At 61.1% G+C, this 110531-nt stretch carries 119 protein-coding genes and 1 pseudogene (2 of these 120 only partly in view); 34 read left to right on the top strand and 86 right to left on the bottom strand.

The features are described from left to right. On the bottom strand, positions 1-682 hold the 5' portion of the coding sequence (gene tcyJ / locus HX868_RS02615) for a cystine ABC transporter substrate-binding protein (protein WP_177001807.1). The gene continues 113 nt to the left of window position 1, outside the view; the window shows 682 of its 795 coding nt (coding positions 1-682); its start codon is at positions 680-682; its stop codon lies beyond the left edge, outside the window. Positions 683-956: 274 nt separating this feature from the next. Continuing rightward, the gene (locus HX868_RS02610; protein ID WP_177001806.1) at positions 957-1949 is read right to left on the bottom strand and encodes a D-cysteine desulfhydrase; all 993 of its coding nucleotides are present in this window, start codon (positions 1947-1949) and stop codon (positions 957-959) included. Between the two features lie 165 nt (positions 1950-2114). On the opposite strand from HX868_RS02610, the gene epsC reads away from it, so the two are divergent. Next, positions 2115-3041: a serine O-acetyltransferase EpsC gene (epsC, locus tag HX868_RS02605; protein WP_016974984.1), complete on the top strand. Its 927-nt coding sequence runs from the start codon at positions 2115-2117 to the stop codon at positions 3039-3041. A gap of 260 nt (positions 3042-3301) precedes the next feature. Further along, a complete protein-coding gene (gene betT, locus HX868_RS02600) occupies positions 3302-5263 on the top strand; it encodes a choline transporter BetT (protein WP_162834914.1) in 1962 nt (653 codons plus the stop codon). A 3-nt stretch (positions 5264-5266) separates the two neighbouring features. On the opposite strand, the gene HX868_RS02595 is transcribed toward betT, so the two are convergent. Together HX868_RS02595 and HX868_RS02590 are read right to left on the bottom strand one after the other, a co-directional pair. After that, the gene (locus HX868_RS02595) at positions 5267-5515 is read right to left on the bottom strand and encodes a hypothetical protein (protein WP_177001805.1); all 249 of its coding nucleotides are present in this window, start codon (positions 5513-5515) and stop codon (positions 5267-5269) included. A gap of 2 nt (positions 5516-5517) precedes the next feature. Further along, positions 5518-6249 (bottom strand): SDR family oxidoreductase, encoded by a 732-nt coding sequence (locus tag HX868_RS02590; RefSeq protein ID WP_095014266.1) that lies wholly within the window; start codon positions 6247-6249, stop codon positions 5518-5520. A gap of 120 nt (positions 6250-6369) precedes the next feature. Between HX868_RS02590 and HX868_RS02585 the strand changes: the two genes are divergently transcribed. From HX868_RS02585 to mgrA, 3 genes are all read left to right on the top strand, one after another. Next, the gene (locus tag HX868_RS02585) at positions 6370-7260 is read left to right on the top strand and encodes a LysR substrate-binding domain-containing protein (protein ID WP_177001804.1); all 891 of its coding nucleotides are present in this window, start codon (positions 6370-6372) and stop codon (positions 7258-7260) included. Positions 7261-7421: 161 nt separating this feature from the next. Beyond that, positions 7422-8750, top strand: a complete 1329-nt coding sequence (locus HX868_RS02580) for an OprD family outer membrane porin (RefSeq protein ID WP_177001886.1) — start codon at positions 7422-7424, stop codon at positions 8748-8750. Positions 8751-8858: 108 nt separating this feature from the next. After that, positions 8859-9896, top strand: a complete 1038-nt coding sequence (mgrA, locus tag HX868_RS02575) for an L-glyceraldehyde 3-phosphate reductase (RefSeq protein WP_010214105.1) — start codon at positions 8859-8861, stop codon at positions 9894-9896. Positions 9897-10008: 112 nt separating this feature from the next. On the opposite strand, the gene tauD is transcribed toward mgrA, so the two are convergent. The 7 genes from tauD to HX868_RS02540 form a co-directional block, all read right to left on the bottom strand. Further along, entirely contained in the window at positions 10009-10845 is an 837-nt protein-coding gene (gene tauD / locus HX868_RS02570) for a taurine dioxygenase (RefSeq protein ID WP_177001803.1), read from the bottom strand. Positions 10846-10856: 11 nt separating this feature from the next. Next, complete coding sequence (gene tauC / locus HX868_RS02565; RefSeq protein WP_177001802.1) at positions 10857-11693, bottom strand: taurine ABC transporter permease TauC; 837 nt, start codon at positions 11691-11693, stop codon at positions 10857-10859. Beyond that, positions 11690-12469: a taurine ABC transporter ATP-binding subunit gene (tauB, locus tag HX868_RS02560; RefSeq protein WP_017254560.1), complete on the bottom strand. Its 780-nt coding sequence runs from the start codon at positions 12467-12469 to the stop codon at positions 11690-11692. Before tauB ends, tauC begins: the two co-directional genes overlap by 4 nt. Before the next feature lie 16 nt (positions 12470-12485). Further along, entirely contained in the window at positions 12486-13463 is a 978-nt protein-coding gene (gene tauA / locus HX868_RS02555; RefSeq protein ID WP_177001801.1) for a taurine ABC transporter substrate-binding protein, read from the bottom strand. Between the two features lie 249 nt (positions 13464-13712). Continuing rightward, the gene (gene gshA, locus HX868_RS02550; RefSeq protein ID WP_177001800.1) at positions 13713-15296 is read right to left on the bottom strand and encodes a glutamate--cysteine ligase; all 1584 of its coding nucleotides are present in this window, start codon (positions 15294-15296) and stop codon (positions 13713-13715) included. A 214-nt stretch (positions 15297-15510) separates the two neighbouring features. Further along, the gene (locus HX868_RS02545) at positions 15511-15894 is read right to left on the bottom strand and encodes a PaaI family thioesterase (RefSeq protein ID WP_016979039.1); all 384 of its coding nucleotides are present in this window, start codon (positions 15892-15894) and stop codon (positions 15511-15513) included. After that, a complete protein-coding gene (locus HX868_RS02540) occupies positions 15894-18218 on the bottom strand; it encodes a Tex family protein (RefSeq protein WP_177001799.1) in 2325 nt (774 codons plus the stop codon). Before HX868_RS02540 ends, HX868_RS02545 begins: the two co-directional genes overlap by 1 nt. Positions 18219-18574: 356 nt before the next feature. Here HX868_RS02540 and ompR point away from each other — a divergent pair, with 356 nt between their 5' ends. Beyond that, positions 18575-19315 carry an osmolarity response regulator transcription factor OmpR gene (gene ompR, locus HX868_RS02535; protein ID WP_016979041.1) on the top strand — a complete coding sequence of 247 codons (741 nt, stop codon included), beginning with the start codon at positions 18575-18577 and terminating at the stop codon, positions 19313-19315. Positions 19316-19432: 117 nt separating this feature from the next. Next, on the top strand, positions 19433-20746 hold the full coding sequence (locus tag HX868_RS02530; RefSeq protein WP_016979042.1) for an ATP-binding protein: 1314 nt from the start codon (positions 19433-19435) through the stop codon (positions 20744-20746). 95 nt (positions 20747-20841) lie between these two features. Here the strand turns inward: HX868_RS02530 and rimK are convergent, their stop codons facing one another. Both rimK and rimB read right to left on the bottom strand, forming a co-directional pair. Beyond that, positions 20842-21747: a 30S ribosomal protein S6--L-glutamate ligase gene (gene rimK / locus HX868_RS02525; protein ID WP_010214091.1), complete on the bottom strand. Its 906-nt coding sequence runs from the start codon at positions 21745-21747 to the stop codon at positions 20842-20844. Further along, positions 21744-22226, bottom strand: coding sequence for a retropepsin-like aspartic endopeptidase RimB (rimB, locus tag HX868_RS02520; protein WP_016979043.1), 483 nt, complete (start codon positions 22224-22226; stop codon positions 21744-21746). The genes rimK and rimB overlap by 4 nt, the downstream gene beginning before the upstream one ends. Positions 22227-22523: 297 nt before the next feature. Between rimB and HX868_RS02515 the strand changes: the two genes are divergently transcribed. Further along, on the top strand, positions 22524-22931 hold the full coding sequence (locus tag HX868_RS02515; protein WP_016979044.1) for an RNA-binding S4 domain-containing protein: 408 nt from the start codon (positions 22524-22526) through the stop codon (positions 22929-22931). A gap of 39 nt (positions 22932-22970) precedes the next feature. Here HX868_RS02515 and HX868_RS02510 read toward each other — a convergent pair whose 3' ends face one another. Continuing rightward, positions 22971-23771 carry a phosphatase PAP2 family protein gene (locus tag HX868_RS02510; RefSeq protein ID WP_177001798.1) on the bottom strand — a complete coding sequence of 267 codons (801 nt, stop codon included), beginning with the start codon at positions 23769-23771 and terminating at the stop codon, positions 22971-22973. Between the two features lie 104 nt (positions 23772-23875). Between HX868_RS02510 and hslO the strand changes: the two genes are divergently transcribed. Together hslO and HX868_RS02500 are read left to right on the top strand one after the other, a co-directional pair. Continuing rightward, entirely contained in the window at positions 23876-24778 is a 903-nt protein-coding gene (gene hslO / locus HX868_RS02505; protein ID WP_177001797.1) for an Hsp33 family molecular chaperone HslO, read from the top strand. A gap of 179 nt (positions 24779-24957) precedes the next feature. Next, entirely contained in the window at positions 24958-26499 is a 1542-nt protein-coding gene (locus tag HX868_RS02500; protein WP_177001796.1) for a phosphoenolpyruvate carboxykinase, read from the top strand. A gap of 57 nt (positions 26500-26556) precedes the next feature. Here the strand turns inward: HX868_RS02500 and HX868_RS02495 are convergent, their stop codons facing one another. The 5 genes and pseudogenes from HX868_RS02495 to HX868_RS02475 form a co-directional block, all read right to left on the bottom strand. Continuing rightward, a complete protein-coding gene (locus HX868_RS02495) occupies positions 26557-27420 on the bottom strand; it encodes a DMT family transporter (protein ID WP_246355468.1) in 864 nt (287 codons plus the stop codon). 97 nt (positions 27421-27517) lie between these two features. Then, positions 27518-27874: a DUF1493 family protein gene (locus HX868_RS02490; RefSeq protein WP_177001795.1), complete on the bottom strand. Its 357-nt coding sequence runs from the start codon at positions 27872-27874 to the stop codon at positions 27518-27520. Positions 27875-28416: 542 nt separating this feature from the next. Further along, positions 28417-29015: pseudogene (locus tag HX868_RS02485) on the bottom strand (putative adenosine monophosphate-protein transferase Fic). Further along, positions 29015-29185: a YhfG family protein gene (locus HX868_RS02480; protein WP_016979054.1), complete on the bottom strand. Its 171-nt coding sequence runs from the start codon at positions 29183-29185 to the stop codon at positions 29015-29017. The pseudogene HX868_RS02485 and the gene HX868_RS02480 overlap by 1 nt, the downstream one beginning before the upstream one ends. A 115-nt stretch (positions 29186-29300) precedes the next feature. Next, entirely contained in the window at positions 29301-30350 is a 1050-nt protein-coding gene (locus HX868_RS02475; protein ID WP_177001794.1) for a S8 family peptidase, read from the bottom strand. 163 nt (positions 30351-30513) lie between these two features. Here HX868_RS02475 and HX868_RS02470 point away from each other — a divergent pair, with 163 nt between their 5' ends. Together HX868_RS02470 and HX868_RS02465 are read left to right on the top strand one after the other, a co-directional pair. Further along, positions 30514-32451, top strand: coding sequence for a RecQ family ATP-dependent DNA helicase (locus HX868_RS02470; protein WP_177001793.1), 1938 nt, complete (start codon positions 30514-30516; stop codon positions 32449-32451). 22 nt (positions 32452-32473) lie between these two features. Further along, positions 32474-32905, top strand: coding sequence for an acyl-CoA thioesterase (locus HX868_RS02465; RefSeq protein WP_177001792.1), 432 nt, complete (start codon positions 32474-32476; stop codon positions 32903-32905). Between the two features lie 131 nt (positions 32906-33036). Here the strand turns inward: HX868_RS02465 and HX868_RS02460 are convergent, their stop codons facing one another. The 4 genes from HX868_RS02460 to HX868_RS02445 form a co-directional block, all read right to left on the bottom strand. After that, positions 33037-33516, bottom strand: a complete 480-nt coding sequence (locus HX868_RS02460) for a glycine zipper domain-containing protein (RefSeq protein WP_016979058.1) — start codon at positions 33514-33516, stop codon at positions 33037-33039. Positions 33517-33718: 202 nt separating this feature from the next. Further along, the gene (locus HX868_RS02455; protein WP_028615315.1) at positions 33719-36067 is read right to left on the bottom strand and encodes an FdhF/YdeP family oxidoreductase; all 2349 of its coding nucleotides are present in this window, start codon (positions 36065-36067) and stop codon (positions 33719-33721) included. Further along, a complete protein-coding gene (gene fdhD / locus HX868_RS02450; RefSeq protein WP_177001791.1) occupies positions 36064-36903 on the bottom strand; it encodes a formate dehydrogenase accessory sulfurtransferase FdhD in 840 nt (279 codons plus the stop codon). The genes HX868_RS02455 and fdhD overlap by 4 nt, the downstream gene beginning before the upstream one ends. A gap of 97 nt (positions 36904-37000) precedes the next feature. Beyond that, positions 37001-37888: a LysR family transcriptional regulator gene (locus tag HX868_RS02445; RefSeq protein WP_177001790.1), complete on the bottom strand. Its 888-nt coding sequence runs from the start codon at positions 37886-37888 to the stop codon at positions 37001-37003. Positions 37889-38020: 132 nt separating this feature from the next. On the opposite strand from HX868_RS02445, the gene lysM reads away from it, so the two are divergent. Continuing rightward, the gene (lysM, locus tag HX868_RS02440; RefSeq protein ID WP_016979062.1) at positions 38021-38461 is read left to right on the top strand and encodes a peptidoglycan-binding protein LysM; all 441 of its coding nucleotides are present in this window, start codon (positions 38021-38023) and stop codon (positions 38459-38461) included. A gap of 116 nt (positions 38462-38577) precedes the next feature. Here the strand turns inward: lysM and yrfG are convergent, their stop codons facing one another. Next, positions 38578-39240 carry a GMP/IMP nucleotidase gene (gene yrfG / locus HX868_RS02435; RefSeq protein ID WP_177001789.1) on the bottom strand — a complete coding sequence of 221 codons (663 nt, stop codon included), beginning with the start codon at positions 39238-39240 and terminating at the stop codon, positions 38578-38580. An 87-nt stretch (positions 39241-39327) separates the two neighbouring features. Between yrfG and nudE the strand changes: the two genes are divergently transcribed. Together nudE and cysQ are read left to right on the top strand one after the other, a co-directional pair. Then, a complete protein-coding gene (gene nudE / locus HX868_RS02430; protein ID WP_016979064.1) occupies positions 39328-39894 on the top strand; it encodes an ADP compounds hydrolase NudE in 567 nt (188 codons plus the stop codon). Continuing rightward, positions 39891-40727, top strand: coding sequence for a 3'(2'),5'-bisphosphate nucleotidase CysQ (cysQ, locus tag HX868_RS02425; RefSeq protein WP_016979065.1), 837 nt, complete (start codon positions 39891-39893; stop codon positions 40725-40727). The genes nudE and cysQ overlap by 4 nt, the downstream gene beginning before the upstream one ends. Before the next feature lie 123 nt (positions 40728-40850). Here the strand turns inward: cysQ and HX868_RS02420 are convergent, their stop codons facing one another. The 7 genes from HX868_RS02420 to rfbB are packed head-to-tail and all read right to left on the bottom strand — an operon-like array spanning position 40851 to position 47913. Next, positions 40851-41306 carry a YiiD C-terminal domain-containing protein gene (locus HX868_RS02420; protein ID WP_177001788.1) on the bottom strand — a complete coding sequence of 152 codons (456 nt, stop codon included), beginning with the start codon at positions 41304-41306 and terminating at the stop codon, positions 40851-40853. Positions 41307-41332: 26 nt separating this feature from the next. Then, on the bottom strand, positions 41333-42709 hold the full coding sequence (locus tag HX868_RS02415) for a sigma-54-dependent transcriptional regulator (protein WP_033898710.1): 1377 nt from the start codon (positions 42707-42709) through the stop codon (positions 41333-41335). Next, entirely contained in the window at positions 42706-44514 is a 1809-nt protein-coding gene (locus HX868_RS02410) for a sensor histidine kinase (protein WP_177001787.1), read from the bottom strand. Before HX868_RS02410 ends, HX868_RS02415 begins: the two co-directional genes overlap by 4 nt. Positions 44515-44550: 36 nt before the next feature. Beyond that, positions 44551-45420 carry a dTDP-4-dehydrorhamnose reductase gene (rfbD, locus tag HX868_RS02405; protein WP_177001786.1) on the bottom strand — a complete coding sequence of 290 codons (870 nt, stop codon included), beginning with the start codon at positions 45418-45420 and terminating at the stop codon, positions 44551-44553. Next, entirely contained in the window at positions 45417-45962 is a 546-nt protein-coding gene (gene rfbC / locus HX868_RS02400) for a dTDP-4-dehydrorhamnose 3,5-epimerase (protein WP_177001785.1), read from the bottom strand. Before rfbC ends, rfbD begins: the two co-directional genes overlap by 4 nt. After that, complete coding sequence (gene rfbA, locus HX868_RS02395) at positions 45959-46834, bottom strand: glucose-1-phosphate thymidylyltransferase RfbA (protein WP_177001784.1); 876 nt, start codon at positions 46832-46834, stop codon at positions 45959-45961. Before rfbA ends, rfbC begins: the two co-directional genes overlap by 4 nt. Further along, on the bottom strand, positions 46831-47913 hold the full coding sequence (gene rfbB, locus HX868_RS02390; protein WP_177001783.1) for a dTDP-glucose 4,6-dehydratase: 1083 nt from the start codon (positions 47911-47913) through the stop codon (positions 46831-46833). Before rfbB ends, rfbA begins: the two co-directional genes overlap by 4 nt. Positions 47914-48054: 141 nt before the next feature. Here rfbB and HX868_RS02385 point away from each other — a divergent pair, with 141 nt between their 5' ends. The 3 genes from HX868_RS02385 (at position 48055) to HX868_RS02375 (ending at position 52637) form a co-directional block, all read left to right on the top strand. Continuing rightward, positions 48055-50955 carry an aminotransferase gene (locus HX868_RS02385; protein ID WP_177001782.1) on the top strand — a complete coding sequence of 967 codons (2901 nt, stop codon included), beginning with the start codon at positions 48055-48057 and terminating at the stop codon, positions 50953-50955. A 122-nt stretch (positions 50956-51077) separates the two neighbouring features. After that, on the top strand, positions 51078-52184 hold the full coding sequence (gene aguA / locus HX868_RS02380; protein WP_122730349.1) for an agmatine deiminase: 1107 nt from the start codon (positions 51078-51080) through the stop codon (positions 52182-52184). A gap of 234 nt (positions 52185-52418) precedes the next feature. Continuing rightward, complete coding sequence (locus tag HX868_RS02375; protein ID WP_177001781.1) at positions 52419-52637, top strand: hypothetical protein; 219 nt, start codon at positions 52419-52421, stop codon at positions 52635-52637. 94 nt (positions 52638-52731) lie between these two features. On the opposite strand, the gene HX868_RS02370 is transcribed toward HX868_RS02375, so the two are convergent. Continuing rightward, positions 52732-54819, bottom strand: coding sequence for a TonB-dependent receptor (locus HX868_RS02370; protein ID WP_177001780.1), 2088 nt, complete (start codon positions 54817-54819; stop codon positions 52732-52734). Between the two features lie 412 nt (positions 54820-55231). Between HX868_RS02370 and HX868_RS02365 the strand changes: the two genes are divergently transcribed. The 3 genes from HX868_RS02365 (at position 55232) to HX868_RS02355 (ending at position 57678) form a co-directional block, all read left to right on the top strand. Then, a complete protein-coding gene (locus HX868_RS02365) occupies positions 55232-56548 on the top strand; it encodes an OprD family porin (protein WP_033898687.1) in 1317 nt (438 codons plus the stop codon). A gap of 204 nt (positions 56549-56752) precedes the next feature. Then, the gene (locus HX868_RS02360; protein ID WP_016979078.1) at positions 56753-56956 is read left to right on the top strand and encodes a tautomerase family protein; all 204 of its coding nucleotides are present in this window, start codon (positions 56753-56755) and stop codon (positions 56954-56956) included. A gap of 20 nt (positions 56957-56976) precedes the next feature. Continuing rightward, positions 56977-57678, top strand: a complete 702-nt coding sequence (locus HX868_RS02355) for an SDR family NAD(P)-dependent oxidoreductase (RefSeq protein WP_068933759.1) — start codon at positions 56977-56979, stop codon at positions 57676-57678. A 15-nt stretch (positions 57679-57693) separates the two neighbouring features. Here the strand turns inward: HX868_RS02355 and HX868_RS02350 are convergent, their stop codons facing one another. Further along, the gene (locus tag HX868_RS02350; RefSeq protein ID WP_246355467.1) at positions 57694-58578 is read right to left on the bottom strand and encodes an AraC family transcriptional regulator; all 885 of its coding nucleotides are present in this window, start codon (positions 58576-58578) and stop codon (positions 57694-57696) included. Positions 58579-58703: 125 nt separating this feature from the next. On the opposite strand from HX868_RS02350, the gene HX868_RS02345 reads away from it, so the two are divergent. After that, positions 58704-59195, top strand: coding sequence for a hypothetical protein (locus HX868_RS02345; protein ID WP_177001778.1), 492 nt, complete (start codon positions 58704-58706; stop codon positions 59193-59195). Here HX868_RS02345 and HX868_RS02340 read toward each other — a convergent pair. The 5 genes from HX868_RS02340 to HX868_RS02320 all read right to left on the bottom strand — a co-directional run bounded on the left by HX868_RS02340 (position 59179) and on the right by HX868_RS02320 (position 63798). Continuing rightward, positions 59179-59928, bottom strand: coding sequence for a hypothetical protein (locus tag HX868_RS02340; protein ID WP_177001777.1), 750 nt, complete (start codon positions 59926-59928; stop codon positions 59179-59181). The two genes, HX868_RS02345 and HX868_RS02340, sit on opposite strands and share 17 nt — an antisense overlap. Before the next feature lie 13 nt (positions 59929-59941). Continuing rightward, entirely contained in the window at positions 59942-60757 is an 816-nt protein-coding gene (locus HX868_RS02335; RefSeq protein WP_246355466.1) for an acid phosphatase, read from the bottom strand. A gap of 14 nt (positions 60758-60771) precedes the next feature. Next, a complete protein-coding gene (locus HX868_RS02330; protein WP_177001776.1) occupies positions 60772-61617 on the bottom strand; it encodes a MipA/OmpV family protein in 846 nt (281 codons plus the stop codon). A gap of 15 nt (positions 61618-61632) precedes the next feature. Further along, on the bottom strand, positions 61633-62667 hold the full coding sequence (locus tag HX868_RS02325) for a DUF1254 domain-containing protein (RefSeq protein ID WP_177001775.1): 1035 nt from the start codon (positions 62665-62667) through the stop codon (positions 61633-61635). 147 nt (positions 62668-62814) lie between these two features. Beyond that, on the bottom strand, positions 62815-63798 hold the full coding sequence (locus tag HX868_RS02320; RefSeq protein WP_177001883.1) for an AraC family transcriptional regulator: 984 nt from the start codon (positions 63796-63798) through the stop codon (positions 62815-62817). A gap of 394 nt (positions 63799-64192) precedes the next feature. On the opposite strand from HX868_RS02320, the gene HX868_RS02315 reads away from it, so the two are divergent. The 9 genes from HX868_RS02315 (at position 64193) to HX868_RS31010 (ending at position 77881) form a co-directional block, all read left to right on the top strand. Beyond that, positions 64193-65125 (top strand): NAD-dependent epimerase/dehydratase family protein, encoded by a 933-nt coding sequence (locus HX868_RS02315; RefSeq protein ID WP_177001774.1) that lies wholly within the window; start codon positions 64193-64195, stop codon positions 65123-65125. Positions 65126-65187: 62 nt separating this feature from the next. After that, complete coding sequence (locus tag HX868_RS02310; RefSeq protein ID WP_095014302.1) at positions 65188-68001, top strand: bifunctional glycoside hydrolase/polysaccharide deacetylase family protein; 2814 nt, start codon at positions 65188-65190, stop codon at positions 67999-68001. After that, positions 67979-71578: a tetratricopeptide repeat protein gene (locus HX868_RS02305; RefSeq protein WP_177001773.1), complete on the top strand. Its 3600-nt coding sequence runs from the start codon at positions 67979-67981 to the stop codon at positions 71576-71578. The genes HX868_RS02310 and HX868_RS02305 overlap by 23 nt, the downstream gene beginning before the upstream one ends. A gap of 26 nt (positions 71579-71604) precedes the next feature. Then, positions 71605-72123, top strand: coding sequence for a hypothetical protein (locus HX868_RS02300; RefSeq protein WP_016979090.1), 519 nt, complete (start codon positions 71605-71607; stop codon positions 72121-72123). A gap of 5 nt (positions 72124-72128) precedes the next feature. Then, positions 72129-73496 carry a PelD GGDEF domain-containing protein gene (locus tag HX868_RS02295; protein ID WP_246355465.1) on the top strand — a complete coding sequence of 456 codons (1368 nt, stop codon included), beginning with the start codon at positions 72129-72131 and terminating at the stop codon, positions 73494-73496. Beyond that, complete coding sequence (locus HX868_RS02290; RefSeq protein WP_095014304.1) at positions 73474-74469, top strand: HEAT repeat domain-containing protein; 996 nt, start codon at positions 73474-73476, stop codon at positions 74467-74469. Before HX868_RS02295 ends, HX868_RS02290 begins: the two co-directional genes overlap by 23 nt. After that, the gene (gene pelF, locus HX868_RS02285; protein WP_177001772.1) at positions 74459-75973 is read left to right on the top strand and encodes a GT4 family glycosyltransferase PelF; all 1515 of its coding nucleotides are present in this window, start codon (positions 74459-74461) and stop codon (positions 75971-75973) included. The genes HX868_RS02290 and pelF overlap by 11 nt, the downstream gene beginning before the upstream one ends. Next, positions 75974-77344 carry an exopolysaccharide Pel transporter PelG gene (gene pelG / locus HX868_RS02280; RefSeq protein WP_016979094.1) on the top strand — a complete coding sequence of 457 codons (1371 nt, stop codon included), beginning with the start codon at positions 75974-75976 and terminating at the stop codon, positions 77342-77344. A gap of 195 nt (positions 77345-77539) precedes the next feature. After that, the gene (locus tag HX868_RS31010; protein WP_343047939.1) at positions 77540-77881 is read left to right on the top strand and encodes a colicin E1 family microcin immunity protein; all 342 of its coding nucleotides are present in this window, start codon (positions 77540-77542) and stop codon (positions 77879-77881) included. A gap of 25 nt (positions 77882-77906) precedes the next feature. Here the strand turns inward: HX868_RS31010 and HX868_RS02270 are convergent, their stop codons facing one another. The 23 genes from HX868_RS02270 to HX868_RS02160 form a co-directional block, all read right to left on the bottom strand. After that, positions 77907-79043 carry a colicin-like pore-forming protein gene (locus HX868_RS02270; RefSeq protein ID WP_177001770.1) on the bottom strand — a complete coding sequence of 379 codons (1137 nt, stop codon included), beginning with the start codon at positions 79041-79043 and terminating at the stop codon, positions 77907-77909. A gap of 446 nt (positions 79044-79489) precedes the next feature. Continuing rightward, positions 79490-79630: a hypothetical protein gene (locus tag HX868_RS02265; protein WP_177001769.1), complete on the bottom strand. Its 141-nt coding sequence runs from the start codon at positions 79628-79630 to the stop codon at positions 79490-79492. Positions 79631-80038: 408 nt separating this feature from the next. Then, positions 80039-81181, bottom strand: coding sequence for a site-specific integrase (locus tag HX868_RS02260; protein WP_177001768.1), 1143 nt, complete (start codon positions 81179-81181; stop codon positions 80039-80041). Next, the gene (locus tag HX868_RS02255; RefSeq protein WP_177001767.1) at positions 81178-81387 is read right to left on the bottom strand and encodes a DUF4224 domain-containing protein; all 210 of its coding nucleotides are present in this window, start codon (positions 81385-81387) and stop codon (positions 81178-81180) included. Before HX868_RS02255 ends, HX868_RS02260 begins: the two co-directional genes overlap by 4 nt. Before the next feature lie 78 nt (positions 81388-81465). Continuing rightward, the gene (locus HX868_RS02250) at positions 81466-81672 is read right to left on the bottom strand and encodes a DUF7696 family protein (RefSeq protein ID WP_177001766.1); all 207 of its coding nucleotides are present in this window, start codon (positions 81670-81672) and stop codon (positions 81466-81468) included. Further along, positions 81665-81937, bottom strand: a complete 273-nt coding sequence (locus HX868_RS02245) for a hypothetical protein (protein WP_010213995.1) — start codon at positions 81935-81937, stop codon at positions 81665-81667. The genes HX868_RS02250 and HX868_RS02245 overlap by 8 nt, the downstream gene beginning before the upstream one ends. Further along, a complete protein-coding gene (locus tag HX868_RS02240; protein ID WP_177001765.1) occupies positions 81934-82560 on the bottom strand; it encodes a hypothetical protein in 627 nt (208 codons plus the stop codon). The genes HX868_RS02245 and HX868_RS02240 overlap by 4 nt, the downstream gene beginning before the upstream one ends. Further along, positions 82553-83800: a phosphoadenosine phosphosulfate reductase domain-containing protein gene (locus HX868_RS02235; RefSeq protein ID WP_177001764.1), complete on the bottom strand. Its 1248-nt coding sequence runs from the start codon at positions 83798-83800 to the stop codon at positions 82553-82555. The genes HX868_RS02240 and HX868_RS02235 overlap by 8 nt, the downstream gene beginning before the upstream one ends. Continuing rightward, complete coding sequence (locus tag HX868_RS02230; RefSeq protein WP_177001763.1) at positions 83797-84129, bottom strand: hypothetical protein; 333 nt, start codon at positions 84127-84129, stop codon at positions 83797-83799. Before HX868_RS02230 ends, HX868_RS02235 begins: the two co-directional genes overlap by 4 nt. Continuing rightward, a complete protein-coding gene (locus HX868_RS02225) occupies positions 84119-84322 on the bottom strand; it encodes a hypothetical protein (protein ID WP_177001762.1) in 204 nt (67 codons plus the stop codon). Before HX868_RS02225 ends, HX868_RS02230 begins: the two co-directional genes overlap by 11 nt. After that, on the bottom strand, positions 84319-84492 hold the full coding sequence (locus tag HX868_RS02220; RefSeq protein WP_177001761.1) for a hypothetical protein: 174 nt from the start codon (positions 84490-84492) through the stop codon (positions 84319-84321). Before HX868_RS02220 ends, HX868_RS02225 begins: the two co-directional genes overlap by 4 nt. Further along, positions 84489-84929: a hypothetical protein gene (locus HX868_RS02215; protein WP_177001760.1), complete on the bottom strand. Its 441-nt coding sequence runs from the start codon at positions 84927-84929 to the stop codon at positions 84489-84491. The genes HX868_RS02220 and HX868_RS02215 overlap by 4 nt, the downstream gene beginning before the upstream one ends. A 58-nt stretch (positions 84930-84987) precedes the next feature. Beyond that, positions 84988-85947: a hypothetical protein gene (locus HX868_RS02210; protein ID WP_177001759.1), complete on the bottom strand. Its 960-nt coding sequence runs from the start codon at positions 85945-85947 to the stop codon at positions 84988-84990. Between the two features lie 60 nt (positions 85948-86007). Beyond that, positions 86008-86397, bottom strand: a complete 390-nt coding sequence (locus tag HX868_RS30575) for a hypothetical protein (protein ID WP_218168464.1) — start codon at positions 86395-86397, stop codon at positions 86008-86010. Continuing rightward, on the bottom strand, positions 86394-86984 hold the full coding sequence (locus HX868_RS02200) for a hypothetical protein (RefSeq protein WP_177001758.1): 591 nt from the start codon (positions 86982-86984) through the stop codon (positions 86394-86396). The genes HX868_RS30575 and HX868_RS02200 overlap by 4 nt, the downstream gene beginning before the upstream one ends. 10 nt (positions 86985-86994) lie before the next feature. Next, positions 86995-87267 (bottom strand): hypothetical protein, encoded by a 273-nt coding sequence (locus HX868_RS02195; RefSeq protein ID WP_177001757.1) that lies wholly within the window; start codon positions 87265-87267, stop codon positions 86995-86997. A gap of 53 nt (positions 87268-87320) precedes the next feature. Further along, positions 87321-87458 carry a hypothetical protein gene (locus HX868_RS02190; protein WP_176561380.1) on the bottom strand — a complete coding sequence of 46 codons (138 nt, stop codon included), beginning with the start codon at positions 87456-87458 and terminating at the stop codon, positions 87321-87323. Between the two features lie 46 nt (positions 87459-87504). Then, positions 87505-90222, bottom strand: a complete 2718-nt coding sequence (locus HX868_RS02185; protein ID WP_177001880.1) for a toprim domain-containing protein — start codon at positions 90220-90222, stop codon at positions 87505-87507. A gap of 15 nt (positions 90223-90237) precedes the next feature. Further along, positions 90238-90471, bottom strand: coding sequence for a hypothetical protein (locus tag HX868_RS02180; protein ID WP_010213975.1), 234 nt, complete (start codon positions 90469-90471; stop codon positions 90238-90240). A gap of 66 nt (positions 90472-90537) precedes the next feature. After that, complete coding sequence (locus tag HX868_RS02175) at positions 90538-90900, bottom strand: hypothetical protein (protein WP_177001756.1); 363 nt, start codon at positions 90898-90900, stop codon at positions 90538-90540. Between the two features lie 3 nt (positions 90901-90903). Next, positions 90904-91206, bottom strand: a complete 303-nt coding sequence (locus tag HX868_RS02170) for an ogr/Delta-like zinc finger family protein (RefSeq protein WP_122428401.1) — start codon at positions 91204-91206, stop codon at positions 90904-90906. Positions 91207-91267: 61 nt separating this feature from the next. Next, positions 91268-91753 carry a YmfL family putative regulatory protein gene (locus HX868_RS02165; protein WP_177001755.1) on the bottom strand — a complete coding sequence of 162 codons (486 nt, stop codon included), beginning with the start codon at positions 91751-91753 and terminating at the stop codon, positions 91268-91270. A 29-nt stretch (positions 91754-91782) separates the two neighbouring features. Then, a complete protein-coding gene (locus tag HX868_RS02160) occupies positions 91783-91983 on the bottom strand; it encodes a DNA-binding protein (protein WP_019817902.1) in 201 nt (66 codons plus the stop codon). A gap of 109 nt (positions 91984-92092) precedes the next feature. Between HX868_RS02160 and HX868_RS02155 the strand changes: the two genes are divergently transcribed. The 3 genes from HX868_RS02155 to HX868_RS02145 all read left to right on the top strand — a co-directional run bounded on the left by HX868_RS02155 (position 92093) and on the right by HX868_RS02145 (position 93319). Beyond that, positions 92093-92422 carry a helix-turn-helix domain-containing protein gene (locus HX868_RS02155; RefSeq protein WP_177001754.1) on the top strand — a complete coding sequence of 110 codons (330 nt, stop codon included), beginning with the start codon at positions 92093-92095 and terminating at the stop codon, positions 92420-92422. Between the two features lie 17 nt (positions 92423-92439). Then, complete coding sequence (locus tag HX868_RS02150) at positions 92440-93066, top strand: hypothetical protein (protein WP_177001753.1); 627 nt, start codon at positions 92440-92442, stop codon at positions 93064-93066. A 67-nt stretch (positions 93067-93133) separates the two neighbouring features. Next, on the top strand, positions 93134-93319 hold the full coding sequence (locus tag HX868_RS02145; RefSeq protein WP_177001752.1) for a hypothetical protein: 186 nt from the start codon (positions 93134-93136) through the stop codon (positions 93317-93319). A 15-nt stretch (positions 93320-93334) separates the two neighbouring features. On the opposite strand, the gene HX868_RS02140 is transcribed toward HX868_RS02145, so the two are convergent. The 25 genes from HX868_RS02140 to HX868_RS02025 form a co-directional block, all read right to left on the bottom strand. Continuing rightward, entirely contained in the window at positions 93335-94612 is a 1278-nt protein-coding gene (locus HX868_RS02140; protein ID WP_177001751.1) for a contractile injection system protein, VgrG/Pvc8 family, read from the bottom strand. Continuing rightward, positions 94609-95061 carry a phage tail protein gene (locus HX868_RS02135; RefSeq protein ID WP_098480568.1) on the bottom strand — a complete coding sequence of 151 codons (453 nt, stop codon included), beginning with the start codon at positions 95059-95061 and terminating at the stop codon, positions 94609-94611. Before HX868_RS02135 ends, HX868_RS02140 begins: the two co-directional genes overlap by 4 nt. A 6-nt stretch (positions 95062-95067) precedes the next feature. Next, positions 95068-97647: a phage tail tape measure protein gene (locus HX868_RS02130; protein WP_177001750.1), complete on the bottom strand. Its 2580-nt coding sequence runs from the start codon at positions 97645-97647 to the stop codon at positions 95068-95070. Continuing rightward, complete coding sequence (locus HX868_RS02125) at positions 97637-97759, bottom strand: GpE family phage tail protein (RefSeq protein WP_010213954.1); 123 nt, start codon at positions 97757-97759, stop codon at positions 97637-97639. The genes HX868_RS02130 and HX868_RS02125 overlap by 11 nt, the downstream gene beginning before the upstream one ends. Before the next feature lie 8 nt (positions 97760-97767). Beyond that, positions 97768-98130: a phage tail assembly protein gene (locus HX868_RS02120; RefSeq protein WP_177001749.1), complete on the bottom strand. Its 363-nt coding sequence runs from the start codon at positions 98128-98130 to the stop codon at positions 97768-97770. A 57-nt stretch (positions 98131-98187) separates the two neighbouring features. Then, positions 98188-98703, bottom strand: a complete 516-nt coding sequence (locus HX868_RS02115; protein ID WP_177001748.1) for a phage major tail tube protein — start codon at positions 98701-98703, stop codon at positions 98188-98190. Between the two features lie 47 nt (positions 98704-98750). Further along, positions 98751-99941 carry a phage tail sheath protein gene (locus tag HX868_RS02110; protein ID WP_177001747.1) on the bottom strand — a complete coding sequence of 397 codons (1191 nt, stop codon included), beginning with the start codon at positions 99939-99941 and terminating at the stop codon, positions 98751-98753. A 186-nt stretch (positions 99942-100127) separates the two neighbouring features. Next, positions 100128-100559: a phage tail assembly chaperone gene (locus HX868_RS02105; RefSeq protein WP_246355464.1), complete on the bottom strand. Its 432-nt coding sequence runs from the start codon at positions 100557-100559 to the stop codon at positions 100128-100130. A 21-nt stretch (positions 100560-100580) separates the two neighbouring features. Beyond that, positions 100581-102449 (bottom strand): phage tail-collar fiber domain-containing protein, encoded by a 1869-nt coding sequence (locus HX868_RS02100; RefSeq protein WP_177001746.1) that lies wholly within the window; start codon positions 102447-102449, stop codon positions 100581-100583. Then, positions 102446-103060 carry a phage tail protein I gene (locus HX868_RS02095; protein ID WP_177001745.1) on the bottom strand — a complete coding sequence of 205 codons (615 nt, stop codon included), beginning with the start codon at positions 103058-103060 and terminating at the stop codon, positions 102446-102448. The genes HX868_RS02100 and HX868_RS02095 overlap by 4 nt, the downstream gene beginning before the upstream one ends. Beyond that, positions 103060-103971: a baseplate J/gp47 family protein gene (locus HX868_RS02090; RefSeq protein WP_177001744.1), complete on the bottom strand. Its 912-nt coding sequence runs from the start codon at positions 103969-103971 to the stop codon at positions 103060-103062. Before HX868_RS02090 ends, HX868_RS02095 begins: the two co-directional genes overlap by 1 nt. Continuing rightward, positions 103968-104321 (bottom strand): GPW/gp25 family protein, encoded by a 354-nt coding sequence (locus HX868_RS02085; protein ID WP_177001743.1) that lies wholly within the window; start codon positions 104319-104321, stop codon positions 103968-103970. The genes HX868_RS02090 and HX868_RS02085 overlap by 4 nt, the downstream gene beginning before the upstream one ends. Next, positions 104318-104893 (bottom strand): phage baseplate assembly protein V, encoded by a 576-nt coding sequence (locus HX868_RS02080; protein WP_177001878.1) that lies wholly within the window; start codon positions 104891-104893, stop codon positions 104318-104320. Before HX868_RS02080 ends, HX868_RS02085 begins: the two co-directional genes overlap by 4 nt. A 74-nt stretch (positions 104894-104967) precedes the next feature. Beyond that, positions 104968-105420: a phage virion morphogenesis protein gene (locus tag HX868_RS02075; protein ID WP_177001742.1), complete on the bottom strand. Its 453-nt coding sequence runs from the start codon at positions 105418-105420 to the stop codon at positions 104968-104970. Then, positions 105417-105827 carry a phage tail protein gene (locus HX868_RS02070; protein ID WP_177001741.1) on the bottom strand — a complete coding sequence of 137 codons (411 nt, stop codon included), beginning with the start codon at positions 105825-105827 and terminating at the stop codon, positions 105417-105419. The genes HX868_RS02075 and HX868_RS02070 overlap by 4 nt, the downstream gene beginning before the upstream one ends. Continuing rightward, positions 105824-106039, bottom strand: coding sequence for an Rz1-like lysis system protein LysC (gene lysC, locus HX868_RS30570; protein ID WP_246355477.1), 216 nt, complete (start codon positions 106037-106039; stop codon positions 105824-105826). Before lysC ends, HX868_RS02070 begins: the two co-directional genes overlap by 4 nt. Then, positions 105942-106373: an Rz-like lysis system protein LysB gene (gene lysB, locus HX868_RS02065; RefSeq protein WP_177001740.1), complete on the bottom strand. Its 432-nt coding sequence runs from the start codon at positions 106371-106373 to the stop codon at positions 105942-105944. The genes lysC and lysB overlap by 98 nt, the downstream gene beginning before the upstream one ends. Further along, the gene (locus HX868_RS02060) at positions 106370-106615 is read right to left on the bottom strand and encodes a hypothetical protein (RefSeq protein WP_177001739.1); all 246 of its coding nucleotides are present in this window, start codon (positions 106613-106615) and stop codon (positions 106370-106372) included. Before HX868_RS02060 ends, lysB begins: the two co-directional genes overlap by 4 nt. Next, entirely contained in the window at positions 106612-107454 is an 843-nt protein-coding gene (locus HX868_RS02055; RefSeq protein WP_177001738.1) for an N-acetylmuramidase domain-containing protein, read from the bottom strand. Before HX868_RS02055 ends, HX868_RS02060 begins: the two co-directional genes overlap by 4 nt. Then, entirely contained in the window at positions 107451-107765 is a 315-nt protein-coding gene (locus HX868_RS02050; RefSeq protein ID WP_177001737.1) for a phage holin, lambda family, read from the bottom strand. Before HX868_RS02050 ends, HX868_RS02055 begins: the two co-directional genes overlap by 4 nt. Further along, the gene (locus tag HX868_RS02045) at positions 107758-108243 is read right to left on the bottom strand and encodes a hypothetical protein (RefSeq protein WP_177001736.1); all 486 of its coding nucleotides are present in this window, start codon (positions 108241-108243) and stop codon (positions 107758-107760) included. Before HX868_RS02045 ends, HX868_RS02050 begins: the two co-directional genes overlap by 8 nt. Continuing rightward, complete coding sequence (locus HX868_RS02040) at positions 108234-108443, bottom strand: tail protein X (RefSeq protein WP_177001735.1); 210 nt, start codon at positions 108441-108443, stop codon at positions 108234-108236. Before HX868_RS02040 ends, HX868_RS02045 begins: the two co-directional genes overlap by 10 nt. Continuing rightward, positions 108443-108907: a head completion/stabilization protein gene (locus HX868_RS02035; RefSeq protein WP_177001734.1), complete on the bottom strand. Its 465-nt coding sequence runs from the start codon at positions 108905-108907 to the stop codon at positions 108443-108445. The genes HX868_RS02040 and HX868_RS02035 overlap by 1 nt, the downstream gene beginning before the upstream one ends. Positions 108908-109303: 396 nt before the next feature. Continuing rightward, on the bottom strand, positions 109304-110005 hold the full coding sequence (gene gpM, locus HX868_RS02030) for a phage terminase small subunit (RefSeq protein WP_177001733.1): 702 nt from the start codon (positions 110003-110005) through the stop codon (positions 109304-109306). 3 nt (positions 110006-110008) lie between these two features. Next, positions 110009-110531: the 3' end of a phage major capsid protein, P2 family gene (locus tag HX868_RS02025; protein WP_177001732.1), read on the bottom strand. The gene runs 548 nt beyond the window's last position; only the last 523 of its 1071 coding nucleotides appear in the window; its start codon lies beyond the right edge, outside the window — the gene reads right to left on this strand; its stop codon occupies positions 110009-110011.

Genomic DNA, 110531 nt, shown 5'->3' with positions numbered 1-110531 from the left:
TACGCAGGGCAATACCGGCTTCCTGACGGGAGAAGGCGTCGCCGGCTGCGGCGGTGTCAGGGGCTTTCTTGGCGTATTCCAGGGCGGCCAGACGGTCAATCAGGATGGCGTCGATACGGCCGATACGCAGGTCCTGGAACTTGGTCGGGTCGTCGTTGTAAGTCTTGATGATGGCTTTAGGTTGGTTGTCCTTGAGCCATTGTTCGTAGTTGGTGCCCAGGCCCACACCGACTTTCTTGCCGGCCAGGTCATCGGCGGTCTTGATCGCGTCAACGTTCTTCTTCAGGACCAGTGCCTGGATACCGGACACGGTGTAAGGCTTGGAGAAGTCGTACTTTTTCTTGCGCTCTTCAGAGATGGTCACTTGGTTGACCACCGCGTCCAGGCGTTTGGATTCCAGCGCAGCGAGGATGCCATCCCATGGAGTGGCCTGCAGCTTGACCTTCACGCCCAGCTCTTTGGCCAGGGCTTCGGACAGCTCCACTTCGAAACCGCTGAGCTTGCCGCTTTCGTCGACAAAGCTGAACGGTGGGTAGGTGCCTTCCAGGCCGATCTTGATCTCGCCTGCTTTCTTGATGTTGTCCAGCTGTTCACCCGCGACTGCTTGGCCGATCAGGCCAGCCCCGAGTGCCAGGCCCAAAGTGCCCACCAGCAATGTGCGACGGAATACAGAAATAGTCATGAAGAGCCCCTGTGTTTTTTATGTTGAGCGAAGCAGGTGACGCAGTAGTCGTATCCTGCCTTAAAGCGCGTAGCGCGTCTTCGCCTACGGCGCGATGATAGATCGGGTTTTTAAGACTTGAAAATAATATAAAATTAATATGTTATTCTTTTTTAGAATATCAGGCGATCAACTGTAGGAGCCGGCTTGCCGGCGATGAGGCCATTAGCCCTGCGGTGATTTAGAGACCGCCATCGCCGGCAAGCCGGCTCCTACAGGGGGTGTATTGGATCTGTCAGAACGCCGAGTTGTAAGCGAACAACGCTGGCGCCCCACCGGTATGCAGGAAAATGATCGGCCCGCCCTCAATCCGCTGACGCCCGATGCCATCCAGCAAGCCGGCCATGGCCTTGCCAGTGTAGACCGGGTCCAGCAGCAGGCCTTCCTGGCTCGCCAACAGCTTGACCGCCGCCAGGGTGCCGGCGTTCGGTTCGCCATAGCGCGGGCCGAAGTATTCGTCCCACAGGATCACCTTGAAGGCTTCGGGAATATCCACACCCAGCAACTCGGCGGTGCGTTCGGCCAGGCCCTCTACTTTCGGGCGCTGGGCTTCTTCAGTACGTGAGACGGTGACGCCAATCACGGGCAGGTTTGGCAATACTTCGCTCAAGGCCAAGGCCAAGCCACTGTGCGTTCCCGCACTGCCGGAGGCCAAGACCACGGCGGCGAACTCGATGCCACTGTCTTCGATCTGCCCGGCCAGCTCCAGCCCGGCGCGTACATAACCCAATGCACCGAGGGCATTGGAGCCGCCAATAGGCACCAGATACGGTTTTTTGCCGTTGCTGCGCAGGCGGTCGGCGAGGGCGTTGAGCTGGTCGTCGACGTTGTCGAGGTTCTCCACCAACTCCACCTTGGCGTCGAACAACTCCAGCAGCAGGCGGTTGCCGTTGCCCAGGTAATTGGGGTCTTCGGTGCCGGTGGGGTTTTCCAGCAGGGCGACGCAGCCCAGGCCGAGCTTGGCGGCCAGCGCGGCGGTCTGGCGCACGTGGTTGGACTGGATCGCGCCGGCTGTCACCAGGGTGTCGGCGCCTTGGGCGATGGCATCTGCGGCGAGGTATTCAAGTTTGCGCAGCTTGTTGCCGCCCATGGCCAGCGGCGTGGTGTCGTCGCGCTTGACGTAGATGTCCCTGCCCAACCAGGCCGACAGCCGCTCGAGTTTTTCCAGGGCAGTGGCGCCGCCCAGCAGTTCCAGGCGGTTAAAACGGTCGAGCTGTTGTTTGATCATGGCTACGCACGGTTGATGAGTATGGGGCGACTATAGGCAGGCACTTTTCATCGGGCAACCGTCAATCGCTTATTCCGGACGGTTCTTAGTATCACACCATTGGTTCTTAAGGGCGGCGAGTGTGCATACCGTAAAGTGATGGCCATTTCGTCAGGAGTGAATACCGTGAGTGAGCGTTCCAGTCATTGGCAATTACAGACCATCGTCAGCCAACTGCGCAGCGCCCGGGATCAGTGGCGAACGCGCAATGGGCGCTTGAGTGGCGAGCATGGCGGCCGCGAATTGCCGTCCCGCGAGGCGGTGGCGCAGATTCTGGAGTCGTTGTGCGGTGCACTGTTTCCCATGCGCCTTGGGCCAGTGGATCTGCGTGAAGAGAGTGAAGATTTTTACGTCGGGCATACCCTCGATGTTGCCTTGAATGCCTTGCTCGGCCAGGCCCGTCTGGAGCTGCGCTACGCTGCACGCCAAGGCGCTAAAGATGACAGCGAAGTCGACGCGCTCGCCATCCGCCTGATCCAGGATTTCGCCCTGGCCCTGCCGTCCCTGCGCAGCCTGTTGGACACCGACGTGCTGGCCGCCTATCACGGCGACCCGGCCGCGCGCAGCGTGGATGAAGTGCTGTTGTGCTACCCCGGCATCCTGGCGGTGATCCATCATCGGCTGGCCCACCACCTGTATCGCGCCGGCCTGCCGCTGTTGGCGCGGATCAGCGCAGAGATCGCCCACTCGGCCACCGGTATCGATATCCACCCCGGCGCACAGATCGGCCCAAGCTTCTTTATCGATCACGGGACCGGTGTGGTGATCGGCGAAACCGCGATCATCGGTGAGCGCGTGCGCATCTACCAAGCCGTAACGTTGGGCGCCAAACGCTTCCCGGCGGACGAAGACGGGCAGTTGCAGAAAGGCCACCCTCGTCACCCGATCGTCGAGGATGACGTGGTGATCTACGCCGGGGCGACGATCCTGGGGCGCATCACCATCGGCCAGGGCTCGACCATTGGCGGTAACGTGTGGCTGACCCGCAGCGTGCCGGCGGGGGCGAATATCACCCAGGCCAATCTGCAGCATGATGATGGCACGCAAAAGTGATGGCACTTCCTGTGAGCGCTGAGGACTAAGCTTGCCTTGGGCTGGTGTAGGAAATGTTTACCACTCAGCCCTGCGATTAGTCCCAGACCGCCTATCCATGTTTAACTTGAATGCTCGTTCAAGTTAAACCCGGTGGTTCGCTGCCCGCTCACAACAGGAGGCTTACCTTTGCTGAGTCCGTTATTTACAGCCACATCCCATACCCTCGGGGTGCATCGTTCATGAGTGCATCGTCCACCCCTACCAGCGGCCAGGTGCGCATGAATGCGCCGGTCTTCTACTTCGCCGCGACGTTTATCCTGCTGTTCGGCATCACTGTCATCGCTATCCCGCAACAGGCGGGTGCCTGGCTGCTGGCCGCGCAAAACTGGGCGGCCAACACGGTCGGCTGGTACTACATGCTGGCGATGACCCTGTATCTGGTCTTCGTGGTGGTCACCGCGTTATCGGGCTACGGCAAGATAAAACTCGGTGCCGACCACGACGAGCCCGAATTCAGTTACCTGTCCTGGGCCGGCATGCTGTTCGCGGCCGGGATCAGCATCACGCTGTTTTTCTTCTGCGTTTCCGAACCGCTCACGCACCTGGTGCAACCGCCCCAGGGCGCGCCAATGAACGCCGATGCCGCACGCCAGGCCATGCAGATCCTGTTTCTGCACTGGGGCCTGCACGGTTGGGGCGTGTTCGCCTTTGTCGGCATGGCCCTGGCGTATTTCGCCTACCGGCATAACTTGCCGCTGGCGCTGCGTTCGGCGCTGTACCCGTTGATCGGCAAGCGCATCAACGGCCCCATCGGTTACGCGGTGGATGGCTTTGGCATCATTGCCACGGTGTTCGGCCTCGGTGCCGACATGGGCTTTGGCGTGCTGCACCTCAACTCCGGTCTCGACTACCTGTTCGGCATCGCCCATACCCAGTGGATCCAGGTGGGTCTGATCACGCTGATGATGGGCGCCGCGATTATCGTCGCCGTGGCCGGTGTCGATAAAGGCGTGCGCGTAATGTCCGATATCAACATGCTGCTGGCCTGTGCGCTGCTGCTGTTCGTGTTGTTCGCCGGGCCCACCCAGCACTTGCTCAATACCCTGATCCAGAACATTGGTGACTACCTGGGCGCCTTGCCGACCAAGAGTTTCGACGTGTACGCCTACGACAAACCCAGCGACTGGCTGGGTGGTTGGACGGTGTTCTACTGGGCCTGGTGGATTGCATGGTCGCCGTTCGTGGGCCTGTTTATCGCACGTATTTCCCGTGGCCGTACCATCCGTGAGTTCGTGTTTGGCGTGCTGCTGATCCCGTTGGGTTTCACCCTGGCGTGGATGTCGATCTTCGGCAACAGCGCCATCGACCAGGTGCTCAACCACGGTATGGCGGCACTCGGTCAGTCGGCCATTGATAACCCGTCGATGAGCCTCTACCTGCTGCTGGAAACCTACCCGTGGAGCAAGACGGTTATCGCGGTCACGGTGTTTATCAGCTTCGTGTTCTTCGTGACCTCGGCCGACTCCGGCACCGTGGTGCTGTCCACCCTGTCGTCCAAAGGCGGCAACGCCGATGAAGATGGGCCGAAATGGCTGCGGGTGTTCTGGGGGGCGATGACGGCGCTGGTCACCAGTGCCTTGCTGTTTGCCGGCAGCATCGACTCGCTCAAGTCGGCGGTGGTGCTGACCTCGTTGCCGTTCTCCATGATCCTGCTGCTGATGATGTGGGGGCTGCACAAGGCGTTCTATCTGGAGTCGCAAAAGCAGATCGCCCAGCTGCATTCATTGGCACCGATTTCGACGGCTCGCAAAGGGCGCGGCGGCTGGCGCCAGCGTTTGAGCCAGGCCGTGCACTTCCCGTCGCGAGACGAGGTGTACCGTTTCCTTGACTCGACGGTGCGCCCGGCGATTGAAGAGGTGACGGCGGTGTTTGTCGAGAAGGGTTTGAACGTCGTGACGCAACCTGACCCCGCCAACGACAGCGTCAGCCTGGAAATCGGCCATGGCGAGGAGCGTCCGTTCATCTACCAGGTGCAGATGCGCGGCTACTTCACGCCGTCATTTGCCCGCGGCGGAATGGGCTCCAAGGAGCTCAACAACCGTCGCTACTACCGGGCGGAAGTGCACCTGGCCGAGGGTAGCCAGGACTATGACTTGGTGGGCTACACCAAGGAACAGATCATCAACGACATCCTCGACCAGTACGAGCGCCACCTGCAGTTCCTGCACCTGGTGCGCTGAGGCTCAGGCCCTGAGGTACAGGGCCAGTGCCACCAGGGGCACGCCGAATACGCCACTGCCGATCACCAGCTCCGACACCAGGGGCTGGCCGGCAGTGACGACCCCTACAGCGCCATTGACCGCCGCCACCCCCAACCAGGTCGCCGCAAAGCTGTAGGCCAGAATGTGCCGGCTCACGCCGAGCTTCTGCCCGATCAACAGCATCAGTACCAGCAGGATCAAGCCCGCGGTGATCACCAGGGTGGTGTGCATGTTCAGACCAGCCCGCCATTGGCGCGCAGGATTTGCCCATTGATCCAAGCACCGGCCGGGCTCACCAGAAACGCCACCACGCGGGCGATATCTTCCGGTTGGCCAAGGCGTTCCAGCGGCGGCATCTTGGCCATGCCCTGGATCTGCTCTTCGCTCTTGCCGTGCAGGAACAACTCGGTGGCGACCGGGCCTGGCGCCACGGCGTTGACGGTAATCCGGCGCCCGCGCATCTCTTTGGCGAACACTTGGGTCAGGGACTCCACCGCCGCCTTGCTGGCGATGTACACCGCATAGCCGGGGAAGTTGAGGCCGACGGTGCTGCTGGAGAAGTTGACGATGCGTCCGCCGTCGTTCAGGCGGGTGGCGGCCTCACGCAGGGCGTTGAAGGTGCCACGGGTGTGGATATCGAAGTTCTGGTCGTAGAGTTCATCGCTGTGCTGGGCCAGGGGGAGCGTCTTGAGGATGCCGGCGTTGTTGATCAGCACATCCACCTTGCCCAATTGCGCCTCGGTTTCGTCGAACAGGCGCTTGATGTCGGCGGGTTTGGCGACGTCGCCTTGGATCGCTATGGCTTGATGGCCAGCCTGGCGCAGTTCCACCACCAGCTTCGACGCCTCGGTGGCGCTGCTGGCGTAGTTGATGGCCACGGCGTAACCGTCGGCAGCGAGTTGCTTGGCGATGACGGCGCCAATGCCACGGGAAGCGCCGGTGATGATTGCTACTTGAGTCGTCATGATCTGGGTTCCTTGAACGGGGTGTGGAAGCAGATTCACATGTTTACCCAGGCCGATAAATGCGCCAGAGTTGCCTTGACTGTTCAATAATCGCCAACAATTGATGTGTAGGAGCGCAGCGTGGATCAAGTCAAAGCCATGAAGGTTTTCGTGCGGATTTACGAGCGTTCCAGCTTCACCCTGGCGGCTGATGACCTGAATCTGCCCCGTGCGACCCTGACCCACACCCTCAATCAATTCGAAGCTTGGCTCGGCACGCGCTTATTGGAGCGCAGCACCCGGCGTGTACGCCCGACCCTCGATGGCGAGGCGTACTACCAACGCTGCGTGCAGCTACTCGCGGAGCTTGAGGAAGCCGAGTTGGCGTTCCGCAGTGTTGCGCCCAAGGGGCGTTTGCGCGTGGACCTGCACGGCACGCTGGCCAAGTATTTCGTGGTGCCGGCGCTCCCGCAATTCATGGCGCGATACCCGGATATCGAGCTGTCCATCAGTGAGGCGGATCGCTTTGTCGACCTGATCGCCGAGGGCGTCGATTGCGTGCTGCGTGCGGGCACCCTGGGGGATTCCGCGTTGATTGGTCGGCGCGTCGCCAACCTGCGCCAAGTGACCTGCGCGAGCCCCGCTTATCTGCGCAAATATGGAGAACCCAAAAGCGTAGCCGAGCTGAGTGAGCACCGCGCGGTGAACTACGTGTCGCGCACCACGGCCAAGCTGTTTCCGTTCGAGTTCATGGTCGATGGCGAGTTGCAGGAAGTGAGTATCGAAGGTGCGCTGTCGGTGTTCGGCGCGGAGATTTACTCCGCCAGTGCGGTGGCCGGGTTGGGGATTATCCAGTGCCCGCATTACCGCATGGCCGAGCTGATCGAGCAGGGCGTGATGCGCGAAATTCTCCAGGAAACACCGCCACCTTTGATGCCGGTGTCGGTGCTTTATCCACAGAACCGACACATGTCACCGAGGGTGCGTGTGTTCGTCGACTGGCTCGCGGAAATCTTCGAAAACGCCCGCTAAGCCGCGTAGTTAAAGGGTTTCATGAATTTAATTTCATCCGTCTGCATCGGGTTTTGACGCGGAACTGTCATCTGGCCACTGCGTAATTGTGTGAAGCGTTTGACGCTTTCATTTCAGAACAGTGACGGAGACCGGTAACAATGAAGACGTTGATAAGCCCTATGGTGGGTGCCGCCATGGCGAGCTTTATGCTGTCCGCCCACGCCGATTTTATCGATGACAGCCACGCCGATGTGACCCTGCTCAACCGCTACCTCAACCAGCAGGGGCGTGATGTGGTGAACAGCAATGCCAAGGCCCACAGCATTCGCGATTGGGGCCAGGGATTCGAGTTCAACTTCAAGTCCGGCTACACCGAAGGTCCAGTGGGTTTTGGCCTGGACTTGCAGGCGTTCTACGGGTTGAAGCTGGACTCCGGCGGCGACCTCAATGACAAGGATCACCAGAGCCGCTACCCCGGCAGCATGTTCCCATTGGATAACGGCAAATCCGCCGACCAGTTCGGCGTGTTGAGCCCGACGTTCAAGATGCGTTTCGCCAAGGATGAACTGCGTGTCGGCACGCTCTACGGCAACAACCCGATACTCGCCAACACCGATGGGCGCCTGTACCAGCAGACCAACACCGGTGTGCAACTGGTGTCCAAGGACCTCAGCGACTTCACCTTCACCGGCGGCGATATCTTCAAGACCAAGATCCGCAACGAAACCGGCGACCAGGGCATGATCACCGCCGGCGGCACCAAAGAGAGCGATCGCTTCCTGTTCGGCGGTGCGGATTACACCGGCATCCAGAACACCACGGTCAGCCTGTGGTATTCCAACCTTGAGGATTACTACCAGCAGTTCTTCCTCGGTGCCAAGCGCCATGACGCGTTATCCGTGGGTGCCATCGACACCGACCTGCGTGTGTTCCGCAGCCTGGGCGTGGGCGGTAACGCCGACGGTGACAAGGATTACGCCGCGAGTGGTCTGTACGGCGACGGCGTGAACAAAGGCCGCATCAACCAGACCACCGCCAGCTTGCTTGAGAGCTACAGCCTCGACGGCCATACCGTCGGCCTGGGTATCCAGAAAAACAGCGGCGACAGCGACTTCCCGTACCTGGATTCCGGCCTGAACAGCGGCGACAACCTCCAGGGCCCAGGCTCAGGCGCCGACACCCCGGCGCTGACGAACATGCAGTTGAATAAATTTCAACACGCCGGTGAGCGCACTTGGCTTGCGCAGTACAAGTATGACTTCGGTAAGCTTGGCCTCACGGGCCTGACGTTCTCCGCCGCCTATGCCCACGGCGATGACATCCGCACGGCGCAAGGCACCACCAGCGAATGGGAACGTAACGTCGCCGTGGCGTATCAAGTGCCCACCGGCACTCTCAAGGGCCTGGGTGTGACTTGGAAAAACGCCCACGCCAGCCCCGACATCAGCGGTGCCACCGTGCAAGATGAAAACCGCTTCTATGTGAGTTATGTCGTTCCACTCTGGTAGGCAATTGCTGTAGAACGGAACGGCAGACTTAAGCGATTCAGCTGGTTAAAAGGCCTGGGAATAAGCTTATTCCCAGGCCTTATTTGCCGACGTCCAAGAGAGGATTCGATGACTTACATTGCTGCCGAAAACCGCTATGAATCTATTCCGTACCGCCGCGTAGGCCGCAGTGGATTGGTGCTGCCTGCACTGTCCCTGGGCCTGTGGCACAACTTTGGCGACAGCACCCCGATCGACACCCAGCGCGCCCTGCTGCGCACCGCGTTCGACCTGGGCATCAACCACTTCGACCTGGCCAACAATTACGGCCCGCCCTACGGCAGCGCCGAGATCAACTTCGGCCGTTTACTGCGCGAAGACTTCAAGCACTACCGCGATGAATTGATCATCTCCAGCAAAGCCGGCTGGGACATGTGGCCCGGCCCTTACGGCCAGGGCGGCGGCTCACGCAAATACGTGCTGGCCAGCCTCGACCAGAGCCTGCAACGCCTGGGCGTCGACTACGTGGACATCTTCTACTCCCACCGTTTTGACGCCGACACTCCCCTGGAAGAAACCGCCAGCGCCCTCGCCACTGCCGTGCAACAAGGCAAGGCGTTGTACATCGGGATCTCGTCCTACTCGGGCGTGAAAACCCGCGAAATCGCCGCGCTGCTCAAAGAGTGGAAAGTACCGCTGCTGATTCACCAACCGGCCTACAACCTGCTCAACCGGTGGGTGGAAAAAGACCTGCTGGACACCACCGAAGAACTCGGCGCCGGGGTGATCGCGTTCACGCCACTGGCTCAGGGCCTGCTGACTGACAAGTACCTCAACGGCGTACCGGCGGATGCGCGAGTGAATCGTCCGGGCGGTGGTTCGTTGCAGGCCAAGCACTTGTCCGAAGCCAACATCGCCCACGTGCGTGCACTGAATGAAATCGCCCAGCGCCGTGGCCAGAGCCTGGCGCAACTGGCATTGGCCTGGACATTGCGAGATCCACGGGTGACCAGCGCGCTGATCGGTGCGAGCCGGCCGGAGCAGATTATCGAGAACGTTGGTGCGTTGAAGAACTTGAGCTTCAGTGCGGAAGAACTGGCGGAGATTGATCGATTTGCCCAGGAGGGTGGGATTAACTTGTGGGAAAAGCCATCCACTGCTGAATAATCTGACCGATCCAACCTGTAGGAGCCGGCTTGCCGGCGATGGCGGCCTCAACATCAGCGCAAGGCTAATGGCCTCATCGCCGGCAAGCCGGCTCCTACAGTAGTTGGTGAGGTTAGAAGGGGACGTCACCCAAAATCGTCGCCCGGTGCATCACCCGCCGCTGCGGCCGGTAATCATCCACCGCGTAATGTTGTGTCACGCGGTTATCCCAGAACGCCACGTCATTCTCTTGCCAGCGCCAGCGGATGGTGAACTCCGGGCGTGTCGCATGGGCGAACAACAGCTTCAGAATCGCCTCACTCTCCGCCGGCTCCAGTTCGTTGATCCTGGTGGTAAACCCATCACTGACAAACAGCGACTTACGCCCACTCACCGGGTGCGTGCGCACCACCGGATGCGACAACGGCGGGTTCTTCTTGCGGGTCTCTTCCCAGCGCGCCAGGTCTTCAGCGGTGTTGCCAAAGCGCTCCAGCGGGAAGGACTTGGTGAAGTCATGGGTTGCCGTCAACCCATCGAGCAAGCGCTTCAACGGCTCGGACAACGCCTCATACGCCGCAATCCCGCTGGCCCACAGCGTGTCGCCGCCAAAGGCCGGCAACAGCTTGGCGCTGAGTACCGCGCCCAACGCCGGGGTGGGGAGGAAAGTCACGTCGGTGTGCCACACGGCGTTGTCGCGCACGTCGGTGACGGCGGTGTCGAGGATCAGCACTTCGGGCTGTTTCGGCACGTTGGGGTAGATCGGGTGGATATGCAGGTCACCAAAATTCGCCGCGAACCGTGCTTGCTGTTGCGGGTTGATCGGTTGATCACGGAAGAACAGCACCGAGTGGGTGAGCAACGCCTGTTCAATGGCATCACGCTCTTCAATGTTCAACGGCTGGGTAATATCGACGCCACTGATCAGGGCGCCCAAAGCGGTGCTGATGGGGGTAACGGTCAGGCTGCTCATGCGGTTCTCACTCAATGTGCCTGGCCATGCCACGGCACTAATTTACGCTGCAGGGCGCGCAGGCCCATTTCCATGGCGAAGGCGATGAGGGCGATGACCAGGATGCCCAGCACCACCACGTCAGTGACCAGGAACTGCGCCGCCGACTGCACCATGAATCCCAGGCCGCTGGTGGCCGCGATCAGCTCGGCGGCGACCAATGTCGACCAGCCCACGCCCAGGCCGATGCGCACGCCGGTGAGGATGTCGGGCAGGGCGCTCGGCAGGATCACGTGGCGAATCAGCTGTGCGCGGGTAGCGCCCAACGACTGCGCCGCGCGCAGCTTGGCCGGGTCGACCGTGCGCACGCCGGTCGCGGTGGCGATGGCAATCGGCGCAAAGATCGCCAGGTAAATCAGCAGCACCTTGGACAGCTCGCCAATGCCGCACCAGATCACGATCAGCGGCAGATAAGCCAGGGGAGGAATCGGGCGGTAGAACTCGATCAGCGGGTCGAGAATGCCACGGGCGATACGGTTGGCGCCGATGGCGATCCCCACCGGCACGGCGGTCAGCACCGCAAAACCCAAGCCCAGGCCGATACGGCTGAGGCTCGCGCCCAGGTGTTGCCACAGGGTGGAATCCATATAGCCCGTGGTTGCCAGCAGCCAGCCTTTTTGCACCACGGCGGACGGCGGTGGCAGAAACAAGGGTTCAATCAGGCCAGTGGCGGTCACGGCCCACCAAATGACCAGCAAGGCGACCAGCGTCAGCAGGCTGATCCAACGGGTGCTCAAGCTGCGTCGCACCGGGGCAACTGCATGCGCCACCGGCTTGGTGGCCGTGACGGGAAGTTCGTAGCTGCTCATGCGGACACCTGCCGTTGGGAGAACACTTTGCCCAGCACGTGTTCGCGGGTTTCGATAAAGCGCGGGTCGGACTTGATCGCTCGCGCCGACTCACCGGCGGCGTAGCGTTGGCCGAAGTCCAGGCTCAGGCGTTCGACGATCTGGCCAGGATTGGGCGCCAGCAGGATCAGGTCAGTGGCCAGAAAGACCGCTTCTTCGATGTCGTGGGTAATCAGGAACACCGGCTTGGCCGTGCGCCGCCAGACTTGCAGCAGCAGCTCCTGCATCTGCTCGCGGGTGAAGGCATCGAGGGCGCCGAAGGGTTCGTCCATTAGCAACACGCGAGGGTCGGCCGCCAGCGCACGGGCCAGGCCTACGCGTTGCTTCTGCCCACCGGAAAGTTGCCAGATACGGCGGCTGTCGAAACCGGCCAGGTCCACCAGTGCAAGCATTTCCCGGGCACGCACTTCACGTTGCGCCTTGGGAACGCCGGCCAGTTCGAGACCGAAACCGACGTTGGCCAGCACGTCCTGCCAGGGCAGCAGGGCGTCGTCCTGGAACACCACGCCGCGCTCGGCGCTCGGGCCTTTGACCGGCACGCCATCAAGCGTAATGCGCCCGGCGGACGGTTCGACAAAGCCGGCAATCAGGTTCAACAGCGAAGTCTTGCCACTGCCGGACGGGCCGAGGGCCACCAGCAATTGCTGGGGCCCCAGGTCGATTGAAATGTCTGACAGTACCGGTTCTGTGGCGCCTGGGTACTGTGCGCTGATGCGCTCCAGTTGTAGCAAGGCCATCGCAATGAACTCCTGATCAGTTAGTAATGAACTTGGCGCTGACGTAAGGGGCGTAGTCCGGCAGCACGGCATCGACCTTGCCTTGCTCCTTGAGGAACACGGCGGTATCGGTCACGGCCTTGGTGGTTGGCGCGCCCAGCAGGGTCACCTGGTCAGCGGCCAGCGGGTAGACATTGCCTTGCAGCAGCAGTGGGATGTCGCTGGCCTTGGCGCCGGAGAGTTTCACCAGCTTGTCGACGTTGCCTTTGTCGGCGAGCCAGGCTTGTGGGTCTTTGCGGTAGGCGGCGTAGGCATCCAGGGTGACTTTGGCAAACGCCGTGACGATTTCCGGGTGCTTCTCGGCAAAATCCTTACGCACGATCCAGGCATCGAAGGTTGGCGCGCCGAACTTGGCCAGTTCGCCGGAGGTGATCAGCACCTTGCCGTTTTCCTTGGCGACGCCCAGGGCGGGATCCCACACGTAGGTGGCGTCGATATCACCACGCTTCCAGGCGGCGATGATCGCCGGTGGTGCGAGGTTGAGGATGGTTACTTTGGACGGGTCGATGTTCCAGTGCTTCAGCGCGGCCAACAGGCTGTAGTGACCGGTGGATACGAAGGGCACGGCAATTTTTTTGCCGATCAGGTCCTGCGGGCCGTTAATCCCCGCGCCGTTGCGCGCCACCAGCGCTTCGGCGCCGCCGATCTGGGTGGCAACGAGGAAGGTTTCCACCGGCACTTTGCGGGTGATCGCCGCGGTCAGCGGGCTGGAACCGAGGTAGCCGATCTGCACGTCGCCGGACGCGATGGCGGCGATGATGTCGGCGCCATTGTCAAATTTGCGCCAGTTGATCTTGGCGTTGGTGGCTTTTTCGTAGGCGCCGTCGGCCTGGGCGACTTTGGCCGGGTCCACGGTGGTCTGGTAAGCGATGGTCACATCCGCCGCCTGGGCAAACAGGCTGGCACCGGCCAGGGACAATGCGGCCAAGAGGCGCAGAGGGGTAAGCAGTTTCAAGGGGAAGCTCCTCAATCAGGCGGCCGAGGGTCGGCGTGTGAGGAGACTAAATGATCTAAGAATCAGAAAATAAATAACATTTTCGAATTAGCTTATGAGAGGAAATGTGGTCGCCGATAAAACGACAAAACCCTTGTAGGAGCCCGGCTTGCCGGCGATGGCGTTCTCAAGATCGCCATCGCCGGCAAGCCGGGCTCCTACAAGGGTCGGTGTGTCAGTGCGTTGATCGTTCCCGTTAAGGGCGCGGGATCAGTTGCTGATGGCGAGGATGCTGGCCTGGTACGAGCCAACAAACACGTCAAAATCACCTACTTCGTTCTGCTCCAGCTCTGCCTGCTGTGCCAGCGACTTACGCGCCAGGTCTTCAAAGTGTGCCTGCTCTTGCGCCGGCAACGGCTCCTTACGGAAATGCTCGGCGTGCAACTGGCTCTGGTGCAGGGAGAACTGCGCAAAACTTTCCTTACGCTCGGCCATCGTCGCCAACACCTGGGCTGACGGGGTCAGGGACGAATCCTTGACCTTCGCCAACTGAGCATCCAGCGCCTGGCTATGCTCGGTGATGCCGTGGCTCTCATCCAGCATGGCGGCCAGTGGCGCAATCTGCTCCAAGAGTTCGGCAGCCCATTCCTTCATGTCCGCAGGCTGGCCCTGACGCTGCAATTGCAGGCCGGGACGACGACCTTCCTTGACCACGCTGAGGAAGTTGGAGGTGGCGTTGCCGCACTCGTTGTCGGCGAACAGCGGGCTGTCGTTCAACGCGCAGTACAGCAGGAAGGCGTCGAGGAAACGCGACTCCGGCAGGTCGATACCCATCGGCAGGAACGGGTTGATGTCCAGGCAGCGCACTTCGATGTACTGGATGCCACGGGCCATCAGCGCCTGGATTGGCCGTTCGCCGGTGTAGGTCACACGCTTGGGGCGGATGTTGGAGTAGTACTCGTTTTCGATCTGCAGGATGTTGGTGTTGAGCTGCACCCACTCACCGTCCTGATGCGTGCCGATTTCCACGTACGGCGCGTAGGGCGTTGCCACCGCTTCGCGCAGGCTGTCGGTGTAGCTGCTCAAATCGTTGTAGCACGGCGTGAGGCCAGCCTGGGCGTTGCTCTGGTAACCCAGGTCGCTCATGCGCAGGCTGGTGGCGTAAGGCAAGTACAGCGTGTCGGCGTCGAGCACTTCCAACTGGTGCGAACGACCGCGCAGGAAACCGGCGTCCAGGGCAGGGGATGCACCGAACAGGTACATCAGCAGCCAGCTGTAACGGCGGAAGTTACGGATCAGCGCGATATAGGCGGTGGACTGGTAATCGCGGTCGGTACCGACAAACCCTTCCGTCTCCTTGAGCAACGGCCACAGTTCCTCCGGCAATGAGAAGTTGTAGTGAATGCCAGCGATGCATTGCATGGTCTTGCCGTAACGCAGGGCCAGGCCCTTGCGATACACGTACTTGAGCTGTCCGATATTGGACGTGCCGTAGTAGGCAATCGGAATATCTTCCTCGGCCGGCAACGGGCACGGCATCGAGGGGCTCCACAGGTATTCGCTGCCCAGCTTGGTGTAGGCAAAGCGATGGATCTTGTCCAGGCTGCTCAGGGTATCGGCCGGGTTGGGCAGGGCTGGAGTAATGAACTCCAGCAGCGATTCCGAGTAGTCGGTGGTGATCTGTTCGTGGGTCAACGCGGCGCCCAGAGCTTCAGGGTGCGGCGTTTGTGCCAGTCGACCCTCACCGGTAACACGCAGGCATTCACGCTCGATGCCGTGCAAGCACTGCTCTAGCAGGGAGAGGTGTTCGCGCTTGCCGAGCAGGGCCAGGCGGCGGTTGAGAAGTTCGCTCAAGTTGGATTCCTTCACGCGTCAGTCGCCCCAATATGGGGGTGGGCAGGACGGTCTACAAGGGTGAAGTTAAAACTGGCGTGATCGCCTGGTTTAGAGTCGATTTAACCCGCTCTGAATATGCCGACTTCACTCCATGAATTTGGCTACAGCGCAGCGAGAAAATTCCGACGCCGTGATTGCAGCGCCGAAATTAACTCAAATCGGGGGTGGGGAGCTATAGGACAGCGAAGGTGCCCTGCGCTTTTGCGACAAGTCTTTCGTCTTGATACACGTCTGCCTCGACCACCAACGTGCGGCGACCGGCATGAATCACCCGGCTGGTGCACAGCACGTCACCGTCCGACACGGCGCGGATATAGTTGATCTTGCACTCGATGGTCGCGCTCTGCTGGTCGAAACCATGGGAGCTGGAACAGGCCAGCCCCATCGTAATGTCCACCAGGCTGAAAATCGCCCCGCCATGGAGCTTGCCCGCGCGGTTGCGCAGTTGCGGCTCCAGGGTCAGGGCCACCTCGGCAACGCCCTCTTCAAGGCGTTGCAGGCGGCAGCCGATCAGTTCGCTGAACGCGCTCTGGGTCAAACCGGCCGGGATTTCCATCAGCGTTTCTTCAACTGTTTGGCGTTGGCGAACAGCGAGGCCATGGCGTTGTTGCTTGGCGCTGCGGTGGCGGTTTCCTTGCGCGGTGCGTTGTTCTGCGACTGGCGCGGCGCCGAACCCGGGCGCGCGCCACGGGCACCGTCGATTTTCTCGCCGGGAGTGTCGCTCATGCGCATTGACAGACCAACGCGTTTGCGCGGGATGTCGACTTCCATGACCTTGACCTTGACCACGTCACCGGCTTTCACCGCTTCACGCGGGTCCTTGATGAATTTCTCCGAAAGCGCGGAGATATGCACCAAACCGTCCTGATGCACGCCGATGTCCACAAAGGCGCCGAAGTTGGTCACGTTGGTGACCACGCCTTCGAGGATCATGCCCAGCTCCAGATCCTTGAGGTCTTCGACGCCCTCCTGGAACTCGGCGGTCTTGAACTCGGGACGTGGGTCGCGGCCAGGTTTTTCCAGCTCTTGCAGGATGTCGGTGATGGTCGGTACGCCGAAGGTTTCGTCGGTGTACTTCTTTGGATCCAGGCGCTTGAGGAACGCGGCGTCGCCGATCAGCGAGCGGATGTCGCGGTCGGTCTCGGCGGCGATGCGTTGCACCAGCGGGTAGGCTTCCGGGTGGACTGCGGAGGAGTCCAGCGGGTTGTCGCCGTTCATTACGCGTAGGAAACCGGCGGCTTGCTCGAAAGTTTTCTCGCCCAGGCGTGCGACTTTTTTCAGCGCTGCACGGGTTTTGAACGCGCCGTTTTCGTCGCGGTGGGTCACGATGTTCTGCGCCAGGGTCGCGTTGAGGCCGGAAATCCGCGCCAGCAAGGCGACGGAGGCGGTGTTCACATCCACGCCCACGGCGTTTACGCAGTCTTCCACCACAGCATCCAGGCCGCGCGCCAGTTTCAGCTGCGACACGTCGTGCTGGTACTGGCCGACGCCGATGGATTTAGGATCGATCTTCACCAGTTCGGCCAGTGGATCCTGCAGGCGGCGGGCGATGGACACCGCGCCACGGATCGACACGTCGAGGTCCGGGAATTCCTTGGAAGCCAGTTCCGACGCCGAGTACACCGAAGCGCCGGCCTCGGAGACCATGACCTTGGTCATTTTCATCGCTGGGTATTTTTTGATCAGCTCGGCGGCCAGTTTGTCGGTTTCACGGCTGGCGGTGCCGTTGCCGATGGCGATCAGGTCCACCGCGTGCTTGGCGCAGAGGGCGGCCAGGATGGCGAGGGTCTGGTCCCACTTGTTGTGCGGCACATGCGGGTACACCGTGGCGTGGTCCAACAGCTTGCCGGTGGAGTCGACCACGGCGACCTTGCAGCCGGTGCGCAGGCCCGGGTCGAGGCCCAGCGTGGCGCGCGGGCCGGCCGGGGCGGCCAGCAGCAGGTCGTGCAGGTTGTGGGCGAACACGTTGATCGCCTCGGTCTCGGCGCCGTCGCGCAACTCGCCGAGCAGGTCGGTTTCCAGGTGGGTGTAGAGCTTGACCTTCCAGGTCCAGCGCACGACTTCACCGAGCCACTTGTCCGCAGGACGGTTCTGATTCTGGATGCCGAATTGTTGACCGATCATGCCTTCGCACGGGTGCATGGTGCCCGGCAGCTCGTCGCCGACCTTCAGCGCGGAGCTGAGAATGCCTTCGTTGCGGCCACGGAAAATGGCGAGCGCGCGGTGGGACGGCATGCTTTTCAGCGGCTCGTCGTGTTCGAAGTAATCGCGGAACTTGGCGCCTTCCTCCTCTTTGCCGGCGATGACGCGGGCACTGAGAATGGCTTCTTGCTTCAAGTAAGTGCGCAGTTTTTCCAGCAGGCTGGCGTCTTCGGCGAAGCGCTCCATGAGGATGTACTTGGCGCCTTCGAGGGCGGCCTTGACGTCGGCGACGCCTTTTTCTGCATCGATGAAGCGCGCGGCTTCGGTGTCCGGGGTCAGCGACGGGTCGTTGAACAGACCGTCAGCCAGCTCGCCCAGACCGGCTTCCAGGGCGATCTGGCCCTTGGTGCGGCGCTTCTGTTTGTACGGCAGGTAGAGGTCTTCGAGGCGGGTCTTGGTGTCGGCGAGCTTGATGTCGCGCTCCAGCTGTGGGGTCAGCTTGCCCTGTTCCTCGATGCTGGCGAGGATGCTGATGCGCCGTTCGTCGAGTTCTCGCAGGTAGCGAAGGCGCTCTTCCAGGTGACGCAGTTGGGTGTCGTCGAGGCTGCCGGTCACTTCTTTACGGTAACGGGCGATGAAGGGCACCGTGGAGCCCTCATCCAGTAGAGCGACGGCCGCTTCGACCTGTTGTGGGCGTACACCGAGTTCCTCGGCGATGCGGCTGTTGATGCTGTCCATAAAACCACCTGAAATTCTGAAAAGCAGCTCGCAGGCCCGGAAAACAAGGCCCTGGGAGGCTGGTTGAGCGGCCCGACTGGCGCCGCTGCCTGGGTCAAGAGGCAGCCTATTGACCCTCGAAATCGAAAAAATCACACAAGCGGGTAAAAAAAGCCTCGGCATCAAACGGTAACGAGCGGACGTTGCCCTGCACGACGGCGCCGCATTATAACCAGCGTTCTGCCCTTGGGGGGGATTGCGCCAACGGTTGTAGGGCGTGGGTTCGCTGGCAGTTGAGGAAAAATCTGCTAACAATGCACACGGTGCGTATAACGGCAGCTAGGCCATAATGCGCGCCGAGATAAGAGGAGCATCCAATGAGCAGCACTGCACAAACTGCTGAAGGCGAAAAAATTCTCATCGTTGACGACGATCCGGGGCTGAGCAGCCTGCTGGAGCGTTTCTTCAACTCAAAGGGCTACCGTGCTCGCGCGGTGCCTAACACCGAGCAGATGGACCGCCTGCTTGGGCGTGAAGTCTTCAACCTGGTCGTACTCGACCTGATGCTTCCCGGCGAAGACGGTCTGACCGCCTGCAAACGCCTGCGCGGCGCAAACAACCAGATTCCCATCATCATGCTCACCGCCAAGGGTGATGAGCTGAGCCGCATCAAGGGCCTCGAACTGGGCGCTGATGACTACCTGGCCAAGCCGTTCAACCCTGACGAGCTGATGGCTCGGGTCAAAGCCGTACTGCGTCGCCAAGCGCCGCCGGTTCCAGGTGCCCCAGGCAGCGAAGACGAGAGTGTCACCTTTGGCGACTACGAACTGTCGCTGGCGACCCGTGAGCTCAAGCGTGGCGATGAAGTGCACATGCTCACCACGGGTGAATTTGCCGTTCTCAAGGCCCTGGTGATGAACGCTCGCCAGCCGCTGACCCGCGACAAGCTGATGAACCTGGCCCGTGGTCGGGAATGGGATGCACTGGAGCGCTCCATTGACGTGCAGATCTCCCGTCTGCGCCGGATGATCGAGCCGGACCCATCCAAGCCGCGGTACATCCAAACGGTATGGGGCGTGGGTTATGTGTTTGTGCCGGACGGCAATAAAACCAGTTGACCGGTGATTTGCAGACGCGGGCATCCTGGCGTTTGACTCCATGAGGGTCGACGGGATGTCCGGCGTCTGCAATTCTGCGAGCGCCGCTCGTTTCTGCAAGGTATCTAGCAGTCTTCTATGAAAACCCCGCTGTGGTTCCCCCAAAGTTTCTTCTCCCGCACCCTTTGGCTGGTGCTGATAGTCGTTCTGTTCTCCAAGGCACTCACACTGGTTTATCTGTTGATGAACGAGGACGTGCTGGTGGACCGGCAATACAGCCACGGTGTCGCCCTGACGCTGCGCGCCTATTGGGCGGCAGACCCTGAGAACCGCGAGAAGATCGCCAAGGCCGCGACCCTGGTGCGCGTCGCCGGTGCAGGTGTGCCAGAGGGCGAGCAGCATTGGCCCTACAGTGAAATCTACCAACGCCAGATGCAGGCCGAACTGGGTGAGGACACCGAGGTGCGGCTGCGTATGCATGTGTCGCCAGCCTTGTGGGTGCGTGCGCCAAGCCTGGGCGAAGATTGGTTGAAAGTGCCGCTGTACCCGCATCCGCTGCGGGGGCAGAAGATCTGGAACGTCTTGGGCTGGTTCCTGGCGATCGGTTTGCTTTCAACGGCCTCGGCGTGGATTTTCGTGCGGCAGCTCAATCAACCTCTAAAACGCCTGGTGTTTGCCGCCCGTCAATTGGGCCAGGGGCGCAGTGTGCGTTTGCCGGTCAGCGACACGCCCAGTGAGATGACCGAGGTGTACGGCGCGTTCAACCAGATGGCGGAAGATGTCGAACAGGCCGGACGCGAGCGCGAGCTGATGCTGGCGGGAGTCTCCCATGACTTGCGCACGCCGTTGACGCGACTGCGCTTGTCTCTGGAGTTGATGGGCAACCACAGCGATCTTACCGACGACATGGTCCGCGACATCGAAGACATGGACGCGATCCTTGACCAGTTCCTGGCGTTTATTCGCGATGGCCGTGATGAGGTGGTGGAGGAAGTCGACCTGACAGACCTGGTGCGTGAGGTGGTTGCACCCTACAACCAGAATGGCGAGCAGGTGCGTATGCGCCTGGAGCCGATCCAGCCGTTTGCATTGCGTCGGGTGTCGATGAAGCGCCTGTTGAACAACCTGATCGGCAATGCCTTGCATCACGCCGGTTCCGATGTGGAAGTGGCGGCTTATGTGTCCGGCGACAGTGCTGCGCCTTATGTGGTGCTGAGCGTGATGGACCGGGGCGCTGGCATCGACCCGGATGAGTTGGAAGGCATCTTCAACCCGTTCACCCGTGGTGACCGTGCCCGGGGTGGCAAGGGGACTGGCTTGGGGTTGGCGATTGTGCGGCGGATTGCCTCGATGCATGGTGGCAATGTTGAGCTGCGCAATCGCGAAGAGGGTGGCCTGGAGGCGCGGGTGCGTTTGCCGCTTGGGTTGATGTTGCCTAGAGATGCGGTCTGAAAAAACCCAAATCATCAAATGTGGGAGCTGGCTTGCCTGCGATGGCGATGGTGAATCCACTATAGCTATCGCAGGCAAGCCAGCTCCCGCACTTTTTAGCCCTTACCCTTGGTCCTGGTCATATTCGGCCCACCATTCTTCTCCAGATGCTGAATGATGATCCCCGCCACGTCCTTGCCGGTGGTGGTTTCAATGCCTTCGAGGCCCGGTGACGAATTCACCTCCATTACCAGCGGCCCGTGATTGGAGCGCAGAATATCCACACCCGCCACACTCAACCCCATCACCTTGGCTGCCCGCAGTGCGGTCATGCGTTCTTCCGGGGTGATCTTGATCAGGCTGGCGCTGCCGCCACGGTGCAGGTTGGAGCGGAACTCCCCTGGCTTGGCCTGGCGCTTCATCGCTGCAATCACCTTGTCGCCCACCACGAAGCAGCGGATATCCGCACCGCCGGCTTCCTTGATGTATTCCTGCACCATGATGTTCTGCTTGAGGCCCATGAACGCCTCGATCACGGATTCGGCCGCTGTCGCGGTTTCACACAGCACCACGCCGATACCCTGGGTGCCTTCCAGCACCTTGATCACCAGCGGCGCACCATTGACCATGTCGATCAGGTCGGGGATGTCGTCGGGGGAGTGGGCAAAGCCCGTCACCGGCAGGCCGATACCTCGGCGCGACAGCAACTGCAGCGAGCGCAACTTGTCCCGTGAACGGGCGATGGCGACCGACTCATTGAGGGGAAACACCCCCATCATTTCGAACTGGCGCAACACCGCGCAGCCATAGAACGTCACCGAGGCGCCGATGCGTGGGATCACGGCATCAAACCCCTCCAGCGGTTTGCCCCGGTAGTGGATCTGCGGCTTGTGGCTGGCAATGTTCATATAGGCACGCAACGTGTCGATCACCACCATTTCGTGGCCACGTTCGGTGCCGGCCTCAACCAGGCGGCGGGTGGAATACAGACGCGGGTTTCGCGACAGCACAGCAATCTTCATGCAGCACCTGGGACAGAAAGAGTAGAGACCGGGAACACCGGCTTGTCTTGAACGTACTTGATGCCGGGATTGACCACCAGTTGGCCGTCAATCAAGGCTTTGGAACCCAGCAACAGCCGGTAACGCATGGCTTTGCGGCAGGCCAGGGTGAACTCCACCCGCCATACCCGATCACCGAGTGCCAGGGTGGTGCTGATGACATAGCGCACCTGCGCATGCCCGTTGGAGCTCTTGATGGTTTTCATCGTCACCAGGGGCGCTTCGCAGCGGCGGTGACGCAGTTGCACAACGCTGCCCAGGTGCGCGGTAAAGCGCACCCACTTCTCACCGTCGCGCTCAAATGGCTCGATATCGGTAGCGTGCAGGCTTGAGGTGCTGGCACCGGTGTCGATCTTTGCGCGCAGGCCTGCCACTCCCAAGTCGGGAAGTGCCACCCACTCACGCAGACCCACAACGGTCAAATGGTCAAATGTCTTCAATATGGATAACCGGCATTTCAGAAATGTTTCGTAGTTGTCGAGGACAGTAACGTCCAACTGCTCACGGATTGTGACAATCCCCTGCCATCACTGATGGCTAGGTGCCGAATTCGCGGTATTCACGCAGAATAATCGGCAAATGGCGACAGATATCTCTCAAGCTTCAATAATCACTGGAGGCTTGGGCAAGGCACGCAAAACTGGATGTTCCTGGCGTATCTTAGGTGAGCCTTGAGGTTTATGCGTTGAAGGGTTTCAAGAGTAAGGTTGCGACATTTTTCAGAACGAGGAATTCAAGTGGCTCAAAAGCAGGAAGAGGAAGAAAAGGTCCGATTGGACAAGTGGCTATGGGCCGCGCGTTTCTATAAAACCCGTGCGCTGGCCAAGGCTGCCATCGAGAGCGGCAAGGTGCACCATCGTGGCGAGCGCTGCAAGCCGGGCAAAGAACCGCGTGTCGGGGATGAGTTCCAGATTCGTGTTGGGTTTGATGAAAAGACGGTCGTGGTTCAGGCGCTTTCCATCGTGCGCCGTGGTGCGCCTGAAGCACAGGCGTTGTACACCGAGACCGAAGCCAGCATCGCCAAGCGTGAAAATGCAGCAGCGATGCGCAAGGCCGGTGCCACAGGCATGACTACCGATGGTAAACCGAGCAAGAAGCAGCGCCGTGATCTGTTCAAGTTTCGCGGCAGTGGCAATGATGATTGACGGCGACAGTGAGGGAGCAAGCTCCCTCACCCTTGGCCATCACGCTGGGTGAACCACACTCAGTCGACTGATCAGCGGCACGTGTTGAAGCAGCCCAAACACCGGCGCCGTCGCCCGCAACAACCCACTCGAAACCTTCGCCGCGAACGGCGTGTAATACCCCCATCCCAACGCCAACAGCGCCAGCAACACCCCGCCAATGTAATCGTCCTGGCCCCAATGCGCACCCGCCACCAGGCGCGGCATCATGAACAGCAGCGCCAGGCCCCAGATCACCAGCACCTGGCCGATGCGCTGGGCGAATACCGTCATGAACATCCCCCAGATCAATAGCACCGACGCGTGATCCCCTGGAAAACTCTGGCTCGAACGGTCCTTCAACTCCCAGGTCTTCTCCAGCCCCGGGAAGTAGTCGCTCATCTGAATCGCTCCGCTGATCACCATTGACGGGCTACTGTGCTGCCAGCCCATGTGCGCCGCGAATTTGGAAAACAGCATGCGGATAAACAGCAACAGCAGCAGAATGCCGATAAAACCGAACAGCGCCTGGCGTACTTGCACGGCCTTGAAGACCCAGTCGCCGCGAATCAACAGCGTCAGCAGGATAACCCCGACCACCGCATCAAACGGTCGCAAACTGGCGACAGCCCATACATGCAGCCAGGTCGAGTTGCTGGCCAGCGGGTCATTGAGCAGATGAAACAGCCACTCGTCGAAAAGCACACACAGCATCTGGCCCGTGGGCCACAGCCAGAAACACAGCAGCCCGACAGCCAGTAGATTGCAAAAGGCCCATCGCCCGAGGTTCCACTTGGCTTGGAACAAACCCGGATTGTTCATAAACTGTCCCCCACGGCTCCAGAAAACCGCACCAAAACGGTGCTAAAGCGTTTTATTCTATAAACCTTGTAATCAATTTGTCATCAATTCAGATACCCAGACCTATGACTGATCTACCGGATACCGACTTCACCCAACGCTTCATCTTTGACGAGAGCGACGCCCGCGGCGAGCTGGTCTCGCTGGAGCGCAGCTATGCCGAAGTCCTCGCCAAGCACCCCTATCCGGAGCCGGTCGCGCAACTGCTCGGCGAACTGATGGCGGCGGCGGCGCTGCTGGTGGGCACCATGAAATTCGACGGGTTGCTGATCTTGCAGGCTCGCTCCGAAGGCCCGGTGCCGATGCTGATGATCGAATGCTCCAGCGAGCGCGAAATCCGTGGTTTGGCCCGTTACGAAGCCGACCAGATTGCCCCGGACGCCACCTTGTCCGACCTGATGGCCAACGGCGTGCTGGCGATTACCGTCGATCCGACCGAAGGCCAGCGCTACCAAGGCATCGTCGACTTGGACGGCGAAACCCTGTCGGACTGCTTCACCAACTACTTCGTGATGTCCCAGCAGGTCGGCACCAAATTCTGGCTCAACGCCGATGGCAAGCGCGCCCGCGGCATGCTGTTGCAGCAACTGCCGCCCGATCGCATCAAGGACGAAGACGATCGCACCGACAGCTGGCGCAAGCTGACGGCCTTGGCCGGCACCCTCACCGCTGAAGAGCAACTGGGCCTGGACAACGAAACCATCCTGCATCGCCTGTACCACGAAGAAGCCGTGCGACTGTTTGACGCACAAGGCCTGCACTTCAATTGCAGCTGCTCGCGCGAGCGCTCGGCCAATGCTTTGGTCAGCCTCGGCCTGGAAGATGCGCAAAACCTGGTGGTAGAGCACGGCGGCCATATCGAGATCGACTGCCAGTTCTGCAACGAGCGCTACCTGTTCGATGCGGCCGATGTCGCCCAATTGTTCGCCGGCGCAGGCATCGACACCCCTTCCGACACCCGCCACTAAAACGTTTAAGCACAGGTAAATCACCTGACAAACGCCGGATTAGCGCAGTTCTGACGGGAGGGCCCTACTCTTTTTGGGCTTTTCTGGCATAATCCGGCCCACTTTTTTCGCGGTAGTAGTGCGCAACTTTCTACTACAAAACGTTTGGAGCACTCGGCCATAGGCCGACGGGGAACCTCATGACGCAAGCCAACAACGCCGTATACACCGATCTGAGTGTTGACGATCTGGTTAAAGAAGCCCTGCAGCGTGGTGAAGGCGTGCTCGCCGATACTGGCGCGCTGGTCGTCGAAACCGGTCACCGTACTGGCCGTTCGCCGGTCGACCGTTTCATCGTTGAAGAGCCTTCCACCCAGGCTTCCATCGCCTGGGGCCCGATCAACCGCAAGTTCCCGGCCGACAAGTTCGATGCCCTGTGGGCTCGCGTCGAGGCCTTCAACAACGCGCAAGAGCATTTCGTTTCCCATGTTCACGTAGGGGCTGCCGAAGACCACTACCTGGCCGTGAAAATGACTACCCAGACTGCCTGGCAGAACCTGTTCGGTCGTTGCCTGTTCATCAACCCGGCCCAGTACAACCCGGCCGGTCGTGAAGAGTGGCAAGTGCTCAACGTGGCCAACTTCGAATGCGTGCCAGAGCGTGACGGCACCAACTCCGACGGTTGCGTGATCCTCAACTTCGCCCAGAAGAAAGTGCTGATCGCCGGCATGCGTTACGCCGGTGAAATGAAAAAAGCCATGTTCTCGGTGCAGAACTTCCTGCTGCCGGCTTCCGACGTGCTGCCAATGCACTGCGCCGCCAACATCGGCGAAGCAGGCGACGTGACCCTGTTCTTCGGTCTGTCGGGCACCGGTAAAACCACCCTGTCCGCCGACGAAAGCCGTTACCTGATCGGTGACGACGAACACGGCTGGGGCGAAGGCGTGGTGTTCAACATCGAAGGCGGTTGCTATGCCAAGTGCATCGACCTGTCCGAGAAGAACGAGCCGGTCATCTGGAAAGCCATCAAGCACGGCGCTGTGCTGGAAAACGTGGTGATCGACGAGGCCAAGCACGCCGACTACACCAACGTCAGCCTGACCCAGAACAGCCGCGCCGCCTACCCGCTGGAGCACGTTGCCAAGCGTTCCGAGAAGAACCTGGGCGGCGAGCCAAACGCGGTAATCTTCCTGACCTGCGACCTGACCGGCGTACTGCCGCCTGTGTCGATCCTCAGCGAAGAACAAGCGGCCTACCACTTCCTGTCCGGCTACACCGCACTGGTGGGCTCGACCGAAATGGGTTCCGGCGGCGGCATCAAATCGACCTTCTCCACCTGCTTCGGCGCACCGTTCTTCCCGCGCCCGGCTGGCGAATACGCAGAGCTGCTGATCAAGCGCATCCGTGGCTTCGGCTCCAAGGTTTACCTGGTCAACACCGGCTGGACCGGCGGCGGCTACGGCGTCGGCAACCGCTTCAACATCCCGACCACTCGCGGCGTCATCGCAGCGATCCAGAGCGGCGCGTTGATCGGTGTAGAAACCGAACACCTCGACACCATCAACCTCGACGTGCCACTGGCCGTTCCGGGCGTTGAGACAGGCCTGTTGAACCCACGTAACACCTGGGCTGACAAGGCTGCCTACGACGAAGCGGCGAAGGCGCTGGCGGGTCTGTTCATCGAGAACTTCAAGAAGTTTGAAGTGAGCGATGCGATCAAGGCTGCGGGTCCTAAGTTGTAAGATTCGAGCGTTGTGAAAAAGCCGCCTCTTGTGGGCGGCTTTTTTGTGCGCGAACGCTTAGTCGGCGATGTGCAGAACCACCGCACCGACCAGTACCAACACAACCCCCAACACCTGCACCGCCGACAACCGCTCCTTGAAAAACACAAATCCCAGAATCGCCGCAATCCCGCCCGACAACGTACTGATCACCGTCACCACTGACACCGACCCCGCCATCGCGCCCCAGGAAAACGCCGAGAACCCACCCAGGTTCATCAAGCTTGCACCGGTCAGCGTTGCGCAGTTTTTCAGCGGTGGGATTTTCAGGCCGTCCTTGATCTTTAGCACCATCACCACCAATACGCACAGCCCCACCAGGTAACCGAGCCAGAGCATGGTGATCGGCCCCAGCGCGGGCAGGGTGTAGCGGCCTTGCAGCCAGAAGCTGGTGCCGTACAGCAAAGCGGCGAGCATGGCGTAGGCGATGGACTGGCGCGGATTGTTATGGGGGACGCCGTTGTCCTTGTGGATGCTGGAGAGGATCACGCCGATCACGCACACGGCGATGCAGCCCAGTTGCGTCAGGCTGATGTGCTCGCCGCTGGCCCAGGACAGCAGTGTGGTGACCACGCCGTAGGACGTCACCAGTGGCGCGACAATGGCGGCATTGCCAAGGGCGAAGGCCTTGGACAGCGCCAGGGCGCCGGAGACGGTGAGCAGGGCGGCGGCGACGCCCAGCAGCCAGACGCTCAGCGGCGCATCGAGGGATTTGAACAGCAAGCTTGGGAGAATGACCAACAGCAGGGTCATGATCACAAAGCCCAGGGCTTGGCCAAAATACACCGCGCGTTTAACGCCCACGGCTCGGGCGTTGAGGCCCACGAGAAAATCCGTACCACCCCAGAGCAGGGCGGCCAGCAGGCCCATCATTACGTCCATGTAAGGTCCTTTTCGAAGGCTCAATTTCCTGTAGGAGCCCGGCTTGCCGGCGATGAGGTCCTCAGGACCGCCATCGCCGGCAAGCCGGCTCCTACCGTTAGCTCAGGTTTTCCAGCGTCTGCGTGTCCCAGCTGTGGGTCTTGATGGCCAGGTAGAGCATGCCGAGGGTCAGCGGCACTTTTTCGCCGCGCCCCTTGGCGCGGCGTTTGAGAAACACATCGAACAGCGGCGGGTTGAAGTAACGATAAGTGTCGAAGTCGCCCAGGTCGAGCGCAAATTCCTGCTCCAGTGCTTCCATCAGTTGCTTGGCTTCACTGCCGTCGCAGCCGAGGTCGAAGTTGATTGAGGTTTGCAGGCGGATCGTCTTGTGTTTGGGAAGGCCGATTTCTTCGTGCAGCAGTTGCAGGAGTTGCTGCATGACGGGGTCTTCGGGGAAGTTGGGAGCGAGGTTCATGGTGGGGGCACGCAGGAGTGGGTGATTGGCTTTTACTTTGCAATAGATATTCTGGGTGCTCAACAACCCGATGCCTGTCACAAAGACAACTATCGGCAGACTTTCAAGCTGTGCACCTCTGATCCATGAGGTGGCATAAAACAGAAGTACTGGGCCGGTTACCAAGAGGCAGAGTCCAACCCATCTTCTGAGTACGGGCAACTTTATTATCCTGTCGATTATGGCGGCCAGTGCGAGGAGGAGGAGCAGATAGATCCACTGGGTGTATTCGCTCATCGTCTTGGCCACTCTAGAGCTGTAGATCCATGGCCGATATGTTGAGTCCTTTCGATGTTCAAAGGTGTTTGCCGGGGGCTGTTGAAAGGGTGCTAGTTTCAGTCAGAGAAAGGTGAGTTTTGTAGAGGGGCGAGCAGGAGTTTCACGCAGTTTCGGAAGGGGATGTCGAGGCGTATGGAGGTTTCTTACAGGGCTTTCCGGAATTTGCCTTTTGTAGTGACTTAACAGCAAAACAGGTGAGTGGTGTGCGGCGAGCTGGCGTGTGATCAGTTGCCGACAGGCCGACTCACACACCGCTCAAAAATCACCTCCAACCCCCGATAATCACACGCCACCGCATCAATATTCGCCGGTATCCACGCCCATGTTTCACCAGCCACCAGTTCACCGAAAACCCGGCGTTGACGATGATCTGCTCGAACAAGATCCGTTGCGCCCGGCCGTTGCCTTCGCGGAAGGGGTGGATGACGTTGAGGTCGCCGTAGGCCTCGGCAATTTGCGTAATCAGCTCAGCCTGACTCACACCGACATACCAGTTGGCCTCATGCATGCGCCGGATGATCTTCGCCGCTTCCGGCGGGATGCGTTCCGGGGTGCAGAACAGGGTGTCACCTTTCTGGATATTGACGCTGCGCAATTCGCCGGCCCAGTCGTAGAGGTCGCTGAACAGGGTGTGGTGGATGTGTTGCAAGCGGTCGAGGTCGTAGGGCGGTGGGAAGAGGGGGAGGTTGCCTACGGCGATTTCGGATAATTCCCGCTCGGCTTGGTGCAGGCGCGCTTCGTCGTGCAAATCGAGACGATTGCGCAGGACGCTGCTACCGGGATAGCAGTACGGATCCTGGCCCACCCCGTATTTGTCGAGCATCAGCGTGGGGTGTTGCGGTACTTGGCGAGGACGGCTTCGCGGGTCGGCAGGGGTTTGTCGACGTCGGCGGGTTGGGTGTCGAACCCTTCCAGGCGCAGGCTGGCCAGGTAATTGGAACGGCGGATCTTGTGGTAGTGATCCTGTTTTTGCTCAAACGTCGGTTCGCTCATGGCAGCGTACTCCTGGGTAGCAAGGCTTTATTGTAGCGCAATGCTTCAGAGGGTAGGCCGGAGAAAAAAATCACATCAACGCGCCCCAGTCCGGCATCGTCTTTTTGCGCAATGGCTACGGGCGCGAGGCTGCGTCGAGGTCCATCAAACCTCGCCCATAGGCTTCGCTGTTGGCATAGATTCCCGTTCGATTCGCCGTATTGAGCAGGCGCTCACGCACTTGTTGGGGTGTCATTTCGGGAAAGCGACTCTGCAATGCCGCCAAGGCACCACTGACCAACGCAGCGGCCGGCGATGTGCCGGCAGTGGGGCTGTAGCTGCCATCCTTGTTGGTGGTCAACAACCCAGCACCTCCATCGCCTCCTGGCACCGCGATGCACCAGCGTGCCGCGAGGCCGCAATAATTGGATTTGAGATTGATGGCCGTGCCGTCGTTCTTGAGGGCCATGACGGCTATCCAGCCTTTCTCCAGTTCCGGCACCAGCGCGGGCAGGCCGGGTTCTGCTAGCGGCTCACGCTTGACCTCGTTACCCGTTGAGAAAACGAATACGGCCCCTTCGGCCACCCGTTTTTTTGCCACGCCCAACGAGTCACCCATCAGGCGTTCGTAGATGGATACCTCGTTGGTGTTGGCTTCAATGGGGTTCGCCCATGAGTTGCTGAAAATGCGTGCCCCTTTGGTGAAAGCGAGGTCCCAGGCCTGGGCGATTTCGCTGTCGAAGTAGAACGGCTCCTTGTCATCACCGAAGCGCATGGGGATCAACTGGGCGTTGAAGGCGATACCGTGGATGCCCTGGTCATTCTTGTTCGCGGCGAGAATACCGGCCATCTGGGTGCCGTGGCCCTTGATGTCGAGGGTGCCCGGCTGTTGTGTCACAAAGTCATAGCCCGGATCGGCCACGCGGCCGTAAAACTCGGGCAGAGCCTGGTTGAGCCCTGAGTCGATCAGCGCGACTTTAACGCCCTGGCCAGTACCACCTCGCGCGTAGAGGGAGGAGGCTTTGACAATGGGCAGGGCTTTTTGCTCGAGGTATTCGGGCGTTTCAAAACGCTGTGTATCCGGTTCAGCGGGTATTGGGGCGGGTGCGCTTGCGCAGCCCAGCAGCAACAACGGCAGCGTGAACACGACAAGGTGTTGCAATGAAAACAGTGTGCATCGAGACATCCACGACTCCTTGTCGGGGTAGGTGATCTGGCGTGTTACTGTCTTCGTTTTTGCGCGGGCTTGCTGGTTTTCTCTGTATCAGTTTGTAGCGTTTATCCCCGACCTTTTCTTGATCGCTGATCTATGTTTTTTACTCCTTCAGCGGTCAACGGAGTGACAGCCTATGCACGACACCCTCCAGCAGGTTTTTGGTTACCCACAGTTTCGTCTGGGCCAGGAAGAGGCAATCAGCGCCGTACTGGCCGGTCGTTCGGCAGCGGCAATTTTTCCAACAGGGTCAGGAAAATCCCTGTGCTACCAACTGTCGGCGATGCTGCTGCCGCACCTGACGCTGGTGGTGTCGCCGCTGTTGGCGCTGATGCAGGACCAGTTGGGTTTCTTGCAGCGCCACGGGATTTCGGCGGGCAGTATCGATTCGGCCCAGAGTCGTGAGGACGCCAATGAGGTCATGGCCCGCGCGCGTTCCGGCGAGCTGAAGATCCTGATGATTTCCGTGGAACGCCTGAAGAACGAGCGCTTTCGTAACTTCCTGCAAAGCGTGCGGATCTCGTTGTTGGTGGTGGACGAGGCGCACTGTATTTCCGAGTGGGGCCACAACTTCCGTCCGGACTATTTGAAGCTGCCGGACTACCAGCGCCAGTTCAATATCCCACAAGCCCTGCTGTTGACGGCTACAGCGACGCCCAAGGTGATTGCCGACATGCAGGCGAAGTTCGCCATTGCGCCGAGCGATGTGGTCACCACGGGTTTCTACCGGCCCAATCTCAATTTGTTGGTGGAGCCGGTCAGCGGTGCGGACAAGCGTCGACGGCTGGTGCAGTGGATGAGCGAGCGTGCCGATCAGCCGAGTATCGTCTACGTCACCCTGCAGAAAACCGCCGAGCAGATTGCCGAGCATTTGAACCGCAACGGCATCCAGGCCGAGGCCTACCACGCCGGCTTGCCTCACGATAAACGCGAGGGTATCCAGCAGCGCTTCATGGGCGGGCGCTCCAATTGCATCGTCGCGACCATCGCGTTTGGCATGGGCATCGACAAAAGTGATATCCGCAATGTGGTGCACTTCGACCTGCCCAAGTCCATCGAGAACTACAGCCAGGAAATCGGCCGCGCGGGGCGTGATGGGCAACCGTCCGATTGCCTGGTATTGGCGAACCGCGACAGCCTCAATGTGCTGGAAAATTTCGTGTACGGCGATACGCCGGAGCAGGAGGGCATTCGCCGGGTGCTCGAAGAGCTGCAGGCCGCGCGAGGCGATGGGCAGTGGGAGTTTTTGCTCAGGTCCTTGTCGGACCACAGCAACATCCGCGAGCTGCCGTTGAAGACGCTACTGGTGCAGTTGGAGCTCAAGGGCGTGATTGCGCCGCGTTATGCGTTTTATGCCGAGTACCGTTTCAAATACCTGATCGAACCTGAAGCTTTGCTCGCGCGCTTCTCCGGAGAGCGGCAGCAGTTTGTCGCGGCGATCATCCAGGTGTGCAAGCGGGCCAAGACCTGGGCGACGGTGGATTTTGACGCGCTTTATCAACAGCACAATGCCGAGCGTAGCCGGGTGGTGAAGGCGCTGGATTACTTTCAGGAGCAAGGCCTGATCGAGCTTGAGAGCAAGCAGATGACGGAGGTCTACAGCCTGCTGGATACCGATTTTGATCCACAGGTCCTGAGCGCTGAGTTATACACAGGCTTCAAGCAGCATGAGGTGGGTGAGGTCGCACGGATTCACGCCATGCTCGATCTGTTCGCCACCGAACACTGCCTGGGTCAACGCCTGGCGCAGTATTTCGGCGATAAAAACGCGCCCCAGCGTTGTGGGCATTGCTCGGTGTGCCACGGCCACGTTGCGCACCTTCCGCCGCCGCCAGGCTTGCCGCCGCTTGTGGATAAAAAATTCATGGGGCTGTGCGGTGATTTTATCCACAGGCATCATGAGCACACCGGCCATTTGCCTGGGGCGGAACGTCTGACGCGTTTCCTTGGTGGCATCAGTGTGCCGCTGTTTACCAAGTTGAAGGCGCGGGGTATTCCGGGCTTTGCTGCGCTGGAAGATTACCCGTACGCCGAGGTCCGCGAGTGGGCCCAGGCCCATTTGAATGACCTGTAAACCCATCTCACGAGACTTGCCCATGCCTGATTCAGTGCCGCAACGCGCCGATTACCCGCACTTCCAACCGATCATCACGCGCTGGCACGACAATGATGTGTATGGCCATGTGAACAACGTGACCTACTACAGCTTTTTCGACACGGCGGTGAATACCTACCTGATCGAGCAAGGTGGGCTGGATATTCATGACGGTGACGTGGTGGGGTTTGTGGTGAGTTCGGCGTGTGATTATTTTGCGTCGATCGCCTTTCCCGAGCGCATCGAAATCGGCCTGCGGGTTGGCAAGCTGGGCAATAGTTCAGTGCAGTACGAATTGGCGGTGTTCAAGCAGGGCGAAGAAGAGGCCTGTGCGGCGGGGCGGTTTGTGCATGTGTTTGTGGATCGGGGTTCGAACCAGCCGGTGACGATTCCGGGGATGTTGCGCGAGGCGTTGCAGCGCTTGGTGGTTTGATTCGCAACTTTTAAATCACATAGCCCACTGTAGGAGCTGGCTTGCCAGCGATCGCTATAGGTCAGATAAAGATGTCTTGCCTGACACTCTGCTATCGCTGGCAAGCCAGCTCCTACAAGGGATTTCCGCGCTTAACGGTGACGGTAGTGATGCTTGTTCTTGCGATGGCCATAGGCATGCCCGCGGCCACGGTGATCATCGCGGTCATAGCGACGGTTATCACGCCCGCGTGAACGACGATCATCGTCATCGCTCTTGTTGCCCATGTAGTTGCCCAGCGCGCCACCTGCACCGCCGCCGGCCGCTGAGCCGATCAGTGCACCGGTGCTGCCGCCGACACTGCGGCCAACTACGTTGCCGCCGGCCGCGCCCAAGGCGCCACCAATGGCTGCTTCGCCGCGGCTGCGTTTGTCCGCACCCACCGCACTGCCGCCTGCGCCGCCCAGGGCTGCGCCGATGGTCGAGCCGGTGTTGCCGCCGATCGACTGGCCGACAACCGAACCTAGAACCCCGCCCAATGCGCCGCCCACACCGGCTTCGGTGGTGCCACCGGCCATGGCTGCGCCACTGACCAGGCCAAGGGACAACAAGAGAATCGAGGAGAACTTCATCAGGGGAAACCTCAAGGGGATGACGGCGCGATCCTGAGGCTGTATCGGGAGTGTGACAATCGAAATCCGACCGGTGGCAGCAGTTGTATACAACTTGCTAAGTTGCTGTTTTGTATGGGGAACTTAAGTCGTTTTTGTGAGTCTTTAACTACTTCGGAATGGCCGCTTTTATGCAAAAGCGGCCTTTTTTGTGCCCGAAGATTTATGCAGAGCGCGCCATGATCAGCCCATTGTCACTCGCCGCTTCCAAACGGATCGCCACGAACTTCGACGTCGGCGTATGGCTGCCATCCCCTGTGCTTTCCAGCGGCACCAGTGGGTTCACTTCCGGGTAGTAGGCCGCAGCCTGCCCGGCCGGAATATCAAACGCCAGGAGGGTAAAGCCCTTCACCCGGCGCTCGCGGCCGTCTTCCCACAGCGACACGATGTCGGCCTTCTGTCCCGGCTTGAAGCCCAGGCGGATGATGTCGGCCTCGTTGACGAACAGCACGTCACGCTGGCCCTTGACCCCACGGTAGCGGTCGTCCAGGCCATAAATGGTGGTGTTGTACTGATCGTGGGAGCGCATCGATTGCATGATCAGGTCCGGAACCTTGCCCGTCGCGTGGGTGCGCTCGTGGATCAAGTCTTTGGGCAAGATGTTCGGGCGGAAGTTGGCGCGCCCCGACGGGGTGTTCCAGCGGCGTGCACCGGCGGAGTTGCCCAGGTAGAAGCCACCCGGATTCTTGATTTTCTCATTGAAGTCCTTGAAGCCCGGAATGGTATCGGCGATCAGGTCGCGGATGCGCCCGTAATCGGCCACCAGCCAGTTCCAATCCACAGGCTTACTGCCCAGGGTGGCGGCAGCGATACCGGCCAGAATCGCCGGCTCGGATTTCATCAGCTTCGACAGCGGCTGCAACTGGCCGTTCGAGCCGTGGACCATGCTGAACGAGTCTTCCACCGTCACCGCTTGCGGGCCGTCGGCCTGGATGTCGATGTCGGTACGGCCCAGGCACGGCAGGATCAGCGCGTCTTTGCCGTGCATCAGGTGGCTGCGGTTGAGCTTGGTGCTGATCTGCACGGTCAGGTCGCAATTGCGCAGGGCTTCAAAAGTGCGCGGGCTGTCTGGCGTGGCTTGGGCGAAGTTGCCGCCCAGGCCGATAAACACCTTGGAGCGGCCTTCGAGCATGGCGTGAATCGCCTCGACCACGTTGTGGCCGTTGACGCGGGGCACCTGGAACTGGAAGCGACGTTCCAGGGAGTCGAGGAACGCCACAGGCGGACGTTCGTTGATGCCCATGGTGCGGTCGCCCTGCACGTTACTGTGACCGCGCACCGGGCACAGACCGGCGCCCGGGCGGCCGATGTTGCCGCGCAGCAGCATCAGGTTGGCGATTTCCTGGATGGTCGGCACCGAATGGCGGTGCTGGGTGATGCCCATGGCCCAGCACATGATCACGTTCTTGCCTTTGGCGTACATGCGCGCCGCTTGCTCGATCTCCACCAAGGTCAGGCCGGACTGCTCGACGATTTCATCCCAGGAGGTGTCGTCGATCTTGCCCAGGTACTCCAGCACATTGGCGGTGTGTTCGTTGAGGAAGTCGTGGTCGAATACGGCCTCCTTGCCTTCGGCCTGAGCCTGGCGCTCCCACAGCAGCAGGAACTTGGCCATGCCGCGCAGGATGGCCATGTCGCCACCCAGCGCCGGGCGGAAGTAGGCTGTGTTGGTCGGTTTGTCGCCGTTGGTGAGCATTTCCAGCGGGTGTTGCGGATGCTGGAAGCGTTCCAGGCCGCGCTCTTTCAGCGGGTTGATGCACACAACCTGGGCGCCACGTTTGACCGCCTCGCGCAGCGGTTCGAGCATGCGCGGGTGGTTGGTGCCGGGGTTCTGGCCCCAGACGAAAATAGCATCAGCGTGTTCGAAATCGTCAAAGGTCACGGTGCCTTTGCCGACGCCCACGCTTTGCGCCAGGGCAACGCCGCTGGCTTCGTGGCACATGTTGGAACAATCTGGGAAGTTGTTGGTGCCGTAGGCGCGCACGAACAGTTGATACAGGTACGCCGCCTCGTTGCTGGCGCGACCCGAGGTGTAGAACTCGGCCATGTCCGGGCTCGGCAGGGCATTGAGATGTTTACCGACCAGGTCGAAGGCCGCTTCCCAGCTGATGGGCTGGTAGCGGTCGGTTTCGGCGTCATAGCGCATCGGCTCGGTCAGGCGGCCTTGGTATTCCAACCAATAGTCACTTTGCTCCAGCAGGGCAGTCACGCTGTGTTTGGCGAAGAACGCCGCGTCGACGCGGCGTTTGGTGGCTTCCCAGTTCACCGCCTTGGCGCCGTTTTCGCAGAACTTGACCATGCCGCTTTCCGGCGAATCACCCCAGGCGCAACCGGGGCAGTCGAAGCCGCCGTTCTGGTTGGTCTTGAGCATCATGCGCAGGTTCTTCAGCGCGTTGTCACTGGTCAACCAGGCCTGCGCCACGCTGATCAGTGCACCCCAGCCGCCGGCCGGGCCTTTGTAGGGCTTGTAGCGCGGGGTCGGGGTTTGGTCGGCTTGGTGGTGCTGGCTCATGGCTGGTTCTCCATCGCAGGGCTGTAGACCCGCGGCGCACTTTTCTGCGGCAGGTGGATGAGATTGAGGTTATGCCGGCGGGCCCATTGCAGGGCCAGGCCGGTGGGTGACGACAGGCTGACCAAGGTCTGGATGCCCGCGCGCAGGACTTTCTGGATCAGCTCCAGGCTGCAACGGCTGGTAACAATCGCCAGGCCGCCTTCGGTCGGAATCTTTTGGCGGATCAAGGCGCCGATCAACTTATCCAGGGCGTTGTGCCGGCCGATGTCTTCGCGACCGAGCAGCAACTCGCCCTGGCCGTTCATGAACACGGCCGCATGCACGGCGCCGCTGTATTGGCCCAAAGGCTGAAAGGCGCTGATGCGCTGGCGCAGGCCATCCAGCCACTCGGCGGGTGGCAAGGGCGCGCCGGGCAATACCTGGAGGTCTGGGAGGGCCTGTTCAACGGCTTCCACGCCACACAAGCCACAGCCGCTGGTGCCGGCCAACTGGCGGCGCTGCTGCTTGAGGTTCCAGAAGGCGCGGCTGGAGATCTGCACCTGAGCAAATTGGGCTGAGCCCGAACCGCTGAGTTGCAGATCATAGATGTCGCTAACGTCGGCGATAATGCCGCTACCGATGCTGAAACCGACTATAAAGTCTTCCAGGTCCGTCGGCGTCACGAGCATCACCGCTTGGCTGATGTCGTTGTAGGCAATCGCCAACGCCACTTCTTCCGCCAAGGCTGTGCTGGCAGATTCCGTGTGTTCGAGATTGCAATACTGATAGCTCTGGCTGGCGGCGGGCGCTGGCGTTTCGAGAGCGGGCGCCGCGCAGACTGGGCGCTTGGCGTTCATGGGGCAGTACCACCGGCGGATTGATCAGTGTTTAGACTAGGCGCGACAAAGCGTCGCGTCTAATTGCCAGTACTGATCTACCGATAGATGACGTCGATCAAGGCTCGTTTTGCGATTTCTGATACAGCGCGAAACACGCCTCGGCCAGTGCTGAGCGCGGGGCGCTGCGCCGCATGATCAGCCCCAGGCGCGCGAGGGTGTGGGCGTCTTCGATTGGCTGTAGGCGCAGGTGCTCGGTGAGTGCGTCCAGGCCGCCATCCAGCGGCATTACCGCGCAACACAATCCGCCGTGCACGGCTTGTAACAATTGATGGACGGCATCCGTCTGCAGGAGCGGTTGCGGGTTGAGCCCACGGCTGTGGAAGTTATGGTCGATAGACTGGCGAAAGTGCATGCCGCTCGTGAGCATGCCCAACGGCAGTTCGATCAACGCTTCCCAGCTCAACGGCGTGTCACCGAAGCTGAAGAAGCGCTGGTCGTAAAGCAGGCCCATGCGGGTTTCACCCAAGGCCAGCGAGTCGAAGCGCTCATTGTCCAGGCGTTCCAGGTAGGACACGCCCAGGTCCAGCCGGTTACTCGCCAGTTGTTCCAGTATCTGCTCAGAACTGAGGGCCGACAGCTCGAAGCGCAAGTTCGGGTGTTGTTTATGCAGTTGCTGCATCAACGCCAAAGGATCAAAGCTCGACAGCGGCACCACGCCCAGGCGCAACGTACCCACCAGGTTGCCGCGACAGGCTGCCGCTTCGGCCTGTAATCCGTCGTACGCCGCCAGCACCGTGCGTGCCCAGGCCAGCACCCGTTCACCGGGTGCAGTAAAGCCCTCGAAACGCTGGCCACGATTGACCAGAGGCAGGTCCAGCTCTTCTTCAAGGCTGCGCAAACGCATCGACAGGGTCGGTTGGGTGATGTGGCAACGTGCCGCTGCCTGGCCGAAGTGACGGGTTTCGTCGAGGGCGATGAGGAATTTCAACTGTTTGATGTCCATCTTCGCTCCAGGGCTTATTCCAATGGCGGGGGGATTCTAGCGCGTTTGGGTCTTTGGCCGGGCCGGAACCCAAATCCGCAGGACTGGTCTAGTCTTGGGCATCTGGAAATCAAATCCCAAGGAGAGCGCACTATGAGTATTTTTAGCTTTGTAAAGGAAGCGGGCGAGAAGTTGATTGACCTGCTGACTCCGGGTAACGCCAACGCGAGTGAGGACCTGAAAAAACATATTGAGAAAGTCGGCCTGGGCAACCCAGACGTTCACGCCACCGTCGAGGGCGACAAGGTCACGCTTACCGGGACAGTTGCCAGTCAGGAAGAGAAAGAAAAAGTCCTTCTTGCGGCAGGTAATATCGCCGGTGTGGCCAGTGTTGATGACCAGATCACCGTATCCGGCCCGGCTGTGGCTGCCGCCCGTTTCGTCGTGGTGAAAAAGGGCGACACCCTGAGCGCGATCTCCCTGGCGGTGTATGGCAACGCCAACCAGTACAACAAAATCTTCGAGGCCAACAAGCCGCTGTTGTCGCATCCGGACAAGATTTACCCAGGGCAGACACTGCGCATTCCTGAGTAACCCTCAACCCCTGTAGGAGCGAGCTTGCTCGCGAAGAACCTGAGAACGCCGCAGTAAACCGCAGTAGCTGCGTTATCGTTAACGATCTTCGCGGGCAAGCCCGCTCCTACAGAGGGTCACAAGCCCACAATCAAGTCCCGGTAATCCTCTACCGCCGCGAACTCCCCCGTGTCCTTTGGCCCCTTCTGGCTGTCCGGTTCCTTCACCGCCAGCAAATGCCCCACACCAAAGTCCCGGGCGCTACGAAGGATCGGCAGGGTGTCGTCGATAAACAGACTGCGGGCCGGGTCGAAGTGGATATCGGCTCGCAGGGCGTCCCAGAACTGCGGGTTTTCCTTGGCGAAACCGTAATCATGGGAACTGATCAATCGTTCGAAATACGGCGCCAGTTCAATGCGTTCCAACTTCAATGACAACGAATCACGATGAGCGTTAGTGATCAGGATCACACGCTTGCCGGCCTGTTTGATTGCCGCCAGGAAGGTGTCCGCATCTGGGCGCAGGGCGATAAGGTGCGCGGTTTCCAGCTTGAGTTCGCGTACCGGGATCTTCAGTTCGGTACTCCAGAAATCCAGGCAATACCATTGCAACTGTCCGGCGTTACGCTCGAACAGAGGCTGCAACTCCATCTCCGCCATGGCCCGGCTCACCCCGTGCAGTTCGGCGTAGCGTTGAGGCAAGTGCTCCATCCAGAAGTGGTTGTCGAAATGCAGGTCGAGCAGGGTGCCGTCCATGTCCAGCAGGACAGTGTCGATGGCGTGCCAGGGCAAAGAGGGCATGGGGCGGTCTCATGTAAGTAAAAATATCCGACACAGACAATCGGAAAAGCCACGGTATAGTAACCCGATCACGCCAAGGAGCCGCTCATGCGCCAGAAACCCACCGTCCTCGCCCGCGAAATAGTCGCCAGTAGCCGTTTGTTCCGCGTGGAGGAAGTGCAATTGCGCTTTTCCAATGGCGTTGAACGGACCTATGAGCGCCTGGTGGGCCGCGGTGCCGGTTACGGTGCGGTGATGATCGTGGCGATGATCGACGCGGACCATGCGCTGCTGGTGGAAGAATACTGCGGCGGCACCGACGAATATGAATTGTCCTTGCCCAAAGGCTTGATCGAACCCGGCGAAGACGTACTGGCCGCCGCCAACCGCGAGCTCAAGGAAGAGGCTGGCTATGGCGCGCGGCAGTTGGAACACCTCACCGAACTGTCGCTGTCGCCTGGCTACATGAGCCAGAAAATCCAGGTGGTATTGGCCACCGACCTCTATGAAGAACGCCTGGAAGGCGATGAACCTGAGCCGATGCGTGTGGACCGGGTCAACCTGCGTGAGCTGTCGATGCTCGCGCAAAACGAGCAATTCAGCGAAGGCCGCGCCCTGGCCGCGCTGTACCTGGTACGAGACCTGTTGACCCAGCGTGGAGCGTTTACCGCATGAGCGAACTGTTTTTAGGCCACCCGTTTATTGCCCCTGTGATCGAACTGGCTCGTCAGGCCGGTGAAGTGATTTTGCCTTTCTGGCGTGCCGACGTGGCCGTGACCTCCAAAGCCGACGATTCGCCCGTGACGGCAGCGGATCTGGCGGCTCACCATCTGATCCTGGCAGGCCTGACCGCGCTGGACCCCAGCATTCCGGTGTTGTCCGAGGAAGACGCCGACATCGACCAGAGCGTGCGCGCTGGCTGGCAGCGCTGGTGGCTGGTAGACCCATTGGACGGTACCAAGGAATTTATCGCCGGCAGCGAAGAGTTCACCGTGAACATCGCCCTGATCGAACAGGGCCGCGTGGTGTTCGGCGTAGTGTCGATGCCCACCAGCGGCCGTTGTTATTTTGGTGGCGCCGGCCTGGGCGCCTGGCGTTCGGATGTGAATGAGGCACCCAAGCAGATCCAGGTGCGCCAGGCACCGGCAGCGGGCGAATCGTTTACCGTAGTGGCCAGCCGTCGGCATTCCAGCCCCGAGCAGGAGCGTCTGTTGGACGGATTGAGCGAAGGCCTGGGCGCGTTGAAGCTGGCGAATATCGGCAGCTCGTTGAAGTTCTGCCTCCTGGCCGAAGGCAGTGCCGATTGCTACCCGCGTCTGGCGCCGACGTCGCAGTGGGACACCGCCGCAGCCCAGGGCGTGCTGGAAGGGGCGGGGGGCGAGGTGTTGGAGTTGAGCGGTGAACCGTTCAGCTATCCGGCGCGGGCATCGTTGTTGAATCCGTTCTTTCTGGCGTTGCCGGCGAAGGCGGCATGGCGTGAACGGTTGCTGACCCTGGCCCGTTCCTGACTTCTTCTGTAGGAGCGAGCTTGCTCGCGAAAAACCTGAGAGCGCCGCGATCACCAGGATCGCTGCGTTATCGTTGACGATTTTCGCGAGCAAGCTCGCTCCTACAGGGCGGTCCCGTGGCTTTTAGCGGTGCAGGACGTATTGGCCGGTGAAAGCGACTGCGTGCTCCTCACTCCCCTCATTCACAATCCATGTCTCCAGCGTCAACCGCGCGCGGCCATAACGCTTGTAGGTCGCCAGAAACCGCTTCCACACCTTGTCCTCCGGCGCCGCGCACATCGCGGTCGCATCCCGCGTGACCGGCAGCGGATAACTGATCTGCCCTTCCTGAATCACGATATGCCCGTCTTCAATCCCTTCTTCACGCAACTGCAAGTGCAGCCAGCCCCAGCCCGCCAGCACTGCGCCGCAGTACAGGCTGCCGCCGAACATGGTGCTTTTGTGGTTGATGTTGGCTTGCAAGGGCAAATGCAGTTCCAACCGTCCTTGTTTCCAGTCGAGCACCTTAAGGCCCATTTCCCGGGTGAGGGGGATGTCGTGGTGAAGGATGGATTCCAGGTAACGGCTGTCGCGGCTCATGGGGGCCTCTTGGCGGGTGGGGGCGGTCATTCGTCGTCGCTGCTTTGGTTGGCGAAGTTCAGGCCATGCTTGCGCAGCTTGTCGTGCAGGGTCTTGCGCGGTACGCCCAGGGCTTCGGCGAGGCTGCGCATGGAGCTGTGGGGACGGGTCAGTTCGGCGGCGATCAGGCTTTTTTCGAACTGCTCGACCTGTTCGCTCAGACCTCCGGGCGTGGAGGTCAGGACACCGGCCGATGGATTGTCCGGCGTGTTATCCAGTGCCAGCTCCAGGCCCAGCGCGAAACGTTCCGCAGCATTCTGTAGCTCACGCACATTGCCCGGCCAGCTATGGCGCAACAGCAGTGCGCGCTGGCCCGGTTGCAGTTCGTGCAGCGGCAAACCGTGACGGCTGCTGGCTTCATCGGCGAAGTGCTGGAACAGCATCAGTGCATCCTCACCACGCTCACGCAGCGGCGGAATACGCAGCGGCGCGACGTTGAGGCGGTAATACAGGTCGGCACGGAAGCGGCCCTGGTCGGCGGACTGGCGCAGGTCTTCCTTGGTGGCGGCGATGATGCGGATATCCAGCGGGATCAGCTGATTGCCGCCCAGGCGCTCCACCACCCGCTCCTGCAACAGGCGCAACAGCTTGACCTGCACATCCAGGCTCATGCTTTCGATTTCATCCAGGAACAGGGTGCCGCCGTTGGCGAACTCGAACTTGCCGATACGGCGTTTCTGCGCGCCAGTGAAGGCGCCGGGCTCGTGGCCAAACAGTTCGCTTTCGACCACGGACTCGGCCAAGGCGCCTGCGTTGATCGCCACAAATGGCCCGCTGCGGCGGCTCGACAGGTCATGCAGTGCGCGGGCGACCACTTCTTTGCCGGCGCCGGTTTCACCGAGGATCAGCACATCGGCCTTGGTCGCGGCCAGGGCGCCGATCTGCTCGCGCAGGCGCAGCATTTGCGGCGAGTGGCCGACCAGGCGCGTGCTCAGTTGCTGCCGGTCGCTGAGGGCCAGGCGCAGGCTGCGGTTGTCCAGCACCAGCCGGCGCAGGGCCAGGGCGCGGCGCACGCTGTCGAGCAGGGCGTCGCTGGCGAACGGTTTTTCCAGGAAGTCATAGGCCCCGGCGCGCATGGCTTGCACTGCCAGTGGTACGTCGCCGTGGCCGGTGATCAGCAGCACCGGCAGGTCTGGGTCCTGGCCATGCAGTTCGGCGAGCAGTTCCAGGCCGTCCATGCCGGGCATGCGGATGTCGCTGACCACCACGCCCGGCCAGTCCCGCGACAGGCGCGCGGTAAGGCCGGTGGCTTCGCCCAGGGTCAGGACTTTCAGCCCGGCCAGGTCCAGGGTCTGGCACAGGGCCTGACGCAGGTGTGGATCGTCGTCGATCAACACCACCTGAATCTGGTTATCGATACTCATACACTGCGGTCCTCGGACGGTTGCAGACTGACGCCCGGCGCACCGGCACGCAATTTCAAGGTTAACAGCGCGCCGCCTTCCTTGTGGTTGGCGAACAGCAGTTCGCCGCCAAAGGCACGCATCAGGGTGTCACAGATCGCCAGCCCCAAGCCAAGGCCCTGGGTGCGGGTCTTGGTGGTGTAGAACGGCTCGCTGGCGCGGCCCAGGGCTTCCATGCAAAAGCCCGGGCCGTTGTCGCGAATGTACAGGTTGACGCCCTGTTCGGTGGTTTCGGCACTCAGCCACAGTTTGCGCGGCGGGCCTTTTTCGGTGAGCGCGTCGAGGGCGTTGGCGAGCAGGTTGCCCAGCACCTGGCGCAGGCGGGTTTCACCGGCCTGTACCCACAGGGTCGCTTCGGGCAAATCGCGAATCAGCTCCACCTCCATCGACCGCCGCCGCTTGGCGAGCAACGCCAGTGCATCGTCCAGCGCCGGTTGCAGGGCCACGCTCTCCGGCGCATGGCGATCGCGGCGGGCGAAGGCGCGCAGGTGGGCGATGATCGAGGCCATGCGCCCGGTCAGCTCGCTGATCAGTTTGAGATTGCCCCGTGCATCGGTGGTGCGCTCATGGTCGAGCAGGATTTCGGCGTTCTCTGCATAGCTGCGAATCGCCGCCAGGGGCTGGTTGAGTTCATGACTGATGCTCGCCGACATGGTGCCCAGCGCCGACAGTTTGCCCGCCTGTACCAGGTCATCCTGGGCGCGCACCAGCTCCTGCTGGGCGTGTTCGCGCTCCAGCACTTCCTGTTTCAGGCGCCGGTTGAGACCTTCCAGATCGCTGGTCCGTTCGACTACCCGCGCTTCCAGTTCGCGACGGGCCTTGGCTTCGAACGCAATGCGTTCCAGGTAATGGCGGCGACGTTGCATCATCAGGCCGAGCAGCAACATCAACACCAACAGCGTGGCGCCGCCGACTGCAACCACCGTGCGCACGGGGCGGTTGATCAGTGAGCGCGGCGCGAGGATCTCCACGTTCCAACCGGTTTCGGCGATGGCCGTGGATTGGCGCAGCCAGGCGGTGTTGCTCAGGCTCAGCGGCTGCGGGTCGCGAGTCGGGTAGGGCTGGATGGCGATGATGGCCTGGCGCTCTTCAGCGGTCAGTGGCCGGGTGGCGCGGAATCGCCATTGCGGGCGCGAGGTCAGGATCACCACGCCATTGTGGTCGGTGACCAGCAATTGTTCCGGCGTATTGCCCCACAGGCTTTCGGTGTGGTCCAGGTCGACCTTGACCACCAGCACGCCGATGATCGTATCGCCATCGCGCACGGCGGCGGCAAAGAAGTAACCACGTTTGGCCGAGGTGGTGCCCAACCCGAAAAACCGCCCCAGGCGCCCGTCCATGGCTTCGCTGAAATAAGGTCGAAACGAGAAGTTGCGCCCGACGAAGCTGTCTTGTTTGTCCCAGTTGGACGCGGCCAGGGTCTTGCCGGTGGTGTCCATCAGGTACATCACCTCCACCCCGGCCTGGGCGGCGACGTCCTTGAGCAGCAGGTTGGCGTTGACCAGGTTGGTGCTGATTTGAGGCGCGTCCAGCGCGGTGCGCAAGGCGGGCAAGTCGCCGAGGATCTGCGGCAACACCTCATAGCGATGCAGGGTGCCCAGCAGGTTGGCCACGTACAGGTCGAGGGTCTGGCGGTTCTGGCCGGCCAGTTCGCTGCGGTAATAACGCTCGGCCAGGTGCTCCAGCGGCCACAGCAGCGGCGCCAGGCACAACGCCAATAAGGCGAGGCTGCGCCAGCGGGGTCTACGCGGGAGAGTTGGAGTCATGGGAGTCGTGCGCCTGTGGGTACAGGCGCATTATGCCTAGTGCTGCTGTGCAAGACACTCGCGCAATGCGTCTTGCCAGTGTGGCTGGCTGACGTGCCATTGCTGCAGCAGGCGGCTGCAGTCCAGGCGCGAGTTCAGCGGGCGCTGGGCGGGTGTCGGATAAGCGCTGGAAGGGATGGGCTCCAGTTCGGCGCAGGCCTTGCCCTGTTCGCGCAGGTGCTCGCCAATGGCCTCGGCAAAACCGAACCATGAGGTTTGGCCTCCGGCGGTCAGGTGATAGATGCCCCACTCCCCCGGTTCACCTGCTTGCCAGCGTTCGATCAATGCGCGTGTACTGTTGGCAATGCTGCCGGCCCAGGTCGGCGCGCCGATCTGGTCGGCGACGATGCGCATCTGCGGCTTCTCTTGCAGCAGACGCTGCATGGTCAGCAGGAAGTTCTTGCCGTGGTTGGAGTACACCCAACTGGTGCGCAGAATGAGATGTTCGCCACCGACCGCCGTAATCGCCTGCTCGCCCGCCAGTTTGCTTTGGCCGTAGACGCCCAGTGGGTTCGGCGTGTCGGTTTCGATGTAGGGCGCAGGTTTGCTGCCGTCGAACACGTAGTCGGTGGAATAGTGGATCAGCGGGATGCCCAGCGCCTTGGTTTCCTCAGCGAGAATGCCCGGGGCGATGGCGTTGATGGCAAAAGCTGCATCCGGTTCGCTTTCGGCCAGATCGACGGCAGTATGGGCTGCTGCGTTGATGATCAAGCCTGGGCGATGGGCTCGCACTTGCTGGCGGATCTGGTCTGCGTCAGCCAGGTCAAGCTGGTCGCGGCCCAGGACGATGAGCTCGCCCAGGCCTTGAAGCCGCAGTTGCAGTTCGCGGGAGACTTGGCCATGTCGGCCGGTGATCAATATCTTCATGGGAACACGTCAGCTTCCAGCAAGGGTTTACCTGCCTGGTCCTTGGCGGACAACTGTGGCGTCTCGCTCAGCTCCCAGTCGATGGCCAGTGTCGGGTCATTCCACAGGATGCTGCGTTCGGCGCTGGGCTGATAGTAGTCCGTGGTTTTGTACAGGAATTCGGCGTGCTCGCTCAGTACCACGAAGCCATGGGCGAAGCCTTCCGGCACCCAGAGTTGGCGGTGATTCTGGGCCGACAAGCGTACACCCACCCACTGGCCGAAATTCGGCGAGCTTCGGCGGATATCGACGGCTACGTCCAGCACTTCACCGGCGGTGACGCGCACCAATTTGCCCTGGGTGTGTTCGAGTTGGTAATGCAGGCCGCGCAGCACGCCTTTTTGCGAGCGCGAGTGGTTGTCCTGCACAAACTGGCGCTTGAGCCCGGTGGCCCCTTCAAAGGCGCGGGCGTTGAAGCTTTCGTAGAAAAAACCGCGCTCGTCACCGAACACTTTGGGTTCGATGATCAGTACGCCGGGCAGTGAGGTTTCAATGACGTTCACTGGTTGTCTCCAGCCAGTGAGTAGAGGTATTGGCCGTAACCGGTCTTGCCGAAGTACTTGGCGCGTTCCAGCAGGTGGTCGCGGTCGATCCAGCCGTTGCTGTAGGCGATTTCTTCAAGGCATGCCACTTTCAGCCCTTGGCGGCGTTCGATAGTTTGCACGTATTGCGAGGCGTCCAACAAGCTGTCGTGGGTGCCGGTATCCAACCAGGCGAAGCCGCGGCCGAAGCGTTCCACGTGCAGGTCGCCCCGGTGCAAGTAGGCATTGTTGACGTCGGTGATCTCCAGCTCACCACGGGCGGAGGGCTTGACCGCCTTGGCGATGCTGATCACGTCGTTGTCATAGAAATACAGGCCTGTCACGGCATAGCTTGATTTAGGCACCGCCGGCTTTTCTTCAATGGACAGCGCGCGCCCTTCGCTGTCGAAGTCGATCACACCAAAGCGTTCCGGGTCTTTGACCCAGTAGCCAAACACCGTGGCGCCTTTGCCGCGCTTCACCGCTGCATGCAACTGCGCGCTGAAGCTCTGGCCGTGGAAGATGTTATCGCCGAGGATCAGGCATACAGGGTCTTTGCCAATGAACGCCTCGCCAATCAGGAAGGCCTGCGCCAGGCCATCTGGCGTGGGCTGCTCGGCGTAGCTGAACGTTACGCCGAACTGGCTGCCGTCGCCCAGCAAGTTGCGGTATTGCGGCAGGTCCGCCGGAGTGGAAATCACCAGGATTTCCTTGATACCCGCCAACATCAGCACCGAAATCGGGTAATAGATCATCGGTTTGTCATACACCGGCAATAGTTGCTTGGACACGCCCAGGGTAATGGGGTGAAGACGGGTGCCGGAGCCGCCGGCCAATACGATTCCCTTCATCATGCGATCAGATCCCTCATGTCGGTATTGCCCAGTCGTTGGCCTTGATAACTACCGTCCTGGACCCTGCGGCACCACTCCAGGTTATCGAGGTACCACTGCACGGTCTTGCGCAGTCCGGTTTCAAAGGTTTCCTGCGGCGCCCAGCCCAGCTCTCGTTCTATCTTGCTGGCGTCGATTGCATAGCGCAGATCATGGCCGGGGCGGTCTTTGACGAACGTGATCAAGTCGGCGTATTGCTTCACACCTGCTGGATGCCGTGGCGCCAGTTCTTCCAGCAAGGCGCAGATCTGTCGCACGACGTCGATATTCTTTTGTTCGTTGTGCCCGCCGATGTTGTAGGTTTCGCCCACTACGCCGTCGGTCACCACCTTGAGCAATGCTCGGGCATGGTCTTCGACGAACAGCCAGTCGCGCACCTGCAAGCCATCACCGTAGACTGGCAATGGCTTGCCCGCGAGGGCATTGAGAATGACCAGCGGGATAAGTTTTTCGGGGAAGTGGAACGGCCCGTAGTTGTTCGAACAGTTGGTCAGCAGTACCGGCAAGCCATAGGTGCGCTGCCAGGCGCGGACCAGGTGATCGGAAGCAGCTTTACTCGCGGAGTAGGGCGAGCTGGGGGCATAGGGCGTGGTTTCGGTGAACAGGTCGTCCACACCATGCAGGTCGCCGTACACCTCATCCGTAGAAATATGGTGAAACCGGAAGGCCTTTTTTTCCGGACCGGCGAGGGTTTGCCAATAGCCCCGCGTGGCTTCCAACAGACTGTAGGTGCCGACGATATTGGTCTGGATAAAGTCCGACGGCCCATCAATCGAACGGTCGACATGGGACTCGGCGGCCAGGTGCATGACCGCCTGGGGCTCAAAGCGCGTCAGTACCGCGCTGACGGTGGTCTGGTCGTTGATATCGGCCTGGACGAATTCGTAACGGCTGTTGGACGCGATACGGGTCAATGATTCCAGGTTGCCGGCGTAGGTGAGTTTGTCCAGGTTGAGCACTTCGTGCTCGGTGTGCTGAATCAAGTGGCGTACCAAAGCAGAACCGATAAAACCGGCGCCACCGGTAATGAGAATGCGCATGTCGGGGGCCCTTTTCCTTAAACGGACGATTAGCGAGCATAGCCTGTGTTGGGGCGCCCGGCAGGTCGGCATGCCTCAGGGGTTGCCTAACCCCCCTGAACAATGGCGATATACACGCCTAAAAAAGCCGAGGCCAACCCCATGCCGCTCGCCACCCTGATCCATCGCGCCGGTCTACCCTGCCCGCAAGTGAGCCCCGACCAGGCGGCTCAACTGCTTGAGCAGCATTACGGCCTAACTGGCACCTTGCAATCGTTGGGCAGCCAGCAAGACCTCAACTACAAAGTCGACAGCCTCCGTGGCCGGTTTGTTCTGAAAATCTGCCGGGGCGACTACGACGCTGTTGAGCTGCACGCCCAGCATGCGGCGCTCAATAACCTGCAGGCTGTGCGTGTTCCCAAGGTCATCAAGTCTTCGACGGGGGAAGAGTTGTTGACCCTGACCCTCGACGGTCAAGCCCTGCACGTGCGGGTACTGGATTACATCGATGGCCAGCCGTTGACCCATCAGCCTCACTTGGGGCGTGGGGTGATCGCAAGGTTTGGTGACCTGTGTGGGCGCATGAGCCAGGCGCTGGCGCGGTTTGAGCATCCGGGTCTTGCGCGCACGCTGCAGTGGGACCCGCGCCATGCCCAGGCATTGATCAAGCATCTGCTGGCGACGCTGGAAAACCTTCCGCACCGCGCCGTACTGGAGCAAGTGGCTGAGCAGGTCGAGGAGCGTATCCGCCCCCTGGCCGATCACTTGCCGTGGCAGGCGGTGCATATGGACATCACCGACGACAACGTGGTGTGGCAGCGCGATGCGCAACGGCACTGGCAGGTTCAGGGCGTGATCGACTTTGGCGACCTGGTGCATACCTGGCGCATTGCCGACCTGTCGGTGACCTGCGCCGCGCTGCTGCACCATGCCGAGGGCGATCCCTTTGCGATCTTGCCGGCGATTCAAGCGTGTCACGCGGTGACGCCGTTGCAGCACGAAGAATTGCGGGCGCTGTGGCCGTTGATCGTCGCCCGTGCGGCGGTGCTGGTGTTGAGCAGCGAGCAGCAGCAACGCCTGGATCCGGATAACAGTTACCTGCTGAAAAACGCTGAACATGAGGGGGAAATCTTCCATGTAGCGACGTCAGTGCCGTTTGAATTAATGGAGGCGGCCATTCTGGGGTGCGTCGGGCAGGCGCCCGCACCCATCGCCAGCCAGGGCTTTGCGCCGTTGGTGCCAGGGTTGGTTGGGCGTGAGTTTGCGTTGATCGACCTGGGCGTGCTCAGCCCGCATTTCGAGGCCGGTAACTGGGAACAACCCGGCGTCGATCAACGCTTGTTGCAGGAGGCGGCGGCGGTGCATGGCCTGGCGGCGAGTCGTTATGGGCAATACCGTTTGTCGCGTACCGAGCCCGACAGCGCGAATGAGCCAGAGACGTTCCCGTTGCATGTCGAACTGCAGGTGCCGTTGGGCACATCCGTTGAAGCACCGTTTGCAGGCCTTGTGCGACGGGGCGTCAACGGTGAGCTTCAAGTGCACAGCCGTGAGGCAAGCGTGCGGCTATGGGGCGTTAAAGCACAGTTGCAGCCAGGTGCTGCGGTGATCAAGGGGCAGGTCATCGGTGAGGTCGAAGGCCCGCTCACCGTGCAACTGTGCCGTGCTGACGTACCCGCACCGTTGTTCTGCACGCCGTCACGGGCACAGGCATGGCAGTCGCTGTGTCCGTCGCCGGCCGCGCTGTTGGGCCTGGCCTGCGATGCCGAGCCCGAGTTGGACCCCGAGGCCCTGCTGGCCCGCCGCGATGCCAGTTTCGCCCGTTCGCAAAAGCACTATTACGCCGACCCGCCGCGTATCGAGCGCGGCTGGCGCAACCACCTGATCGACATGCAGGGCCGTTCCTACCTGGATATGCTCAATAACGTCGCTGTGCTGGGCCATGGCCATCCGCGCATGGCGACGGTGGCCGCGCGGCAGTGGTCGTTGCTCAATACCAACTCGCGCTTCCACTACGCGGCGATTGCCGAATTTTCCGAACGTTTGCTGTCGCTGGCGCCTGAAGGCATGGACCGGGTATTCCTGGTCAACAGCGGCACCGAGGCCAATGACTTGGCGATCCGCCTGGCCTGGGCCTTCAGCGGCGGGCGCGACATGCTCAGCGTGCTGGAGGCCTACCACGGCTGGTCGGTGGCGGCGGATGCAGTGTCCACGTCGATTGCCGATAACCCTCAGGCATTAAGCAGTCGCCCGGACTGGGTACACCCGGTGACCGCGCCCAATACCTATCGCGGCGAGTTCCGTGGGCAGGACAGTGCGCCGGACTACGTACGAAGCGTGGAACACAACCTGGCGAAAATCGCCGCGAGCCAACGCCAACTGGCGGGTTTCATCTGCGAGCCGGTGTATGGGAATGCCGGTGGCATCTCGTTGCCGCCGGGCTATTTGCAGCAGGTGTATGGACTCGTCCGTGCCCAGGGCGGCGTGTGTATCGCCGATGAAGTGCAGGTGGGTTATGGCCGCATGGGGCATTTTTTCTGGGGCTTTGAAGAGCAGGGCGTGGTGCCCGACATCATCACCATGGCCAAGGGCATGGGCAATGGCCAGCCGCTGGGCGCGGTGATTACCCGCCGGGAAATTGCCGAAGCGCTGGAGGCCGAGGGTTACTTTTTCTCGTCGTCGGGAGGCAGTCCGGTCAGTTGCCGCATTGGCATGGCCGTGCTGGACGTGATGGAGGAGGAAAAACTGTGGGAAAACGCCCAGGTGGTTGGCGGGCATTTCAAGGCAAGATTGGAGGAACTGATCGATCGTCATCCGTTAGTGGGGGCTGTTCATGGCTCCGGCTTTTATCTCGGGCTGGAGTTGGTGCGTGACCGACAGACCCTGGAACCGGCAACTGAAGAAACCACCTTGCTGTGTGATCGCCTGCGCGAACTGGGGATTTTCATGCAGCCCACTGGTGATTATTTGAACATCCTCAAGATCAAGCCGCCGATGGTCACGTCCCGGCGCAGCGTGGATTTTTTCGTCGACATGCTGTCGAAGGTGCTCGATGAGCATTTGTAATTTGTCGATTGTTATCGGCTAATTATTGTAATATTTTCCAGTTATTAACTTATGTCGCCATTAAAGCCGATTTTTATCCATTATGAAGTCGGCCCTCACCCCCATTCGGAGTCCTGATCGCCATGACCACCTTGCACAGCACCCCCCGCGCCGATGGCTTTCATATGCCTGCCGAATGGGCGCCACAGACCCAGACCTGGATGATCTGGCCGGAGCGCCCGGATAACTGGCGCCTGGGTGGCAAACCCGCGCAAGCCGCTCATGTGGCGGTGGCCAAGGCCATTGCACGGTTTGAGCCGGTGACCGTGGCGGTTTCCGCTGGCCAGTACGAAAACGCTCGCGCGCGCCTGGATGTGCCAAATATCCGCGTGGTGGAGATGTCCAGCGATGACGCCTGGGTACGTGATACCGGCCCGACCTTCGTGATCAACAACAGCGGCGAAGTGCGCGGCGTGAACTGGGACTTCAACGCCTGGGGCGGTTTTGACGGCGGTCTGTATTCGCCATGGAATCGCGACTCCCAGGTCGGCGGCAAGATTCTTGAAATCGAACGCGCCTCGCGCTATCGCACCGAAGGTTTTGTGCTGGAAGGCGGCTCGATCCATGTCGACGGCGAAGGCACCCTGATCACCACCGAAGAATGCCTGCTCAACCGCAATCGCAACCCGCACCTCGACCGTGCCGAGATCGAAGCGGTGCTGAGCGCCAACCTGGCTGTGGATAAGATCATCTGGCTGCCGGATGGCCTGTTCAACGACGAAACCGACGGCCATGTGGATAACTTCTGTTGCTACGTGCGCCCAGGCGAAGTGCTGCTGGCCTGGACCGACGACCCGCAAGATCCGAACTATGCGCGCTGCCACGCCGCCATGGAGGTGCTGCAAAGCAGCACCGACGCCCAGGGTCGCTCGTTCACCGTGCATAAAATGCCGATCCCTGGCCCGCTGTATGCGACCGAAGAAGAATGCGCCGGCGTCGACCCGGTTGATGGCACCCAGGAACGTAATCCGACCGTGCGGTTGGCGGGTTCCTACGTCAACTTCCTGATCGTCAACGGTGGCATCATCGCGCCAAGCTTCGACGACCCGCTGGACAGCCAGGCCAAATCCATCCTGCAGGAGCTGTTCCCGCAACATGAAGTGGTGATGGTGCCAGGCCGCGAACTGTTACTGGGCGGCGGCAACATCCACTGCCTGACCCAACAACAGCCGGCCCCGCACAAAAATTGAGTGCAGTTGTAACAGCGCTATGAGGACGAACCGGCGTTGATCGGTTCGGTCCTCCACAACAAGCCCGCGACCCAGACAGGTCGCGGGCTTTTTTGTGTCAAAACGCCTATGAGCACGAGACATTGGCATAGCTCTTGTATCGCCGTTGTCACAGTGGCCCAAGGCGTTGACTGCACAGTTCTGTCATAAACCTTGAGTAAGTTAGCCGCTCACGCAGTAGGAGAGAGCGCTGAAATGAACGCCGATATCAACCTGATGTACACGCGCACGTTCCACCCCTTGCGGGTCAACGGTGACGCGATCCATGCGCTGGCGCTCTGGTTGAAGGAAAACGGCTCGCGACAGATCAGGCAACAGCCCGATTTGCGCAGCGTGATGAGTGAACGTTACCCGGCGGGGTTGTTCAGTGAGGATGAAGTGCACGCGTTGTGCGAGTTGATGGCGCCCATGTAGGAGCCGGCTTGCCGGCGATGGCGTCGGTGAAATCAGCGCAAGACTTCAGGCCGCAATCGCCGGCAAGCCGGCTCCTACAAGTGGCGGTGGAGATTTAGAAACTGTAAGTGCCGGTGACGACGAGGCTACGCGGTTCCCCTGGCTGAATCTGCGCCACACTGGTCGCCGAGGCGTAGTAGGTTTTATCCGCGATATTGTTCAGCGCCGCCCTCACGTCCCATTCCTTCTGACGGAACCCCGCCAGCGCATCCCAACGACCATAACCCGGCAACACCACGGTGTTGAGGCTGTCGGCATAACGGTCGCCCACCAGCGTCAGGCCGGTTTCTGCGTACCAGCCCATCTCCGGTTTCCAAGTGATGAACAGGCTGGCATTGCGCTTGGCCACATCACTGACGCGCTTGCCTTCAAAGCCGTTGTTGTCCTTTTCGACCTTGGCATCCTGCAGGCCAACGCCGCCGCGCACGTACCAGTTGCCGACGATCTTGCCGGTGGCGGTCAGCTCCACGCCACGTGAACGCTGCAAGCCGCTGAGCAGGGTAATGGTACGGTCCAGTGGGTCGCTGGTGCGGCGGTTGTAGAGTTCCAGTTCGTACACCGCCAGGGTGGTGCTCAGGCGGTCGTCGAGCCAGTCGCTCTTGACCCCGATTTCCTTCTGCTTGGTCAGCTCTGGGCTCAGGTCGTTGACGCTGCCGGCGGCGTTCGGGGTGATACCGATCAAGCCGCCGCCCGCAGGCGAAAACGTCTTGCTCCACGACGCGTAGAACGAGTGGTGTTCCAGCGGCGTCCAGACCAGGCCGAAGCGGGGGCTGGTGCTGTGGCTTTTGACAGCCTGCTGGGTATTGAGCAGTTTGTTTTTGGTGTCCACTTCAAAGCGGTCATAACGCAGGCCGGCCAGGACTTGCCACTGATCGTTCAGGCGCAGTTGGTCCTGCACGTAAAGGGCACGGCTTTCGACTTCGGTGTGGTTGTTGCTTGATACGCTCATGCGCCCAGTGTGGCTGAGGTTGCGATTGGGCTGGTTGAGGTCCAGGCTCGGCACGGCCTGGCCGCCTCGGTTGACGGCAGTGGCGGTGTACAGCTTCGGGTCGCGGCGCTGGCTGCCCAGTTCGAGGCCGGTCAGCAGGCGGTGTTCCAGGCCGTAGGTGCTGAAGCCACCTTCCAGCTCGACGTTGTTGAAGATATTGAGGGTGTTCAGGTCTTGCTGCCAGCGTTGGCGTGTGACGCTGTGGGTCGCCGGCACGTAGGCGGTTTGGTAGGTATTGTCGAAATCACTGTCGAGCTTGAACACACCGAGCGTCTGGCGCAGTTGCCAGTTGTCGTTGAGTTCATAGGCCAGCTTGGAGCGCAGCGACTGGGATTTGTCGTCGATGTAGTCGCGGTTATCAAAATAAGTGGTGCTGCGGCTCACATCGGCTGGTCGGCCGTTAACCCCCGGAATGCCACGGTCGGGCGTGCGGTTGTAGCGGCTGTATTCGTATTGCACCAGCCAGTTCAGGTCCGGCGTGAGTTGCCAGCTCATGGACGGTGCGAACAGTTGGCGATTGCCGCTGACGCCGTCGCGGAAGCTGTTGTTGTCCTGGTTGCCCATGTTCAGGCGCAGGCTGATGTTATCGGTGGGGTCGGTGCTGAGGTCGGCATACAAGCTGCGCAGATCATTGCTGCCGCCCTGCGCCTCGATACTCGATTTATGCCCGGCCACAGGCAGTTTGCTCACGCGGTTGACGATCCCTCCCTGACCGCCTCGCCCGTAGAGTACAGCTGCCGGCCCCTTGAGCACTTCGATGCGCTCGATGTTGTGCAGGTCGCGCACGTATTGGCTGTCGTCGCGAATGCCATCCAGATAGAAGTCATTGCTCGCGTCGAAACCGCGGATGCGCAAGCTGTCGAAGCGAGTGTCGGCGCCGCTGCTGACGTTAGGGATGCCGCTCAATGCCTGGCCCAGGTCATTGGTGCCGTAGGAGCGCAGGCTTTCGGTTTTCACCGAGTCGATCGCCTGGGGCACATACCGCACAGGTGTGGCGGTGCGGGTGGCGGTGCTGGTTTCCTTGATGCGCGGGTCGTCTTCGTCAGCTTCGGCGCTGATCGACGTTTCGGGCAAGGTCGTGGCCGCACAGGCAAAACCGGCAGACAGCAGAACAGAAAGCCCTAGGGTGATGGGCGTTAGGCGAGGGGCAGGCATGGAGGAATGTATCCGAATTGTTAGGGAGGAAAATTGCGCGTTAATGGTAATGCTTTGCATTTGCGCGCGTTATCCATTACCAAACGTATCGGCTTTGAAATGTGTTACGAGATGTGTTTTTTGCCGTTTTGAATGCGGTTTTTTGTCGCTAACAGAACCGCTGTAGGCGCTTCCTTAGAATTATTTCGCCTAAATACAGACGATTCGCGAAATTGACACATAGTTCCGGGCGCGACTAGGATTGCGCCCAACGCCTGTGGCTAACCGCCATGACTCATCCAATAAAAAAGGCCCGCGGCCTGTTAAGTCGTCCGCGGGCCTTCTTTTTTCCGGAATCAGTCGACACCAGAAAAAGCGACACGGAGCCTGGTGTCATAGCGCGTACTCAACCAGGAATAAGGAATACAAAAAAATGTTGAAGCAACGGATGAGTCTGATCGCTCTGGGGATTTTGAGCGCATCGACAGCAATGGCAAACGACCAGGACCAGTCCAAGGGTTTTATCGAAGACAGCCACCTGAACATCGCCGCACGTAACGCCTACATCAGCCGTGACTACAAGAACGGCAAGCAAGACAAAGCCGAGTGGGGCCAAGGCTTCATCGGCAAGCTCGAGTCCGGCTTCACTCAAGGCACCGTCGGTGTGGGTGTGGACGTGATCGGCCAATACGCTATTCGTCTGGACGGCGGTAAAGGCCGTGCCGGCGCTGGCGGTATCGACTTCTTCAAACAGGGCAATGGCACCACCAACCCTGATGGCTCGAACAACCCTGGCTCGGCACCACACGACCTGGCCAAGGGCGGCGCTGCCGTGAAGTTCCGCGTTTCCAACACCGTGCTCAAGTACGGTGATCAGTTCCCGGCCGTGCCTGTGCTGCAGTACGACAACTCCCGTCTGTTGTCGGAAACCTACACCGGTACCTCGATCGTTTCCAAAGAGATCGCCGGTCTGCAACTGGACGCGGGTCACTTCACCAAAGAAGCCCGTAAGAGCATGGAAGGCACCGACAGCGGTCGCCTGAAAAGCATCGACTACATCGGTGGTAGCTACAAATTCACCGAGAGCCTGTCGGCCGCGCTGTACGCCTCCGATATGCAGGACGTGCTGAAGAAGCAATACGTCAACGTCAACTACGTGCTGGCCTTGCCAGAGAAGCAGTCGCTGACCTTTGACTTCAACGGCTACAAAACCAAGCTGGACAAGAGCTTCGCGCTGGAAAACCAGAAAGACGAAAACGCGCGTGACAACAAGATCTGGAGCCTGGGCGCGACGTGGGCTGTCGGCCCGCACAGCTTCACCGTCGCGCACCAGCGCAGCACCGGCGACACCGGTTACCTCTACGGCGGCTACCGCAACGCTGGCGGCATCGGTGATGGTGGTAACACCATCTTGCTGGCCAACTCCTACTGGTCCGACTTCAACGGCAAGGACGAGCGTTCGTGGCAGCTTGGCTACGGCATCGACTTCGCCACCTTCGGCGTACCAGGCCTGACCTACAACGTTGCCTACGTTCGCGGTACCAACATCGACGACGGTACCAACCGTGGCGATGGCACCGAGCGTGAAATCTGGAACCAGTTCAAGTACGTGGTCCAGAGCGGTCCAGCTAAAGACCTGAGCCTGCGTGCTCGCGCCTCCTGGTTGCGTGTCTCCAACAACGCTGACCAGTACAACGTAGGCGGTAACGAAATCCGTCTGTTCGCCGACTACCCGATCAACGTTTTCTAATTGATCCGGCGTCGCGCCTGATTCCAGGCGATAAAAAACCCCGACTGGTTCGGGGTTTTTTTATGCCTGGCATTCCAGCGCTGTCTTGTTACACCGCAGTACGAATGAAGTACCCGTCCCCACCTTTATCCCCTTCCGACGCAAGCCTAAATTGGCCCCACTGCCCGCCCATCACCCCGATGGCCGGCCACTGGAGTTATCGCCATGCCCTTTGTCAGCCTGCGTATCACCCGTGATGGCGTTACCCCTGAGCAAAAAGCCCAGGTCATCGCCGAGTTCACCGAAACCCTCGAACGCGTCCTGCACAAACGCCCGGACCTGACCCACATCGTCATCGAAGAAGTCGATACCGATAACTGGGGCTACGCCGGCATCACCACCACCGAATACCGCAAATCCCAAGCCTGAATCCCTACTGGAGAACCCTCATGAAAAAAGTTGTCATCATCACCGGCGCGTCCCAAGGTATCGGCGCCGCCGTGGTCCAGGCCTACCGCGCTTTGGATTACCGGGTCGTTGCCACTTCGCGCTCGATCCAGCCGTCCACCGACCCGGACATCCTTACCGTCGCTGGCGACATCGCCGACCCGGCCACCGCCCAGCGCGTCATTCGCGAAACCCTGGCCACCTTCGGGCGCATCGACAGCCTGATCAACAACGCCGGTATCTTCATCGCCAAGCCATTCACGGCCTACACCCAGGAGGACTACGCCAATGTGCTCGCGGTGAACCTCAACGGCTTCTTCTACATCACCCAACTCGCCATTGCCGAGATGGAAAAGAACAACGCTGGCCATATCGTCAACGTCACCACCAGCCTGGCGGATCACGCGATTGACGGCGTGCCGTCGGTACTCGCCAACCTCACCAAGGGCGGGCTGAATTCTGCGACCAAGTCCCTGGCGATCGAATACGCCAAGCGTGGGATTCGGGTGAACGCGGTGAGCCCGGGGATCATCAAGACGCCGATGCACAGCGAAGAAACCCACGCGGCGCTCGGGCAATTGCACCCGGTCGGGCATATGGGGGAAGTGAGTGATATCGCCCAGGCGATCGTCTATCTGGAACGTGCTGGCTTTGTCACCGGCGAGATTCTGCATGTCGACGGTGGGCAAAGCGCGGGTCATTGATGAACACGTCCCGGCCTACCCCGGCCGGGCGTTGTCCTCCCGTGGCGAGCGACCAAAAAAGGCTTTGTAGGCGCGACTGAACGCCGCCTCGGACTCATAGCCAATCGCAAAGCCAATTTCGCCGATACGAGCGTCCTGTCTGGACAGCATGGTTTTCGCCAGGGTCAGGCGCCATTCATTTTGATAACGCAGCGGCGAGCGCCCGACCAGCGTAGTGAAGCGTTCACAGAAGTTCGAGCGTGACATCCCCGCAATTTCCGCCAGCGCGTCGATACGCCACTGCGTGCCCGGCGTTTCGTGAAGGGCCTTCAGCGCGCGGGCGATACGCGCGTCCGACAGCCCACCCAACCATCCGGAGGCCACACCCTGCTGCACCCAGGTGCGCAGAATGCGGATCACCACCAGATCGATAAGCCGCGAAATCATCAATGCACCGCCCGGTTGTGTGTCATGGGCTTCGAGCAACATGAAATGCAGGATGCCTTCCGACCAGGCGGCGGCTTCGGCGTGTTGGATATGAATCAGCCGCGGCAGGGCAAACAGCATGGCCTGGAAACTGCTCGCGTCGAACCAGAAGCGGCAGATGACCACGCTTGCGGCCCCATCCACCGCCGTCATCACGAGGCCCGCAGGACCGTGGGGCAGCAGGATGACATCGCCTGGGTTCAAGATCTGTGCCGGTTGATCGGTCACTTCCAGATGCAGTTTGCCGTGTTGAAGCACGCAGATATGCGCGCTCTTTTCATCAAGATCGAGGCCCTGCGCGTCGGCGAGCGCGCAGGAATAAACGCGATCGCCCGTGAGACGAATCTGAGCCAGCACCTGGGACAGCAAATCGCCTTTGGCCAGCCCTTCCAGCTGCATTTCCGGATGAATGATCAAGTTTTCCAAGGGATTCATCATGTCGCTCCAATCCCGCCGTCATTAAGCTGACCCCCGAGATCATAGCGTGCCGGCGTCATAGAGATGAACGTTTGCAGCGTTGGCCGTTTATGCACGTCATCCAACTACATGGGAACACAGAAATGTTCGGAATCTCCGCCCTTGGCTGGCTTCACACCCTTGGCAGCCTGCCGGCTATCCCACTGGCCGCCTACATGTTTATCAAGCACGGGCGCATCGTGCCTCGGTCAGTGCCGGGGTTGTTCTATTTTGTGTCGATGTTGATCGGCGGCTTCACCGTGTTCCTGGTGGCGCATCAACCCGTCAGCAACATCATCGGCGTCCTTACCCTTGCGCTGCTGTTGGCGGGTTATGGGGTAGGGCACCTGGCCTGGTTGGGGCGGGCGCGTGTGTACCTGGAAACGATCTTTTTGAGCCTGACCGCGTTCTTTCTGATGGTGCCCACCGTTTCTGAAACGTTGCGTCGCGTTCCCGATGGCCACCCCTTCGTGACGGACCTGCAATCGCCCGTGTTGCTTGGTGCGCAGGCGAGTATTGCGGTGGCGCTGGTGATCGGCCTGACGGCACAAATGATTCATCTGCGCAGAAAAAACCGTCTCAGAACCGCCCAGTGATCCCCAGCAACGGCCCTTTCTGAACGATGTCGTAGACGAAACCATCGTGACGATAATTCACGCCCATCGCCCGGTAGCCGGCCACGGCCGAGAAACCAGGCGAGAACTCCCAGCCTGCCAGCGCCGCCAGGTCCCAGTCTTCCTTGGATTGCCCGGCGCCCGCCATGCCCCAGGATGACAACCAGAACCGGTCATTCAACGCATAATGCCCGCGCAGCCCGGCCATGGCGTCGGCCCAGGTTGCGCTGTCGGAGCCGGACCGCCCTCCAGCGGGTCCGCCATGAAAGGTGAGGGTGGTGCTGCTGTACCAGACGCGCATCCCGCCGGCCACATCCAACCGCCGGTCTGCATCACCCCACACGGTATAGCCGCCTCCCAGGAACCCGGAGGCGGTTTTGCTTTCCACCTCGAGCTTGTTGGCAAGCTTGCCTCCAGGCAGGCGGTTGCGGGTGTCAGTGTCGATGTACATCAGGTCGGCGAGCACGCTGTAGGGACCACGACGCGCCTCGCCCATCAGCATCACCGACATATCCACCGTGCGTGCGATGTCGGAGAAATCGGACTTGATAAATTGGGTGCCGGTGCTGCGATGGCCCACGTGCCCGCGGATGCCGGCACCCCACAGGTAAGGTCCACCGTTGAAGGTCCAGCCCTCGCCGTCGGCGGCCGTGGCCAAGGTTGGCATTGCCGCAAAGGCGCCCAACACCAGCGTCAGGCGTCGTAAGTGCATCATGGCGTTTCTCCGATCAATGCTGGGTCAGCGAGAGCGCCACACTTTCCGCCCCACAGTCTTGCGTAGGTTTCAGGCCGGCTTTTTGAGCCGCCTTGACCTCCTCTTTCGCCGCCGCCAAATCCGCCAGGAATGCTGGATTGGCATGCAAGCTCGCCACGGTCGCGGCGCCCATAATGCGACCGGCATCCACGTCGCTTTGCCAATGTGCGTCGCAGATGACGCGGCTCTGGCCGAAGGACAATCCACGGGTCATCAACTCGGTGGCGCGTGCCGGCTGAATCTCGGCCAGCAGCAGCCCCCAGGCCCAACCGGCAGCGGAGTGACCCGACGGCCAGGAGCCATCCGTGCGCAGCAAGGGCTCCATATCCTTGCGGCAGGTGCCTTCGTTATGCGCCACGAAAGGTCGGGTGCGGTTGTAGGCATTCTTCCCGGCATAGGTGGAGCCGCCGGCGTCCGTCAGGGTGCGCTGCATCAAGGTATAAAGATGTGGCGTGTTTTTCTCGGTGATCGGTGTACCCATCGCGCAGGAGAAGGCTTGCGCCGGGCCTGGGAAGGCCAGCTCCGCGTCCGCCGCCGCGAGTGTTTCCCGGGCCGTGCCACGTAGCGACAATGCAGCACGCCGTGCTTCTTCATCCCGCGCAAGGGCCGCGGAGTCAGGTTTGGGTGGGGCGCCAAGCAAGGCCAGGCGCAATGGCAGATCCTTCGAGTCAAGATAGCCAGGGGCAAGCTTGAAATGCGGGTCTGTGATCTTGGTGACGGGCTCGTCGGCAAACGCCAGCCCCGCGCCGATCAGGCCGGCCAGCCCCAGCAGCATGTGATGTATGTTCATCGATTGTTCCCTGATCAGAATCGGTACAAGGCATTCAGATAGGCGCCTGCGCCCACCTTTTCACCCGTCAATGGACTGTTGCGCGCGTCTGAGACCAGGGCGTAGGTCTTGATGCCGCCTTCCAGCGCCAACTGTGGCTGCCATTGCCAGGTGAGGCCGAGCTTCAAGGTCACGTCGCGCATGCCGCCGCCGGGGTGGTATTCATCGAACTTAGTGCGCGCGGCTTGCTGGGCTGTGACGCCATAGCGGGCCATCATGTCGTTCTCATTGCTCCAGGTGCCGTACAGCGTCGAGTCCAGGATTAACGTCGAAGACAGCGCGTAGGCGGTGGCGAAGCCGGCTTCCAGATACTTCGTACGGCCCAGGTTTTCGCCGCCGTAGTTGCGGCTTTCACTGGCTTGCAGGCCGCGAACGAACAGGCGTCCGGCGGGTAGGATCCAGTAGGCTTCTGCGCCGATCAGGGCCGTGCTGTCCAGGTTGCCCATGCCCTTGAGGTAGTCGTCACGGCCACCCAGGGTGTGGATTCTTTCTTTGCGCCCCTGGTCGTATCCCAACAGCAAGGCCACGCCGAAGGGCGATAGCCCCGGCAAGTCCCAGCGCAGCCCGTCCGGGAAGGCCGCAGTGAACTTGCCCCAGTTTTCAGTCGGCAACACGGCCTTGAGTTTCAGTGACGGAAACGCAGCGTAGTGCGACGAACCTTCGTACAACGGGCCGACCGCGAGTCCGCCGCCAACCGTCACGGACGGCTCGCTGTTCGAGTCGCCTGCGTGTGCTGGCAACGCCATCGCAACAGCGAGAGTGATACCTGTAATGAGTGTCGTCGAATGCTTGAACACGTTTGAACCACCGAGCGTTGTCATCGATTTTTTCCTGAATTAGAGAGCGACAGGCTGCGGCTTCGGAAAACGCCATTGGCCACTCAAGATCTCGTCACTCGGCTGATACAGCCGAACCGTGTAGTTCCAGCCGGGCGTAGTCGGCAGGCAGTTGGCGATCTTCCCGTCACAGCTGCCGAACTGGATGGCAATCGAGCCGTCAGCACTTTTCTGGGCGGTTAAATTGTTCAGTGAATAGGCGTCATACGGGTTTTGCTGGAAGTAGCCGTCCGCGTTGTAAACGCTGACAGACCAGAAGCTTTTGACCGGGACAGCGCCGACCTTGAGTCGGTAAACGGTCTTGCCGTCGTTCGCAGGCATCACGCCGCCGAGGTAGATCGCATCCTTCGCCGGGTTGCCGCCCCATCCAGTGGCCGTGCCGATCAGGTGATGAATCGGATTGACCTTGCCCTTGGGACCAAACGACTGGTTGTAATCGGGAATCGTCGAGCCCAGTACCTCCAGGGCCTCACGCACTTTTGCCTGGCTGGCCGGGTCCCACTTCGGTACCACGAACTCCCCGACCTTGGCCTGGTCGACGGTGATGGCGTCCTGCAAGGCATGTACCTTTTCCAGGTCCTGGCGATCCGTGGGGTCAAAGAAGGTGCGCACGGCGACAAACACATAGCGTGTGCCGACTGCCTCCTTCGTCAGTGTCCGGCGGCCGGCGCCGTAGGTGACGATGGGCACGTAGTGGTCTTCATTGATCACCGCCATCGACATGAACCGCCCCTCGGCCTCAGGCAAGGCGATCGTGACGGGGCCGGCATCGAGGTCGAATACCGCTGATGAATACAGCGTGTCCCGATTCATCCGCACCACATTCTGGGCGTTGATGGGCACGGCTTCACGGCTATGAACAAAGCGGCCCAAGCTGCCTGTAGCGACCATTTTGCCCAGGTAGAGATCGGACTCGGCACGCGCAAAGTTATCCACACCCACCGGTATCACAGCCTCCGGGGATGACTGAGCGTGCGCACTTCCATAAGCAGCCAGCGCCATGGCGAAGAGGCAGGCCGTGGATGATGGGGTCATTGAAACCTCTGGGTTTTATAAGTTAGCGTTGATTTTTTGACTGTATAAGAACGCCCTGGCGCGAACTTGCCATTTGGTGCCAAAAGCACAGCGAGCGGGCACGCGAAGGCCTCCGCTGAGCGTGGCCCGAGGGATTAAGCGAGGGGGTTAACGATCGTGTTTCAAGAGGGCGCGATAGCGCGACGGTGGGCTGCCGGTCCAGCGCTTGAAGGCACGGGTAAAATGCGCGGGATCGCTGTAGCCGACCATGTAGGCAATCTCAGTCGCGCTGTACCGACCGCTGGCAATCAACTGGAGGGCTTCGCTGCGACGTGTCTCGTCACGCAGTGCATCGAAGTCGATGCCGCAATGTTCAAGGCGTCGCTGCAGCGTCCGCACAGACAGCCCGATCTTTCTGGAAATAGTGACCAGTTTGGAGAACTCCTGATCCGCGATCTGCTGGGCGAGCACGTCGGCGGCCGCAGCGGTCGAGTTCAAGGCTTGAGTGGTTTTCCAGGCGACATCCCGGACAGGCCGCAAGGGGATTTCCAGCAACTCCCGATCGAACTCGATCATGTTGTAGTCGGCATTCATGACCAGGTTGGGGCCCAGATACTCCTCAAGCGCCTCGTCGCCTGGTTCTCTCGGGTTCTTCAGGTGCACGCGTATGGCTCCCGGTGCGCCTGACATGAGCGGCACTTTTCTGAGCACCGCCAAGGTGCCGAAGATGACCTGCTTCGGATCCGCCCCGTGATGCCCGGTAAAATGCTGGATCAGTTTGGTCGTACGGCCTTCGGTGACAATCTTGACTTCGCTGCCCTGGTGCAGCAGGTCGGTATGAACGGCCGCCGCCGCGCACGCCTGGGCAAGGTTGGTCGAGCCCAGGATCAACTCGCCCCACATGCCGGTTGAGCGCACATCGGTCAAATGCCCGATCATCGCTCCACCGAAGGGATCCTGGGCGATGGCGGCCATTTCATTCGCGATATGAAAGCAGGCCGCCCGCGGCACCCAGGCTTCCGGGTTCTGGAAAACATGTGGGGATATGCCAAAACGCCGAAAGAACTCCAGCGGCGATACACCCCGCATGCTCAGGTAGGGAGCGATTTGGCGAAGCGTGCTGAGCTTGATGGCGGGCGGAGCATTCGTCATGGGGATCGTCTCGGCCATGATGCTTCGGAGACTGCGATTGGCGCAGTAAACACGATGCCTGGAAGGGTGACAAGAACGCTGTGTTCTATTAATGCCGTCAAATTAATGACTGTTTTTTGACGTCTGAGTGCCGTTTGGCGGCAAGTAAGACAATGCATTGACAGTCCCTTTAGGATCCAACATCATTCGCGACGATTTTGATGGCTCTAAGCCATTAAAATGACATTAGCGACGCGCATTCGTCCCATGCTGTGGTTCTTCAAGATTCAGGGATAAGGCGGCTTGGACTCGGATGGCCAGGCGACGTTGGTCAGGGTAGCCCTTAAACACTATCACCTTTAATTAGCGGGTTCGCTACTGCGTGCCTGCACTCGAGTCTTAGGAAGTAAACTTCATGGCTGTAGGACGAATTCTGGTTACCGGTGGTGCAGGTTTTATTGGGTCACATCTGGTAGAGGCTTTGCTGGGTAAAGGCTACAAGATTCGCGTACTGGATAACTTGTCGACCGGTAAGGTGGCTAACCTGCCCGCCGGGAATCCTGATCTGGAGTTGATGATTGGCGATGTCGCGGACAGCGCCGTGGTCGAACAGGCCATGGCTGATTGCAGCGCCGTCGTGCATCTGGCTGCAGTAGCGTCGGTGCAGGCTTCGGTGGACGACCCTGTCGCCACCCACCAGGCCAATTTCGTCGGCACGCTTAATGTGTGCCAAAGCATGCTCAAGGCCAGCGTGACGCGCGTAGTGTTTGCCTCCAGCGCAGCGACCTACGGCAACAACGGCGAAGGCACGGCCATCGCCGAAGACACCCCCAAGTCCCCACTGACGCCTTATGCCAGCGACAAACTGGCCAGTGAGTACTACCTGGACTTCTACCGTCGCGAACATGGCCTGGAACCGGTAATATTCCGTTTCTTCAATATCTTTGGCCCACGCCAGGATCCGTCTTCGCCGTACTCCGGTGTGATCAGCATCTTCACCGAACGCGCGTTGGCGGGTAAGCCAATTACCGTGTTCGGTGACGGCGAGCAAACCCGCGATTTTGTCTACGTGCAGGATCTGGTGAGCATTCTCGTCCAGGCAGTCGAGACCCGCGAACCGGCACCTGAAGCCATCAACGTAGGGCTTGGCCGCTCGACCAGTCTCAACGACCTGATCGCTGAACTGGGCAATGCCACCGGCACTGCGTTGAACGTGACATACCAGGCTCCACGCCAAGGCGACATCCGCCACTCGCGCGCCAATAACACCCGTCTGCTGGAGCGCTTTGCACTCCCGCAACCGACGTCCATCGGCCAGGGTTTGGCGCAGTTGTTGCGCAGTTTGTAGTTCGCCGGTCACTTCGCCCGACGTTTACGCAGTATTGGCTCAGTCATCTTCAAGAGTGAATTATGGAAATCGTTTTCCGCAGGACGCGTGTCCGCGCGATCGCTGAGCGGCTGTTTGCCGCTCTTGCCTTATTCGTCGGTGGGCCGGCTGTGCACGCTGCTGCTGTCTCTCAACCGAGCAGCGTGGCTTTCTGGTACGCCGAGCAACCGCCGTTGCCGGAACTGTCGCAGTTCGACTGGGCCGTGGTCGAGCCGGGCCACATGACACCCGCCGATGTGAAGACCTTGCGGGCGCTGGGCAGCCAGCCGTTTGCCTACCTGTCCATCGGCGAATTCGATGGCAACAAGGCCGAGGTCGAGAAAGCCGGGTTGAGCAAAGCGGTGTCCCCGGTGCGTAACGACGCCTGGAACAGCCAGGTGATGGACCTCACCTCGACGGCCTGGCGTGAACACCTGTTCGGGCGCGCCAAGGCACTGGAAGCGCAAGGCTATGCCGGCCTGTTCCTCGATACCCTCGACAGCTTCCAACTGATGCCCCAGGCCTCGCGCGAAAGCCAACGCGTCGGCCTGGCCAGCTTGTTGCGCGAGTTGCACAAGCGTCAGCCAAACCTGAAGCTGTTCTTCAACCGTGGTTTCGAAGTGTTGCCTGAGCTGGACGGCGTTGCCGCCGCCGTGGCGGTCGAATCGATTCATGCCGGTTGGGATGCTTCCGCTAAACGCTATCGCCCGGTGTCCGAGTCCGATCGCCAGTGGCTCGAAACCCACCTGCAACCGCTGCGCGCCAAGGGCGTGCCGCTGGTGGCCATCGACTACCTGCCACCGGAGCGTCGTGAAGAAGCGCGCAAGCTCGCCAAGCGTCTGCGCGATGAAGGCTTCATCCCCTACATCAGCACCCCGGACCTCAACACCCTGGGTATCAGCAGCATCGAGGTCCAGCCGCGCCGTATCGCGATGATCTACGACCCGCGTGAAGGCGCGCTGGAAGATGCCGCCGGCCATAGCAACCTGGGTGGTTTGTTGGAGTACCTCGGTTACCGTGTCGATTATCTGCCCGCCAACAGTGACCTGCCGCTCTACGGTTTCAGTGGCTTGTACGCGGGCGTCGTCACCTGGATGACCAGCGGCCCGCCGCAGGATGCACCCGCGTTCAATCGCTTTCTCAATGCACGCCTGGACGAACAGGTTCCGGTGGTGTTTTTCAGTGGCTTGCCGGTTGAGGACAAGCTGCTGCTCAAGCGCCTGGGCCTCAAGCGGGATGCCCCACCGGCCACTCAAGTGTTGACCATCACCCATCAGGACAAGGCGTTGCTGGGCGCCTTCGAGGCACCGGTGGTGCCTCGCTCGCGTGACCTGGCAGCGGTTTCTGTATTGCCCAACGGCCCAACCCCGGCGCTGTCCTTGAGCGGTGCCAATGGCGCCGTTTTCAACCCGGTAGTGGTCGGTAAATGGGGCGGCCTTGCGCTTGCGCCTTACCTGCTTGAAATCAACAACGAGCGCAGCCGCTGGATTCTCGATCCGTTCGCGTTCCTGCAGGCCAGCCTGCATCTGCCGGCGCAACCACGGCCCGACACCACCACCGAAAATGGCCGGCGCATTGCGACCGTGCACATCGATGGCGACGGTTTCCCCTCCCGTGCCGAAGTGCGGGGTACGCCCTACGCCGGTCGTCACACCTTGGACGATTACATCAAGCCCAATCCGTTCCTGACGTCGGTGTCGATCATCGAAGGCGAGATTTCGCCGCGCGGCGCCTTCCCGTTCCTGGCGCGTGAGCTTGAGCCGATTGCCCGTGAGATCTTCGCCAACCCTAAAGTCGAAGTGGCCACGCACACCTACAGCCACCCGTTTTTCATGCAGCCGGACAAAGCCAAGAAACGCGAGAACTTCAACCCGGAATACGGCTTGAACATGAAAATCGCCGGCTACAACAAAATCGATTTTCGCCGCGAGATCTTTGGCTCGCGCGACTACATCAACCAGAACCTGACCACCCCGCAGAAGCCGGTGAAGATGGTGTTCTGGCCAGGCGATGCATTGCCGTCCTCGGACACCATCAAGCTGGCGTATGACGCCGGCCTGAAGAACGTCAACGGCGCCGAAACCATCATGACCAAGGCCGACCCGTCGCTGACCGGCCTCAACCCCTTGCTGCGCCCGACGCCTGGCGGGTTGCAGTACTACGCGCCGATCATCAACGAGAACCTGTACACCAACCTGTGGAAAGGCCCGTACTACGGGTTCCGTGAGTTGATCGAGACCTTCGAGCTGACCGACAGCCCGCGCCGCTTGCGTGGCCTGCACCTTTACTATCACTTCTATTCCAGCACCAAGCAGGCCTCGATCAAGGCCATGCACGAGATCTACGGCTACATGCGTGAGCAGCAACCGATGTCGTTGTGGATGAGCGACTACGTCGATCGTCTGCATGGTCTGTACCAGTCGAGCCTGGCGCGTACAGCTGACGGCGCCTGGCAGATTCGCGGGATGGACGCACTGCGCACCGTGCGCCTCGACGCCAATATGGGCTGGCCGGATTTGCTCAAATCCCAAGGTATCGCTGGCGTTCGCGACTTGCCGCAAGGGCGCTACGTGGCCTTGAGCAGTGACCGGGCGTTGTTGGCATTGCGTGCTGACAGAGACCCTCGCCCAGCACTGGAGGAAGCCAACGTGCCGTTACTCGATTGGCGTTACCTGGACGATCGTCGCGTGAGCTTTTCCTTCGCCGGTCAGTTCGACCTGACCTTCTCCGTGCGCTCGGCAACCGCCTGCCGCGTAGAAGTCGATGGGCAGCGATTCGCGGGCAAGGCTTCGGCCGGCCTTTGGACTTTTCAACTTCCTATGAAGCAGGTGAGTAATGGTCAACTCCTCTGCAACTAAAAGCAGCCGCCTGCTCAATCCATGGGCACTGGCAGTGGTCGCGGTGGCCGTGGGCGGCCTGCTGTGGGCGACCTTCCAGCGTGAAGAAGTATTTCAACCGGACGGGCGTGAACCCGACGCCGTGTCGGCTAACTATGCCGAGCTGTTGCTGACGGCGCACCCGGACGACGATCGCTTGCGTTTGCAACTGGTCGATTTGCTGATTCGCCTCGGTGACTACACCAAAGCGCGTCAACACGTGGATGCTTGGCCCAAGCCACAGCCGGAAATCCAGGCCTACTATCGCCTGGAACTGGATGCGCTGATCGCGGCCAGTGGCAACGACCTGATCGCGCAACAGGCGTTGGTCGAGCGTCTGCAAAGCTTCGACCATCGCAAGCTGCCGGTGGCCCAACTGCAAAACCTGGCGAAGCTGGCGCTGAACCTGCAGGCGCCGGCATTTGCCGCCACGGTGTTTGAAGAGATCGCAGGGCGTGATCCGGCGCAACATACCGATGCGCTCAAATCAGCCGCACAGTGGTACCTGGCGGGTGAGCAACCTGCGCGCGCCGCAGACATCTATCTGCAACTCAAGCGCGACGCCCGACAGCCGAGTGAGCAGCGTGAGTATGCGCAACTCGCGTTCAACAGCCTGCTCTCGGCCGGACGTGACGAGCAGGCCGCGCAAGTGCTGGCTGACGAGTTGCCCCAACTGAAGAACCCGCAAACCGACGTAGCGTGGCTGGAGCAAGGCGTGGATATCGCCGTTGCAACCAAGCAGTTCGACTTGGCCCAGCGGGTGCTCCAGCAGTGGCATGACCTGGAGCCTGACAACCGCAAAATCCTGGTCAAGGAATTCCAGGTGCGCCTGTCTATCAATGACCTGGCGGGTGCGTGGGAAACCGGTCAGGAGCTGGTGGTCGATTACCCGGATGACACCGCGTTGCTGGAGCAAATGGCCAAGCTCGGTGAATGGCGCGGCGACAACGAGGCCGCGCTGGACTACTGGATTCGCTTGCTCAAACTCAAGGAAGACCCGAAAGTCCGCGAGCACGCCTGGCGCCTCGCCAGCCTGCAATTCGACTTTGCCCGCTCGATTCCGCTGCTTGCTGAAATCATGCAGCAGCGCCCGCTCACGGATATCGAACTGGATGCGTTGATCTACGGTCATGAGTCACGCGGCACTCCCGCTGAAGCCGAATCCTGGTTGCGCGCTTACCTGCGCAAGTACCCGGCCCATCGCCTGGCCTGGACGCGCTTGTTGCAGAACCTGGAAAACACCGGGCAGTTCGCGGCCAAAGGCAAGCTCTACAAGGACTATGCCAAACGCTACAAGCTGACCACCGCCGAATTGGTCGATTGGGCCAGTACGGAAATGAAGCTGTTTGATGAGCAAGCGGCCTGGGAAGTGGTGAAGTCGGACGACGCCTCCATCGATGACCCTGAGTACTGGCGCACCCGTGCGGCGCTCGCTTGGGACCTGGAACGCGACGAAGACTTGCGCGTCTCCCTGGAAAAGCTGCTGTCCCTCAACGGCAAGCTGACCAGTGGCGACGAAAGCCAGTTGATCACCCTGTATCGCACCAGCGATCCCCAGCGCGCCTTGAAGTTGATGGTCGACAGTTGGCACCGCGCCCAGGACCCGCAACGGTTGGTCGAGGCGTTGCAACTGGCCCAGGAGCTGCAGGAGTGGGATCAGGTCGTGGCCCTGTTGGAAGACGCCAAGAAATACCCGGCGGCCTACGAGCAGGCCCAGGTCCTGGCAGTACGCGGAGCCTTGGCGGTGGAGCAGGGCGACACTGCCGAGGCCGAGCGTCTCTATCTGTTGGGCCTGTCGCGCTACCCGGATGACAACCTGTTCCGCGAGCGCTTGACCTGGCTGTACGTCGACCAGGCCGACACGGCAAAGCTCAAACCTCTGCTGACCAAGTGGCGTGCCTATGCACGGGAAGACCGTCTGCTCTGGCTGCCGTTCGCCAGTGCCAGCCAGCTATTGGGGCGCGATGCCGAGGCGTTGGCCTGGTATCGCCTGTACCTCAAGCTCAGCCCGAACGACTGGCTGGTGCAGGCGGCGTATGCCGACGCACTGGAAACGTCCGGCTACCAGGACGCTGCCCAGCGCCTGCGCTTGAAGTTGCTGCGCAGCCCCGAAGCCGAGAACCTGCAACCCTCGTCCCAGCGCTATGCGATCTGGCTGCGCTTGATGTCGAGCAGCTACTCGCCGCAAAAGGCCCAGCAAGCACTGCTGAAGTGGAAAGACGGTTCGCCAGCGATGAAACAGCTGTGGTTCGAACGTCTGCTGGCCCGCCTGGATGCGACCAACCAGCAAGCGCAGAAAGACGACTGGCTGGCCTGGGCGCGTACCCAGGGCCTCAAGGTCGACCGTTACGAGCAGATCCAGGAAGCCTTGCGCAGCCGTAATAAAGCCCAGGTCGAAACCCTGTTGGCCAGCAGCGACCTGAACCCGGCGCAGCGTGCACAAGCGCTCAGCCGTTTGGGCCGTACCAACGAGGCCCTGGAAACCAGCCTGTCTGCACTGGGCGACGACCAGCAGGATTCGGTAAACGAGCAACTGCGTCGCCAAGCGGTGGAGATCCACGAAGCCACCCCGCAAGGTGCCTTGCTGTCGTATCAGAAACAGGACTTCGGTGGCTTGTCGTTTGACTCGCCGCGCCTGGAAATCGCCCACAACCTGGGTGACAACTGGTACGCCGATGTCGAGATGGAGCACGGCAACTATAAAGGCGACGACGTCATCTCCTCGCGCATCGGCGACGAGAGCAACGCGGCCCTGACCTTGGTGCGCTCGGTGGAAAACGGCAGCTGGAAGCTGTTCGCCGACACCAGCCAGCGTAAGGACGACGACCGTAACGGCCTGGGCCTGTCGCGCATGTGGCAGTTGGGCAACAGCCACCAGATCGAAACCGGCCTGGACTGGCATCGCAAGAGCGACGACAGCGGCCTGATGCGTGCTTTCGGCCAACAGGACCGCGCCTGGGTCGGCGGTCGCCATGGCCTGACGGCACGGGACCAATTGAGCTGGGAAGTGGCACAGCGCTCGTTCTCGACCCGTGCCGGCGACTCGTTGGGCAATGGTCATGCGCTGAAGCTGGAGCTTAACCACACGCTGGAATTCGCCGGGCCTAACTGGACGGTGCGCAGTGGCGTGGATTACCAGAAGAACAACGTGAAGGATCGCAACCTGGATTACCTCTCCAGCGATTTCAAAGGACCGATTCGGGTGCCTGATGTCGCGCCGCCTGAGCCTGGTGATCCGATCGAGTTGCAGACCATCCCGTCGGGCGATCTGCTGCAAAGCCGCTACGGCCAACTCTACGTCGGCACGTCCTGGCGTCGCGGCATCCCTGGCGCGCTGGTGCGCAGCAAGCCGCAATACACCTGGCTGGTGGACATGACGGCGGGCTGGCAGTGGACCGACCAAACCTTCAACTATGGCATCAACACCGGCGTCGGCTTCGAAGTCCTGGGTGACGACGAACTGGCCCTCACCTTCGGCTACCAATCTGCGCCACAGGGCGGGGATGGCAAGTCCGGCGGCACAGTGGGTATGAGCTACGGCGTGCGTTTCGGGCGCTGATTACAGAATCTACGGGAGAAAAACCTATGCAAGCAATTCGTAACCTGAGCCTGGCTCTGACAGTCCTGTTCGTCGCCGGCTGCTCCAGCTTCACCAGTGAAAACAGCCCGAACCTGCCGCGTAATGCGCAGTGGGGCATCGTGCCGATGATCAACTATTCGCAGACCCCGCAGGCGGGTGAGCGCAGCGAGCAGATCCTGCTCAGCGTACTCAGCAGCCACGGCCTGCAACCTCGGGTCTACCCAACCAGCACCCAGGGCGAACAGGCGCTGATGGACGACAATGAGCGCCTCACCGGTGCCCTGGAATGGGCCCGTGAGCAGAAGCTCGATTACGTCGTCGCCGGCAGCGTCGAAGAGTGGCAGTACAAGAACGGCCTGGACGGCGAGCCAGCGGTGGGCATCAGCCTGCGCGTGCTGGAAGCCAACAGCGGTCGTGTGCTCTGGAGCAAAAGCGGCGCGCGCGCCGGCTGGTCCCGTGAAAGCCTGGCGGGCAATGCTCAGACGGTAATCGACAAATTGGTTGGCGCCCTTCGATTCGAGTGAACGCAATGAATTCTCCACACATGGATTACAGCCTGGCGCCTCGCGCCAGCGGGCCGGTGTCTTGGCTGGAAACGCTATTGGTGACGGGCTTGGCCATTGGTCTTGGCTTCTGGCTGACTCCCGAAGACCCGTTGCAGATGCACGGTGGTTTCCCCTGGCCAATCCTGGCGCCGCTGCTGTTGGGTGTGCGTTACGGTTTTGTGCGCGGCCTGTTCAGCGCCGTGTTGCTGGTGGCGGCGCTGTTTGCCCTGCGCTACACCGGGCATGAAGGTTACACCCAGCTTGAGCCGTCGTTCATCGTCGGTGTGCTGGTGTGCGGGATGCTGGTGGGCGAGGTGCGCGACCTGTGGGTGCGCCGCCTGGAGCGCCTGCAGATGGCTAACGAATACCGTCAGTACCGTCTCGACGAGTTCACCCGCGCCCACCAGATCCTGCGGGTGTCCCATGACCTGCTGGAGCAACGCGTGGCCGGCAGTGACCAGAGCCTGCGCAGCTCGTTGCTGGGCCTGCGTGAAAAACTGCGTGGCATGCCGGTCGAAGGCGACGCACTGAGCGAGTTGGCCGAGCCGATCGTGGCGATGCTCGGCCAATACGGTGCACTACGTGTGGCGGGCCTGTACCGCGTCGACGACAGCGAGAAAAACGTACTGCCCCAGGCCTTGGCGATGATCGGCGTGATGGGGCCGCTGGAAACCGATGACGGTTTGATCAAACTGTGCCTGGAGCGCGGCGAACTGGTGAGCGTGCGTCAGGAACTGATCGACGCTGGCAACGCCGCGCAGTTTTCCTCGCTGCAGGCGTGCATCCCGTTGATCGATGCCGAAGGCCGTCTGCTGGCGGTCCTGGCGGTTCGGCACATGCCGTTCTTTGCGTTCCAGGATCGCACCCTGAGCCTCTTGTCACTGCTGGCTGGCCACATTGCCGACCTGTTGCGCCGCGATTCGCAAGTGCTGCGCCTGCCCGATGCGGACGCCCAGCAATTTTCGTTGCAACTCAAGCGGTCACTGGTGGATGTGGAACAACACACGTTGCCTGCCGGGTTGTTCGCGTTCGAGATGACACGCGCCAACGACGAACTGACACGCTTGATGGCGCGCAGCCAACGTGGCCTGGACCTGCACCTGCCGGTGCGCAATAACCGCGATCACGCGTTGTTGCTGGTGCTGTTGCCGTTGACCAGCCCGGAAGGCACCCAAGGCTACCTCGCACGTATCGGCCTGTTGCTGCACGAACATTTTGGCATCGACACGGATCTGGACAGCCTGGGTGTACGGGTCATGCCTTTCAATCTGGAGCCTGGCTGTGATCGCAACGGGCTGCGTAACTTCCTTTACAACGAGTGTGGCCTGAATGATCAGCAAGTGGCTGTTTAGCGGCGCCGTGTTGTTGGAGGCGGGCAGTTGGGCCAGTTTGTGGCTCGATGCGCCGCAGGTCCACCAATTGCTGGTATTCACCTTTAGCCACGGATTGGCCTGCCTGATGCTCTGCGGCGCCGTCTGGTTGCTGTTGCCGGCACGCTACCGGGCGCCCTTGCCGTGGAGCCCGTTGTTCATTTTCAGCCTGGCGTTCTTTGTGCCGGTGATCGGCACCCTGGGTGTGGTGGCGTCGATTTTCCCGGCGCTGTATTTGCCGCGTAAACGCGACCAGCAAGCGTGGCAATCGGTCGGCATTCCGGGCCTGCCGTTCCGTGCGCAAGCTCAGACGCGCACGCCGATCTTCGCCGATGGGGGGTTGCAGGACGTGTTGCGTCACGCGCCCAACCCCGATCAGCGGCTGGCCGCCCTGCTGGCGACACGCCGCATGCCGGGCAAGGACGCAGTGCCCATCCTCAAGCTGGCCTTGGGTGACCCCAGTGATGACGTTCGTCTGCTGGCGTACTCGATGCTCGACAAGCAGGAAAGCGACATCAACCTGCACATCCAGATGGCCTTGGAGCAGTTGGCGGGCGTCAGCCCTCGCACGGCCGGCCCGGTGCACAGCATGCTGGCGCGCTGGTATTGGGAGCTGGCCTACCTCGGCCTGGCCCAAGGCAGTGTGCTTGAGCACGTGCTGAGCCAAGCCAGTGAACATGCCGAGCAAGGCCTGGCGGCCGGTGAGGGCGGTGAGCTGTTGTTGCTGGCCGGCCGTATTGCTCTGGAACGCGGTGAAAATGAGCGCGCTGAAGCCCTTTTGCACGAGGCTGAGCGAAACGGCCTGGGTGCGGCTCAGTTACTGCCTTTTCATGCCGAACTGGCGTTCGAGGCGGGGCGCTATCACGAGATCCCCGGACTGCTCGCCAGCCTGCCGGAAAAAACCCGTCAGCGGCCACCTTTTGCTGAGTTGGTGAGGAGCTGGAATGAATCATAAGGAAGCCACCCCGACGGCCGACATCTGCCTGCTGCTGGAAGGCACCTGGCCTTACGTGCGCGGCGGTGTATCGAGCTGGATTCACCAGATGATCCTCGGCCTGCCGGAACTGACGTTTTCGGTGATGTTCATCGGTGGTCAGCGTTCGGCGTATACCTCGCGGCGTTATGAAGTGCCGGCGAACGTGTTGCACATCGAAGAGATGTTCCTCGAAGACGCGACGCACCCCGCCGACACCCGTGGTACGCCACGCGATGCCGACCCGCAGCAGCTGGCCGACCTGTATCGCTTTTTGCATCACCCGGATCCGCCCGAGCGGGCGCTGGGGGAGCGCATGCTCAATTGCATCGCCGAGGGCCACATGACCCTGGATGATGTACTGCGCAGCCGGGCCAGTTGGGAAACCCTCAGTGAAGGCTATCGCCAGCATTGCGCCGACCCTTCTTTCGTCAACTATTTCTGGACCCTGCGCTCGTTGCAGTCGCCCTTGCTGATGCTCGCCGAAGCCTCGCGCAAGATGCCGCCGGCGCGCGTGCTGCATTCGATCTCCACCGGTTACGCCGGGCTGCTGGGTTGCATCCTCAAGCATCGCTGGAAGTGCACTTACCTGCTGAGCGAACACGGCATCTATACCAAGGAGCGCAAGATCGACCTGGCCCAGGCCACGTGGATTGCCGAAACCTCCGGGCAGGCGCTCAACCGCAGCCTCGACGGAGGCTCGGGGTACATCCGCACGCTGTGGGTGCGCTACTTCGAACGGATCGGCCAACTGGCCTACAACAGCGCCGACAAGATCATTGCCTTGTATGACGGCAACCGTCAGCGCCAAATCAAGGATGGTGCCGACCCGAGCCGTACGGAGTTGATCGCCAATGGCATCGACCTGTCGCAGTGGTCCCGCGCCATGGAAACCCGTGAGCCGGGCATTGCGCCTGTCGTGGGTTTGATCGGGCGCGTGGTGCCAATCAAGGATGTGAAAACCTTCCTGCGCGCCATGCGTGGTGTGATCAGTGCCATGCCGAACGCCGAAGGCTGGATTGTCGGCCCCGAAGAGGAAGACCCGGAATACGTCAGCGAATGCCGCAGCTTGATGGCGAGCTTGGGGCTTGAAGGCAAAGTGCACTTCCTGGGCTTCCAGCGCATCCAGGACATCTTGCCCAAGCTGGGCCTGATGGTGCTGACCTCGATCAGCGAGGCGCAACCCTTGGTGATCCTCGAAGCCTGGGCTGCCGGTACGCCGGTGATCAGCAGCGACGTGGGTTCATGCCGCGAACTGATCGAAGGCGGCAGCGCCGAAGACCGCGACCTGGGCGTGGCGGGCAAGGTGGTGGCGATTGCCGACCCACAGGCCACGTCCGCCGCCATCCTCGAACTGCTGCGTAGCCCCGAGCGCTGGAAGGCTGCACAGGCCGCCGGCTTGCTGCGGGTCAACCGTTACTACACCGAAGCCTTGATGCTGCAGCGCTACCGCGACCTGTACCAGGCAGCCATGGAGAACAGTTAAATGGCCGGCATTGGCTTCGAACTGCGCAAGATCCTCTCGCGCGACTCATACACCGCCACCTTGCACGCTTATGTGTACGCGGGCCTGATCAGCTCCGGCCCGTGGGTGCTGTCGATCATCAGCGTGATGCTGGTGGGGATCATCAGCCTTGGGCTGCTGTTGCCCAACGCGCTGGTGGGGCAGTTCCTGGTCACGGTGACCTACCTGATGGCCAGCTCGTTGATCCTCACGGGCGGCCTGCAGTTGTTCTTTACCCGCTTCGTGTCCGACCAGTTGTTCGAGCACAACTACGAGCAGATCCTGCCCAACCTGCTGGGTATCCTGTTGATGGTCACGGTCGGCGCCGGGGTGCTGGGGATCATCGTGCTGGCGGTACTGTTCGATCAGCCGCTGATCTACCGCGTGCTGGTGCTGTCGAACTTCGTGGTGCTGTGCAACCTGTGGCTGGTGATCATCTTTCTCTCGGGGATGAAAAAGTACAACCGCATCCTGCTGGTGATGGTGGTGGGTTACTCGCTGATGGTGGCGAGCGCCTACCTGCTTAGCTTCCTGAAAATGCCTGGCCTGTTGCTGGCGTTGTTGATCGGGCACGGCAGCCTGCTGTTCCTGTACCTGTACGACATCCTGCGCGAATACCGCGCCGAGAAGATGATTGCCTTCGATTTCCTCAATCGTCGTAACGTCTTCCTCAGCCTGTTGGTGACCGGGTTCTTCTACAACTTCGGCATCTGGGTCGACAAAATCCTGTTCTGGTTCAACCCCGGCACCTCCAATGCGGTCATCGGCCCGCTGCGCGCCTCCATCCTCTACGACATGCCGATCTTCATCGCCTACCTGGCGATCATCCCCGGCATGGCCGTATTCCTGGTGCGCATCGAAACCGACTTCGCCGAATGGTACGACCGCCTGTTCCGCGCCATTCGCGACGGCGAGACCTTGCAGCACATCGGCTCGCTGAAAACCGAAATGACCCTCTCCATCCGCCAGGGCCTGCTGGAAATCTGCAAGGTCCAAGGCCTCACCGTGGTGCTGCTGTTCCTCTTCGCCCCGCGCCTGCTGGAGTGGATCGGCATCTCCAGCTACTACTTGCCGCTGTTCTACATCGACCTGATCGGCGTGAGCATCCAAGTAGTATTCATGGCGTTGCTCAACGTGTTCTTCTACCTCGACAAACGCCGTGTGGTGCTGGAGTTGTGCGTACTGTTCGCCGTGCTCAACGCCGCCCTGACCCTGCTCAGCATGCACCTGGGGCCTAGCTTCTTTGGGTATGGGTTTACGCTGTCGTTGCTGGTGTGCGTGTTGCTGGGGCTGGCGCGGTTGTCGTCGGCGCTGGAAGATTTGGAGTATGAGACGTTTATGTTGGCGCGGTGATTGGCGGGTCGTGGATGTGAAAAAGGCACTTGCCCGGTTTGGGTATGTGCCTTTTTTGTTGCTGAGCGTTTTGGCGATGAATCTTGACCTACTGACTTATGAATTGATCGGCATCCGTTTGGAACCTGTAGTAACCTTAAAGGCTGTCGATGCCTGTGAAAGGCGGTTTGTATAAAAATTGCATGCGAGTTATCAGTGTGCAGTGTAAAAAGGAGTGGTTTTTTGGAAAGGATTTATTATTTTAAGAATTTGTTTATTGGTTTGGTTTTGTTTGCTATATGTGTTTACGCTTCCAAGTCGAGCGGGTATCAAGCTCTATATTTTATAGTGGCTTGTATAAGCGCATTTTTATTTCCGCTTTCGAAACGCCTGATAGAAAATATCGCTTTCCGGTATGCAGGGAAAGACGTTTGGAGTTCCGCTCCACTCATGACGGGTGCTAGGAGTGGAGGCTACGCACTTTTATGGTTGTTGTGTTTCGGTTTTGCTATTCCGCTTGGAGGCGGGTATCTGATATGGCTGTGTGTAAAAAAATAACGCTGCCATAATGGCAGCGTTATTTTTACAGGCTGGAAACGAATTTGTTTAGTTTTTCAGCAAAGTTATCATCGATAGCCGCTCCAGTAGCTGCAACAATAAAAGCAAATGCCAATATGCCCATTGGCGTTGTTGCGATAAAACCAAACGCAATTCCAACAAACGCTGTTGCAGCAAGGCCAAGCGCAATGGATTCGAGCTTCAAGAAAAATGGCTTCCAGTCACCTGACTCCATCGAGTTCATAAATTCAATTATACTGTCTTTAGCGTCAATGACGGGGCCGACGTATCCCAAACCTTTGCTGAACTTGGTTGCCGCTTTGCCTATTGCTTCATAGTCTATTGAATCAATGTATTTAGCTGCTGCTGCTCTATCTTTAACGCTAAACTTTTTATCCAGCGCGTTTTTGTATTTGTCGAATGCTTTGAACGCCTCGTCTGCGCTACGTATTTTCTTTCCTTGAGCGCTATCGGCCAAATCACTCGCTAGCTTTGACGCGCTATCACCGAACCTAACCCCGGCTTCTGCGTAAAAATCTGATGTGAATTTAATGGCGGCTTCAATATCAACGACCTCGGTTCTTACCTTATCTTTATATCTCGCTGCAACATCAGTGACATCGTTGAGCCGCTTAACCCCATAAGCTGCATGAAGGGATTTCTGCCACTCGTCAAAACTGGTTTCTGGAGCGGCTATCCGATATGCCAAGCGCGCAGCCGCTTCTGTAATAAATTGAGTGACAGGCTGGTCGAAAAAGTCGCGTCTGTAAAAACTGTTTGCTACCGATTGAAGTGAAATAACATCCAGAGAGGTCTGCGAGATAACGTTCTCCATTGACCTGATCTCACTCCACAGGTTGGCAACTCGATCATCCGTTTTAATACCGTTGATGCGCTTGTCTTCTTCGATTTTTTTCTGAAGCTCTCCAGGAATCAACTGACGTTTGGCAGCATAATCAGCTTCTCGCGCCGCGACCGCACTAATGATGGTAGCCCGGTATTTTTCACTGACTTCCTTTTTAGCATTCGCCGCGACTTTTCGTCCTATCGCGCTATTCCCGAAATCGTCGCTGTAGCCGCCGCCGCCCACTGGCCCACTTCCATACGTTTGTTCCTTATAAGCGGTGATTCTGACGGGGCCGATTTCCATCGCTTCGCTCATGACCGTACCCCTTTACGAGTTCGTTTTGTCATGACTTGGCCACTCACGCAGCAACGGATGGAAATGGATAGTTCATTCAGTTGAGTGCCCGAAAGGCCCAGGGCACTTGCTGCCCTAACGTAGGTAGAGCATTTTAAGTTAGTCATCAGGAATATCCTTATCTCAGATGGGAAGCGTATTTCTGTCAATGTCGTGGGTGTTATCTCTTAGACATGTCCCAGCTAGGTGGAAAGCAAGGAGCACACCTGAACTGTACATATATACAGTTAGCGGGACAATGAAATTATGCGTTTATGCATACTCTCTGAGTTTATGATAATGATTGCTATTTGTGGGGCTGGAGATTGAGCTGATGTTGAGTGCGTGAGGTTCAGAAATGAGGGCGGGATCTCTTTGCACGCATGAGTCGGCGCCCGATACGTGGTATTGGGCGTCGTTGGAATCAATTACAGCGGGTGCGGCCCACCCGGTTGTATCGCCAGGTGCAGGATATCCAGAACCGCTTTGCCCATTTCCCACAGATATTGCGCGGTAAAGGCGAACTTCGCCTTATTTGCGACGCATTTCATGATGAACGGCGGTGACATCGTGACTCTTCAGCTTGTGCTTGGGCATGCTTCCTGGACCATGACTCAGAAGTAAGAGCATTTCAGCCCTGGTCACATGGAGGAGGTTGTTTTGTTGAATCCGCTAGTGGGAGCTTTTGAGAGGAAGAGGGGGGAAGACGTCCAGAAATGAAATTGGACCGATTTTGGATGGAATGGGGTTAAGGAGAAGTCATTTTCCAAACCCCAGAAACCACAAAGCCCCGCATTGCGGGGCTTCGAGATATGGTGCCGGCACCAGGAGTCGAACCCGGGACCTACTGATTACAAGAAAACCCTTTTCGGCCTGCTGGTCAGTCACTTAGGTCGTGGCTTGTTACGTAATGACAGCGCTGACAGCCGGATTCCATGCGGAGTCCGGCGCTCTTGTTACGCAGGTTTCGGGGGGGGTCAGAGAGCTGAGGGGGCGACCTTCGGGACGCTCAGGTCGTAGATGTCGAGCATGGACTCATCGCGGTGGCCGCTGGCTTCCTGCTTGTCTGCCCTGGTGCCTGGGGTGTCAGTGATACCGCGACGCTTGAGGTCGTGCAGGCCGAAGCGTTGCTCGGCGGTGATGACGCCCGCCACGATGGCGTTACGCATGAAGCGGTTCCAGGCGGTGTCCAGGCCGGACTTGCCCAGCGGGCCGCCGTGGTCGGCGGTGATGATGAAGCGTTTCTCGGGATTGACCGGCACGGCCGTGCCCCGGGCTTTCCATACTTGGGAGCGGCGGGTCTTTGCAGCGTCCCAGGCGGCTCGCAAGCGCGGCGTCCAGGTGACCACATTGTCACGGCTGCCCTTGCGCCGGTTGGTGAGCACGCCGTCGGCCAACTCGTTGGCGTCGGTCAGGGTGACAACTTCAATGCCGCGCAGCCGGCAGAGGTAGGCCAGTTCCATGACGTAGCTCAGATGCGGAGGTACCGCGTCCTTCTGCCCGCGTTTCAGTTGGCCCAGCTCACGGGCGCGCTCGATCAGGCGTTGCATCACGTCATGCGACGGCAGCCGACGCTGCTTGCGCTCTACAGGCGCCTCGATGCCCATGGCCGGATTGCTGTCCAGGTAGCCGCGGTTGCGGCCCCATTGCATCACCAGGCGTAGGTACCGCAGCGCATGGGCTGCCTTCGACGGCGTGCCCTCGTCGGCGATCCGGTCAATGATCCGCTGGATCAGCGCAGGGGTGAACTTGCGCGCGGCCAGTTCGCCGAGGGGTTTGCCCAGTTTGGTGGGAATTTTGGCCAGAACGTCGCGCGACCAGGTGTAGCTGTCCTGGGTTTTCGGCGCGAGCCTCTTGAACCTGGCGCTGTCATGGTACTGCTCGCACAGGTGGTTCAGGCTCTCGCGGTCGATGCCGTTGCGGACTTCCATGATCTTGTGCAGCTCGGCCAACGTGGCCGAACAGCTGGCGATGTTCTGCCGGCGCTGCCGGCCGGCTTCATCGCGGTGCAGGGTGTACCAGGTTCCCTTGCCTCGGTGGTCAAAGAAAACGGCCGCTGGGATAGCGGCCTGGTCGATGTGCTGGGGGATATTGGGGTTGTTCTTCCTGGATCGTCTCATAGAATCTCGACGCCGTACTGCTCCTGGGTGCCGGCTTTCAGCCCGCCGGCCTGGTTGATTAGCTCCACGGTGGTCCATGGGCCGGTGCGGCCCCGGAAAATGCGGATGCCCTGCTCGTGCAGGGTCCGCTCCACGTCTGCCCGTCGGGCATATCCGGTAATTCGCTTGAGGTCGTCGAATGTCAGCACGCGGGAGAGTTCGCTCATGGCTGGGCCTCCAGTGTACTGCCGACGGCCTGTGGCCACCGCCGAGAATCGCAGCTGCTGCCTTCTCGCCGCACGTCGTTACCCATGCTCCCTCCCTAGCCATTCGTGGCGGCGACGCCACTGCTTGCGCATTTCCTCGATCAGCCGGGTGACGGCCTGCTCGCCTCGCTTCTTGAGGTGGGTTTCTTTCAGCTCGGCAATTTTCTCTGGCGTGGTGTTCCCACGCCGGAGCCAGTACCTGGCCTCGCATTCCAGCATGTGCTGGCGTTCGTCTTGGTCAGCCATGGTAGATGGCCACCCCATGCGAAAGCTCCACCACAGTCATCCGGTCGGCTCTGGCCAGGAGGGCCAAGGCGTTGTGGACAGCACGCCAATCGCTCGGCGTACTGCTGGTGTGGATGATTGGCCGCTCAGGCTTGGTAAAGCGCAGGTGTCCGCCGTTGGTGTAAACGACTGACCAGCCGTTGCCCTGGGCGTACTGGAGCAGCGGCAGCAGGCGTTTAAAGCGACCACAGCGGCGGCCGCCCTGGACCATCAGACGGCGGCTCATGGCGCATTCCTCGCGCCGCAGTTGGTGCAGTCCTCGAAGCGTTGGCGGTCACTGAGGAAGCGGCCGCAGCCGTCGCAGTTGAGTCGGTAGCTGTAGCGCTGGGAGCGCGGGCGCTTAAGCTTGGGCAGCTTGAGGCCGACCGAGCGCAGTGCTTGCTTGTGGTCGAGCAGCGCGGCCAGGACTACCGGCCGGGAACGCTCGACGATGTATCCGCATGGCCACAGCTCGAAGCCTTGGGCCAAATACCCAGCGGCATCTGCCGACCCCGGGTGGATGGCGTCTTCCAGGTTGGCGGTTGGGCCTTTGCCGCCGCGCCATACCAGATCGTTGCCGTCCCACTCACGGGCGTAGGCCACATATACGCGGCCGTCTTCGTTGCGGTATGCCTCGGCTTCCGACCTGTTGAGGTATTGGCAGTCAACGCCGACCTCTGCCCGGGTGCGGACATAGTCCACGGGCCAGGGCAGGTCGGTTTCGCGGCACTCGTAATGCTTGACTGCGGACTCGCGTTTGAACTGCTCTGCCTCGTCCAGGTTCGAGGTGTAGCCGCCGCCCTCGCGCCAGAACATCGCCCGGCTGCCGACGTTGCTGCGGCTGTCCTGCAGGTAGAAGAGGTCAGTCATTGGTCACCTCCAGGAACAGCAGCGGCTGGACCGAGCCGTCCGGGTAGACCTTGTCGAGTGGAGTGGTGGCGATCGGCTCGTCGCCGTCCCAGCCGTCCGGCCAGGTTTCGGCGGCAATCAGTTCACGGATTCGGGCCTCTTCCTCGGCGTTGATCATGTCCACGAGGGGGCGACCAAGGCGTTGCGCGGCCTCGTTAATTTCCGCCTGGATGCCGAGCAGGCGTTCCAGGGCCATGAGGCGCGACTCCAGCAGGATCGGCCCCATGCGCTGTGGGTTGGCGGCAATGCTCCCATCTTTCAACCGCTCGATACCGGCCTTGCGCAAGCGGTGCTGAGGCTCGCGCAGCTCGCGCCACACGGCCCTGATGCGTTTAAGCGGGGCGAGGTAGGCCCAGGCCGGATTGAGCAGGATGGTATCGAGCGCTTTGTCCTCGCTTGCCAGTGGGCAGGCGGTACAACCGGTGCGCGCGTTGATTTCCTCAGCCTCGTCGCCGCCGTAGGCGTCGGCAATGGTTGCTGTTGACCAGTCGCCAAACTCAACCAGAGGTGCCCAGTGCTTGAGCCATTCCCAGACATGGCAGACGCGCCAGTGCAGCAGCGGAGCGAGTGTAGCGAGGCGCCCTTTCAGACCTTTGGCCTCGGGCAGTATCTTCTGGTACCAGCCCTGGCCACACTCGGCGCCGTCCTTGCCACAGCTCATCTCGATGCGCTTATCTCGGATCGCGCTTTCGCCCTGGCGCACGCCGGTGATCATCAGAACGTTTCCGTCCAGGTCGGCGAGGCGCTTCTCCAGCGCCTGGGTCATAGGGTCAATCTTGATCTGGCGAGTGCACCAGCGGAGCGTGTTGTTGTTCGGAGGTGGGACTCCGCGGCCGAGGATGTAGACCATGAACCTCTTATCCATGGGGGCCATGACCACCTCGACGCGGATTCCGCGCTCTTCCAGCTCGTCCATGATCTTGCTGGCCGCGCTGGCCAAGGGCAGCAGCTCCTGGCGTGTGTCGGCGTAGAACACGGTGAGAGTTTTCGGTGGTTTGATTCGGCCGGTGTCGATCAGCCAAATGACCAGGGTGAGGGTGGCGCTGCTGTCCTTGCCGCCGGACCAGGCAATGCCCCAGTGATCGTGATCGGCACCGTAGGCCTGCAGGGACTGGACCGTCAGCTCGATGCTTTCGGTCATCTGCAGGCGTTGCGCGCCGGCTGAGAAGATGTCGCCTTGGCGAGTGCTCAGCTCTTTCATGCTACACCTCCGATGCGCGCCTTGGCCTCGATGCAGGTTTCCTCGCGGGTGTGGCAAATGCCGCAGTTTGGGCAGTGCGCCTTGTCGCTGGTGTTGGTGGCCAGTTCGCCGGAGTGTATGAAGCGTGAGCAGCCGTAGCCGAGTCCGTCACGTTGCCGCTCCTGGAGCATGCTGGGGGCCAGCCCGATCTTGCGTGCCAGCGATTCAGCCGCCTGTGTCGGTCCGGTGGTGCAGCTTGCGGTTGGCTTGTGGCCATTCGCCTTGGCGATATAGGTGCCGGTGCTCTGGCGGACGTTGATGGTAATGGGCGAAGTGTTATCAGCTTGCATGGTGGCGGCCTCCCTTGGCTTTCTTGGCGGCAATGTTGTCCATGTAGCTGGCCCACTCTTCTCGCTTGAGTTGCTGGCGCGTGCGGCTGCAGGCAGCGTGTTTGCGGGTGGATCGGGCCTTGCCACAGATGTCGCAAATGCTGGGCAGGTCCAGGCGGTGGCTGGCCATGGTCGGGCGGATGCGGTTGGTCATTGGGCACCTCCTGCATCCTGATGGCCGGGATTACCGTATTTCGCGGCGCCGCATTCGCAGCGGTAGAGCCCGCGCTTGGTGATGCGGCCGACACGGCCGCTCAGATGGCTGGTGACGACGTTGCGGACGAATGTCCAGCTGTGGCGCTTGCCGAGGGTGCAGGGCTTCATACGTCACCGCCTTGCACGACAGGGTCAGCCAACTGCAGCAGAGCCTGCATGTACTCAATCGCCTGGATGGCGTCGTCATGGGATTCGCTGAACACTTCGCGGGCCGTTTGTGCTGCACGGTTAACCGAGGCCTGCCAGTCTTCTGGCTGTTCGTCCGCCTCCCAGCCCAGCCTGTTGCGCCGCTCCATCAGGTCTAGTGCCTTGCGGGCCTTGGCGCTCAGCTCAGGGTTGATGCCGCAATCAGCATCGGCCACGTAGTTGACGAACTCCAACAGGGCATCGCCGGCTGCCAGTTCATGCCCGCGTGCCCAACTGACCACTTCGCCGCCGTCGACGGTTTTGGGGAGTTCCTTGCCGGCGGCGCCGCGGATGACGATGGTGTCATAGCGCAGTGTGGTAGCCTTCTCGGCGCTGACTTCGGGGTTTTGTACTTGCATGGTGCTTCTCCTTGGGGTTGGTCGGTCTCGGAGGGTTGCCGCCCTCCGGGGCCATCTTTTATGCCGCCACGTAACCGGCGGCGGTCTTGCTCAGCAGGCCAGCTTCGGCGGCCTTCTGCATCAGCTTGGTGGCTCGGTCACTGCCTATCCGCAGGCCCTTGGCGACCTGACGCACTGCCACTTTCGTTCCTCTTTCCGTGCTAGCTATGAGCTGCAGCAAATCGGTCGGCAGCCCTTCGCTGGCTGCTGGTACCTGCTCCGTTTTCTGGCGTTCCTGTTGCTGTTCCTCGGTCCGTTCCTGTTCCGCTGCTACTGGTACCGGGGCGCCCTGCGCGGGTGCTGGACGTAGGGCGGAAAGGATCAGGGCCGGCACAATCTCCAGCGCAGCGGCGAAGCCGAGGCAGAGCAGGGTGGCCAGTTCAAGCGGCAGGCCAGCAGCCTTGGCTGGCAGGGCCAGCAGGGCGGTGAGCTCTTGCGACGACTGGTCCCGACGCACCTGGGCGCGCTCCCGTTCGGCGTCGATGCGTGCCATGGCGGCTGTCTCCAGCTCCAGGGCGCGGGTGACCATGCCTCGCTCGCGCAGTGCGTTGGCCTGCTGGTGGACGGCTGCCGCATCGCTGTCGAGCTGCACGATGCGGGTGGCGTCTGCGTCGCGCTGCTCCACCAGGTCGATCTGGCGTTGTCCCTGGCGAGCCTGGTGCTCGGCGCGGCTGGTGATGATCGAGGACATGAGCCGGTCGTAAGTGGCCCAGCCGGAGACGGCGCCCAGGACCAGCGCGCAGGCCATCATCAGCAGCGCGCACAGGGTTCGGCGCACGACCAGCAGGCCGAGGGCCAGCGGCCAGGCGACGTACTTGAACAGGTCCAAGACCACCGCGGCCGAGGCGAACAAAACGGCGAGCAGGGTGTTGTCGATCAGCGCGGCGATGGCCAGAGCCACCGACGTGGCGGTCACGCCCGCCAGTGCGGCGACCATGACCAGTAACGGCCAGCGATGGTGTTGTTGTAAGTGGTGCATGGTGCTTCTCCTTGGGGGGTAGGCCCTGCCGAGTTGCCGCTCGGCGGGGCCTTTGTGTGGTCAACGGACGCGGACTTTCTTGCCGCCTTCGATCACGTACAGATTCACGTCCGTTAGGCGGTACTGGCCGCCTGGTCCACCAGCGACGCAGTACAGGCCGCCGCGGTCGTCTACGACTCGAACCGGGAACGGGTACTCCCCCCGGCTCCTTGCCAAGTTCGCCTGGTGCGCGTATTTGCTCGATTTCTTGATTTCCGCATACAGCTGCTGACCCGTGGGGCGGACGCCGTGCGGGCCATGGGCCAGCTCGAAGCCTTCCCAGCGTGCCTGGGTGATCGGGTCGATGTAGCCGGTATCGGCCTCGTTGCGCGCCGTCGACCACTTGTTGGCGGTGGCCACATCCTCGAAAGCGAACAGCATGTCCAGGTCTGCGAGTGCTTGAGTGGTCATGCGCGCTCTCCCAACTTGGCGACGCGGGCGGCCTCGTATTCGCTTGGCAGAATCTTCACAGCGCCGGTGATCCAGCCGGCCGTTGGTTTGCCGGCTGCGACGTTGGCTTCGTGCTGGGCCTGGTTGATATCGAAACCGAGGCAGAAATAGGCCACGCCCAGGTGCTCAAACTTGATACCTCCACCGAGCATCAGGTTGCCGGTGTTCACATTCAGCCGGCCCCAGTAGCCATGGGTGTTCAGACGAGGCGGGCAGTGTTCCTTCCATAACTCGCGCAGGCGCTCGTGCTCGGCTCGAATAGCTGCACGCTGCTCCTTGGTGATGCCCTTGGGTGGTACTGCCTGTTGGCGGAGGCTGCGGTAGCCGTAGTCGTCAGGACGGCACCAGTGGACGTCCAGATCGCGGCTGGCGGACAGCTTCACGCCGCCGGCGAAGTGCGAAGTGATGTCGCGCATCGGGGCGATAGCACCGCCGAACAGCTTGCCCAACTCGACCAGTTGCTCATTCAGCAGATCTTTCGCCTGGTAGAACTCCTGGACGATGGCCACCACTTCGGGGGCTTCGGACTTGTAAAAGTAGTGCGACATGGTCGTCCCCTCAGTTAGCCACGACGGCGTGGATGGTCAGGTTGCCCGGCAGGCGGCGCTGCAGGTCCTGCAAAAGTGCAATCTGTTCTTCGCTGCATTCGTCGATGCAGATGACATTTGCGCCTAGACCCGCGAGCCACAGTACCGAGCGCTCCAATGCGTCCGGTGTGCAGTGGCGGCCTATCAGAATCTCTTGCTCGCTTTGCCCGTCGGCCTTGGCGATCTGGCGCAGGCGGATGGTCTTGCCGGTGGCGGGTGCGCCGCGTTCTACTTTCAGTTGCATGGTGCTTCTCCTTGGGTTGGTTGCCCGGACGTTGCCGCGTCCGGGCATTGGGGTTAGTGCAGGGCCACGGCCAGCAGGGACGGGGCGTAGTAGCCGGCCAGCGCGAGGGCCAGCAAGGTCAGGCCGCTAATGACCAGGGTGAGCAGCGTGTCGCCGCGGTTGCTGTAGAAGTGGTCGTTGTCGTCTTGCATGGTGCTTCTCCTTGGGGTTGATGCCGGCGTTGCCGCGCCGGCGGGGTTATACGAGCTGGAACAGCCAGCAGCGAACCGTCCTTGCCGCGCCGTGGGTGTCGACGGCGATGACTGAGTTGATCGGCTTGTTGGTTTCCAGGAATTTCGGCGACTTGCTGGTCTTGAGCACGCGCTTAAGCTCGCTGAGGTTCGGCAACTGCTGGCGCTTGTTGGCCGCTGTCTCGACGAACTCGTTGAGGTTGATGGCGAAGAAGGCCGACTTGCGGGAATGGTTCAGCTTGCCGCCGGCATCGCCCAGAGGGCCGTTGAGGAACTCGACCATGTCCCAGAACTCGCGCACGAGGGGGTGGTCGGCGTTGATAGCTTCCTGCCGCTCCTGGGCCATGCGCGCTACCTCGGCGTGGACCAGATCGGCGCGCTCATCGCTCAACGGAACCACGAGCTGGAGGGCGTCCACCAGGCTGCGCAACTGAGCGTGGTTCTTGGCGATACGCACGGTACGGATACCGGGTAGGGCCAGCAGCTGCTGCTCGTAGCCAGAGGTACGCTCATCCAGCAGCTTGAGGACTTGAGCCTCGGGCTGCAGGGCCTTGATCAGAAAGCCGCTGAGCTGCTCAACCGGCATGCGCTCCAACTGCTCGGCGAACAGTTTGGTTTCCGGTGTCTGGTGCTCGCGGGTCAGGTGCACATGACCCAGGCGCTGGAGGATCGGCTCCGAGGCGTTGACAGCGTTGTTCTGGGCGATCAAAAGGGCTGCCCGGAACGGAGGTTCGCGGGTGTCGTTGCCGTTGTTCTTCACGCCGGTGGAGCGCACGCTGCGCCCGTTGTAGGCGGTCTTGAGCTCGTCCCAGTCGAAGTGCTTCACCGGGGCGCCTTCCTTCTGCTCGCGCTCGGACTCGATCAGCACGACCGGCAGGTTGCCGACCTGGGCGAAGTTCCGCGCCCGGCTGGCCGGGGTGGCCTTGGACGGGTCGAAGCCTTCGTACTCGGTGCGTCCGGTGGTTTTCCAGAGCAGCTCCACCAGCGTGGTCTTGCCGGAGCCGGCTTCGCCGATCAGTTCCAAGAACAGGTAGGACTTATGTATATGGCGGATTTGCTCCGCGTACAGGGCTCCCAGCCACCAGGACAGGACCACAGCGCCGCGCACGCCGAAGCATTTCCAGAACAGTTCGAACCAGCCTTCGTTGTAGGCGCTAAGGTCTGGATTGATGTGCAGTACAGGTGACTGGCTCTGCGACTTCACGCTCAGCTTACCGACGTCGAAGAAGTCCTCCTCGTTGAGCTTGTGCACCTTTCCGCCGGCGATGGCCAGGTCGTTGAAAACGTAGGCGCCGTGCTCGCGGGTGTAGCCGATCCAATCGATGGTATTGACGGTCTTGAGGTTGTCGAGCTGTAAGCCGAGCATGCGCTCTAACTGCTGCGGGGTGCCGGTGAACATGGCTCCGTTGCACTCGTTGAGTAGACGCTTTTTAAACTCCGGTGCGGCAGTTATCTGCGAGGCGGTGAAGGTTGTCTTGATGGCCTGGGTGTCTGGTCGATCCACGCGGAAGTAGTACCAGGCCTCTTGGGTCACGTCGTTGCGCATGTAGTACAGCGCCTGGAAATTGCAGTTGGCGATGCGCACCACGGAAGTACTTTGGCGCAGAGCCTTGTCCCGCCGTTGCTTGTCGCTGAGCAACTGATCTTCCTGGCGATCAGAGCCTTCCAGCTCGCGTGCGGCGCGCTCGTACTTCTCCAGGTCCAGGTGGAACCAGTACAGGCGGGAGCGGTAGGTAAAGTGGAATTCTTTGCGCTCGTCCCACTCGTACATGAGCAGGCCCTTTTCCTCGGCCGAGTCGGCCAGCAGCAGGGCGCCCTGGTGGCGGGCCTCGTCGAGGTCTTGCTCGATGCGCTTGGCGCGCTCGTCGTCGCCCTCGATGAAGGTCCAGCGCTGATGCAGGTCATTCCAGTCGACCTTTTTGGAGCCGCGCTGCGGGATGACAGCAGCGTCGCACTTGAAGCCCAGTGCGCGGGCCTCCTTGGCCCAGCGGCGCATGTTGGCCTTGGCCACTGGCTCGTTATCCAGCGCCCAGACCAGGCGTGGTAGGCGCTTGTCCGCTTCCTGGCATGCCTTCTTGAGGGCGCGGAGCGACTCCTCGGGGAAGGGGGCGCTGCTCATCATGGAGACGGCTGGGGTGTCATGGTGCAGTAGGGCGATGGCGTCGAAGATGCCCTCGACAATGTACAGCTCGTCGACGTCCACCAGCGTGAGGGAAGGCGGGCACCACCAGACCCCTTTATAGCTCTCGCCCGGCTTGAAGCGGGCCTTCTGTTTGCCGAAGCGCTCGGGGCGGTCGATCAGCCTTTCCCAGTAGCCGCCCTTGTCCAGGGGAAAGCGCACGGTGGCGCTACCGGCGCCGATATCGCGGCTCCAGTAGTTTTCCTGGGTGAACCAGCCGTCAATGAGCTCGAGGCGGAATCCCCGGGCAAACTGAAGGTAGGCGCGCGCGGTGGCGGTTGGTTCCTCGGCGGTGGACGGCGCCTGCTCGCTCCAGTCGTTGAACAGGTCGCTGTAGAGGTCCTTGACGTGGACGCGGTGGTTGCACGCCTCCGGCCGGCCGCAGATCAGCATCCAGGGCGAGTCGTGGAAGGTGTACAGGGTGTTCTTGCCGCACTTATGCGCCGGGCATCTGCCCTTGCGCATGTAGTTGGTACCGGTCATGTGCTTGAGACCGAAGTCGGACTCAATCCGGCGGAGCACCTCGCCCCTGAGTTTCTCTTGCATCGTCATGGAGTTGCCTTACTGATTGGCGGCAAGGGCGGCTTGCAGCGCGCCGATGGTGCGTTTGTGGCCGGCAAGGGCCGGGTAGTCGTCGAGGATGCGGTTGCTGCGCAGGCCAGTCGGCACGGTGCGGTAGCGGTCGTCATACCAGTGCTCGGTCATGCTCCGGCGCAGCTCGGCGCGCAGGCTGCTGAGCAGCGCTTCAGCCCAGGGCTTGGGCAGGTCCAGCTGGATCGCAACGGCGTTTTGCATGGCGCGTCCTCGGATTACGGATGCAACTTCCCCAAACCCACGGGAGTGGGGCTGGGAGTTTGTGGGTTAGCGTGGGGCCGGGTTGGCCAGGTCTTGCAGGAAGCTATGCAGCCTGTTCGAGCTCGGCACCTGAACGATCTTGTTGGCGCGGCGGTCGTGGAAAACGCAAAAGTCTGGGCCGCTGGCCATGTCTATGCCGATCCAACGGCGGCCCTTGGGCAAACGCTCGGTCATGGCCAGGTGTACGAGGCGGTCGGCCATGAACACGGGTACATCCCACACGTCGACCAGGTGGTTGACGGCGCGGTCGAACAGGCTGTCGTCGTGCAGGTGTTCCTGCTGGTGGCGCTCGATGAAGGCAGCGGCGTTGCACTGCATGCCGGTGCGGTAGTCGTTGAGCTGCGGGGCGGTGAGCTGGACGAGTTCCATGGCTTAGGCCTCCAGGATCGCGAGCATGTCGAGTTGGTTGGTCTTCTCGGCGCTGTCGCGGATGGCCTGCCTGCGCTTGACCGAAGGGGCGACGGGGAGGCGGACGCGTGGGCGGTCCAGGCCTGACGAAGTCAATTCGTACTCCCAGGACAGCGAGCCGCCATAGGTCGCGCCGCAGCCCAAGTTGGTGCATTCGCCGTACATGGTTTTGAAAATTGGCGTCTGCTCTTCCGAATTGCGGATGCGCATACGGCTGCCGCAGGCCGGGCACAGACACTTGTAACCGCCGCCGTGATTGGTACTCATGAACTCTCCCCGCCGCGAGTGCGGCATTGGCCGAAGCCGAAAAATGCGACGCTTCGTGCGCCTACTTCTGTTCCTGGTTGCCCGGGTTTTTCCGGTGCAACGTGATTACTGCTCCCACCTCGGCGTGCCGTGCGGCAATGTGCGCGCGGTGGGCGGCGATAATGTCGCCGAGCTCGGCCTCGTCGAGGCGGCCATCGGCTAAAGCCTTGGCAATGATCTGGTCGACCTTGCCCTCGGCCACGTCGGTGACCAGGGAGCGCTGGTAGAGGTCCAGGTTGTCGAGGGGGGTATCGTCTGGCATGGGGACGAAAACGCCGCCGTAGATGCCCGACACGTAGTCGGGGAGGAAGCTGGTACCGCCTACCCGCTCCAGCTGGCGAACCTGCTCGTCGGTCAGTGGGCGGTGGCCGGTGTTCTCGTACAGCTTATTATCAAACTGCTTGAGGTCCAGCCCCAGGTGGGCGGCGGCGCACTCGCGGCCTCCCGGGAAGGCGCCGACCGCGGCCATCACAGCCTTGCGGCGGCTATCAAGAATTGGGCGGTTCATGTTCTCGTTTTCTCCCTGGGACAGCCGCACTACTGTGCGACCGTGCCCTCCTTGATGCCGAGCAGTACGGCAGCGCGGTGGGCTTCACCGCGTTTGCCTTTCTTTCGACCGTTCAACAGATCGCTGACCAAATTCTTGTTCAGACGGTGTTTGCGGCTGAAGTCGGCAATGGACACGCCTTGGCGGTCCATCTGCTCGCGGACTTGATCAGGTGTGAGGGGGGCGGGCATAGTGTTCCTATGTGTTCAATCGTGTTCATGTGAGCTTCATTATGCCCAACTGTTTGGGCTTGTAAAGGCAATTTGCTTGAAAAATTGTGCATCCTCGGATTTACCCCCATTGAGTGCAGGTGAGCGCCTGCGCGAAGAGCGCTCGCGGCTGGGCTTTAAGCAGGAAGAATTTGCGCAGATTGGTGGCGTAAATCGAAACACTCAGGGGAGCTACGAGAAGAATGAACGTACCCCAGACCTCAACTACCTTTCCGCGATTGCGGTTCAAGGTGTTGATGTGCTTTTCGTCGTGACAGGTGTCAGGTTGCTGGCTGCTGCCGGCTCGCTGAGTCCCATGGAAACGAGTCTCCTGGAGGCCTTCCGCACGCTCACCGAATCCGACCAGGACACGCTTACACGCATGGCCGCGGGCCTAGCCGCAGTCAGCAAAACCACCTAGCAAAGAAGGATCTAGAAATGGATTTCAAGGGTTACCAGACACCTGCCTGGCTTTCGCGTTTGCGCCGCTCCCTCGTAACCGCTGCGTTGGTGATTACTCTGGCGCCGGTCGGCCAGGCTCCTGCCGCCGACTTGAAGCCGCTTCACTTCGCCACGGTCGGCGAGATGATCGAGGATCTAGGCGACTATGCGGCAGAGAACGGGACTTTCAAGCTGCTATCTACAGAGCCGCTAAAGATCCAGCTGGCACCATCTATCGTTCCGGGCGACCTGCCTGAAAACAATGCGCGCGAGATTCGGCGCGCAGCCCTGTACGGTGTTTATCGCACATTGGTCCATACCGATGCTGACAAAGTGACGTCGGTAGCTGTGCCGCGAGAGGTCAATATCCGCGAGCAGACGTCCAAGGTGCTGAGCAAACCTTCGCTTTCAATCACTGTCACGCGCGCCCAGGCGCTGAAGGCTGCCGGCCAATTCCTAAAGGTGCAGTCGGCGGCGGACCTGGTGCGCCCCGAGCAGGCCGGCACCATCCAGCTGGATAACTGGGCTCCTAAGTTCGAAGATGCTTACATGACGGACAAGGGGCAGATCAGGCTGCTTGAAGCCATCAAAGCGGCTGGTGGAGACCTGGTGAACAACGGCTAAAGTAGCCCTGCTTGCATATTTGGAATTGGCATTACCGTCGGAGTAATGCCAATGAAGGAGAAAGCAGATGTTGTTGGAATCGATCGCGGTTGACCGTCCGGATGAACTGAATTCAGCGTTGCCGAGGGAGCAATGCATAACCCCTCAAGAGTGGCTGCTGATAAGACTCTATCGTCAGTTAGAAGAGCAGGAGCAGTGGTTCATCCGCCGGGCGGTAGAGGGGCTTATCGCGAAGGACTCAATTTCCGGTTGATACAAGAAGGCCCCTTTACGGGGTCTTTTGTTTTTCCTGCATCCGCTTCCACTCTCGATCCAGGGCACGCTTGGCTGATGCCTTGCTCTGGTAGAGATGGGTGAGGCGGCGGGGCTTGGTTTGATCGCCCTCGGTGACCTTATGCTGCTGGCCGGTCTTCTCGTCGCGGTACCAGGTTACAAGGCCGGTGTAGTCGCCTTCGTCATCGGCTAAGTCGCCCAGTTCGTCGCCGTCTGGTAGTTGGGACTCAAGCTCCATAGAGGTGGTGAGGCTGTCGGGCGTGAAGCTGTGGCGCAGATTGCCGCCGAGCCAGATGATGGCGGCGATTTCCGCCTTGATGCCGGTCAGGCTATAGGTCTGATCCGGGATCAGCTCCGGGCGGCCCCTGGCCAGGGTGTAGCTGAGTGTGGCGGTGCCGCGCTGCAGGCGGTTCCACTCTGCACGGGCGGCCTGCAATGCGCTGGCCTGGTCTGTGAAGCTGTGGCGCAATTCTTTGATGTTCTCGCCGCCGCCGGCGATGGCCTCTTTCTTCTCCGCGCTGTTCACCTCGTAGTAATAGGCCTTCACGCCGGTATAGGAGTCGCGGTCGGCCTGCAGGAAGCGGTGCTGATCGCCGTCTGCCCGGGTGAGTGTGACGTGGGGCAGCGATAGGCCGCTTGCGGTAGTGGCCTTGCCGGTGGGCAGGAATAGCAGGCGGTCGGCCTTCACGGTGGCGATGGCATCGTGCTCTCGGCCGAGACGGCTGAGCAGGTTGGCGTCTGACTCGTTGGCTTGGTCCAAGTGCAGCAGCTCGATGCCGGCGAGCACGGCGCTGACCACGGGGGTGAGGCCCTGGGCGGTGGCGATGGCACCGATGACCGTGCCCAGGGTGGTGGCGTCGAAGCTGCGTTCTTTCTTTGCCTTGAGGCCGCCGCGTAGGTCCGCGCTGCGGGCGCGGATGCTGAGCGTGTCCGGTGCGCCGCTGTGCTCGGTTTCGTCCACGGTGAAGCTGCCCTTGTCGATCAGGCCGGTGTCATCCCAGCCCAGCCAGAGGCGCACGGTGGCGCCCCGAGGCGGGATGGCAAGCAGACCGTCGTGGTCGCTGAGGGTGATGTCGAGCTGATCGGCCTCCAGTCCCCGGTTGTCGGTGAGCTCGATGCTGATCAGGCGCGGTTGCTGGCCGCCGAGCAGCATGGCGGTGATGTCGTTTCCGTTGACCACTACCTTACAGATCGGCCGCGGATAGGCTGTGAGCTCGCGGTACTTCTGGGCGGCTTGGCCGAGGAGCTCGCCGGCTTGATTCAGCAGGCTCACAGCAGCCCCCCGAGAGCACCGCGCAGGATGCCGCCGACCGAGCCGATGAGACTGCCGAGCATGTCGATGCGGCCGTCGTCGATGCGCTTGAGGCTGATGGTGAACTCGTAGCGGCGCGGTGTGCCGTCCTCGAAGAATACCTGCTGCGTCTCGCTGATCGAGGTGATAACCCAGGTGCCGTAGATGCGGCCGGTGCCGCCGATCAGGGGCCACGCCTTGCCGGTGTCGGCCATCTTGCGCAGCACATCAAGGCTGAGGGGCGAGCCGACCAGGCCGGGCAGCAGGGTGCCGGGCAGTGTGATGGTGTCCTCGCCGCGGCCCAGGAACTGGCTGGCCGGGTTGGTACCGATGCGGCTGGTGGAAGCGTGGCGCCACTCGGTGGTGCGCTGAAGCTCCTGGTAGGCGAGCGTTGGCAGTCCGAAAACGAACATGCCGAGGGTCATCATCATGGTGGTTTACTCCTGGTCACCCAGGCGCGAGCGGATGCGGGCGGCTTTGGCACGCTCGCGTTCGTCCAGCAACTGGTTGAGCATGTTGCGCAGCCCGTCAGTGTCGGTGCCCGGGGTAGCGCTGATGTTGATTTCGATGGTGTCGCCCTGAACAACGATGCCACTGCCTGAATTGGCCGACAGCGGTGGGCGGTTGTCCATGGCCATGGTGCCGCCGGCAGCTCCGAAGCCGATGGCCCCGGCCGCAACCATTTGCTTGCCCATGTTGGTGACTGCAGCCAGCGGCCCCTGCTGGCCCTTGACGAGGCCTTGCTCCAGGCCTGCCATGGTGAAGCCGCCTAGGCTGGCGAAGACGCGCGACGGCGAGTGGATGCCGAGCTTCTCTTTGAACCAAGTGACGGTGTTGTCTGCGGCGCCGGTGATAGCGCCCTTCACTGCGGCTAGGCCATTGGTGATGCCCTGGACCATGCCCTGCATGAGCATGGTGCCGAACTCGCTGAACTTGCCGGGCATCTCGACGCCGAAGTAGTTCATTACGCCCGCGAAGGCGCGGTAAAACAGGCCCAGCGGGGAGAAGTTGAGGATCAGCGCGGCGATGCCGGCGAATCCACCGTTGAAGCCTTCCTTCACCTCTGCCCATAGGCCCAGGAAATAGGCCTTGATGGGGTCCCAATATTTGTAGATTAGGTAGGCGGCAGTGGCGATGGCCATCACGGCTAGACCGATGGGGTTCATCAGCAACGCACGGCCGAGCCAGAGTACGGCCTTGCCGGCCCACAGCAGAGCGCTGCCCATACCCTTGACGGCAGTGACAGCCGTAAGGCTCTTGATGCCGAGGAGTGTGAGGCCGTAGCGCAGCATGGCGAATGGGCCTAGGAAGCTGGCCATGGCCAGAGTGACGGCGCCGAAGCCTGCAGCCAGCGCTGCGATGCCGGCCACTGTCTTGAGGATTTGCCCGGCGAGCGCGGGGTTGGCCTTGACCCATGCGGTAACACGGCTGGCCACGCTATTGAAGCTCTCGATCAGCTCGATGAGGGTCGGACGCAACGTCTCGCCCAGGGTAGCGCTGAGGTTGAACGCTCTGTTCTTGGCCATATCTAGACGGGCCGAGAGCAGCTCGGCGCGTATGTCCGCCTCGCGCTGCATGGAGCCTTTACCCGCTTCGTCGTTTGCCAGAGCAAGCTGGCGGCGATACTCGCCCATGTTCTGTGCGAGCTTGGATGCGTCGTCGCCGAACTCCTTGCCGAACAGTTGAGTGGCGACGCTGAGCTGCTGGTTTTTCGGCAGCTTGTTGATAGCGTCCAGCACGTTTTTCAGAGTATCGGTGGCATTGGTTGCCATGCCGTTCTGCAGCGCCTCAGCCTCAAGCCCCACCGCTTTTAGGCCTTCCTGGAAGCGTTTGGGCTGCTGGGTGGCGATAGCGAGCTCGCGGATCATCGCGTTGGTTGCGGTGCCAGCGACTTCGGCGGTGGCACCCAAGCTCAGAAAGGTGGAGCCCAGCGCGGCGGCGTCCTTGTAACTCATACCTACCGAACTGGCGACGCCCGCCGTGCGCTGCAGGACGTCGATGATGTCGGCGCCTTTGGACTTGGCGTTGTCGTCCAGGTAGTTGATGGCGTCACCGAGCTGGTCCACGTTCTTGATTGGCACCTTGTACAAGTCCGCAATGCGCGCCAGGTTCTCGCCGATCTGGTCGGCGGGCAGCTCGAAGGCAGTGGCGGCGTTGGCGGCGACCTTGGCGAAGCTGAGCAGGTTGTCTTTGCCCTGGACGCCCATGCGTGCGGCACCTTCCACCAGGGCGGCGATTTCTGTGGTGGCCATGGGGATGCGTTCGCCCATGGACTTGATGGCATCGGCCATTTCGAAGTAGGTGGCTGTGAGCTGGCCATTATCATCGCGCGCACCTGATACCTGCTTGGCGACGCCTGCCATGGCGTCCTCGAAGCTCATGTAGTCCTTGACCATGCTTAGCACGGGCACGCCCATTGCCGCCCCGGCAGCCGCCGCACCAGCGCCGGCGCCGGCCATGGTGCCGGCAAGTTGTTGAGTTTTATCGTACCTGGCACGGGCATTTGCCAGCCGCTTTGACTGGGCAGCCAGGCGTTGCATGCGCTGGGTCTGCTCGCTGATCTGTTGATTGGTACTTGCGATGCGGTCGCGCAATTCGCGCTCGCCCTGCACAAGATTGCGAGTGCTGATACCGGCGGCGCTGAGCTTGCTTCGTAGCCCCTGCAGCTCGGACTGCTGCTCCTGGTGTTGTTTCTTGAGGGTGGTGGCGGCGCGGATGGCGTCCTGCATGTCCGCCGTCATCTGTTTGGTCGGCACGCCGGTGGCAGCCATCTGGCGGCCGAGTTCCTTCACTCGATCACGCGCGCCCTGGAGCGCGGTTCCGGTGTTGGCGCTGATCGCGCGCAGGCGTTGCCAGCTGCTGACATCGTTCTGCGTTGCTTGCAGCTGCTTGAGCTGGTCGCGGGACTCCTTGAGTGCACGACCGAGGCCGACGCTTCCTTGCATCACTGCGCGGATGGGGCGGGTGGCGCGGTCGATAGCCTGGAGGATCACCTCCATTCTCAGATCATTGGCCATCGCTTTTCTCCCAGCGGCTTCTGGCCCGCTCGCGCCATTCCATCAGTTCCGACAGGGGCAACGGGTCCAAGTCCGCCGGCCCCCAGTGAAAGACCATGGCCAGGTCGGCCATGGCTTCTTCTACGCGACGAGGACAGCTTCCTTCGCCGACTTCTGCAGCAAAAAACTCGCGACAGCCAGCCCGCACTGGAACAGGTCCGCCGGATCCATTCGGCCGACCTCGATGTCGGTGAGGCTGGGCGTGCTGATGCGCGGCAGTACCTTGCGCAGGGCGAGTACGTCCATCTGTGCCAGGTCAGACAGAGTCACGCCGCGAAGTTCGCCGCTCATTGGCTTGCGCAGGATGACCTGCTTGATCTGTTGTTCGCCGCGGATGATCGGGGTGTCGAGGTCGATGACTTCCTCGTTGGGGTTCTTGGTCAGGGCCGGTGCAGCCGCTGCAGCGGTGGCGCTGTCGTCGTGCTTGTCTTCTGGAGTCTGCATGGGGTGGTGCTCCTTGGTTCAGGGGGAAAGCCGGCATGGGCGCCGGCGGCTTGCGGATTAGAGGCCGATGTTCTTGCGGTGCGCGGCCAGCAGGTCTTCGCCGTCAACCATGAACACGAAGTTCAGAAGGTCGATTTCGGTGATGACCTCGCTGTCGACGGTGAGCTTGTAGTAGGTGCAGGTGGTGCTGATCTGGTGCTCTGTGTCTTCGCCTGGGGTGGACTCGCCGAAGTCGATCTCTTCGTGCCGGCCGCGCACGGAGATTTCCACGGAGCTAGTGCGGCCGTCGTCTTCGCGCTGGACCGAACCGGAGAAGCGCAGAGCAATTCCGTCGGCACGAACCGCGCCGAACTGGCGCAGGGCGAGCAGGTCCCAGCCGCCCAGGGTCCAAGCGAGGACGATGCCGTCATCGCCGAAGCCGAGGTCGACCTTGACCGGGCCGTCCATACCACCGCCGCGATAGGCCTCCATCTTGCGGGCCAGCTTGGGCAGGGTGACGGTCTTGGCGATGCCGCCGTAGACGTTACCGTCGTTGAACAGGTTGAAGTGCTTGAGCTTCTTGGCTAGGGCCATGGTGTGGCGCTCCTACAACGCAGCCGGGGCCGCGCGGGTGAATGGGATCAGGCCTTGACGCTCTCGGCGAAGGTCATGAGGTAGCGGTCGGTGATGCGCTGGCGGAACAGCAGATTTTCCAGCGGCGGGACGGGGGTGTAGTCGTAGTCCAGGAACAGCTTGCCGGCCTTGAGAGTGGTGGCGTCGTTGGCGGCCGGATCGAACCAGCACTGCCCATCGATGATGTAGCCACCGGTTTTCAGCTCGCGGAACTTGGCGTTCATGCCGTCGACGATGTCTTTAACCAGGCTCCCGTGCATGGGCTTGTCCACAGCCCAGAAGTGGGCCTCGGCCATGGTGTCGGCCAGCACCTGGGCGGTGCGGGTGTAGTTCTCAAAGGCGAACAACGGGTCGGCGCTGGTGGTTCGGTTGCCCCAGAAGCGGAAACCTTCGCGGCGGATCAGGGTTGTGACCTCGGCGGCGTTAAGCAGACCGGCGTCGGTGGCGGGGTTCTGCAGGTCCCAGAAGATATCCTTGGAAAGGCCCGACACGCCATTAACTGGCACGTTGGACAGCGTTTTGTGCCAGCCGACTTGCTCGTCGATCTTGGCGCGAAGCCCCAGGGCGCGCGCGACGGCCGAGGCTGGGGCGTTGGAGCTGGTGGCGGTGTCCCAGTTGACGAAGTCGGGCCAGATGAGCATGAGCTCGCGGGAGCCGAATCCGTCACGGTAGGCGATGGCCTCGGAGACGTTCTCGCAGTCCCAGGCGCTGGCATATGAGAAAGCACGCATCTTCTCGGCGATGGCCGCCAGCTCGGTGGTCACGGCGAGGTTGTCCAGGCCAGGCACGCCCAGGATGCGCGGGCGCACGCCGAGTTGCACTTCGGCCGCCAGTAGGGCCTTGAGGCCGGTGTACTGACCCTGGGCCGTCACGCCGCCGATGATCTTGGTGGTTTGGTTCGCTTCCTTGGCGGCGGCATCGGCGCCTTCACCGTCAGCCACACGCACGACAACGGTAACGGGGCTGGCCTGGTCGGCAATGGCGTCCAGGCTGCGAGCCAGGGTGCCCAGCTCGCCGGCTTTGCCGGAAGCGGTGAGCACGTCGGTGAGCAGGACCGGGGTATTGAGCGGGAATGTAGTCGCGTCGGCGTCACTGCCGGTGCAGACCATGCCCACCACGGCGGTGGCGATAGTGCGAATGGGGCGTATGCCCCCGTTGATTTCGAGGACGCGAACGCCGTGATGGTAGTCGGTAGCCATTAGGCAGCTCCTGGTGGGCATGATGCCGTTTCAGTGAGCCTTGAGGGTGACGCGCGCGCGCAAGCGGGGCGAGCGGCTGGCGGTGTAGCGGGGCGCGGTACAGGACGCGCAAGAAACAGCCCCGACTCGCGGGGCTTGTCCCTGGTTGAGGTTGATCAACTGGCGTTGTGGTCACCCTCATCGCTGTTAGTCAACCCGTTGTGCGATCCATGAGGGCGGCACGGGCCGATAGATGCTATCCGGAAACTCAGACTTTTGCGGCCAGTCGCGCAGAGCCTGGAGGAAAACCAACAACTCGGAGAACTGTTCATCTGACAACGTTGTATTGACGCCACTTTCTTTCTGATCACGGTGACGCTCGCGCAGCCACATAACAGACGAAAGTTCGGCGTCGCGCCACTCACGCTCCTGTGTGATTGGATCAGGGACGACCGCAGGTGGATCAATCAAATACGGAAGCCCTTTATCGTCATGAGCACGAATCTTGCCAGGCGTGGGGTTCCCAATCACCGCCAGATACACATCCTCGGTGATTCTCAAGACATCCTTGGGCATGTTATCGCCATGAATTGAGGTCAAGTAAGAGCACCCAGTTGATGGGCTATAAAAACGCTGCATGATTCTCTCCATTACCCATGATCAGTAACCGACAGCTAGCCAGACGCCTGCGAAATTTTGCGCATTTGCGTTGTAAACCCACTGGTTCTCTATCTGAAACGAAGTTTTTGTGAAGTTCGCAACGCCATAGGACTGACTATGATTGGATACCGTCGCGGCGCCTTTATAGTTTGCGAGCGCTACCAGGCAGGCATTGGGGAATTCAATCGGAAAGCTCACTGTAAGACGATCATCAAGGGGGACTACTGCCGAAGAACCCCACTGAATAACGACTCCCCCCATCCATCTAGGGAAAACAATGCCCCCATTTTGGGCAAGGCTTAGGTAAAAACCAAACCGCATCTTGTACGGCGTGACAATGACATCATCACCCGATCCAGAATCAACCTGTGCCATTGTTGCAAGTTTGGCGATCCCCCTGATTGCTTCGGTGGCCTGAATGATCAAAGCCGCGACACCAGCCGCGAATTTCTTCGGGGTAATATATTTGGTGTCATTGACCCCTGAGTTAGTTTCAGACTGCGTGGCCGTCATCACCGCGCCAATGCTTGCCACCGTCAGGTCCTCATCCCAGGCCGACCAAACCCCTACATTCCATCGTCTGGTGTATTTGTGAGCTGACGAATAACAGGTCCAATGCTGCGCGGCGGAGTTGGCGTTATAGACCTCCTGGAAAACCATATCGCCGAGGGTCGCACCGGGCGGTCCGTTCGCTGCGGAAGCCGCAGTCGCGCCAAAATGACCGGTCCGCCACGGGATAGCATTCGGGTCACCGAAGGGCTCAACGGCTCCCATCAAGCCACCTGCGCCGACAAGCATCAGCTTTCCTACGGTGGCATCAGCTAGTCCCGTCTGTGCCATGAGACCTAATTTTTTCGCAACCGCCTGGAATACACGAAGTACCGTCATCGGTTTTGTATTGTCTTGGTCGGCTTGCGCCTCGGCCTCGGCTTGTGTGGGGATATCGATTGCATAGGCTGCAAGAGTGGCGGGATTTGTGCCCGCAATCACGCGGCCATATTTATCCACGGTCAAGCTGCGGTAAGTGCCGGCCAGCACGCCGGTACGACCTGCAATTATCTCAAAGGCCAATGGGGTGGTGCCCAGGACAATCGGAGCATCCGTGACCAACTGCCAAACGCTGTCGCCGTTGGCCGTGCCCTTCTCAACGCTGACGAACAGCCCTGGTGTCACCTCGACGCTGGCATCTGCATCCTGGGCACGCTTCCAGGTACCGCCAGCGGGTACAACGTAAATACCGTTGTCCTTTGCCTGCGCTTGGTCCTTCACCAGCACCCGGGCGCCTTCCACCAACAACACACCGTCGACTGTCTGGATTCCACTCAGGGCGATGTTTGCAGTGGTGGCCACCAACACCGAATGCTTGAAGTCCAGCCTTGCCAGCGCCTCAATGACGGAGGTGTCCACGTATTCACGCGTCGCCAGTACCACACTCGGGTCGATCTTCAGCTCGATGTTGCTGGTGCTGCTGACGATCAGGTTGATCCGAATCACCTGCGTCCGGCCGGAGCCCTGGGCCAGCAGTGACTTATAGGTGGGTGCACAGTTGGCAACTGCAACCATATCGCCGTCCGCGTCGTACAGCGCCAGTTCACGCACCCACCAACCGCCAACGTTCTCCGGGATGATCTGCTCGGCGATGATGACGCTGGCGTTGGTCGGGTCCACCTTCACCTGGTTGAGCGGGGCGCGGCGACGTTCGTTGATCAGCTTGGTCTGCGTGCGGCTGGGGATTGGGTCCGTGCCGTTGGCATCCCCCACGCCCATCTGGGCGAAGGTCCAGGACGTACCAAGGGCGGCGGCGTTGGCCTGCTTGGCTTCGCCGACGGCGGTGAGGATCGCGAAGAATTGGCTGTTTTGGTCGATCATGAGTAGATGTCCATCGTGTCGATATGATGTTCGCGGCCACCGAGGTGAAACGCGCCGCTGACGTCAATGTCGCGCTGTGTCGGTGGGTAAACGCTGAGCTCGTCGCCTTCGTACACGCAGGCGCCGATGAATACGGAACCGGTGCTTTCCAGGCTGATAGCCAGGCCGGTCAGGTGTCGGGTGAGAGGCTTGGCGTCATCGATCAGCCACGTTAGCTCCAGGTACATTTCTTCGGTGATGCCGGTGTCCAGCACGCCTACCTTCAAGGCAAACGTGCCGGGCACGCCTGCCGGTACGGTCTGCCACCACTCCAACACCTCGATCAGATAGCCCAGCGGCTCGACCACGCGGCGCAGCGCGCCGATGGTGCCCTTGCGGGAGTGGATGAAGTAGGAGGCCTTGATGGCGTTGCGCTTGGCGCTCTCGGGCCAGGACTGGGACCAACGGTCGACCGAGAAGGCCCAAGCCAGGTAGGGCAGCAGCGCCACTGGGCAGGCGTCTGGGTTCCAGAGGTCGCGCAGCGGCACGGGCACACGTTCGATCTGCGCCAGGGCCTGGGCGGCGAGACGCTCCAGTTCGGTGGCGTTGCCCGGCAGCAGGAGCGCGACCATTACTCGGCCACCGTGACGTTGTAGGCAGTGCAATAAGGAGCTTGGGTGAGGCTGGCGACGACGTCAGCCCAGCCGGGCAACTCAACGCGCTTGACGCCCTCGATGTGCAGGGCAGCGTCCAAGGCGGAGCGGTTGACCTCCTGGCCAAGGCGGCGGCGAGCGTTGACCAGGGCGGCTAGGCGGGTCTCGGCTGTGGCGCGGACCGGCTCGGATTCGGGTCCTGAGCTGTTCAGGTAAAGCACGGCCTCAACGGTGTAGGGCAGCACCTGAGCACTCTGCACGGTGAGGCGATCAGCCACTGGGCGGCGGTCCTCGTCGCTGAGGTAGGCGGCGACCGCTGCGAGCAGATCGGCCGCCGCGGTGCCGTTGCCTAGGGCGCTCTGCACAGTGACGACGACCTCAGCCGGTGCCGGGCTGATTGCCGAGGCATCGGCGACGCGGCCGTCCGCGCTGCGAGCGTGGAATACATAGGCGTTGCGTGGGCCGGCGGTGCTGAGGCCTTCCATGGCCATCTGGATGCGCTCGCGCAGGCTCTCGTAGTCCTCCAGCACAGCCGCCACCGGAGGTACTGCGGTCGGATTGGCCGGGGTGATTACCAGGCGTGCGACGTTGAAGCGGGCGCCGATCTGCTCCAGGTCCGCGCCCTGGGCGAAGGGCAGCAGAACGGCAAGGGCGGCCTCGTTGACGCGCTGGCGGAGCAGAGTTTCGCGATAGGCGCTCTCCTGGAGCAGCTTGGTGAGCGGCTCGGATTCCAGGGCGAGGGTGGCGGCCACCTCGGCCTGCTGGTCGGCCGGCCAAAGGCTGACGGCGTAGGCCTTACGCTCGGCGAGGATCGCTTCGTAGTCGATTTGCTCGACCACAACGGGTGCGGGCAGTCGGCTGAGGTCGATAGGGGTAAAGGTGGTGGTCATGTGGAGGCCCCCAGGCTCAGCGGTACGCGCAGGCTGAGCGCTTCGTTGGTGTCGGTGACGGTGCCCTCAATGTCCAGCACGGCGCCGCCCGGGATGTCGGTGGGAGTGAGTTGCACGCTGCTCAGGCGGACGCGCGGTTCCCATCGCATGACGGCCATGGCGATGGCGGCATAGGCCTGCAGTCGGGTGGCGCTGTTGAGCGGCCAATCCATGAGGTCAGCCATCGGACTGCCGTACTCCCTGCGCATGACGCGGCTGCCGAGGGGCGTGGTGACGATGTCGGCGATGGATTGAGCGAGGTGCTGGCGATCGCTGAGGGTGCGCCCGGTCTTGGCGCTCATGCCAATCATGGGGTTGGCCCATCCGAAACGGCGGTGCCTCTGGTAACGCCCTTGGTACGGTGGTTGCGCAGGCTGATGTCGGCGGCGATCACGTCCTCGCTGACGTTGACGGTGCCGGTGACGTGTTGGTTGCCGGTCTGCGTGTAGTCACCGTTGTGGGTGATAGGGCCTTCGATATTGATGCCGCCGGTGCTTACCAGGTGAGTGACGCCGCCTTCGGGCAGGGTGGCATTGAGCACATGCGCAACGAAGTCGTACTCGACAACAGCCCCGTCTGGGTAGGTACGGCGGTGCAGGCCCTCGCGGTCGCCGTTGGCCGGGTTGGCGTCACTGAACAGGCCGACCAAGGCGACTCCCTGTGCGAGCACACCGGATGGGCTCAGCAGGACGACTTGCTCGCCGACGGTGGGCGGGTCCCATTCCTTAGAGGTGCCTGCGCGCGGTGCCAGCCAGGGCAGCCAGTTGGTGGTGATGCTGCCGGATTTCACACGGACGCGGACCTTGGCGACGTCGACCTCGGCAATGGTACCGAGGCGGACGAGGTTTTCGATAAGGCGGGCAAGTTCGGCGAGTTGGTTCATGCAGCTGATGCTGCGGCTCGCGCGCGTGTGATGCACTTGGCGCGGGTTGTAGCGGGGCGCGCTACAGCGCCAGGTCAGGCGGTGAGGTGGGTCAGAAGGCGGTCGCGGATCATTTCGAGGTCGGCATCTGTGAAGCCGAGCAGCTCGCGGCGGTCGTACTGCACGTCGTCCTGGCCACGTCCGGGTCGGTCGCGAAGGCCGTATTGGTGGACGCGGGCGATGCGGGCGACGCGGCCGGCGAAGGCGATGGCGATGGAGTTGGGGGTGCTCTGCAGGCGCAGGTACTTCGCCTGGCGCAAACGGGCGAACATCTGACGCTTAATGCGGCCTGCCTTTTTGCGCAGTTGGCGAGGCTTGCGGGCCGCGTAGGCTGTACCGTCCGTATTGCGTTGGGATGCGATGCGCGTTTGCTGGTTGCGACGCAACTCTCGGCCGATAGTGTTACCGAGTTTGCGGCGCTCACCTGGAGAGAGTTTGGCGAGCAGTAGGCCAGCCCACTCTTCCAGGGCGTGGAGGTTGTCGGTCACAGCTCGAAGTCCGGCTCGTCAGGGTGGCTGATAACGAGACTGCCATCATCCAGACGCTTGACGATGACGCGCTCTGTGAGTGGCAGTTTGATCGACATATCAACCTTGCCCCCGTCCAGGATGTCGGCCTCGAAGTTGATGGCATCCTTGCCGCGCTCCAGGTTGGTGAGCAGATCCGGCTGCTGGAGCCGCAGCCACTCCAGTACTGGAATGAATACGCTGTCCGGGTGACCGGCGAAGTCGGTGAGCAGCACCTGCAGGGTGTAGGTGTACTCGAAAGAAAGGCCCTTGGCTGCCGTACAGCGGACGCTGCCGGCGTCGATGAAGATGAGCAGCCGGTCGGGGTTCTTCTTGAGCCCTGCGACGGCGGTGAGCAGATGCTCGCGGAGGCTGTTGGGTTTGTTCATGGGGTGGCTGCCTTCTGTTGGCACTCGTAGACTATGTCGACCTTGGAGGCGCAGGCTGCCCAGTCGGCCTCGGTGATGTCCTGGTCGTCGAGGAGCTCGCCGTTGGTAGCTGGATCAGTCGCGCTCAGGGTGCAGCGCGTTACGGCCGGACAGCCAGTCACGATATGCGTCTGCTCCGGTGATGGCGGGGCGCTGCCGCAGCCTGCGAGCAGCAGCAGGCAGCTGAGCGATAGCCCACTCGCGTAGTTCGGCGTTTTCACGTTTCAACTCCTTGATCTGTTGCTTGCGGACGTCCAGCTCGCGGCGCAGGTCCTGGCCGATCTGTTGCAGCTCGGTCTGGGCCTGACGTTCGTCTGCCAGGGTGGTGCGAAGGGTGGCGATGGTGGTGGCGTCGCGTTCGACGCGAGCGTTGACGGTGGCCAGCTTCTCCTGGGCCACAGCGGTGCGCCCCTGTTCGGCCTGGCTGCGCTGGTAGGTGCCCCAAAGCAGCACGCCCAGTGCGCCGAGTAGTGCGGCGCTGTAGAGGGCTTGGCGCAGAGTAGTCATTTGCGGTACCAGCCGGCGGCATTCATGTCTGCCTCATCGAGGACCTGAAGGTCGCCACAGATAACGAGTGGCGCTACTGGCATTACGTGCTTGAGGGCATCGGCCATCTTTTGGCACTGGTCAATGGGCGTTCCGGCCGGCAGAAGAACAGCTCTGCACCCACCGGTGGGCGACAGGCTTGTCATTCGCTGAATAAGTTCGCTGTATGGGAATCGCTCCGCTTGGCTCGCTACCTTGCTCATGCCGACTCCTTGCTGCAGCCACAGTTGGCGTGCTGCTCGTAGGCGCGTTCGAGCTTTACGTCGTAGAGGTTTCGGGCGTAAGCCGGACCGTTATACGCCTTGGCGAATGCTGCCCACTTCTTACCCTTGAGAGCCTTCAACAGGGCTGGATCGGCTTCGATGAAGCGGACAAACGCCTCGAACTGCTGGTTTTCATCCTGGCTCATCAGACGGACGAAATCGTCGACGCTAGCGTAGCCCAGGCGCTCGGCCTGGTAGCCCATGATCTGAAAGGCGCCCCAGCTGGCCGACTCGTTGGCGCATCGCGCGTCGATCATGCGGGCCTGTGCCAGGCGCTGGTGTTCTGCAGCGCTGCCGATGTAGCCGCCGGCCTTGGTGTTGACCAGGGTGGGGAATTGGACGGCGAGCTCGTCGGCGTGGCGCTTCAGGGCTGCCGGATCATCACCTTCGGCGCGCGGCAGAGCCAAGCGTTTGTGCATGACGTGGCGCTCGAACAGGATCTTCGGCTTGCCGGTGGCCAGGAAGCCGGAGCCGGCGCTCTCCACCTCGTTGACCGCGTAGATGACGGCCAGCTCAACACCCAGCCGAGCAGCGGCGGCCACGAGGGTTGTATTGCGCAGTAGCTGGCTGCAGTCGGTGCCGTCCAGGGCGGCGAGTGTCTTCTCGCCGGCCTTGCCATCGACCACCAGGCCGATCTTGGCTTGATAAGCGCGGACGGCCTTTTCGGTTTCGTCACCGTAGTCGCCATCGGTGGCCAACTTGGCGCCGAACGCATTGAGCTGTTTCTGCAGGCGGCGGACGGCGATGCCTTTGTCGCCGTGCTTGAGGGCTTCAGTCATAGCTGGTCTGCCTTGCGGGTAGCGATGCGTTTGAGGCTGGAGCGGACGTAGTCGGCGCCAAGCAGGCCGACCACTCCGCCGAAGAAGGGCGCGAACTGCTCAGGTATGCCGAACAGAGCCAGGCCGTTGGTCACTGCCAGCGTGATGAGGCCGCAAATGAAGCCTTCGCCCACGGCACGGCGTAGGCTGCCGCCGGAATAAATGAAGCGAGCCGAGGCGATCAGCGCCGAGAGCACGGCGGCATAAATGAGCGGGTGGTGCTGCTCCATCCAGGCGAGCAGCATGGCCCAAGTTTCGGGGCGGTCAGGCATCTGTGACATTCCTTGAGTCCTGTGGAAGAGAGTGGGCGAGCTGCACGAACGGAAGGCAGTTGATGCGCTTGACCACTTCGTTCAGCAGCACGGGGCTGAATCGAGGGGCCGCTCGCTGCAGGCCAAGGGCGGCCGCGCAAAACTCGCTGCAGAACATGCGGCTTTTGCTGTCGATACCCAGCGGCAGGAACTGAGCGAGCAGGATGCCGAGCCAGTCGTAGCCCTTGCCTTCGTGCCGGGCGAAAACGGACTCGATGAGCTTGGCGTCGGCCCAGCGCAAAGGGATTAGTTCCCAGTGCTCGAAGTCGAGCTCGATGTGCTTGGCGCGCACGCCGCCATCCATGGCGCTGGCGGACAGCCAGCGGCCATCGGGCATGACCAGTTCGCAGTGGCTGTACCGCGAGCGCGTCCAGAGGCGGATGAGCCGGTTGAATAGCTTGCCTTCGCCTTTGTAGACGGCGAGGTAGATCAGTCCCATAGGTTCACCACTTGGCGCTGTTCGAGTTGGGGGGCGGCGGCCGGTAGGATGACGGCGGTACCGTGAGGGATGATCGGGCCTAGGTCGGCGAGGCCTGGGTTGGCGTCGAGGACGGCTTCGGTGACGCCTGCGGTGCGGCCGTAGTATTGCCAGCAGAGGCTGTCAACGGTGTCGCCCTGGGCGGCGATGACGGTGGCCACTACAGCAGCTCCACGGTGGCGTGGCTGATGCCGAGGATGGTGCGCAAAGCCTTGCGGGCATCGCGGCGCAACTGGTCGGGGCTGCTCTCTTCCTCGGTGACCTTTTGCTCGCCGCTGTTGGTGGCGTCGAAGCTGTTGTAGCGCTCAATCAGCTCTGCCAGAGCGCCGCAGTAGATGACGCGGCGGTAGAGGTGCAGCCACTGACTTTCGCCCTTTATCTTCTCGGCCGGCACGTCGGCCAGCGTGGCGTGCCCTTCGGCCTGGCGCGCCGCGCGGTAGGTGGCGAGCTCTCGGTTGGCCTCGATCATGACGTTGACGGTGGCCACTTCGAGACGGTCGTCGGTAACGCTGGAGTCGATACGCATCGCGGCGCGCAGTTGCTGGCCGTCGATCTCTGGCCAGAAGTCCGCGTTGCTGATCGGGTAGGCGGCGCTGGTGTCGCCGCCGGCGATAAATCCGCTCATGCAGCCGCTCCCTGTCGATCAACTCGGCCAATTTCGCGCAGCAACTCACTACGGCTGAACAGGTGGGCATGCTCTCCGGCAATCCTGGTCAGCAAGGAATGAGCGTTTCTATTTACTAGAGCAAACTCGCGCGGAGTGGCGGGTAGGATGCCGTCCTTTCCGATAGGACCGGTGCAGACCGTACGGTCGTAGGTTTCTGACTCGCTCACATAGCGTTCAGCGGCCTTACGTAGTTCCGCCTCTACAGGTGACTGTCGGAAGGTGCCCAGGTACTGGTCTGCAAATCCGCTCATGTTCGGGCCTTGAATTAGTGGGCGGTGGTCGGGGCTTCACAGCTCGGGAAGGAGTAACCCTGCTGATCCACCCCGAGCCGCCCGGGTGCGGGGGACCGCTCGGTTAGCTGGCGGGGCCAGCGTGTTTCTTGAGGAGGCGCTCGGCGCGCTCCAGGTCTTTCTTGCCGCCGCAGCTGTTGTGCTGCTGGATGGCAGTTTTTAGCAGGTCAATGCCGGCCTGAATCTGGCCAGGTTGGCCTGGGTTTTTCTCGTCCAGGCCGACCAAGGTGGAACGGCCCAGTGCGAGGGTGAGCTTGGCGCGAGCTTCGTCCGGCATGTCCTGTTCCGCGGTGAGCACAGCGGTGCGGGTGAGGATGTCGTGCGGGAATACGCTGCCCGCCTTCTGGTCCGTCAATGCGGCTTCAGCCACTTCCTCGGCCACCAGACAGCCGGTGGTGCGGTTGAAGCGGTTCGGCGTCTGCAGGTTGTGGCGGATGACGTACTCGGCGATGTCCAGGCCGCCGGCGTAGTCGCCCGCGTCGAAGCGCCAAACCATAACGGTGACCAGCACGTCGTCTTGAGCGCCCTGGCCGGCGGCGAGGATGCCGTCAATGTAGGGCACGTATTCTGGGAGCAGCTCGGCCTTGACCTTCGCCTTGTTCTGTTGCGACTGGACCTGCTTGAGACGCAGTTGATCCTGCTGGAGCTTGGCGAGCATGAGCTCGTAGCTGGTGAGGCCCTCCATGAGAGCGGCGGGCGCGGTGCGCGCCGCCTCCTGGGCGGCACGCTTGCGCAGCTGAGTGCTTTGGGCAAGGGTCAGAGCCATGACTTATGCCTCAGTCGGGGCTGGGTAGGTCATCGCTTCGATGTTCTCCACCAGGGCGACAGCATCGAAGTCCTCGATCACGTAGGCGTCATTGCTGGACTGGTAGTCAGCAATACGATCGAATTCCGGCTCGTCTTTCAGGTGGCGCCGGCGTGCGTCCTCCTGCCAGTAGATGGAGAGGTTCTTGAGGAAGGTGACCAGTACGGTGCCCTCCGGGAAGAACGGGGCATCGACCACCGGCAGGCCGCCGAGACGGGCGCGGCTGACGATCTCCTGAGCGGCGTTCTCTTCCTGGTTGGAGGCAGCACCTTTTTCCACGGCCTTGAGCAATTTCTCGTGCATCAGGTCGCGGCTGACCAGTACCACCAGATCGGGACGGCTGCGGTGCCACGGGGCGAGCATTTGGATGGCATCGAACACCAGGCCGTCGAGGGTTTTGTAGTCGCCGCTGATTTCGGTATCAACGCCCGCCACCTTGATCAACTTGGTGGCGCCTACGGTGACTTTTCCGGCGACGGCGCCATCG

The organism is Pseudomonas reactans (assembly GCF_013385825.1).
GTDB classification, from domain to species: Bacteria; Pseudomonadota; Gammaproteobacteria; order Pseudomonadales; family Pseudomonadaceae; genus Aquipseudomonas; species Aquipseudomonas reactans.
The sequence above is the reverse complement of the archived record's forward strand: the minus strand, read 5'-3'. Positions and strand labels throughout refer to the sequence as shown.

Bases quoted from the DNA above. Each gene is read 5' to 3' on its own strand.
- HX868_RS02610 (WP_177001806.1), bottom strand. From the start codon at position 1,949: ATGATCAAACAACAGCTCGACCGTTTTAACCGCCTGGAACTGCTGGGC.
- betT (WP_162834914.1), top strand. From the start codon at position 3,302: ATGAATGCGCCGGTCTTCTACTTCGCCGCGACGTTTATCCTGCTGTTC.
- HX868_RS02595 (WP_177001805.1), bottom strand. From the start codon at position 5,515: ATGCACACCACCCTGGTGATCACCGCGGGCTTGATCCTGCTGGTACTG.
- HX868_RS02590 (WP_095014266.1), bottom strand. From the start codon at position 6,249: ATGACGACTCAAGTAGCAATCATCACCGGCGCTTCCCGTGGCATTGGC.
- HX868_RS02580 (WP_177001886.1), top strand. From the start codon at position 7,422: ATGGTGGGTGCCGCCATGGCGAGCTTTATGCTGTCCGCCCACGCCGAT.
- mgrA (WP_010214105.1), top strand. From the start codon at position 8,859: ATGACTTACATTGCTGCCGAAAACCGCTATGAATCTATTCCGTACCGC.
- tauD (WP_177001803.1), bottom strand. From the start codon at position 10,845: ATGAGCAGCCTGACCGTTACCCCCATCAGCACCGCTTTGGGCGCCCTG.
- tauC (WP_177001802.1), bottom strand. From the start codon at position 11,693: ATGAGCAGCTACGAACTTCCCGTCACGGCCACCAAGCCGGTGGCGCAT.
- tauB (WP_017254560.1), bottom strand. From the start codon at position 12,469: ATGGCCTTGCTACAACTGGAGCGCATCAGCGCACAGTACCCAGGCGCC.
- HX868_RS02545 (WP_016979039.1), bottom strand. From the start codon at position 15,894: ATGGAAATCCCGGCCGGTTTGACCCAGAGCGCGTTCAGCGAACTGATC.
- HX868_RS02540 (WP_177001799.1), bottom strand. From the start codon at position 18,218: ATGGACAGCATCAACAGCCGCATCGCCGAGGAACTCGGTGTACGCCCA.
- ompR (WP_016979041.1), top strand. From the start codon at position 18,575: ATGAGCAGCACTGCACAAACTGCTGAAGGCGAAAAAATTCTCATCGTT.
- HX868_RS02530 (WP_016979042.1), top strand. From the start codon at position 19,433: ATGAAAACCCCGCTGTGGTTCCCCCAAAGTTTCTTCTCCCGCACCCTT.
- rimK (WP_010214091.1), bottom strand. From the start codon at position 21,747: ATGAAGATTGCTGTGCTGTCGCGAAACCCGCGTCTGTATTCCACCCGC.
- HX868_RS02510 (WP_177001798.1), bottom strand. From the start codon at position 23,771: ATGAACAATCCGGGTTTGTTCCAAGCCAAGTGGAACCTCGGGCGATGG.
- hslO (WP_177001797.1), top strand. From the start codon at position 23,876: ATGACTGATCTACCGGATACCGACTTCACCCAACGCTTCATCTTTGAC.
- HX868_RS02500 (WP_177001796.1), top strand. From the start codon at position 24,958: ATGACGCAAGCCAACAACGCCGTATACACCGATCTGAGTGTTGACGAT.
- HX868_RS02495 (WP_246355468.1), bottom strand. From the start codon at position 27,420: ATGGACGTAATGATGGGCCTGCTGGCCGCCCTGCTCTGGGGTGGTACG.
- HX868_RS02490 (WP_177001795.1), bottom strand. From the start codon at position 27,874: ATGAACCTCGCTCCCAACTTCCCCGAAGACCCCGTCATGCAGCAACTC.
- HX868_RS02480 (WP_016979054.1), bottom strand. From the start codon at position 29,185: ATGAGCGAACCGACGTTTGAGCAAAAACAGGATCACTACCACAAGATC.
- HX868_RS02475 (WP_177001794.1), bottom strand. From the start codon at position 30,350: ATGTCTCGATGCACACTGTTTTCATTGCAACACCTTGTCGTGTTCACG.
- HX868_RS02470 (WP_177001793.1), top strand. From the start codon at position 30,514: ATGCACGACACCCTCCAGCAGGTTTTTGGTTACCCACAGTTTCGTCTG.
- HX868_RS02465 (WP_177001792.1), top strand. From the start codon at position 32,474: ATGCCTGATTCAGTGCCGCAACGCGCCGATTACCCGCACTTCCAACCG.
- HX868_RS02460 (WP_016979058.1), bottom strand. From the start codon at position 33,516: ATGAAGTTCTCCTCGATTCTCTTGTTGTCCCTTGGCCTGGTCAGTGGC.
- HX868_RS02455 (WP_028615315.1), bottom strand. From the start codon at position 36,067: ATGAGCCAGCACCACCAAGCCGACCAAACCCCGACCCCGCGCTACAAG.
- fdhD (WP_177001791.1), bottom strand. From the start codon at position 36,903: ATGAACGCCAAGCGCCCAGTCTGCGCGGCGCCCGCTCTCGAAACGCCA.
- HX868_RS02445 (WP_177001790.1), bottom strand. From the start codon at position 37,888: ATGGACATCAAACAGTTGAAATTCCTCATCGCCCTCGACGAAACCCGT.
- lysM (WP_016979062.1), top strand. From the start codon at position 38,021: ATGAGTATTTTTAGCTTTGTAAAGGAAGCGGGCGAGAAGTTGATTGAC.
- yrfG (WP_177001789.1), bottom strand. From the start codon at position 39,240: ATGCCCTCTTTGCCCTGGCACGCCATCGACACTGTCCTGCTGGACATG.
- nudE (WP_016979064.1), top strand. From the start codon at position 39,328: ATGCGCCAGAAACCCACCGTCCTCGCCCGCGAAATAGTCGCCAGTAGC.
- cysQ (WP_016979065.1), top strand. From the start codon at position 39,891: ATGAGCGAACTGTTTTTAGGCCACCCGTTTATTGCCCCTGTGATCGAA.
- HX868_RS02420 (WP_177001788.1), bottom strand. From the start codon at position 41,306: ATGAGCCGCGACAGCCGTTACCTGGAATCCATCCTTCACCACGACATC.
- HX868_RS02415 (WP_033898710.1), bottom strand. From the start codon at position 42,709: ATGAGTATCGATAACCAGATTCAGGTGGTGTTGATCGACGACGATCCA.
- HX868_RS02410 (WP_177001787.1), bottom strand. From the start codon at position 44,514: ATGACTCCAACTCTCCCGCGTAGACCCCGCTGGCGCAGCCTCGCCTTA.
- rfbD (WP_177001786.1), bottom strand. From the start codon at position 45,420: ATGAAGATATTGATCACCGGCCGACATGGCCAAGTCTCCCGCGAACTG.
- rfbA (WP_177001784.1), bottom strand. From the start codon at position 46,834: ATGATGAAGGGAATCGTATTGGCCGGCGGCTCCGGCACCCGTCTTCAC.
- rfbB (WP_177001783.1), bottom strand. From the start codon at position 47,913: ATGCGCATTCTCATTACCGGTGGCGCCGGTTTTATCGGTTCTGCTTTG.
- HX868_RS02385 (WP_177001782.1), top strand. From the start codon at position 48,055: ATGCCGCTCGCCACCCTGATCCATCGCGCCGGTCTACCCTGCCCGCAA.
- aguA (WP_122730349.1), top strand. From the start codon at position 51,078: ATGACCACCTTGCACAGCACCCCCCGCGCCGATGGCTTTCATATGCCT.
- HX868_RS02375 (WP_177001781.1), top strand. From the start codon at position 52,419: ATGAACGCCGATATCAACCTGATGTACACGCGCACGTTCCACCCCTTG.
- HX868_RS02370 (WP_177001780.1), bottom strand. From the start codon at position 54,819: ATGCCTGCCCCTCGCCTAACGCCCATCACCCTAGGGCTTTCTGTTCTG.
- HX868_RS02365 (WP_033898687.1), top strand. From the start codon at position 55,232: ATGTTGAAGCAACGGATGAGTCTGATCGCTCTGGGGATTTTGAGCGCA.
- HX868_RS02360 (WP_016979078.1), top strand. From the start codon at position 56,753: ATGCCCTTTGTCAGCCTGCGTATCACCCGTGATGGCGTTACCCCTGAG.
- HX868_RS02355 (WP_068933759.1), top strand. From the start codon at position 56,977: ATGAAAAAAGTTGTCATCATCACCGGCGCGTCCCAAGGTATCGGCGCC.
- HX868_RS02350 (WP_246355467.1), bottom strand. From the start codon at position 58,578: ATGAATCCCTTGGAAAACTTGATCATTCATCCGGAAATGCAGCTGGAA.
- HX868_RS02345 (WP_177001778.1), top strand. From the start codon at position 58,704: ATGTTCGGAATCTCCGCCCTTGGCTGGCTTCACACCCTTGGCAGCCTG.
- HX868_RS02340 (WP_177001777.1), bottom strand. From the start codon at position 59,928: ATGATGCACTTACGACGCCTGACGCTGGTGTTGGGCGCCTTTGCGGCA.
- HX868_RS02335 (WP_246355466.1), bottom strand. From the start codon at position 60,757: ATGAACATACATCACATGCTGCTGGGGCTGGCCGGCCTGATCGGCGCG.
- HX868_RS02330 (WP_177001776.1), bottom strand. From the start codon at position 61,617: ATGACAACGCTCGGTGGTTCAAACGTGTTCAAGCATTCGACGACACTC.
- HX868_RS02325 (WP_177001775.1), bottom strand. From the start codon at position 62,667: ATGACCCCATCATCCACGGCCTGCCTCTTCGCCATGGCGCTGGCTGCT.
- HX868_RS02320 (WP_177001883.1), bottom strand. From the start codon at position 63,798: ATGACGAATGCTCCGCCCGCCATCAAGCTCAGCACGCTTCGCCAAATC.
- HX868_RS02315 (WP_177001774.1), top strand. From the start codon at position 64,193: ATGGCTGTAGGACGAATTCTGGTTACCGGTGGTGCAGGTTTTATTGGG.
- HX868_RS02310 (WP_095014302.1), top strand. From the start codon at position 65,188: ATGGAAATCGTTTTCCGCAGGACGCGTGTCCGCGCGATCGCTGAGCGG.
- HX868_RS02305 (WP_177001773.1), top strand. From the start codon at position 67,979: ATGGTCAACTCCTCTGCAACTAAAAGCAGCCGCCTGCTCAATCCATGG.
- HX868_RS02300 (WP_016979090.1), top strand. From the start codon at position 71,605: ATGCAAGCAATTCGTAACCTGAGCCTGGCTCTGACAGTCCTGTTCGTC.
- HX868_RS02295 (WP_246355465.1), top strand. From the start codon at position 72,129: ATGAATTCTCCACACATGGATTACAGCCTGGCGCCTCGCGCCAGCGGG.
- HX868_RS02290 (WP_095014304.1), top strand. From the start codon at position 73,474: ATGATCAGCAAGTGGCTGTTTAGCGGCGCCGTGTTGTTGGAGGCGGGC.
- pelF (WP_177001772.1), top strand. From the start codon at position 74,459: ATGAATCATAAGGAAGCCACCCCGACGGCCGACATCTGCCTGCTGCTG.
- pelG (WP_016979094.1), top strand. From the start codon at position 75,974: ATGGCCGGCATTGGCTTCGAACTGCGCAAGATCCTCTCGCGCGACTCA.
- HX868_RS02270 (WP_177001770.1), bottom strand. From the start codon at position 79,043: ATGAGCGAAGCGATGGAAATCGGCCCCGTCAGAATCACCGCTTATAAG.
- HX868_RS02265 (WP_177001769.1), bottom strand. From the start codon at position 79,630: ATGTCACCGCCGTTCATCATGAAATGCGTCGCAAATAAGGCGAAGTTC.
- HX868_RS02260 (WP_177001768.1), bottom strand. From the start codon at position 81,181: ATGAGACGATCCAGGAAGAACAACCCCAATATCCCCCAGCACATCGAC.
- HX868_RS02255 (WP_177001767.1), bottom strand. From the start codon at position 81,387: ATGAGCGAACTCTCCCGCGTGCTGACATTCGACGACCTCAAGCGAATT.
- HX868_RS02250 (WP_177001766.1), bottom strand. From the start codon at position 81,672: ATGGCTGACCAAGACGAACGCCAGCACATGCTGGAATGCGAGGCCAGG.
- HX868_RS02245 (WP_010213995.1), bottom strand. From the start codon at position 81,937: ATGAGCCGCCGTCTGATGGTCCAGGGCGGCCGCCGCTGTGGTCGCTTT.
- HX868_RS02240 (WP_177001765.1), bottom strand. From the start codon at position 82,560: ATGACTGACCTCTTCTACCTGCAGGACAGCCGCAGCAACGTCGGCAGC.
- HX868_RS02235 (WP_177001764.1), bottom strand. From the start codon at position 83,800: ATGAAAGAGCTGAGCACTCGCCAAGGCGACATCTTCTCAGCCGGCGCG.
- HX868_RS02230 (WP_177001763.1), bottom strand. From the start codon at position 84,129: ATGCAAGCTGATAACACTTCGCCCATTACCATCAACGTCCGCCAGAGC.
- HX868_RS02225 (WP_177001762.1), bottom strand. From the start codon at position 84,322: ATGACCAACCGCATCCGCCCGACCATGGCCAGCCACCGCCTGGACCTG.
- HX868_RS02220 (WP_177001761.1), bottom strand. From the start codon at position 84,492: ATGAAGCCCTGCACCCTCGGCAAGCGCCACAGCTGGACATTCGTCCGC.
- HX868_RS02215 (WP_177001760.1), bottom strand. From the start codon at position 84,929: ATGCAAGTACAAAACCCCGAAGTCAGCGCCGAGAAGGCTACCACACTG.
- HX868_RS02210 (WP_177001759.1), bottom strand. From the start codon at position 85,947: ATGCACCACTTACAACAACACCATCGCTGGCCGTTACTGGTCATGGTC.
- HX868_RS30575 (WP_218168464.1), bottom strand. From the start codon at position 86,397: ATGACCACTCAAGCACTCGCAGACCTGGACATGCTGTTCGCTTTCGAG.
- HX868_RS02200 (WP_177001758.1), bottom strand. From the start codon at position 86,984: ATGTCGCACTACTTTTACAAGTCCGAAGCCCCCGAAGTGGTGGCCATC.
- HX868_RS02195 (WP_177001757.1), bottom strand. From the start codon at position 87,267: ATGCAACTGAAAGTAGAACGCGGCGCACCCGCCACCGGCAAGACCATC.
- HX868_RS02190 (WP_176561380.1), bottom strand. From the start codon at position 87,458: ATGCAAGACGACAACGACCACTTCTACAGCAACCGCGGCGACACGCTG.
- HX868_RS02185 (WP_177001880.1), bottom strand. From the start codon at position 90,222: ATGCAAGAGAAACTCAGGGGCGAGGTGCTCCGCCGGATTGAGTCCGAC.
- HX868_RS02180 (WP_010213975.1), bottom strand. From the start codon at position 90,471: ATGCAAAACGCCGTTGCGATCCAGCTGGACCTGCCCAAGCCCTGGGCT.
- HX868_RS02175 (WP_177001756.1), bottom strand. From the start codon at position 90,900: ATGGAACTCGTCCAGCTCACCGCCCCGCAGCTCAACGACTACCGCACC.
- HX868_RS02170 (WP_122428401.1), bottom strand. From the start codon at position 91,206: ATGAGTACCAATCACGGCGGCGGTTACAAGTGTCTGTGCCCGGCCTGC.
- HX868_RS02165 (WP_177001755.1), bottom strand. From the start codon at position 91,753: ATGAACCGCCCAATTCTTGATAGCCGCCGCAAGGCTGTGATGGCCGCG.
- HX868_RS02160 (WP_019817902.1), bottom strand. From the start codon at position 91,983: ATGCCCGCCCCCCTCACACCTGATCAAGTCCGCGAGCAGATGGACCGC.
- HX868_RS02150 (WP_177001753.1), top strand. From the start codon at position 92,440: ATGGATTTCAAGGGTTACCAGACACCTGCCTGGCTTTCGCGTTTGCGC.
- HX868_RS02145 (WP_177001752.1), top strand. From the start codon at position 93,134: ATGTTGTTGGAATCGATCGCGGTTGACCGTCCGGATGAACTGAATTCA.
- HX868_RS02135 (WP_098480568.1), bottom strand. From the start codon at position 95,061: ATGATGATGACCCTCGGCATGTTCGTTTTCGGACTGCCAACGCTCGCC.
- HX868_RS02130 (WP_177001750.1), bottom strand. From the start codon at position 97,647: ATGGCCAATGATCTGAGAATGGAGGTGATCCTCCAGGCTATCGACCGC.
- HX868_RS02125 (WP_010213954.1), bottom strand. From the start codon at position 97,759: ATGGCCGACCTGGCCATGGTCTTTCACTGGGGGCCGGCGGACTTGGAC.
- HX868_RS02120 (WP_177001749.1), bottom strand. From the start codon at position 98,130: ATGCAGACTCCAGAAGACAAGCACGACGACAGCGCCACCGCTGCAGCG.
- HX868_RS02115 (WP_177001748.1), bottom strand. From the start codon at position 98,703: ATGGCCCTAGCCAAGAAGCTCAAGCACTTCAACCTGTTCAACGACGGT.
- HX868_RS02110 (WP_177001747.1), bottom strand. From the start codon at position 99,941: ATGGCTACCGACTACCATCACGGCGTTCGCGTCCTCGAAATCAACGGG.
- HX868_RS02105 (WP_246355464.1), bottom strand. From the start codon at position 100,559: ATGCAGCGTTTTTATAGCCCATCAACTGGGTGCTCTTACTTGACCTCA.
- HX868_RS02100 (WP_177001746.1), bottom strand. From the start codon at position 102,449: ATGATCGACCAAAACAGCCAATTCTTCGCGATCCTCACCGCCGTCGGC.
- HX868_RS02095 (WP_177001745.1), bottom strand. From the start codon at position 103,060: ATGGTCGCGCTCCTGCTGCCGGGCAACGCCACCGAACTGGAGCGTCTC.
- HX868_RS02090 (WP_177001744.1), bottom strand. From the start codon at position 103,971: ATGACCACCACCTTTACCCCTATCGACCTCAGCCGACTGCCCGCACCC.
- HX868_RS02085 (WP_177001743.1), bottom strand. From the start codon at position 104,321: ATGATTGGCATGAGCGCCAAGACCGGGCGCACCCTCAGCGATCGCCAG.
- HX868_RS02080 (WP_177001878.1), bottom strand. From the start codon at position 104,893: ATGAACCAACTCGCCGAACTTGCCCGCCTTATCGAAAACCTCGTCCGC.
- HX868_RS02070 (WP_177001741.1), bottom strand. From the start codon at position 105,827: ATGAACAAACCCAACAGCCTCCGCGAGCATCTGCTCACCGCCGTCGCA.
- lysB (WP_177001740.1), bottom strand. From the start codon at position 106,373: ATGACTACTCTGCGCCAAGCCCTCTACAGCGCCGCACTACTCGGCGCA.
- HX868_RS02060 (WP_177001739.1), bottom strand. From the start codon at position 106,615: ATGAGCAAGGTAGCGAGCCAAGCGGAGCGATTCCCATACAGCGAACTT.
- HX868_RS02055 (WP_177001738.1), bottom strand. From the start codon at position 107,454: ATGACTGAAGCCCTCAAGCACGGCGACAAAGGCATCGCCGTCCGCCGC.
- HX868_RS02050 (WP_177001737.1), bottom strand. From the start codon at position 107,765: ATGCCTGACCGCCCCGAAACTTGGGCCATGCTGCTCGCCTGGATGGAG.
- HX868_RS02045 (WP_177001736.1), bottom strand. From the start codon at position 108,243: ATGGGACTGATCTACCTCGCCGTCTACAAAGGCGAAGGCAAGCTATTC.
- HX868_RS02035 (WP_177001734.1), bottom strand. From the start codon at position 108,907: ATGAGCGGATTTATCGCCGGCGGCGACACCAGCGCCGCCTACCCGATC.
- gpM (WP_177001733.1), bottom strand. From the start codon at position 110,005: ATGGCTCTGACCCTTGCCCAAAGCACTCAGCTGCGCAAGCGTGCCGCC.